General features: G+C 72.9%; 105 protein-coding genes and 1 tRNA gene. 40 read left to right on the top strand and 66 right to left on the bottom strand.

What is annotated here, in order from left to right; all coding sequences use genetic code 11:
• The first annotated feature begins 105 nt into the window (after window positions 1-105).
• Window positions 106-732, top strand: coding sequence for a DUF6629 family protein (locus tag ACIQ5Y_RS24250; protein WP_403884086.1), 627 nt, complete (start codon window positions 106-108; stop codon window positions 730-732).
• Between the two features lie 91 nt (window positions 733-823).
• Window positions 824-2,479 (top strand): GMC oxidoreductase, encoded by a 1,656-nt coding sequence (locus tag ACIQ5Y_RS24245; protein WP_403884083.1) that lies wholly within the window; start codon window positions 824-826, stop codon window positions 2,477-2,479.
• A gap of 69 nt (window positions 2,480-2,548) precedes the next feature.
• On the opposite strand, the gene ACIQ5Y_RS24240 is transcribed toward ACIQ5Y_RS24245, so the two are convergent.
• The 4 genes from ACIQ5Y_RS24240 to ACIQ5Y_RS24225 all read right to left on the bottom strand — a co-directional run bounded on the left by ACIQ5Y_RS24240 (window position 2,549) and on the right by ACIQ5Y_RS24225 (window position 5,048).
• The gene (locus tag ACIQ5Y_RS24240) at window positions 2,549-3,028 is read right to left on the bottom strand and encodes a carboxymuconolactone decarboxylase family protein (RefSeq protein ID WP_403884081.1); all 480 of its coding nucleotides are present in this window, start codon (window positions 3,026-3,028) and stop codon (window positions 2,549-2,551) included.
• On the bottom strand, window positions 3,025-4,107 hold the full coding sequence (locus ACIQ5Y_RS24235) for a dihydrodipicolinate reductase (RefSeq protein ID WP_403884078.1): 1,083 nt from the start codon (window positions 4,105-4,107) through the stop codon (window positions 3,025-3,027). The genes ACIQ5Y_RS24240 and ACIQ5Y_RS24235 overlap by 4 nt, the downstream gene beginning before the upstream one ends.
• A 70-nt stretch (window positions 4,108-4,177) precedes the next feature.
• The gene (locus ACIQ5Y_RS24230) at window positions 4,178-4,312 is read right to left on the bottom strand and encodes a DUF6126 family protein (RefSeq protein ID WP_403884172.1); all 135 of its coding nucleotides are present in this window, start codon (window positions 4,310-4,312) and stop codon (window positions 4,178-4,180) included.
• Window positions 4,313-4,397: 85 nt separating this feature from the next.
• On the bottom strand, window positions 4,398-5,048 hold the full coding sequence (locus tag ACIQ5Y_RS24225) for a helix-turn-helix domain-containing protein (protein WP_403884075.1): 651 nt from the start codon (window positions 5,046-5,048) through the stop codon (window positions 4,398-4,400).
• Between the two features lie 190 nt (window positions 5,049-5,238).
• Between ACIQ5Y_RS24225 and ACIQ5Y_RS24220 the strand changes: the two genes are divergently transcribed.
• Window positions 5,239-6,234 carry a CorA family divalent cation transporter gene (locus tag ACIQ5Y_RS24220; RefSeq protein ID WP_403884072.1) on the top strand — a complete coding sequence of 332 codons (996 nt, stop codon included), beginning with the start codon at window positions 5,239-5,241 and terminating at the stop codon, window positions 6,232-6,234.
• A gap of 38 nt (window positions 6,235-6,272) precedes the next feature.
• On the opposite strand, the gene ACIQ5Y_RS24215 is transcribed toward ACIQ5Y_RS24220, so the two are convergent.
• Entirely contained in the window at window positions 6,273-7,025 is a 753-nt protein-coding gene (locus tag ACIQ5Y_RS24215) for a hypothetical protein (RefSeq protein WP_403884069.1), read from the bottom strand.
• Window positions 7,026-7,086: 61 nt separating this feature from the next.
• Window positions 7,087-8,619: an ATP-dependent DNA ligase gene (locus ACIQ5Y_RS24210; RefSeq protein ID WP_403884066.1), complete on the bottom strand. Its 1,533-nt coding sequence runs from the start codon at window positions 8,617-8,619 to the stop codon at window positions 7,087-7,089.
• A gap of 164 nt (window positions 8,620-8,783) precedes the next feature.
• Here ACIQ5Y_RS24210 and ACIQ5Y_RS24205 point away from each other — a divergent pair, with 164 nt between their 5' ends.
• Window positions 8,784-11,549, top strand: a complete 2,766-nt coding sequence (locus ACIQ5Y_RS24205) for an alpha/beta fold hydrolase (RefSeq protein ID WP_403884064.1) — start codon at window positions 8,784-8,786, stop codon at window positions 11,547-11,549.
• A complete protein-coding gene (locus ACIQ5Y_RS24200) occupies window positions 11,546-12,433 on the top strand; it encodes an ABC transporter permease (protein WP_403884061.1) in 888 nt (295 codons plus the stop codon). Before ACIQ5Y_RS24205 ends, ACIQ5Y_RS24200 begins: the two co-directional genes overlap by 4 nt.
• Window positions 12,434-12,461: 28 nt before the next feature.
• Here the strand turns inward: ACIQ5Y_RS24200 and ACIQ5Y_RS24195 are convergent, their stop codons facing one another.
• The 3 genes from ACIQ5Y_RS24195 to ACIQ5Y_RS24185 form a co-directional block, all read right to left on the bottom strand.
• A complete protein-coding gene (locus ACIQ5Y_RS24195) occupies window positions 12,462-13,433 on the bottom strand; it encodes a D-2-hydroxyacid dehydrogenase family protein (RefSeq protein ID WP_403884058.1) in 972 nt (323 codons plus the stop codon).
• Complete coding sequence (locus tag ACIQ5Y_RS24190) at window positions 13,430-14,377, bottom strand: aldo/keto reductase (RefSeq protein WP_403884055.1); 948 nt, start codon at window positions 14,375-14,377, stop codon at window positions 13,430-13,432. The genes ACIQ5Y_RS24195 and ACIQ5Y_RS24190 overlap by 4 nt, the downstream gene beginning before the upstream one ends.
• Window positions 14,378-14,554: 177 nt before the next feature.
• Window positions 14,555-15,463 carry a hypothetical protein gene (locus ACIQ5Y_RS24185; RefSeq protein ID WP_403884052.1) on the bottom strand — a complete coding sequence of 303 codons (909 nt, stop codon included), beginning with the start codon at window positions 15,461-15,463 and terminating at the stop codon, window positions 14,555-14,557.
• Window positions 15,464-15,577: 114 nt separating this feature from the next.
• Between ACIQ5Y_RS24185 and ACIQ5Y_RS24180 the strand changes: the two genes are divergently transcribed.
• From ACIQ5Y_RS24180 to ACIQ5Y_RS24165, 4 genes are all read left to right on the top strand, one after another.
• Window positions 15,578-17,206, top strand: a complete 1,629-nt coding sequence (locus ACIQ5Y_RS24180) for a N,N-dimethylformamidase beta subunit family domain-containing protein (protein WP_403884050.1) — start codon at window positions 15,578-15,580, stop codon at window positions 17,204-17,206.
• Window positions 17,207-17,342: 136 nt separating this feature from the next.
• On the top strand, window positions 17,343-17,741 hold the full coding sequence (locus ACIQ5Y_RS24175) for a VOC family protein (RefSeq protein WP_403884047.1): 399 nt from the start codon (window positions 17,343-17,345) through the stop codon (window positions 17,739-17,741).
• Between the two features lie 104 nt (window positions 17,742-17,845).
• A complete protein-coding gene (locus ACIQ5Y_RS24170; protein ID WP_403884044.1) occupies window positions 17,846-18,226 on the top strand; it encodes a hypothetical protein in 381 nt (126 codons plus the stop codon).
• 47 nt (window positions 18,227-18,273) lie between these two features.
• Window positions 18,274-18,705: a hypothetical protein gene (locus ACIQ5Y_RS24165; protein ID WP_403884041.1), complete on the top strand. Its 432-nt coding sequence runs from the start codon at window positions 18,274-18,276 to the stop codon at window positions 18,703-18,705.
• Between the two features lie 268 nt (window positions 18,706-18,973).
• Here ACIQ5Y_RS24165 and ACIQ5Y_RS24160 read toward each other — a convergent pair whose 3' ends face one another.
• Entirely contained in the window at window positions 18,974-19,552 is a 579-nt protein-coding gene (locus ACIQ5Y_RS24160) for a TetR/AcrR family transcriptional regulator (protein WP_403884038.1), read from the bottom strand.
• Between the two features lie 91 nt (window positions 19,553-19,643).
• On the opposite strand from ACIQ5Y_RS24160, the gene ACIQ5Y_RS24155 reads away from it, so the two are divergent.
• Window positions 19,644-20,090 carry a DUF1772 domain-containing protein gene (locus ACIQ5Y_RS24155; RefSeq protein ID WP_403884035.1) on the top strand — a complete coding sequence of 149 codons (447 nt, stop codon included), beginning with the start codon at window positions 19,644-19,646 and terminating at the stop codon, window positions 20,088-20,090.
• 62 nt (window positions 20,091-20,152) lie between these two features.
• On the opposite strand, the gene ACIQ5Y_RS24150 is transcribed toward ACIQ5Y_RS24155, so the two are convergent.
• The 3 genes from ACIQ5Y_RS24150 to ACIQ5Y_RS24140 form a co-directional block, all read right to left on the bottom strand.
• Complete coding sequence (locus ACIQ5Y_RS24150; protein WP_403884032.1) at window positions 20,153-20,893, bottom strand: class I SAM-dependent methyltransferase; 741 nt, start codon at window positions 20,891-20,893, stop codon at window positions 20,153-20,155.
• 112 nt (window positions 20,894-21,005) lie between these two features.
• Window positions 21,006-21,923, bottom strand: a complete 918-nt coding sequence (locus ACIQ5Y_RS24145) for a DUF6891 domain-containing protein (protein WP_403884029.1) — start codon at window positions 21,921-21,923, stop codon at window positions 21,006-21,008.
• A gap of 139 nt (window positions 21,924-22,062) precedes the next feature.
• On the bottom strand, window positions 22,063-23,115 hold the full coding sequence (locus ACIQ5Y_RS24140; RefSeq protein WP_403884026.1) for a YncE family protein: 1,053 nt from the start codon (window positions 23,113-23,115) through the stop codon (window positions 22,063-22,065).
• A gap of 149 nt (window positions 23,116-23,264) precedes the next feature.
• Here ACIQ5Y_RS24140 and ACIQ5Y_RS24135 point away from each other — a divergent pair, with 149 nt between their 5' ends.
• Complete coding sequence (locus ACIQ5Y_RS24135) at window positions 23,265-24,188, top strand: LysR family transcriptional regulator (protein ID WP_403884023.1); 924 nt, start codon at window positions 23,265-23,267, stop codon at window positions 24,186-24,188.
• Between the two features lie 98 nt (window positions 24,189-24,286).
• On the opposite strand, the gene ACIQ5Y_RS24130 is transcribed toward ACIQ5Y_RS24135, so the two are convergent.
• Window positions 24,287-24,862, bottom strand: coding sequence for a ferredoxin (locus ACIQ5Y_RS24130; protein ID WP_403884021.1), 576 nt, complete (start codon window positions 24,860-24,862; stop codon window positions 24,287-24,289).
• 92 nt (window positions 24,863-24,954) lie between these two features.
• On the bottom strand, window positions 24,955-25,410 hold the full coding sequence (locus ACIQ5Y_RS24125) for a hypothetical protein (protein ID WP_403884018.1): 456 nt from the start codon (window positions 25,408-25,410) through the stop codon (window positions 24,955-24,957).
• A 137-nt stretch (window positions 25,411-25,547) separates the two neighbouring features.
• Here ACIQ5Y_RS24125 and ACIQ5Y_RS24120 point away from each other — a divergent pair, with 137 nt between their 5' ends.
• The 4 genes from ACIQ5Y_RS24120 (at window position 25,548) to ACIQ5Y_RS24105 (ending at window position 27,894) form a co-directional block, all read left to right on the top strand.
• A complete protein-coding gene (locus ACIQ5Y_RS24120; RefSeq protein ID WP_403884015.1) occupies window positions 25,548-26,138 on the top strand; it encodes a GNAT family N-acetyltransferase in 591 nt (196 codons plus the stop codon).
• Window positions 26,139-26,848: 710 nt separating this feature from the next.
• Window positions 26,849-27,019, top strand: coding sequence for a hypothetical protein (locus tag ACIQ5Y_RS24115; RefSeq protein WP_403884011.1), 171 nt, complete (start codon window positions 26,849-26,851; stop codon window positions 27,017-27,019).
• Window positions 27,019-27,477 (top strand): hypothetical protein, encoded by a 459-nt coding sequence (locus tag ACIQ5Y_RS24110; RefSeq protein WP_403884008.1) that lies wholly within the window; start codon window positions 27,019-27,021, stop codon window positions 27,475-27,477. The genes ACIQ5Y_RS24115 and ACIQ5Y_RS24110 overlap by 1 nt, the downstream gene beginning before the upstream one ends.
• A 252-nt stretch (window positions 27,478-27,729) precedes the next feature.
• Window positions 27,730-27,894 carry a hypothetical protein gene (locus ACIQ5Y_RS24105; protein ID WP_403884005.1) on the top strand — a complete coding sequence of 55 codons (165 nt, stop codon included), beginning with the start codon at window positions 27,730-27,732 and terminating at the stop codon, window positions 27,892-27,894.
• A 170-nt stretch (window positions 27,895-28,064) separates the two neighbouring features.
• On the opposite strand, the gene ACIQ5Y_RS24100 is transcribed toward ACIQ5Y_RS24105, so the two are convergent.
• Together ACIQ5Y_RS24100 and ACIQ5Y_RS24095 are read right to left on the bottom strand one after the other, a co-directional pair.
• Window positions 28,065-28,280 carry a hypothetical protein gene (locus ACIQ5Y_RS24100; RefSeq protein WP_403884002.1) on the bottom strand — a complete coding sequence of 72 codons (216 nt, stop codon included), beginning with the start codon at window positions 28,278-28,280 and terminating at the stop codon, window positions 28,065-28,067.
• A 561-nt stretch (window positions 28,281-28,841) separates the two neighbouring features.
• Window positions 28,842-28,918, bottom strand: a tRNA-Trp gene (locus tag ACIQ5Y_RS24095).
• Between the two features lie 201 nt (window positions 28,919-29,119).
• On the opposite strand from ACIQ5Y_RS24095, the gene ACIQ5Y_RS24090 reads away from it, so the two are divergent.
• The 3 genes from ACIQ5Y_RS24090 to ACIQ5Y_RS24080 all read left to right on the top strand — a co-directional run bounded on the left by ACIQ5Y_RS24090 (window position 29,120) and on the right by ACIQ5Y_RS24080 (window position 32,610).
• Window positions 29,120-30,454, top strand: coding sequence for a glycoside hydrolase family 18 protein (locus ACIQ5Y_RS24090; RefSeq protein WP_403883999.1), 1,335 nt, complete (start codon window positions 29,120-29,122; stop codon window positions 30,452-30,454).
• A 64-nt stretch (window positions 30,455-30,518) separates the two neighbouring features.
• A complete protein-coding gene (locus ACIQ5Y_RS24085) occupies window positions 30,519-31,715 on the top strand; it encodes a serpin family protein (RefSeq protein ID WP_403883996.1) in 1,197 nt (398 codons plus the stop codon).
• Window positions 31,705-32,610, top strand: a complete 906-nt coding sequence (locus tag ACIQ5Y_RS24080) for an aldo/keto reductase (protein ID WP_403883993.1) — start codon at window positions 31,705-31,707, stop codon at window positions 32,608-32,610. Before ACIQ5Y_RS24085 ends, ACIQ5Y_RS24080 begins: the two co-directional genes overlap by 11 nt.
• Here the strand turns inward: ACIQ5Y_RS24080 and ACIQ5Y_RS24075 are convergent.
• The 3 genes from ACIQ5Y_RS24075 to ACIQ5Y_RS24065 all read right to left on the bottom strand — a co-directional run bounded on the left by ACIQ5Y_RS24075 (window position 32,567) and on the right by ACIQ5Y_RS24065 (window position 35,944).
• On the bottom strand, window positions 32,567-33,616 hold the full coding sequence (locus ACIQ5Y_RS24075) for a sugar kinase (protein ID WP_403883990.1): 1,050 nt from the start codon (window positions 33,614-33,616) through the stop codon (window positions 32,567-32,569). The two genes, ACIQ5Y_RS24080 and ACIQ5Y_RS24075, sit on opposite strands and share 44 nt — an antisense overlap.
• Complete coding sequence (locus tag ACIQ5Y_RS24070; RefSeq protein WP_403883987.1) at window positions 33,613-34,254, bottom strand: bifunctional 4-hydroxy-2-oxoglutarate aldolase/2-dehydro-3-deoxy-phosphogluconate aldolase; 642 nt, start codon at window positions 34,252-34,254, stop codon at window positions 33,613-33,615. The genes ACIQ5Y_RS24075 and ACIQ5Y_RS24070 overlap by 4 nt, the downstream gene beginning before the upstream one ends.
• A gap of 121 nt (window positions 34,255-34,375) precedes the next feature.
• A complete protein-coding gene (locus tag ACIQ5Y_RS24065; RefSeq protein ID WP_403883984.1) occupies window positions 34,376-35,944 on the bottom strand; it encodes a hypothetical protein in 1,569 nt (522 codons plus the stop codon).
• A gap of 398 nt (window positions 35,945-36,342) precedes the next feature.
• On the opposite strand from ACIQ5Y_RS24065, the gene ACIQ5Y_RS24060 reads away from it, so the two are divergent.
• The gene (locus tag ACIQ5Y_RS24060) at window positions 36,343-37,821 is read left to right on the top strand and encodes a hypothetical protein (RefSeq protein WP_403883981.1); all 1,479 of its coding nucleotides are present in this window, start codon (window positions 36,343-36,345) and stop codon (window positions 37,819-37,821) included.
• Between the two features lie 104 nt (window positions 37,822-37,925).
• Here ACIQ5Y_RS24060 and ACIQ5Y_RS24055 read toward each other — a convergent pair whose 3' ends face one another.
• Window positions 37,926-38,384, bottom strand: coding sequence for a hypothetical protein (locus ACIQ5Y_RS24055; protein WP_403883978.1), 459 nt, complete (start codon window positions 38,382-38,384; stop codon window positions 37,926-37,928).
• A 213-nt stretch (window positions 38,385-38,597) separates the two neighbouring features.
• On the bottom strand, window positions 38,598-40,742 hold the full coding sequence (locus tag ACIQ5Y_RS24050) for a PIG-L family deacetylase (RefSeq protein ID WP_403883975.1): 2,145 nt from the start codon (window positions 40,740-40,742) through the stop codon (window positions 38,598-38,600).
• Between the two features lie 302 nt (window positions 40,743-41,044).
• On the opposite strand from ACIQ5Y_RS24050, the gene ACIQ5Y_RS24045 reads away from it, so the two are divergent.
• On the top strand, window positions 41,045-42,649 hold the full coding sequence (locus tag ACIQ5Y_RS24045) for a sigma-70 family RNA polymerase sigma factor (RefSeq protein ID WP_403883972.1): 1,605 nt from the start codon (window positions 41,045-41,047) through the stop codon (window positions 42,647-42,649).
• Window positions 42,650-42,681: 32 nt separating this feature from the next.
• Here ACIQ5Y_RS24045 and ACIQ5Y_RS24040 read toward each other — a convergent pair whose 3' ends face one another.
• Complete coding sequence (locus ACIQ5Y_RS24040; RefSeq protein ID WP_403883969.1) at window positions 42,682-43,536, bottom strand: RNA polymerase sigma-70 factor; 855 nt, start codon at window positions 43,534-43,536, stop codon at window positions 42,682-42,684.
• Window positions 43,537-43,591: 55 nt separating this feature from the next.
• The gene (locus ACIQ5Y_RS24035) at window positions 43,592-44,506 is read right to left on the bottom strand and encodes an NAD-dependent epimerase/dehydratase family protein (protein WP_403883966.1); all 915 of its coding nucleotides are present in this window, start codon (window positions 44,504-44,506) and stop codon (window positions 43,592-43,594) included.
• Between the two features lie 135 nt (window positions 44,507-44,641).
• Between ACIQ5Y_RS24035 and ACIQ5Y_RS24030 the strand changes: the two genes are divergently transcribed.
• Window positions 44,642-47,062 carry a Helicase associated domain protein gene (locus ACIQ5Y_RS24030; RefSeq protein WP_403883963.1) on the top strand — a complete coding sequence of 807 codons (2,421 nt, stop codon included), beginning with the start codon at window positions 44,642-44,644 and terminating at the stop codon, window positions 47,060-47,062.
• Between the two features lie 16 nt (window positions 47,063-47,078).
• On the opposite strand, the gene ACIQ5Y_RS24025 is transcribed toward ACIQ5Y_RS24030, so the two are convergent.
• Window positions 47,079-48,470, bottom strand: a complete 1,392-nt coding sequence (locus tag ACIQ5Y_RS24025) for a glutamate decarboxylase (RefSeq protein WP_403883960.1) — start codon at window positions 48,468-48,470, stop codon at window positions 47,079-47,081.
• 276 nt (window positions 48,471-48,746) lie between these two features.
• Between ACIQ5Y_RS24025 and ACIQ5Y_RS24020 the strand changes: the two genes are divergently transcribed.
• On the top strand, window positions 48,747-49,127 hold the full coding sequence (locus ACIQ5Y_RS24020; RefSeq protein ID WP_403883958.1) for a tyrosinase cofactor: 381 nt from the start codon (window positions 48,747-48,749) through the stop codon (window positions 49,125-49,127).
• Window positions 49,124-49,945: a tyrosinase family protein gene (locus tag ACIQ5Y_RS24015; RefSeq protein WP_403883955.1), complete on the top strand. Its 822-nt coding sequence runs from the start codon at window positions 49,124-49,126 to the stop codon at window positions 49,943-49,945. The genes ACIQ5Y_RS24020 and ACIQ5Y_RS24015 overlap by 4 nt, the downstream gene beginning before the upstream one ends.
• On the opposite strand, the gene ACIQ5Y_RS24010 is transcribed toward ACIQ5Y_RS24015, so the two are convergent.
• Both ACIQ5Y_RS24010 and ACIQ5Y_RS24005 read right to left on the bottom strand, forming a co-directional pair.
• Entirely contained in the window at window positions 49,927-50,628 is a 702-nt protein-coding gene (locus ACIQ5Y_RS24010; protein ID WP_403883952.1) for a response regulator, read from the bottom strand. The two genes, ACIQ5Y_RS24015 and ACIQ5Y_RS24010, sit on opposite strands and share 19 nt — an antisense overlap.
• A complete protein-coding gene (locus ACIQ5Y_RS24005; protein ID WP_403883949.1) occupies window positions 50,625-52,220 on the bottom strand; it encodes an ATP-binding protein in 1,596 nt (531 codons plus the stop codon). Before ACIQ5Y_RS24005 ends, ACIQ5Y_RS24010 begins: the two co-directional genes overlap by 4 nt.
• Before the next feature lie 105 nt (window positions 52,221-52,325).
• Here ACIQ5Y_RS24005 and ACIQ5Y_RS24000 point away from each other — a divergent pair, with 105 nt between their 5' ends.
• Both ACIQ5Y_RS24000 and ACIQ5Y_RS23995 read left to right on the top strand, forming a co-directional pair.
• The gene (locus tag ACIQ5Y_RS24000) at window positions 52,326-53,714 is read left to right on the top strand and encodes a cation:dicarboxylate symporter family transporter (RefSeq protein ID WP_403883946.1); all 1,389 of its coding nucleotides are present in this window, start codon (window positions 52,326-52,328) and stop codon (window positions 53,712-53,714) included.
• Between the two features lie 275 nt (window positions 53,715-53,989).
• Entirely contained in the window at window positions 53,990-55,762 is a 1,773-nt protein-coding gene (locus tag ACIQ5Y_RS23995; RefSeq protein ID WP_403883943.1) for a S8 family peptidase, read from the top strand.
• Here ACIQ5Y_RS23995 and ACIQ5Y_RS23990 read toward each other — a convergent pair.
• The gene (locus tag ACIQ5Y_RS23990) at window positions 55,759-56,499 is read right to left on the bottom strand and encodes a winged helix-turn-helix transcriptional regulator (protein ID WP_403883940.1); all 741 of its coding nucleotides are present in this window, start codon (window positions 56,497-56,499) and stop codon (window positions 55,759-55,761) included. The two genes, ACIQ5Y_RS23995 and ACIQ5Y_RS23990, sit on opposite strands and share 4 nt — an antisense overlap.
• 159 nt (window positions 56,500-56,658) lie before the next feature.
• Between ACIQ5Y_RS23990 and ACIQ5Y_RS23985 the strand changes: the two genes are divergently transcribed.
• On the top strand, window positions 56,659-58,029 hold the full coding sequence (locus tag ACIQ5Y_RS23985; protein ID WP_403883937.1) for an FAD-binding oxidoreductase: 1,371 nt from the start codon (window positions 56,659-56,661) through the stop codon (window positions 58,027-58,029).
• Between the two features lie 14 nt (window positions 58,030-58,043).
• On the opposite strand, the gene ACIQ5Y_RS23980 is transcribed toward ACIQ5Y_RS23985, so the two are convergent.
• The 4 genes from ACIQ5Y_RS23980 to ACIQ5Y_RS23965 all read right to left on the bottom strand — a co-directional run bounded on the left by ACIQ5Y_RS23980 (window position 58,044) and on the right by ACIQ5Y_RS23965 (window position 61,005).
• On the bottom strand, window positions 58,044-58,712 hold the full coding sequence (locus ACIQ5Y_RS23980; RefSeq protein ID WP_403883934.1) for a (2Fe-2S)-binding protein: 669 nt from the start codon (window positions 58,710-58,712) through the stop codon (window positions 58,044-58,046).
• Window positions 58,713-58,738: 26 nt separating this feature from the next.
• On the bottom strand, window positions 58,739-58,861 hold the full coding sequence (locus ACIQ5Y_RS23975) for a hypothetical protein (RefSeq protein ID WP_403883931.1): 123 nt from the start codon (window positions 58,859-58,861) through the stop codon (window positions 58,739-58,741).
• A 26-nt stretch (window positions 58,862-58,887) separates the two neighbouring features.
• Entirely contained in the window at window positions 58,888-60,138 is a 1,251-nt protein-coding gene (locus ACIQ5Y_RS23970; RefSeq protein WP_403883928.1) for an MFS transporter, read from the bottom strand.
• A 66-nt stretch (window positions 60,139-60,204) separates the two neighbouring features.
• Window positions 60,205-61,005 (bottom strand): alpha/beta fold hydrolase, encoded by an 801-nt coding sequence (locus tag ACIQ5Y_RS23965; protein ID WP_403883925.1) that lies wholly within the window; start codon window positions 61,003-61,005, stop codon window positions 60,205-60,207.
• Window positions 61,006-61,145: 140 nt separating this feature from the next.
• Here ACIQ5Y_RS23965 and ACIQ5Y_RS23960 point away from each other — a divergent pair, with 140 nt between their 5' ends.
• A complete protein-coding gene (locus ACIQ5Y_RS23960; RefSeq protein ID WP_403883922.1) occupies window positions 61,146-61,832 on the top strand; it encodes a GNAT family N-acetyltransferase in 687 nt (228 codons plus the stop codon).
• 30 nt (window positions 61,833-61,862) lie between these two features.
• Here ACIQ5Y_RS23960 and ACIQ5Y_RS23955 read toward each other — a convergent pair whose 3' ends face one another.
• From ACIQ5Y_RS23955 to ACIQ5Y_RS23945, 3 genes are all read right to left on the bottom strand, one after another.
• Window positions 61,863-62,891, bottom strand: coding sequence for a TolB family protein (locus ACIQ5Y_RS23955; protein WP_403884169.1), 1,029 nt, complete (start codon window positions 62,889-62,891; stop codon window positions 61,863-61,865).
• An 82-nt stretch (window positions 62,892-62,973) separates the two neighbouring features.
• Window positions 62,974-64,239: an MFS transporter gene (locus tag ACIQ5Y_RS23950; protein WP_403883919.1), complete on the bottom strand. Its 1,266-nt coding sequence runs from the start codon at window positions 64,237-64,239 to the stop codon at window positions 62,974-62,976.
• 2 nt (window positions 64,240-64,241) lie between these two features.
• Entirely contained in the window at window positions 64,242-65,123 is an 882-nt protein-coding gene (locus ACIQ5Y_RS23945; RefSeq protein WP_403883916.1) for an alkaline phosphatase family protein, read from the bottom strand.
• Between the two features lie 276 nt (window positions 65,124-65,399).
• On the opposite strand from ACIQ5Y_RS23945, the gene ACIQ5Y_RS23940 reads away from it, so the two are divergent.
• Window positions 65,400-66,713, top strand: a complete 1,314-nt coding sequence (locus ACIQ5Y_RS23940; protein ID WP_403883913.1) for an alpha/beta hydrolase — start codon at window positions 65,400-65,402, stop codon at window positions 66,711-66,713.
• Here the strand turns inward: ACIQ5Y_RS23940 and ACIQ5Y_RS23935 are convergent.
• Window positions 66,691-68,157 (bottom strand): carboxylesterase/lipase family protein, encoded by a 1,467-nt coding sequence (locus ACIQ5Y_RS23935; RefSeq protein WP_403883910.1) that lies wholly within the window; start codon window positions 68,155-68,157, stop codon window positions 66,691-66,693. The two genes, ACIQ5Y_RS23940 and ACIQ5Y_RS23935, sit on opposite strands and share 23 nt — an antisense overlap.
• Window positions 68,158-68,258: 101 nt before the next feature.
• Between ACIQ5Y_RS23935 and ACIQ5Y_RS23930 the strand changes: the two genes are divergently transcribed.
• Window positions 68,259-68,594, top strand: coding sequence for a hypothetical protein (locus ACIQ5Y_RS23930; protein ID WP_403883907.1), 336 nt, complete (start codon window positions 68,259-68,261; stop codon window positions 68,592-68,594).
• A 96-nt stretch (window positions 68,595-68,690) separates the two neighbouring features.
• Window positions 68,691-68,975: a chaplin gene (locus ACIQ5Y_RS23925; RefSeq protein ID WP_384579191.1), complete on the top strand. Its 285-nt coding sequence runs from the start codon at window positions 68,691-68,693 to the stop codon at window positions 68,973-68,975.
• A 91-nt stretch (window positions 68,976-69,066) separates the two neighbouring features.
• Here the strand turns inward: ACIQ5Y_RS23925 and ACIQ5Y_RS23920 are convergent, their stop codons facing one another.
• The 6 genes from ACIQ5Y_RS23920 to ACIQ5Y_RS23895 form a co-directional block, all read right to left on the bottom strand.
• A complete protein-coding gene (locus ACIQ5Y_RS23920) occupies window positions 69,067-69,930 on the bottom strand; it encodes a tyrosinase family protein (protein ID WP_403883903.1) in 864 nt (287 codons plus the stop codon).
• A gap of 30 nt (window positions 69,931-69,960) precedes the next feature.
• A complete protein-coding gene (locus tag ACIQ5Y_RS23915) occupies window positions 69,961-70,332 on the bottom strand; it encodes a tyrosinase family oxidase copper chaperone (protein ID WP_403883900.1) in 372 nt (123 codons plus the stop codon).
• A 255-nt stretch (window positions 70,333-70,587) separates the two neighbouring features.
• Window positions 70,588-71,115 carry a GNAT family N-acetyltransferase gene (locus ACIQ5Y_RS23910; RefSeq protein WP_403884166.1) on the bottom strand — a complete coding sequence of 176 codons (528 nt, stop codon included), beginning with the start codon at window positions 71,113-71,115 and terminating at the stop codon, window positions 70,588-70,590.
• A 98-nt stretch (window positions 71,116-71,213) separates the two neighbouring features.
• Window positions 71,214-72,314, bottom strand: coding sequence for an acyl-CoA dehydrogenase family protein (locus ACIQ5Y_RS23905; RefSeq protein WP_403883897.1), 1,101 nt, complete (start codon window positions 72,312-72,314; stop codon window positions 71,214-71,216).
• The gene (locus tag ACIQ5Y_RS23900) at window positions 72,311-73,510 is read right to left on the bottom strand and encodes an acyl-CoA dehydrogenase family protein (protein ID WP_403883894.1); all 1,200 of its coding nucleotides are present in this window, start codon (window positions 73,508-73,510) and stop codon (window positions 72,311-72,313) included. Before ACIQ5Y_RS23900 ends, ACIQ5Y_RS23905 begins: the two co-directional genes overlap by 4 nt.
• Window positions 73,507-74,544 carry an NADPH:quinone oxidoreductase family protein gene (locus tag ACIQ5Y_RS23895; protein ID WP_403883891.1) on the bottom strand — a complete coding sequence of 346 codons (1,038 nt, stop codon included), beginning with the start codon at window positions 74,542-74,544 and terminating at the stop codon, window positions 73,507-73,509. Before ACIQ5Y_RS23895 ends, ACIQ5Y_RS23900 begins: the two co-directional genes overlap by 4 nt.
• A gap of 192 nt (window positions 74,545-74,736) precedes the next feature.
• Between ACIQ5Y_RS23895 and ACIQ5Y_RS23890 the strand changes: the two genes are divergently transcribed.
• The gene (locus tag ACIQ5Y_RS23890; RefSeq protein ID WP_403883888.1) at window positions 74,737-75,648 is read left to right on the top strand and encodes an SDR family oxidoreductase; all 912 of its coding nucleotides are present in this window, start codon (window positions 74,737-74,739) and stop codon (window positions 75,646-75,648) included.
• 4 nt (window positions 75,649-75,652) lie between these two features.
• Here ACIQ5Y_RS23890 and ACIQ5Y_RS23885 read toward each other — a convergent pair whose 3' ends face one another.
• The 4 genes from ACIQ5Y_RS23885 to ACIQ5Y_RS23870 form a co-directional block, all read right to left on the bottom strand.
• On the bottom strand, window positions 75,653-76,486 hold the full coding sequence (locus tag ACIQ5Y_RS23885) for an enoyl-CoA hydratase/isomerase family protein (RefSeq protein WP_403883885.1): 834 nt from the start codon (window positions 76,484-76,486) through the stop codon (window positions 75,653-75,655).
• Window positions 76,487-76,537: 51 nt separating this feature from the next.
• On the bottom strand, window positions 76,538-77,302 hold the full coding sequence (locus tag ACIQ5Y_RS23880) for a PIG-L deacetylase family protein (RefSeq protein ID WP_403883882.1): 765 nt from the start codon (window positions 77,300-77,302) through the stop codon (window positions 76,538-76,540).
• A 207-nt stretch (window positions 77,303-77,509) separates the two neighbouring features.
• Entirely contained in the window at window positions 77,510-78,598 is a 1,089-nt protein-coding gene (locus ACIQ5Y_RS23875) for an S-(hydroxymethyl)mycothiol dehydrogenase (RefSeq protein WP_403883879.1), read from the bottom strand.
• A gap of 89 nt (window positions 78,599-78,687) precedes the next feature.
• Window positions 78,688-79,731, bottom strand: a complete 1,044-nt coding sequence (locus ACIQ5Y_RS23870) for a LysR substrate-binding domain-containing protein (protein ID WP_403883876.1) — start codon at window positions 79,729-79,731, stop codon at window positions 78,688-78,690.
• Between the two features lie 71 nt (window positions 79,732-79,802).
• Between ACIQ5Y_RS23870 and ACIQ5Y_RS23865 the strand changes: the two genes are divergently transcribed.
• Window positions 79,803-80,738 carry a dihydrodipicolinate synthase family protein gene (locus ACIQ5Y_RS23865; protein WP_403883873.1) on the top strand — a complete coding sequence of 312 codons (936 nt, stop codon included), beginning with the start codon at window positions 79,803-79,805 and terminating at the stop codon, window positions 80,736-80,738.
• A 375-nt stretch (window positions 80,739-81,113) separates the two neighbouring features.
• Window positions 81,114-81,848, top strand: a complete 735-nt coding sequence (locus ACIQ5Y_RS23860) for a LysM peptidoglycan-binding domain-containing protein (RefSeq protein ID WP_403883870.1) — start codon at window positions 81,114-81,116, stop codon at window positions 81,846-81,848.
• Here the strand turns inward: ACIQ5Y_RS23860 and ACIQ5Y_RS23855 are convergent.
• The 7 genes from ACIQ5Y_RS23855 to ACIQ5Y_RS23825 all read right to left on the bottom strand — a co-directional run bounded on the left by ACIQ5Y_RS23855 (window position 81,832) and on the right by ACIQ5Y_RS23825 (window position 88,932).
• Window positions 81,832-82,743, bottom strand: coding sequence for a squalene/phytoene synthase family protein (locus ACIQ5Y_RS23855; protein WP_403883867.1), 912 nt, complete (start codon window positions 82,741-82,743; stop codon window positions 81,832-81,834). The two genes, ACIQ5Y_RS23860 and ACIQ5Y_RS23855, sit on opposite strands and share 17 nt — an antisense overlap.
• Window positions 82,744-82,795: 52 nt before the next feature.
• Window positions 82,796-84,454 (bottom strand): serine/threonine-protein kinase, encoded by a 1,659-nt coding sequence (locus ACIQ5Y_RS23850; protein WP_403883864.1) that lies wholly within the window; start codon window positions 84,452-84,454, stop codon window positions 82,796-82,798.
• A 54-nt stretch (window positions 84,455-84,508) separates the two neighbouring features.
• Window positions 84,509-86,167 (bottom strand): peptide-N4-asparagine amidase, encoded by a 1,659-nt coding sequence (locus tag ACIQ5Y_RS23845; protein ID WP_403883861.1) that lies wholly within the window; start codon window positions 86,165-86,167, stop codon window positions 84,509-84,511.
• Window positions 86,168-86,257: 90 nt separating this feature from the next.
• Window positions 86,258-86,737, bottom strand: coding sequence for a ribonuclease E activity regulator RraA (gene rraA / locus ACIQ5Y_RS23840; RefSeq protein WP_403883858.1), 480 nt, complete (start codon window positions 86,735-86,737; stop codon window positions 86,258-86,260).
• Window positions 86,738-86,832: 95 nt separating this feature from the next.
• Window positions 86,833-87,099, bottom strand: coding sequence for a GlsB/YeaQ/YmgE family stress response membrane protein (locus ACIQ5Y_RS23835; RefSeq protein WP_403883855.1), 267 nt, complete (start codon window positions 87,097-87,099; stop codon window positions 86,833-86,835).
• A gap of 67 nt (window positions 87,100-87,166) precedes the next feature.
• Complete coding sequence (locus tag ACIQ5Y_RS23830; protein WP_403883852.1) at window positions 87,167-88,009, bottom strand: hypothetical protein; 843 nt, start codon at window positions 88,007-88,009, stop codon at window positions 87,167-87,169.
• The gene (locus ACIQ5Y_RS23825; RefSeq protein WP_403883849.1) at window positions 88,006-88,932 is read right to left on the bottom strand and encodes a phosphatase PAP2 family protein; all 927 of its coding nucleotides are present in this window, start codon (window positions 88,930-88,932) and stop codon (window positions 88,006-88,008) included. Before ACIQ5Y_RS23825 ends, ACIQ5Y_RS23830 begins: the two co-directional genes overlap by 4 nt.
• A 193-nt stretch (window positions 88,933-89,125) precedes the next feature.
• On the opposite strand from ACIQ5Y_RS23825, the gene ACIQ5Y_RS23820 reads away from it, so the two are divergent.
• Complete coding sequence (locus ACIQ5Y_RS23820) at window positions 89,126-89,743, top strand: TetR/AcrR family transcriptional regulator (RefSeq protein ID WP_403883846.1); 618 nt, start codon at window positions 89,126-89,128, stop codon at window positions 89,741-89,743.
• Between the two features lie 219 nt (window positions 89,744-89,962).
• Here ACIQ5Y_RS23820 and ACIQ5Y_RS23815 read toward each other — a convergent pair whose 3' ends face one another.
• Window positions 89,963-90,505, bottom strand: a complete 543-nt coding sequence (locus tag ACIQ5Y_RS23815) for a TerD family protein (RefSeq protein ID WP_403883843.1) — start codon at window positions 90,503-90,505, stop codon at window positions 89,963-89,965.
• Window positions 90,506-90,615: 110 nt separating this feature from the next.
• Window positions 90,616-91,719: a hypothetical protein gene (locus tag ACIQ5Y_RS23810; protein WP_403883840.1), complete on the bottom strand. Its 1,104-nt coding sequence runs from the start codon at window positions 91,717-91,719 to the stop codon at window positions 90,616-90,618.
• A 226-nt stretch (window positions 91,720-91,945) separates the two neighbouring features.
• On the opposite strand from ACIQ5Y_RS23810, the gene ACIQ5Y_RS23805 reads away from it, so the two are divergent.
• Entirely contained in the window at window positions 91,946-92,764 is an 819-nt protein-coding gene (locus ACIQ5Y_RS23805; RefSeq protein ID WP_403883837.1) for a glutamate ABC transporter substrate-binding protein, read from the top strand.
• On the opposite strand, the gene ACIQ5Y_RS23800 is transcribed toward ACIQ5Y_RS23805, so the two are convergent.
• Both ACIQ5Y_RS23800 and ACIQ5Y_RS23795 read right to left on the bottom strand, forming a co-directional pair.
• Window positions 92,748-93,731: an SMP-30/gluconolactonase/LRE family protein gene (locus ACIQ5Y_RS23800; RefSeq protein ID WP_403883834.1), complete on the bottom strand. Its 984-nt coding sequence runs from the start codon at window positions 93,729-93,731 to the stop codon at window positions 92,748-92,750. The genes ACIQ5Y_RS23805 and ACIQ5Y_RS23800 overlap by 17 nt on opposite strands.
• 252 nt (window positions 93,732-93,983) lie before the next feature.
• Window positions 93,984-94,550, bottom strand: coding sequence for a DJ-1/PfpI family protein (locus tag ACIQ5Y_RS23795; protein WP_403883831.1), 567 nt, complete (start codon window positions 94,548-94,550; stop codon window positions 93,984-93,986).
• Between the two features lie 230 nt (window positions 94,551-94,780).
• On the opposite strand from ACIQ5Y_RS23795, the gene ACIQ5Y_RS23790 reads away from it, so the two are divergent.
• Window positions 94,781-95,596, top strand: coding sequence for an endonuclease I family protein (locus tag ACIQ5Y_RS23790; protein ID WP_403883828.1), 816 nt, complete (start codon window positions 94,781-94,783; stop codon window positions 95,594-95,596).
• Between the two features lie 116 nt (window positions 95,597-95,712).
• Here the strand turns inward: ACIQ5Y_RS23790 and ACIQ5Y_RS23785 are convergent, their stop codons facing one another.
• Window positions 95,713-96,720: an SDR family NAD(P)-dependent oxidoreductase gene (locus ACIQ5Y_RS23785; protein WP_403883826.1), complete on the bottom strand. Its 1,008-nt coding sequence runs from the start codon at window positions 96,718-96,720 to the stop codon at window positions 95,713-95,715.
• A 131-nt stretch (window positions 96,721-96,851) separates the two neighbouring features.
• On the opposite strand from ACIQ5Y_RS23785, the gene ACIQ5Y_RS23780 reads away from it, so the two are divergent.
• Entirely contained in the window at window positions 96,852-98,072 is a 1,221-nt protein-coding gene (locus ACIQ5Y_RS23780; RefSeq protein WP_403883823.1) for a sensor histidine kinase, read from the top strand.
• A complete protein-coding gene (locus tag ACIQ5Y_RS23775; RefSeq protein ID WP_403883820.1) occupies window positions 98,069-98,734 on the top strand; it encodes a response regulator in 666 nt (221 codons plus the stop codon). Before ACIQ5Y_RS23780 ends, ACIQ5Y_RS23775 begins: the two co-directional genes overlap by 4 nt.
• A 60-nt stretch (window positions 98,735-98,794) precedes the next feature.
• Here the strand turns inward: ACIQ5Y_RS23775 and ACIQ5Y_RS23770 are convergent, their stop codons facing one another.
• The 3 genes from ACIQ5Y_RS23770 to ACIQ5Y_RS23760 all read right to left on the bottom strand — a co-directional run bounded on the left by ACIQ5Y_RS23770 (window position 98,795) and on the right by ACIQ5Y_RS23760 (window position 102,470).
• Window positions 98,795-99,409, bottom strand: a complete 615-nt coding sequence (locus ACIQ5Y_RS23770; protein WP_403883817.1) for a hypothetical protein — start codon at window positions 99,407-99,409, stop codon at window positions 98,795-98,797.
• Window positions 99,410-99,538: 129 nt separating this feature from the next.
• A complete protein-coding gene (locus ACIQ5Y_RS23765) occupies window positions 99,539-101,197 on the bottom strand; it encodes a family 20 glycosylhydrolase (RefSeq protein WP_403884163.1) in 1,659 nt (552 codons plus the stop codon).
• Window positions 101,198-101,258: 61 nt separating this feature from the next.
• Window positions 101,259-102,470, bottom strand: a complete 1,212-nt coding sequence (locus tag ACIQ5Y_RS23760; protein ID WP_403883814.1) for an MFS transporter — start codon at window positions 102,468-102,470, stop codon at window positions 101,259-101,261.
• Window positions 102,471-102,584: 114 nt separating this feature from the next.
• Between ACIQ5Y_RS23760 and ACIQ5Y_RS23755 the strand changes: the two genes are divergently transcribed.
• Window positions 102,585-103,040 carry a MarR family winged helix-turn-helix transcriptional regulator gene (locus ACIQ5Y_RS23755; RefSeq protein ID WP_403883811.1) on the top strand — a complete coding sequence of 152 codons (456 nt, stop codon included), beginning with the start codon at window positions 102,585-102,587 and terminating at the stop codon, window positions 103,038-103,040.
• An 87-nt stretch (window positions 103,041-103,127) separates the two neighbouring features.
• On the opposite strand, the gene ACIQ5Y_RS23750 is transcribed toward ACIQ5Y_RS23755, so the two are convergent.
• Genes ACIQ5Y_RS23750 through ACIQ5Y_RS23730 form a run of 5 tightly spaced genes read right to left on the bottom strand, consistent with a single transcriptional unit; the run spans window position 103,128 to window position 107,667 of the window.
• The gene (locus tag ACIQ5Y_RS23750; RefSeq protein ID WP_403883808.1) at window positions 103,128-104,420 is read right to left on the bottom strand and encodes a protein kinase; all 1,293 of its coding nucleotides are present in this window, start codon (window positions 104,418-104,420) and stop codon (window positions 103,128-103,130) included.
• A gap of 29 nt (window positions 104,421-104,449) precedes the next feature.
• On the bottom strand, window positions 104,450-104,938 hold the full coding sequence (locus tag ACIQ5Y_RS23745; RefSeq protein ID WP_403883805.1) for a hypothetical protein: 489 nt from the start codon (window positions 104,936-104,938) through the stop codon (window positions 104,450-104,452).
• Window positions 104,935-105,552, bottom strand: coding sequence for an RNA polymerase sigma factor (locus ACIQ5Y_RS23740; RefSeq protein ID WP_403884160.1), 618 nt, complete (start codon window positions 105,550-105,552; stop codon window positions 104,935-104,937). The genes ACIQ5Y_RS23745 and ACIQ5Y_RS23740 overlap by 4 nt, the downstream gene beginning before the upstream one ends.
• A 41-nt stretch (window positions 105,553-105,593) precedes the next feature.
• The gene (locus ACIQ5Y_RS23735; protein ID WP_403883802.1) at window positions 105,594-106,031 is read right to left on the bottom strand and encodes an LAETG motif-containing sortase-dependent surface protein; all 438 of its coding nucleotides are present in this window, start codon (window positions 106,029-106,031) and stop codon (window positions 105,594-105,596) included.
• A 43-nt stretch (window positions 106,032-106,074) separates the two neighbouring features.
• Entirely contained in the window at window positions 106,075-107,667 is a 1,593-nt protein-coding gene (locus tag ACIQ5Y_RS23730) for a PLP-dependent aminotransferase family protein (protein ID WP_403883799.1), read from the bottom strand.
• A gap of 29 nt (window positions 107,668-107,696) precedes the next feature.
• On the opposite strand from ACIQ5Y_RS23730, the gene ACIQ5Y_RS23725 reads away from it, so the two are divergent.
• Window positions 107,697-108,623 (top strand): DMT family transporter, encoded by a 927-nt coding sequence (locus tag ACIQ5Y_RS23725; protein ID WP_403883796.1) that lies wholly within the window; start codon window positions 107,697-107,699, stop codon window positions 108,621-108,623.
• Window positions 108,624-109,005: the final 382 nt, after the last annotated feature.

Here is a 109,005-nt window from a genome sequence, read left to right as displayed (position 1 = left end):
CCCCTGGGGTCCGTCGTCACATTCCCCTCGTCGCCCGGAGGGCGGCCCCGTGCGGGGCGGACGGGAATGTGACGACAGACCCCAGGCCGGGTCCGGGCTGATCCCGTGTGCTGGAGCGCCACGGCCGATCTGGCGGCGGGCACGGCCGTCGCCGCCGTCGGGGTGATGTGCCTGGCCCGGGTGCGGCGGGTCCGGGATCTGCCGCTCGCCGCGCTGCCGCTGCTGCTGGGCGTGCACCAGTTGCTGGAGGCCGCCGTCTGGGCGTCGGACGGCGGCCGCTCCCCCGCCGCCACGGCCTGGGCCGTGATCGCCTTCCCCCTGCTGCCCGTGTGGGTGCCGCTCGGAGTGCTCCTCGCGGCCGAACCGGTGGCCCGGCCCCGCCTGTGGGGGCCACTGGCCGTCGGTCTCGCCACCGCGGGCGTGCTCTCGTACTGCCTGGCGGCGGGGCCGGTGAGTGCCGAGGTGCGGGGTCACACCCTTGGCTACGGCGTGAATGTTCCGTGGATGCCGCTGGTCCTGGCGGGCTATCTGTTCGCCACTCTGGGCTCGTTGCTGCTCGCCGGTGACCGGCGGCTGCGGGTCCTCGGCGGGGTGCTGGCCGCCGGGGCATTGGCCTGCTCAGCGCTGTGGCGCCTGGAGTTCGCCTCCACGTGGTGCGCCTTCGCGGCGGTCGCGTCCGTGCTGGTCCTGGGGTGGGTGCGGCGCCGGCAACCGGCCCCCACTGTTACGTGATCGACCGAAAGTTACCTAGACGTATGTAGTGACTTCACACGATGGCGGCAGTAGAACTCGTTCCCATTCCGCCGAGAGTGAGGAACGTCACATGAGTGACAGAACCCTGCCCGGAAACGATTCCAATGGATTTTCGCGTCGCGGATTCATCGCTAGAACGAGTTCCATTCTCGGGGCTGTGACCCTTGCCGGTCACATCACCCCGGCTGCCGCCCATGCGCAGGATCAGGCCGCCGCCGGAGCCGGTCCCATCGCCAGTGGCGCCCATGTACCGGCCCTGGTCATCGGCACGGGCTACGGCGGCTCCGTCGCGGCACTGAGGCTCGCGGAGGCGGGCGTCGACGTGCAGATGGTCGAGATGGGCATGGACTGGGTCACCCCGGGGTCGGACGGCAAGGTCTTCCCCAAGGTGACCAGCCCGGACTACCGGTCGTTCTGGCTGCGCACCCGGACCAAGGCGCCGCTGAGCAACTTCCTCGGCTTCCCGATCGACAAGGACGTCCCCAAGTACACGGGCATCCTCGACGCCGAGGACTTCGCCGGCATCACGGTCTACCAGGGCCGCGGCGTCGGCGGCGGCTCGCTGGTCAACGGCGGCATGGCGGTCACGCCCAAGCGGGCCAACTTCCAGTCCGTGCTGCCGTCGGTGGACGCGGAGGAGATGTACGGCACCTACTACCCGAGGGCCAACGCCGGCCTCGGGGTCGGGATGGTGGACCCGGCCTGGTTCGAGACGGCCGAGTGCTACCAGTTCTCCCGCGTGGGCCGCAAGCACGCCCAGCGCTCCGGCTTCGCGTGGACCTTCGTGCCCGACGTGTACGACTGGGACTACATGAAGCAGGAGCAGGCGGGCACCGCCGCCAGGTCGGCGCTGGACGGCGAGATCCTGTACGGCAACAACCACGGCAAGAAGTCCCTGAACCAGACCTACCTCGCCCGGGCGAAGGCCACGGGCCGGGTCACCATCTCCTCCCTGCACAAGGTCACCTCGGTCTCCCCCACGTCCGGCGGCGGCTACACGGTCGTCATCGACCAGCTGAACACCACCGGCGACACCGTGGTCACCAAGACGGTGACGGCGGACCGGGTGTTCTTCGCCGCCGGCAGCGTCGGCACCAGCAAGCTCCTGGTCAAGCTGAAGGCCACGGGCGCGCTGCCGAACCTCAACGGCGAGGTCGGCAAGGGGTGGGGGGACAACGGCAACGTCATGTGCGGCCGCGCCAACCACATGTGGGACCCGACCGGCAAGCTCCAGTCGACCATTCCCTGTTCCGGGATCGACAACTGGGACGCGGGCGGGGCGTTCGCCGAGGTGGCGCCGCTGCCGACCGGGATCGAGACGTACGCCTCGTTCTACCTGTCGATCACGAAGAACCCGAACCGCGCCGAGTTCACCTGGAACGCCGCCACCGGCAAGGCCGACCTCAGCTGGCAGACCGCGTGGAAGCAGCCCTCCATCGACATGGCCAAGACCATCTTCGACAAGATCAACTCGAAGGAGGGGACGATCTACCGCACGGACCTGTTCGGCGGCAACAAGATCTGGAACGACACCCTCACCTACCACCCGCTCGGCGGTGCGGTGCTGAACAAGGCCACCGACAACTACGGTCGCCTGCACGGCTACACCGGCCTGTACGTGATCGACGGCGCGCTGATCCCCGGAAACACCAGCGTGAACCCGTTCGTCACGATCACGGCGCTCGCCGAACGCAACATCGAGAAGATCATCGCCACCGACCTGTAAACCCGTAAGAGGCAGCCGAGCCTTCACCCCCCACCGCAGCCGCCGTACGGCGGCTGCGGTCGACCCGTGTCAATGGCCGGGCAGGACGCACACGCTGTCGAGGCCCAGGACGTGGTTCAGCCGGCCGAAGGCGAGCCAGGAGCCGATGCTCATGGTCAGCTCCACGATCTCCAACTGGCTGTAGTGCGCGGTCATCCGGTCCCAGAACTCCTCGTCGAGGCCGTGGTGGTCGAGCACGTACCGCTCGGCGTACTCCGCCGCCAGGCGGGTCCGGTCGTCGAAGGCCCCGGTGGTCCGCCACTCGGTGACCGCCTCGGAGAACTCCTCCTCGACCTTCTCCCCGTCGCGTTCCGTGCGCCAGTCCAGGCAGAAGACGCACCCGTTGATCTGCGCGACGCGCAGCCGGGCCGCCTCGAACTCCCGCAGCCCCAGGGTCGTGTGGGCGTACACCGACAGCGAGAAGTTCGCGGCGGCCATGCCGATGCCGGGGACCATGTCGCCCCAGACGTACTCGATGGGGTGCTGGCCTTCAGGGATGTCGATCCTCATGACTGCTTCCTTCCGAGTCTGCCGATGGCGGGGCGCAGCGGGACGTCCAGTGCGTCGTAGAGTCCGGGTTCCGCCTCGGTGAGCCAGTCGATGGCGCTCACGAGACGGCCCACGGCGGTGGCGTTGCCGCCGGCCGAGCGGTTGTCGCCCTCGTCGGTGGCCTCGACGGTGACCTCGATGCGGGGGCGGCCCTCGATGACGACCCGGTGGGCGCCGTCGCCGCCGTCGGGCGGGGTCGGCCAGTCCGGTGCGCACGAGGCGTGGATGCGGGTGACGTGCTCGATGACGATGCGGGGTTCGCCCTCGACGATGCCCTGCACCTCGAATCGGATGGCCCCTTGGGTGCCGGCCTCGAACTCCCCCATGGTCCGGGTGGTCACGGTGGTGTCGAGCGCGCGACGCTCCGACGTCTCGCGGATCTCGTCGAGTTCGACGCCGAGGGCGCGGGCCATCATCCGGATCTGCCCGCCCCACACCATGGTCGGTATGGAGGGCATGAGCATCATCGGCTCGAAGTCCATGGGCCGGCCCATGCCGACGAGGTGGCGGACGGAGTCCGGCTGGTCGTAGGTGGAGTAGTCGAATATCTCCTGGCAGCGGATGGCGTCGATGGTGGTGCCGAGTCCGCTGATCAGGAGCGGGAGCACGTCGTTGCCCCAGCCGGGGTCGACGCCGGAGGCGAAGAACGAGCCGCCGCCCTCCGCGATGGCCGCCAGTACCGGATCGCGGAACTCCGGTGGGGCGCTGCGGTGGTCGTAGAGCGGGTAGAGGGCGGGGCTGACGACGACGGCCCCGGACCGGACGGCCCGGGTGATGTCGGCGAGTGCCTCGTCGGGGCGGACGTCGCCGGAGGCGGCGTACACCACGGCCCGGGGGCGGGCGGCCAGTACGGCTTCGATGTCGTCGGTGGCCGCCACCCCCAACGGGTGGTGGAGTCCGCCGAGTTCGCCCGCGTCGCGGCCGACCTTGGCCGGATCGTGGACGATGACGGCGGTGAGTTCCAGCGCTGGATGGGCCTCTACGGCACGAATGGCCAAACGGCCGACGTTGCCGGTGCCCCAGACAACCGTGGGAATCATGCGCGGAGGGTAGCCGCGGGACCTGCACGTTTCCAGAGTCGTGCGGCATGCGGTCACGCGCTCCGCGGCGTCACTGGTTCTGGGCTCCGAGCACGAAGAGGAGGTAGACGAAGAAGGCGAAGAGGTGGCCGACGAACAGGTAGGCGATCAGCCGGATCACGAGCCCGCGCGGGAACTTCGATTCGAAGCGGGCGCGCAGGGTCATCGGGGATGCGGGGGTGACGGGGGCGGCGGCGTCCGCTGTGCTCACCGGGTTCTCTCCTCGGGACATGGTTACGGCTCCTGCTCGGCTAGGGGCGGTGCGTGGACGTGGTGGATCCGCCGAGGCACAGCCCGGCGAGACTGCTCTGCAGCAGGGTGTGCACGAACAGCAGATCGGCCCCGCCGGAGGAGGCCGCGCCGATCCGGTGCGGGGTGAGCGAGTCGAAGTGGGCGCTGTCCCCCGGTTCGAGGAGGTGCTCGGTCTCCCCCAGGTGCAGCCGCAGCCGCCCGTCGAGCACGTACAGCCATTCCTCGCCGGGATGTACGCGGACCAGCTCGCCCTGGCTGCGTCCGTAGGGCACGTGCACGCGCAGCGCCTGCATCCCGCGCCCGGAGCCGCCGGCCTGCCAGTACGTCCACCCGTCGGCCTCGCGGGCGCCGGGTCCGCCGGCCCGTACGATGGGATCGGCGACGGCCGGGGTCTCGCCGAGCAGCTCGGACACCGTGGTGCCGTAGGTGCGGGCGAGCCCGAGCAGGAGCGGCAGCGAGGGCTGGCGGCGGCCGGTCTCCAGGCGGGACAGATGGGCGGGCGACAGCCGGGCCCGGGCGGCCGCGGCCTCCAGGGTGAGGCCCGCGCGCCGGCGCAGCTCGCGCAGTTGCGGGGCGACGGCGGGCAGCTCGTCCGCCGGTCGGTCGGTACCGGCCGCGTCTTCGGGGCCGGTTTCGGATCCGGAAGTCATACGCCGATTGAGCCAGAGCATTGCCCGCCTGGCAAACCTTCTTGCCTCTGAGGCAAAACCCCTGCGGGTCTGCGGCTCGGCCTCACCTGTTCGAGGCCCGTTGCCGGGCGAATGCGTCACCGCGGTTGCGCGCGCCGCCGCGCCGTACAGGCTGGGATCCACGGCACCGGATGACCTACGGCGAGGGACGATGATCGTATCGATGATGTCCATGCCGGACGGCGCCCTGACCCGTGGCGATGTGTCGGAGGCCCGCGAGCGCCTCGCCACCTCCCCCTTCCTCTTCGTGGACGTGCAGCTGCCCGAGGAGGACGAAGCACCCGACGGGCCGCCGCTCGTCCGCCTGCTCGGCCTGGAGGCCGCGGGCGTGCCGTGGCTGGGGCAGAAGGACGAGTCCCCGCGCGCGGAGGTCATCGGGGACAGCGCCGCGTTCGTCGTACCGGCGGTCGACGGGGACGAGGTCCGCCACGTACACGTCCTGGTGACCGAGCGCTTCCTGCTCACGGTGCACCGGGGGCCGGCCACCCTGATCTGGGACGTCACCGCCCGCTTCCCGCTCGAAGGCCCGCCGGACTCCGTGGCCATGCTCTTCCTGCTGCTGGACGAGGCCATGGAGACCTACCGCCGGGCCGCCGTCCAGGCCCTGCTGGAGGTGGAGGACCTGGAGGACGCCATGTTCCGGCGGCGCGAGCCGGAACAGCTCTACCGCCTGTCACGGCTGCGGCGCACCGCGGCCCTGCTCCATCACACCCTCCTCCCCTACCACCGGGTGGCGGAGGAGAGCGTGACGCGCCGGGTGATGAACCGGGGCTTCCAGGAGGAGCGCGGGCAGCTGGTCCGCGAGTACCGGCGCACCGGGAACCTGGTGCTCGCGGACATCGAGTCCCTGCAGGAGAGCGCCCGGCGGGCCTTCGGCAGCTACTCCTCGCTGGTCTCGGGCGACCAGAACGGCGTGATCAACCGGCTGGCCGTGGTCTCGACGATCTTCCTGCCGCTGACCTTCCTGACCGGGTTCTTCGGCATGAACTTCGCCTATCTGACCGACGAGCTGGAGAGCAGGGCCGTGTTCTGGCTGCTCGCGGTGGGCCTGCAGGTGCTCTTCCTGCTCGCGGCCCTGTACGTGCTCCACCGCACCAACCTCTGGCGCAGGCTGCGCGAGGACGACAGCGACCTCGACGACGACTAGGCCGTTCCGCGGCGATTTCGGTCTGCCAGTCCCACGGCTCAGGAGCAGGAGCGCACCGCATCGTCCCAGGCACGGGGGCTGCGGTAGTGGTTCTTGTGCCCGGCGGCGAGTACGTGGCGCAGTTCGGCGAGGTGCCGGGGGTTCTCGGGGAGCTCCAGCCGGCCGAGCAGGGCCAGTGCGGCAGCCGGGTCCAGGTCGCCGTAGAGGTCGTGGAAGCTCGCCCGGAGAGCACGGAACAGGGCCGGGTGCAGGGCGGGAAGCCGCATGGCGGTGCGGTACGTCGGCTCCTTCACCGTCCAGCGCACCGGGCCCGAACACTCCAGGACCCGACGGGCCCTGCGGAGCAGGGCTTCCGACCGCTCCGCCACCACCCGGTCGATGTCGTCGCCGAGGACTTCGGCGAAGGCCCTCTCGGACGTGGTGTGGTCCTCGAACCAGTCCACCCACAACGAGTAGGTGACGGCTTCGGCGTCCCCCTCCGCCTCCAGCCGCCGACGGTAGCCGTCCCACAGCACGTCGGCCGGCAGGGGGTCCTCCGGGCGCTCGTTCGCGAACCGGATCTCGCACGTGACCCAGTACTCGCCGAGGAGGTCCAGCAGCCCGAAGGCCAGCCGCAACCGGTCGGCCGCGTCCAGGTCCTCGGCGAACACACCGTCGGCCCAGGAGTGCGCCACCTGGTTGGCGGTGAGCAGCACGTCCGGCTCCTCGTCGTTCACCCATCCGTCGCGCACCTGGCGGACGCCCTGATCGACAAGCCAACGCCGCGCCGCCTCCACCGCTTCCCTCTCCATTCGGGAAGTATGACAAGCCTCGCGAGATCCGAACGGGACGGCCATGACGGGGAGGTGGGCATCAGCCGGTGTGGGCCGCCAGGACGGTGTCCACGGTGTCCGCCTCGGCCGCGGTCTTGTCCGGGCGGTGGCGCACCACCCGTGCGAAGCGCAGGGCCACTCCCGCCGGGTAGCGCGGGGAGCGCTGCAGGCCGTCGTAGGCGATCTCCACGACCAGCTCCGGCCGCACCCGCACGGTGAAGCCGTCGTCGGAGGTGGCGAGGGCGCGCAGCGCGTCGGTCTGCCAGCGCAGCATCTCGTCGGTGAGTCCTTTGAAGGTCTTTCCGAGCATGGCGTAGGTACCGTCGGCGGCCCGTGCCCCCAGGTGCAGGTTCGACAGCAGTCCGGTGCGCCGGCCGTGGCCCCATTCCGCTGCGAGGACCACCAGGTCGAGGGTGTGGACCGGCTTCACCTTCAGCCAGTGCTTCCCGCGCCGGCCCGCCGCGTAGGTGGAGTCGAGGGCCTTGACCATGACTCCCTCGTGGCCGCGCCGCAGGGTCTCGGCGCGGAACTCCTCGGCCTCGGCCGCCTGCGCCGCCGCGTCCTCCACGACCAGCCGGCGCACCCGGGCGTGCTCGGGCACGAGGGCGGCCAGGGCCGAGTACCGCTCGCGGACCGGCAGGTCGAGCAGTACGTCCTCGCCGCGGGCCAGGACGTCGAAGAAGAAGGGGACGACCGGGAGCGTCCGGCGGGCCGCGGCGACGTCCACGCGGGAGCCGACCCGGCTCGCGATGTCCTGGAAGGGGACCGGGCGGCCGTCCTGTGCCAGCCCGATCACCTCGCCGTCGAGGATGAACCGCTCGCCCTCCAGCTCCCGCGCCAGCTCCGCCACCTCCGGGAGCCGGTCGGTGATCTCGTCGAGGGAGCGCGTGTACACCCGTACGTCGTCCCGCTCGCGATGGACCTGCACCCGGATCCCGTCGAGCTTCTCCTCCACCGCGCAGGGTCCCAGCGCCTCCAGGGCCTCTGCCAGCGATCCGGCGGTGTTGGCCAGCATGGGCTGTACGGGCTGCCCGACGCGCAGGGTGAACTCGCCGAGCGCGCCCGCGCCCCGGGCCAGTACGGCCCGCGCGACCCGGGGCAGCGAGCCGTCGAGCATGACCGCCCGGCGCAGGCCCGTGGCCGGTACTCCGGCGGCCGCGGCCACGCCCTCCAGGGCCACCGCGTCCAGCGCGCCCTGGCGCACCTCCCCGGAGAGCAGGCTGCGCAGGAACGCCTGTTCGGCCTCGGTGGCCGCGCCCAGCAGGGCTCCGATGATCCGGCGCCGCTCCGCCTGCGACCCGGTTCCCGTGGCGGCGGCGAGCGCGGTCACGGCCCCGTCCACGTCGAGCACCGTGAGGGCGGGCTCCCGGGCGGGGGCGGTCTCCTGGGCGAGGGCGCGCCAGCCGATGCCCGGACGGCCCTGCGGGAGGCGCCCGGCGAGGTAGGAGATCACCAGGCCGGCCTCCTCGGGCGGGGCGGCGGCGAAGACCTCCGCGAGCAGGGCGGTCTTCCGGGAGCGGGCGGAGGTGTCGGCGACCTCCCGGGACACGCGGGCGAGCTCGGCCAGCAGCATGCGGCCATCCTCCCGCCGCCCGGCGCGCCCCGCAGGTCGGACGCGCGGACCGGGCGCGTACCGCAGGCGCGGTACGCGCGGCGGTCGGCGTACTCCTCGAGAAGTGCTGGACATCCCCCTTCGGGCGCTCGGGCGCGGGGCATCCGGGCGTCTAGGGTTCCCGTATGAAGCTCCGATTGCCACGGCGCCGCCGGGACCGCCTGCTGGCGGGCGCCGCCGCCCTCGTCGTCGTCGCGGGAGCCGGCACGTGGTCGGCCGCGAGCGGCGACGACGGGCCGGCGGTGCACCGCGAGGACCGCGTCTTGCCCATGGCCGGTTCGACCGTGCCCGGTTCGACCGTGCCCGGTTCGACCAATCCCGATCAGGCCGCGCCCGGACAGCAGACCGGCGATGTCGGGATCGACATCTCCTACTTCACCACCGGCGGCGGGGAGAAACGTCCCGCGGTGCTCCTCGGGCACGGATTCGGCGGCAGCAAGGACGACGTCCGCGAGCAGGCCGAGCGGTTGGCCCGCGACGGCTACGCCGTCCTGACCTGGTCGGCGCGCGGATTCGGCCGCTCCGGCGGCCTGATCGGGCTGAACGACCCCGAGTACGAGGTCAAGGACGTGTCCCGGCTCGTCGACTGGCTCGCGGCCCGCCCGGAGGTGCGCCTGGACTCCGAGGGCGATCCGCGCGTCGGCGTCGCCGGGGCCTCCTACGGCGGGGCCGTGTCGCTGCTCGCCGCCGGTTACGACCGGCGGGTGGACGCGATCGCTCCGCAGATCACCTACTGGAACCTCGCCGACTCCCTCTTCCCCGGCGGCGTCTTCAAGAAGCTGTGGTCCGGCATCTTCTTCACCACCGGCTCGTCGGGCGGGATGCAGCAGTTGGCGGGAGCGCCGCGGGACGGCCGCGCCGCCCCCGCCGCCCCCGGCTGCGGCCGCTTCCAGCCCGAGCTGTGCGCCATGTACGAACGGGTCGCGGTGGCCGGGAAGCCGGACCCGGAGGCGCGCGCCCTGCTGGAGCAGCGCAGCCCGTCGGCCGTGGGCGCCAGGATCAAGGTGCCGTCGCTGATCGTGCAGGGCCAGGACGACTCCCTCTTCCCGCTGGACCAGGCCGACGCCATGGCCAAGGCCATCGCGGCGAACGGCGCGCCCGTGTCCGTGGACTGGGCCGCCGGCGGCCACGACGGCGGGATGCGCGAGGCGGACCGGGTGGAGGCCCGGGTCGAGGCATGGTTCGACCGCTACCTCAAGGAGGACGCGGGCGCGGACACCGGCCCGGTCTTCCGGGTCTCCCGCTCCGGCGGCATCGACTCCACCGACGGTGAGGTGAAGCTGCGCGGCGCGAGCGGCGGGAAGTACCCCGGGCTGACCTCCGGGCCGCGGGAGTTCGCCCTGACCGGACGCGAGCAGACCTTCGCCAATCCCGCGGGCGGGGCGCCCCCCGCGCTGTCCTCGCTGCCCGGCATCGGCGGGCAGCTCTCGGCCCTCGGCGCCGGTCTCTCGCTGGACTTCCCCGGGCAGAACGCCCGGTTCGAATCGGAGCCCCTCGACCGGGAGCTGCGGATCACCGGGACCCCGACCGTAACCCTGAACGTGAGGTCGACGGCCGCGGACGGATCGGCCGTGCTGTTCGGCAAGGTGTACGACGTGGGGCCGGACGGACGCCAGCAGGTGCTGCCCAGTCAGCTCGTCGCCCCGGTACGGGTGGAGGACGCGCAGCAGGGCACGGACGTCGAGCTGCGGCTGCCCGCGATCGACCACTCCGTGGCGGCGGGACACCGGCTGCGGCTGGTGGTCGCCGCGACGGACCTCGGCTACGCGACCCCGGCCGCGCCGGCCACGTACACGGTCTCGGCGCGCAGCGCCCTGGCCGTCCCCGAAGCCCCCGCGGTGCGGACCGCCGCGGCCGGGCTGCCCGCCTGGACGTGGGGGCTGCCGCTGGGCGCCGCCGCGCTGGCCGCGGCGCTGCTCGGCATCCGGCGGACCGGCCGGACCCCGGCCGCACCGCCTCCGGAGGCCGCGCGGGCCGACGTACCGCTGGAGATCACCGGTCTGACGAAGCGGTACGCCAAGTCGCAGGACCGGTACGCGGTGCGGGACCTGTCCTTCCGGGTGGAGAAGGGGCAGGTGCTGGGGCTGCTCGGGCCCAACGGGGCCGGGAAGACCACCACCCTGCGGATGCTGATGGGGCTGATCTCTCCGGACGCCGGGGAGATCCGGGTGTTCGGGCAGGCGGTGCGGGCCGGAGCGCCGGTGCTGTCGCGGGTCGGGGCCTTCGTGGAGGGCGCGGGGTTCCTGCCCCACCTGACCGGGCGGGCCAACCTGGAGCTGTACTGGCAGGCCACCGGCCGGCCCACCGAGGACTCCCACATGGCGGAGGCCCTGGAGATCGCCGGGCTCGGCGATGCGCTGGAGCGGGCGGTGCGCACGTACTCGCAGGGCATGCGCCAGCGCCTCGCGATCGCGCAGGCCATGCTCGGGATGCCGGACCTGCTGATCCTCGACGAGCCGACCAACGGCCTGGACCCGCCGCAGATCCGGGAGATGCGGGACGTGATGATCCGTTACGCGGCGGGCGGACGGACGGTCATCGTCTCCAGCCACCTGCTGTCCGAGGTGGAGCAGTCCTGTACGCACCTGGTCGTCATGGACCGCGGCCGGCGGGTGGCGGCGGGCGAGGTCGCCGAGATCACGGGCGGCGGGGACACCCTGCTGGTGACGCTGGCTGAGCCGGTGGACGAGGCGGGGGTCGAGAAGGTGGCGGCGCTGGAGGGAGTGGGTTCGGTGGCGGCCACCGAGGACGGGCTGCTCGTACGGCTCGAAGGCGCGACGGCCGCGGGGCTGATCGCCGAACTCGTCCGACTGGAGGTGCCGGTGACCGGAGTGGGTCCGCACCGGCGACTGGAGGACGCGTTCCTCACCCTGATCGGAGGTCCGGCATGAGCACGGTGCAGAGCCCGGGGCGGAGCCCGGCGCAGGAGGTGGCTCCTGGCTACCGGGCGAACCGTACGCTGCCGCTGCGCGTGGAGGCGCTGCGGCAGTGGCGCCGGCGGCGGACGCTGGTGATGGGCGGGGTGCTGGCCGCGCTGCCGTTCATCCTGATGATCGCGTTCGCGGTCGGCGGCGGTCCGGGCAGCCGGGGCGGCGGTGACGGCCGGATCACCCTGATCGACACGGCCACGGCTTCGGCGGCGAACTTCGCGGCGACCTGCCTGTTCGTCTCGGCCGGCTTCCTGCTGGTGGTGCCGGTGGCGCTGTTCTGCGGGGACACGGTGGCGTCGGAGGCCAGTTGGTCCTCGCTCCGCTACCTGCTGGCCTCGCCCGTACCGAGGGCGCGGCTGCTGTGGAGCAAGCTGGTGGTGGCGCTCGCCTTCAGCCTGGCGGCGATGGTCCTGCTCCCGGTGGTGGCGCTCGCCGTGGGGACGGCCGCGTACGGGTGGGGGCCGCTGAAGCTCCCGGCGGGCGGGGTGCTGCCGGCCGGGGACACCCTGCCGAGGCTCGCGCTGGTGGTGGCGTTCATCTTCGTGTCGCAGCTGGTGACGGCGGGGCTGGCGTTCTGGCTGTCCACACGGACGGACGCGCCGCTGGGCGCGGTCGGCGGTGCGGTGGGGCTGACCATCGTCGGCAACGTGCTGGACGCGGTGACGGCGCTCGGGTCCTGGCGGGAGTTCCTGCCGGCGCACTGGCAGTTCGCGTGGGCGGACGCCTTGCAGCCGCACCTGGAGTGGGGCGGGATGGTCAAGGGGGCTGCGGTGTCGGTCTCGTACGCGCTGGTGCTGTTCGCCTTGGCGTTCCGGGGGTTCTCCCGCAAGGACATCGTCTCGTGACCGTCGCGAGCGGGAGAACCGTCCGGAGCTAGCCGAGCAGTCGTACGGGTGAGCCGTCGAGGAACGCGATGATGTCCTCGACGGCTTCGCCGTAGTACGTGGCGTAGTTGTCGCGGGTCACGTACCCCAGGTGCGGGGTCGCGAGCAGGCGCGGCGCCGTCCGCAGGGGGTGGTCGGCGGGCAGCGGCTCGATGTCGAAGACGTCCATGCCCGCGCCCGCGATCCGGCCCGTGTGCAGGGCGGCGAGGAGCGCCTGCTGGTCGACGATGGCGGCCCGGGAGGTGTTGACCAGGTAGGCGGTCGGCCGCATCAGCTCCAGCTCGGCCGCGCCGATCAGGCCGCGGGTGCGCTCGCCGAGCACGAGGTGCACGGATACGAAGTCGCTGCTCGCCAGCAGTTCCTCCTTGGAGGGCGCGAGGGCGACCCCCACCTCGTCGGCGCGTTCCTTGGTGAGGTTGCCGCTCCAGGCCACCACGTCCATGCCGAAGGCGAGCCCCACTTGGGCGACCTTGCTGCCGATCTTGCCGAGGCCGAGCAGACCGAGCCTGCGCCCGTGCAGGTCGGCGCCGACCGTCTGCTGCCAGGGTCCGCCGTCGCGCAGGGCCGTGGACTCCTGCACGAGGCCGCGGGCCAGGCCGAGCAGCAGGGCCCAGGTCAGTTCCACGGGCGCGGTGGAGGAGCTGACCGTACCGCAGACCGTCACGCCGTTGCGTGCGGCGGCCGCGTAGTCGATCACGGTATTGCGCATGCCGGAGGCGATGAGCAGGCGCAGGCGGGGCAGCCGGTCGAGCAGCGAGCCGGGGAACGGCACGCGCTCGCGCAGGGTGACGATGATGTCGAAGCCGGCCAGCCGGGCGACGAGTTCGTCCTCGTCGTCGGTGTGCCCGGGGAAGCTCACCACCTCCACGCGTCCGGCGAGCGGAGACCAGTCGGCAGCCGTCGTACCGACGCCCTGGAAGTCGTCGATCAGCGCGCAGCGCAGCAGCGGGCCGCCGGTCATGCGACGGCCGGGGCGATGGCGTCGATCTCGGCGAGGAGCTCGGCGTCCAGCGGGCGGTCGGCGACGGCCGCGTTGGCGCGCACCTGCTCGGCGGAGGTCGCCCCGGCGATGACGGAGGCGCAACCGGGCTGGGCGGAGAGCCAGCCGATCGCGAGTTCGAGGACGGTCCGACCGTGCTTCTCCGCGAGGGCGGCGAGCGATTCGACCACGTCGAGGCGTTCCTCGGTGACGTAGCCGTCGCGTCCTTCGAGGCGGGAGCCGGCCGGGACGGGCGCACCTCGGCGGATCTTGCCGGTGAGCAGGCCGTTGGCGAGCGGGAAGTACGGGAGCACGCCGACGCCGTAGTGCAGGGCCGCGGGGACGAGTTCGCGTTCGGCCGAGCGCTCCAGCAGCGACCACTGGTTCTGCGCCGAAACGAAGGGTGCCGCGCCGGTCTCGCGGGCCACGTGGGCGGCTTCGGCGAGCTGCCAGCCGGAGAGGTTGGAGTGGCCGATGTAGCGGACCTTGCCCTCGGTGACGAGCTCGGTGAGCGCGGCGAGCGTCTCGGCGATGGGGGTGGCCGGGTCGGGGCTGTGCAGCTGGTACAGGTCGATGCGGTCCGTGTCCAGGCGGCGCAGGGACTCCTCGACGGCCCGCCGGATGTAGGCGCGCCCGCCCCGGGATCCGGCGGCGGGCCCGTACTTCATGTCCATGCCGGAGAAACCGAACTTGGTGGCGAGGACGACCTGGTCACGGCGGCCCTTGAGGGCCTGCCCGAGGTGGCTCTCGGAGCCGCCGAGTCCGCCGTAGATGTCGGCGGTGTCGAGGAGCGTGATGCCCGCGTCGAGGGCGGCGTCGACCACGGCGCGGGTGGCGCGGGCGTCGAGGCGGCCGCCGAAGTTGTTGCAGCCGAGGCCGACGGCGGAGACCTGAAGGCCTGAACGGCCCAGCGGGAGATGGCGCATGTGATTTCGTTCCTCCGCACTCGTCAAGAGAAGATCGACCGAATGGTCGGTCCGGGCGGGCCGGTTCGGCACGGCCCCGGTGACCGGTTGATCGGAAGTGATCGTATCGATCGCATCGGGATCGCGATCGGGGGTTCCCCGCGGCAGCGACCACGGGACACCACCGGTTTTGCGGAACTACGAGTCCGAATCCGAGTCCGCGTAGTCGTACTTCATGCCGATGCCCAGCGTGCTCTGGGACGGCAGGAGACCGGTGGCCACGACGTCCAGGACCGGAGGGAGGAGCAGGTCGGCGAGCCGGGCCGCTTCCTGGCCGCTCAGCGCGGACCACGGGGACGCGGCGAGTTCGTCGGTCAGCTTCTCGACGGCGGTGCGCACCGCCATGCCGGCATCGGTGGCCGCGCCTTCGTCGGTCAGGAGGTTCCGGGCGGCGAGCCGGCGGTGGGCCAAGTGCCATTCGCCGGCGGACCACTGACGGCTCTCGAACGCCTCGGCCGGCGCGGCCCCGGCTCCGGCGTGCAGGACCAGGGACTCGACCGGATCCAGGTGGTGGGCCTGGAGGGCGACGAGGTGGCCGTCTCCCCGGTGCTCGCGCAGGATCGTGGCCGCGTGCCACAGCACCGTGTGCGGGGCCTCGGGCCAGGGCAGGGCGGCGTTGGCCGCCGCCAGCGGGCGCCCGGCGGTGACGGCGGCCTCGGCCGCGCGGCGGGCGAGCGCTGCCGCTTCGGCGAGTTCCGGGGAGTCGGCGCGCTCCCCCAGTGCGGCCCGCAGGGAGCGGTCGGTGGCGGCGGCCCGGGCCGCGAGGACCCTGGCCGGCGGGGCGGACTGCCAGGACCGGTCGGCGTAGTGCCGGACCATGCGCGGGCTGAAGCTGTAGAAGAGGGCGTTCACGAGCTCGGCGTCGGCCGGGCCGAGCGGGGCGGCCCGGAACGCGAAGTACATCGGCCAGCGGTCGTCGGTGGCGTATCCCAGGGCGCCGGCCTCCTCGTAGGACTCGGGCGCGAAGTAGACGAGCGCGTGGACGGGTTCGAGCAGTTGCCACAGCTGCCGGACCTGGCCCAGGTCATGTGCACCTTCGTACGTCATCTCGCGTTCCCCCAGGCTCGGTTGATGTACGGGACTGCCGGTTGTCAGGGTAGATCAGCGGCGACGGACGGGGCGGTCGAATCCGAGTTCGAAGCGTGACATAACGTGCCCTCCATGGATCAGGAGCACATGGCCGGGTTGCCCGGGAGCGGTGACGGGGCGGTCAGGCGGCGGTTCCTCGCGATCGCGACGGGGGCGGCCACGGTGGCCGGGCTGGGGGCCGTCTCCGGCTGCGCGGGCGGGGACGGCAGCGCCGGAATGCAGGGCGGGGACCGGCACGGCGGGTCCGGCACTCCGAGCGGGAAGCCCTCGCCGACCGCACCGCACGGCTTCGACGTGAAGGCCGAGAACGCCCGCCCCGGCAACGCCGACTGGCCGGTGACCAAGGCCGGCCCGGACCGCGCCGTGGAGGGGTTCGCGGACGAGGTCAGCGTGCTGCCGGGCGAGTCCTTCGGGCTGTACGTGTCGACGACGGCGCCCCGGTTCACCGTGTCCGCCTACCGGATGGGCTGGTACGGCGGGGCCCGGGCACGGCTGGTGTGGCGTTCCGAGGCGCTGCCGGGGGTGCGGCAGCCGGAGCACACCGTGGACTCGGGGACCCGGATGGTCCGCACGCGCTGGGCCCGCTCCACGACGGTCGAGACGAAGGACTGGCCGGAAGGCAGCTACCTGCTGAGGCTCGACGCACAGGGCGGCGAGGGGCAGCGCTTCGTACCGGTGACGGTTCGGTCGGCGTCGACGGCCGGCCGCACGGTCGTGGTCAACGCCGTGGCCACCTGGCAGGCGTACAACAAGTGGGGCGGCTACAGCAGCTACGACGGCCCCAGCGGCGGGTACGCCTCGCGCTCCCTCGCGGTGACCTTCGACCGGCCGTACGACTACGACGACGGCGCCGGACTGTTCCTGGTGTACGAGGCCCCGCTGATCGCGCTCGCCGAGCGGCTCGGCATACCCCTCGCCTATGCGACCACCACCGACGTGGCGCGGGAGAAGCGGCTGCTGGAGGGTGCGACGGCGGTCCTCTCGCTCGGGCACGACGAGTACTGGTCGCCGGAGCAGCGGGCGCACATCACGGCAGCGCGCGACGCGGGCACCAACCTCGCGGTACTCGGGGCGAACTGCTGCTTCCGGCGGATCCGCCTCGAAGCCTCCGACCTCGGCCCGGACCGTACGGTGGTCTGCTACAAGTCCTCCTACGACCAGGATCCGGCGATCAAACGCGGACACCCGGCGACCGTCGACTTCCGCTCGCCGCCCGGCGCGGATCCGGAGAGCTCCCTGCTCGGCGTGATCTACGACGGCTACCCGGTGGACGCCCCGTACGTGGTGACGAACCCCGGCCACTGGCTGTTCGAGGGCACCGGCGCGAAGGCGGGCGACCGCTTCGAGCACCTGGTGGGGGTGGAGTACGACAAGGTGAACACCGGGTTCCCGACGCCCCGGCCGATCGAGATACTGGCGCACTCCCCCGTGGTGTGCGACGGCCGTCCGAGCCACCAGGACACCGCGTACTACACGACGACCGGCGGGGCGGGGGTCTTCGCGACCGGGACGATGCGGTGGGTGGAGGCCCTGGACGCGACGGGCGACGGCCGCAGCGGCCGCAACCACGGCCTCGACGCCCGCTCCGGTGCCCTGACGACCCGCGTGACGGAGAACCTCCTGCGGGTCTTCGCGGCGGGCCCGGCGGGCCGGACGCATCCTGCGCAGGACAACGTCAAGGCGGTGTACGGAGGTTCGTGACACCTGGGGCCCGGCCGGAATCCGGTGGACTCATCCGAACGGCACGCATAGGATCGCGATCACGGCATCGCGTGTCGGTCACCGACCGGGTGAGGCATGGAGGTGCCCGTGACGTGCCTTTCGGAGGCATTCACTCATGTCGGTCGAACTGAACCACACGATCATCCACTCCCGTGACAACCGGGAGTCCGCCGAATTCCTGGCGCACGTCCTCGGCCTCGAGGTCGGGACGGAGTGGGGACCCTTCATCCCCGTCGAAACCGCCAACGGCGTCACCCTGGACTTCGCGACCATCCCGGCCGGGTCCATCACCGTGCAGCACTACGCGTTCCTCGTCTCCGAGGAGGAATTCAGCGCCGCGTTCGAGAAGATCAGGTCGGCGGGGGTCCCGTACTTCGCCGACCCGCACGGCAGGCTCCCCGGCGAGATCAACCACAACGACGGGGGCCGCGGGGTCTACTTCACGGATCCGAGCGGGCACGGGATGGAGATCATCACCCGCCCGTACGGCTATCAGGAGGGCGTGACCGAGTAGGTCACCCCCCGGGGGATGAGTACCCGCACTCATCCCCCACCGCCGGCGGTCCCACAGACTGGGTGCGTCACCGCAGGTCAGTCACCAGCAGGGAGCCACCGGCCATGTCCGCCCCGAACCCCACCCCCATGAACTCCGCCGCGTACGCAGCCCTGTACGCCTCCGCGCCGGCCCCCGCGCCCGCCCGGACGAACAAGTCGCTCGCGGTGGCGGCCGCGGTCCTGTGGGGCATCACGTGTTCCGCGCTCTCCCTCATCGCGTTCTTCGTGCTGATGATCGCCGTCTGGAGTGCCTCCTCCGGAGCGGACGTGACCGAGCTGCTGCTCTGGCCGGTGATCGTGCTCGCCGGGGCGGGCGGGCTGCTCACCCTGCTGTACTTCGCCCCCGGCATCCGCCGCCTGTCGCGCGAGGCCCGCTTCACGCTCCTGGGCGCCCTGGCCTGCCCCGCACCGATCGCGCTGGCGCTCTACGTGATGACCAGCTAGTGCTGTGACCGGCACACCCGCCGGAGGCGGTCGGGCATGATGCGCGGGTGAGCACCATCGTTGAATTCTTCGCGGCGCCGGACGACATGTCCGCGGCTTCGTTCCTTCGGACCGGGCCGGGACGCGCCGAGTCGCTCTCCTTCGGCAACTTCGACCCCGAAGAGGCTGTGGTCGAGTGGGAGTGCCTCCTTGCAGGCGGCGGCTTCGAGGACCTCGTCGAAGCCGGCGAGCCTCGTACGGTCGCCGACGAGGACGACGACGGGCCCGTCATTTTCGCGATCTCGCCCCGTCTGACTGCCGCACTCGCCGACGCCGAGCGGACCGAGTTGCGGGATGCCGCCGATTCGTGGGCCGCGCGGCGCGCCGATGACGGTGAGGTCATCGGCGCCGACATCGCCGAAGTGATCCTGAACGACCTGGCTGCGCTCGTCAGCCACGCCCGACGCCGGGGCCAGGGCGTCTACTGCCGGGTCGCGTAGACACTCACGGCGCAGCCGGACCGCGCCCACGTCGGACGCCGCCATGGCGGCGCCGAGTGGGTCGTGGCCGCGCGGACAGGTCCTGGTCGCGGCCGGCGCCCTTGACCATCCGGTCGATGACGGCTGCCGCCCGCTCGGGGTCTTCCTCCAACCACGCCCGCCAGAGCCACGTACGACGCCGTTCCGGTCGGTCCCGAGGCCCCGGATTTCAAACCGGCTGCGGCGCGCGGGCCCGAGGGCCCGCCCGCGTACCCGACGGGAAGACGCGTCAGAACGCGGCGAGCCGGTCCACCAGAAGCTCCACCCTCTGGGCGGCGCCCTCCGGCAGCAGCCGTCCCGCCCGGGTCAGAGTCGCAAGCCCGTGCAGGGACGCCCAGAAGACCTCGGTGAACATGCCCGGATGGACGCCGTCCCCGGCCACCTCACCCAGACTCTCCAGCAGCGCGGCGAAGGCGTCCTTCAACGGCTCCGGGGTGTCCTCCCGCGCGTACGCCAGGCCACCGTCGAGCTGGAACAAGGCGTCGTAGACCGCGGGATTGCGCTCGGCGAAGTCGAGGTAGGCGCGGGCCAGGGCGGCGACCCGCTCACGCGGCCCGCTCGCGGCGGAGGTCGCCGCCCGCATCGCCACGGCCATCTCGGCGGCGCCTTCGAGGGCGACGGCGCCGATGATCTCGCGCTTGCCGCGGAAATGGCTGTAGAGGACGGGCTGACTGTATTCGATGCGCTCGGCGAGCCGACGGGTGGTGACCGCGTCCCAGCCCTGCTGCTCGGCGAGTTCGCGGGCCGTGGCCACGATGAGGCGCTCGCGCTCCGCCCGTTCGCGCTGCTTGCGTTCCTGTAGCGACATGATTCGATCCTAGCACCGCTAGACAATCGAGCGGCAGTAGTACTAGCGTTGCCTCATCAGCTAGCAATGCTAGAACTCAGGAGGGGTCATCATGCTCAACGCACTCGAGGTGTTCACCACGGTGGTCGTCGGCCTGATGGTGGGGGTGGAGTTCTCCGTCGCCTTCGTCATGAACCGGATCTTCGGCGCACTCCCCGAGGACAGCGACCAGCTCGCCCGCTCCCACGGGGGCCGGATGCTCGGCGCCGTGATGCCGGTCTGGTACATCACCTCGCTCGTCCTCACCGCGGTCTGGGCCGTCGCCGGATGGCACCACGACGGCACCGGCCTCGTCGTCACCGCCGGCGCGCTGCTGATCCTGAGCGTGATCATGTCGGTCCTGCTGCTCGTCCCGATCAACAACCAGGGCAAGACATGGACCCCCGAGAACCGGCCCGAGGACTGGAAGGAGCAGATGAACCGCTGGGACCGCTACCACTACGTCCGCGTCGCCGTCATCATCGCCGCCTTCGCCCTGCTGGTCGCCGCCCTCGTCTGAGCCCGCGGTCTCGGCCGCTCCCGCGAGCCCCGCCGTCGACGGTCCTCTCGTCGCGGCGGAGCTCACGGTTTGTGGCTCACCCAGAGCAGTTCCGCCGGCCAGCGGTGCGCCCAGTCGGGTGGGTCGGTTTCGTTGTAGCCGTTGGGTGTTCCGAGTTCGGGCCGCGGCTCGATGAGGTCGTCGATGACGAGGCCCGCGCCGCGCAGGACCCTGACCCAGTCGCCGTAGGTGAGCTGATAGCTGGTCGCACCGTCGTCCTCGGCGATGGTGTTCAGCCCGAAGTAGTCCTTCTGCAGCGTCGTGGTCACGCGGCCGGCGGCTTCGTCGTAGCAGGTTTCGAACCACGGGCCGGCGACGTTGAACACCAGGCGCCCGCCCCGGTTCAGGACACGTGCCGCCTGCGGGACGGCCAGGTGCGGGGGCGCCCAGCTGAGCCCACCGAAGTCGCAGAACACCAGGTCGAAGCTGTCGGCGGCGAAGGGGAGTCGTTCGGCGGCGCCTTGCACCAGCGGGTAGCGGACCGCACCCATCGCGCGGGCCGCTGCGGCGAGTTGGGCTTCGGAAAGGTCGAACCCGACCACGGTGGCACCCTCGGCGGCGAGCGCCCTGGACCACTGGCCGGCGCCGCAGCCGAGTTCGAGGACGCGCTTGCCGGAGACGTCGCCCAGGGCGCGCAGATGCGCGTCGGGGATGGAGTACATGCCCCACAGCCGGGGTGTGGCGCCGATTCGCGGGTCGTGCTCGTGCTGGTAGGCGCTGCTGATCCGGTTCCAGAACCGCCGGTTGGCGGGGATGCTGTCCACGTACCGACTCCAGCACTGCCGACCCGGAGGGGTCAACACGATTAGGGCCGGGCCGGCCCTCGCCGCGGTCCGGCCCCGGCTCGGGCTCGACCCGTGATCCGCCGGACAGGCCCTAGCCGATCAAGCGCCGGCGCCAGGCCAGGTGGGTGACGGTGATGGCTCGACCGGGGTCGCCGTTCCACTCGGTGTGGAGGCCGACCGCCTCGAGGGCGACCACGACCTCGTGGCCGATGGCCACGGTGGTCTCCGACGAGCCGTCGAAGCCGCCGTAGAAGAGCATCAGGCCATGGCCGGCCGCGGCGGAGTCCGTGCACTGGGTGTGGAAGTAGACGAAGCCACGGGCGTCGGGGGCGCCTTCGCCGCCGATCTCGGACTGGCCGCAGCTGCGGCAACAGGTGAAGTTCTCGCGGGCGGTGATACCGGTCTCCTCCAGGGCGGTGAACGCGCGGGTGAGCCGCTCGGGGTCGGTCTCGCCGCGCCATCCGGCCTGTTCCGCGACCCGCTCCAGCCACAACCGGTCGGCCAGCGCCTCCGCCTGCTCACGCGTGACGGGCCGGCGGTCCCCGGTGACCAGGTACTCCTCGGCGAGCTCCGCCAGTTCCGAGCGGGAGGAGTAGCCGCCGACCAGCACCTCCCGGACGTGCTCCTCCAACTCCGCGCGCGCTTCCTCGTCGAGGTCGAGCGGAGGCACCTCGCGGGCGGGGCCCGTGTCCAACAGCGACCAGGCCAGGCCGCCGGCCCATCCCGCCTCCTGCCGGGCCCAGCCCGCCATCGCCGCGATCACGGCCTCGGGCCCGTCGGCCGTCGACTGGAAGTGCCGGTCAGCGGCACCGTCGCGGTATTCCAGCGTGTAGTCGCCACCGGCCTCGTGCCAGACCTGGGCGAAGACGTCGGGCAGGTCGGGTATGCGCTGCACCACCAGGAACCGGTCATGGTCACCGCCGATTCGGCGGACCAGACCGGGCAGCTCCTCGGCGGACACACGGATGTGCCGCTCCCGATTCTCCGTCTTCACCACGATCTCGAACATGCGCCGACTCTGACACACGCCTCTGACAGCGGGCTGATCCCGGTCCCGCGCCGAAGCGGCCGAGCCGTTCGGCGGCGCCGCGCGGCCGCCGGCCTGTCGGCTCATCCGGCCGGTCGGCCACGGGGCGCGCCTCGAACGGTCAAGCGCGGCGCGGCACGTACGCCATGCCGTGCGCGCCGGCCTCGCCGAGCTTGGCGATGTCCAGACGGGCCAGCCGCTCCAGCGTCTCCAGGTCGACGATGTCGACGGTGGAGGAGACGACGCAGGCCACGTAGCCGAGCCGGCCGTCCGGGGACGAGGTGATGGTCAGGGGGAAGAGTCCGACCTCGACCTCGCCCAGCAGCTTGCGGGTGTCGGCGCTGAACACGGTGAGGCGGCCCGGTGCGTGGCGTCCGAGTCGCGCCCCCGGCTCGGCCGTCATGCGCAGCTCGCCCGCGAGGAGTTTGCCCGTCGACGTCAGGTGCACCGGCAGGATGACGTTGTCCGCGGGCAGGGTGTCGACGACGGACGCCGTCCGCGGGTCGATGACGCGGATGCCGGCGGCCGGCCGCTCCTCGGCGCTGCCGGCGAAGTTGCCGTACGGAGCGGCGACGAAGGCGTGGGCGCCGTCGGCGGAGACGGCGAGCCCCTCGCTGCCCGGGACCTCGACCTTCGCGGTGAGGACGCCCCGTTCGAGGTCCACGACGGATACGAACGGCGCTTCCTTGTTGGTGGCGTACCCCGTCCGTCCCGCCGGATCGATCGCGAACCAGTGCGGGCCGGGCGCGTCCGTGTCGATCCTGCCCAGGGCCCGGCGAGTCCGGGTGTCGATGACCACGACGCCGCCGGGCCGGTCCCGGCCGCTTTCCACGCTGACGTAGAGCCGCCCGCGCGCGGTGTCCAGCGCCAGCCCGTGCGGCCCGTGTTCGGGGGCGAGGTCGACGATCTCGACGATGCGCCGGCTGTCGGGATCGATGACGGCCAGCTCGGTGCGGCGGCCGCCGTTCGCGTGGTAGTAGCCCGAGTGGTAGGTGAGCGTGCACCACAGCAGTCGCTGTGTCGGGTCGTAGCACAACTCGTGGGGTTCGGCGGGGACGTGTACGTCGCCGAGGTGGCGGTCCGACGCGGCGTCGAAGAACGAGACCGTCGGTCCGCTCTGACTGACGACGGCGAGTACATCGCCTTCCCGGCCGGTACGGGGGGACTGCTGCACAGGGGCTCCTTGAACGGGGCGAAGGGGAAATGCCGCGCGTCTTCGCGGACGTCTCCACTCTCCGGTGCAGGCGGATGCGGCAGCAATGCAAAGATTGACAGCCAATCATTGCCTCAGACGCAAAACTGCGGTTCAGGAGTCGGCCGTCCATGGATCTCAACCTGCTGCGCGTCCTGGACGCGCTCCTCCAGGAGAACAGCGTGACCCGCGCCGCCGAGCGCCTCGGCACCTCGCCCGCGGCGGTCAGCCGCACCCTGGCGCGCCTGCGCCGCACCGTCGGCGACCCGCTGCTGGTCCGGGCCGGACAGGGTCTGGTCCCGACCCCACGCGCCGCGGAACTCCGCGAGGAGGTGGCGGAGTTGCTGCGCGGATGCGACAGCGTGCTGCGGCCCGGCGCCGGGTTCGACGCCGTCCACCTCCAGCGCACCTTCACGGTGCAGGCCACCGACCTGCTCCTGGTGGGCGTGGCCGGGAGCCTCACCGAACGGATCCACGCGGAGGCCCCGCAGGTGGACGTCGTCTTCCTGCCGGAGGCGGTGGAGGGCGGCCCCGGGCTCCGGCAGGGCTGGATCGACGTCGAACTGGGGGTCCTGGGGCACCTGGACCCCGAGATCCGGACCCGGCAGCTCGCCCGGATGCCGCTGGTCGGCATCGCCCGCAGCGGACACCCCCTCTTCGACGGGCGGATCGACGCCCGCCGCTTCGCCGAAGCCGACCACATCGGCATCTCCCGGCTCGGCAAGCGCCTCGGGCCCATCGACGCCGCCCTCGCGGAACTCGGACTGCGCCGCCGCACCTCGGTCGTCGTACCCAGCCACACGAGCGCGATGATGCTCGCCCGCGACACGGACCTCGTCGCGCTCAGCCTGGCCGACTGGCTCCCCGACACCATCTCGGCCATGGGCCTGCGGACGTTCCCCGTCCCCCTGGACCTGGAACCCCTGCACCTCGGGATGGCCTGGCACCCCCGCAACTCCGCCGACCCGGCACACCGCTGGTTCCGCGACCACCTCGCCTCCGCCGTCCTGGCCCCGTCCGGTCCCGGCGAGGCGACGGCGCGTACTGCCGGCTGACCGCACGGCCGGGGCTCAGTACGGGACCAGCCGCCTCCCCGAACTCCGCGGATTCGCCACCGGCCTGCGCAAGGACCGCTCTCCTCGCATCCCGAAGATCACAGCGGGCGGCGCGGAGCCCGCGCCGGAGCCAGATCGGGCAGCACGTCGCCCGGCGCGGGAGAGCGGCGCTCCTCAAGCCAGTAGAGGTAGACCCGGAGGTCCGCCTCCAGGCTCCCGGCGTCCGCGCCGCCTTCGATGTAGGCCGCGAAGTCGCGGACGCCCTCCACCACGCACTGGCTGGGCATCCACGCGTCGAAGCGCCCCCACTCATGCGCCTGGTCCACCAGGTACTCCAGGACTCGCCCGCGGTCACGCCACCACTCCCGGACCAGTTGCGGTGTCCACCGCTGGTCGCCGTCGCAGTTGTAGCCACCGAACGGCTCCTCTTCGATGGCCATGAGCACGTCCTGGACCTCGTCGGGCGACTTCGGCTGGCGGTAGACGTACTCACCGAAGTAGTCGCCTCCGTAGAGGACATGGCGAGGCGCTTGGAGCCTCCCGGTCCCGCAGTTGTCCGTCTCGCCTCCGTACACCGGCCCAGGCACGTTGAGCCAAAGGCGGTCCTCCCACCGGCCCGTGTAACTCGGGTGGGCCTCGAACAGGGCGGCCGCCGCATCGAAGTAGAGCGTCATGCGGTCATCGTATGGTCGGCCCTCGCAGGCGCCGGCCCTGAATCCGGCGGCGGCCCCGGGACCGGCTACGTCCGCGATACCCCCTGCGGGAGTCAGTTCGGTGTCCGTACCGGCGACGTCGATGGCACTCGGTGCAGCAGCTCTTCGGCCGAGCAATCGGAATCGGGGTCCTCCACCAGACAGAGGTTGATCCCCTGCCCGTTTCGCCGGATCAACGCCGACAGGCCGCACGGCCTGGCCTCGCCCTTGACGGCCAGGTTTACGTGGTCGCCGCTGGTGAACGCGGCATCGACGTAAGTGATATGGCCTTCGACGGGACTGTAGAAGCTCCAGTGCCCCTCCATCGCGTCGGGGCACCGCGTGCCGCCCAGCATCGCACTGTGCAGACTCCGTCCCGACACGACCCGGTCCGCACCCAGATGCAGACTGGCACCTCCGGGATTGCTCCACTCGCCCACGAGCTCGGTCTGATCGATCCAGGCCGCTTCTCCACCCGCATTGGCGCAGCCCGAACAGGCCCACGCCAATGCGGCGACGAGAGCCGCCAACCGCCCCGCTGTATTCCTCATCGCCATCCCCCACCCCGCCCCATGATTGACTGAACGCGTTCAGAATAGGCGACCCTGGATGTCACCGGCATCACCTCCGTTTGCCGTCGGAGGTCGTCGGGGTCGATGCTCCGCGCATGGACCTTCCGCAGCAGGTGATCGAACTGGGTGATCTGACACTTCGTCGCTTCGACCGAGAGGCGGACGTAGCGGAGTTGGCCAGGGTCATCGAGGAATCACTGGAGCATCTGCGCCCCTGGATGGTGTTCGTTGCCGGGCACAGCCGGGGCGACACCACCGAGTTCCTGGGCCGACGCCACGAGGCCTGGGAGAGCGGTCGGGAATTCACCTACGCCATCGTGCTGAGCGGAGCCATCGTGGGCGCCTGCCAGCTGTTCCTGCGCGAGGGCGGTCCGGAGAACGGCCGCGAGCTGGGGTACTGGCTGCACCCGGCGGCCACCGGCCGCGGCGTGGTCACCCGGGCCGTGCGCGCCCTGGTCGACCAGGCCTTCCGCTTCCCCGGCGTCGACTACGTCGAGGTCGTTCACGACCCGGCCAACCGCGCGAGCGGCGCGGTCCCGGCGCGGCTCGGCTTCCACGAACTCCTACGCCGGCCCGCCGAGCGAAGGAGCACGGCCGGGACGGGAGAAGAGCAGGTGTGGCGGCTGACCCGCGAACAGGCGGATCACCCGGATCAAACGGATCAAGCGGCCTCGGAGGCCCGTTGACGGCGAGGGCCACAGGCAAGCGCTCGCCCCGCCGGCGCCCGATGCCCCGGCGAAGCCCCGAGGTTGACGTGGTCCCGCAGGCTCTGAGCATGAACCGCGGCGGCAAGTGGGCGGTGCTCGTCTAGAACGCCACTCAGTCCAACGCCGTCCTTGGTGCGGGACAGGCAGGAGCGGGACGCAACGCAAGTGGGTTCGATCCGCCGAGGCCAGGGCTCGGCCGGCTCGTCACAGCCTTCGCGGGCGTCACCGACCTGGCCCGGTCCTTCGACCTGGATGAGGACGAGCGCGGAGAGATCACCATGCCCCTCCGCCGGACGGCCGAATTTCGTTGGGCAGCAGGCCGTCTATCGACCGGATGCGGACCGAGCGCCGGGCCGAGGCCATGCACCTGACCGTCGACGAGCAGAAGGCCAAGATGCCTGCCGCCGGCGTCGGCGACCCGACTCCCATCGGCGCGATCGACGGTCTGTAGAACCCCCACGGCTGCAAGCGGGACATGCTCACCAGCGCCTGACATGCGCAGATCACACCCTTGATCGAGCTCTGCTCTCCCTGCTCCACCGCAGGTCAGACCCCGCTCGCCGCCTGCTCGCCGCGCTCGGCGAACGGCACCCGAGCACATCCTGAGCAACCCCTGACCTGTACCGGAGCAGCGCCGAGCTGCGCCGATCGGGCGGACAAACCAGGATGAACTGAACGAAGGAGAGATCATGTGTCAGAGCTGGACCACCCGACGCCGCGAAGCCCGATGGACCGGCAAGGGCAAGACCGTCCACGACGTCCCGCCGCCCGGAATCCCGCACGCCTCCGACCCTGGCCCCGACTGCCGCGCCGAGCCGAGGCGCCGCTACGGCGCCGACCGCAAGGCCGGGCGGCGCTGATGCCCCTCACCGTTGCCGCCGCCACGAAGGAGATGGCCGCACCCCTTGCCCTCGACGGGCGCCTCGCCCTGACCGGCCTGGCCATGGACGACCGCCTCGGCCGCGCCGGCCTCGCCATGGACGTCCGTACCGCCCCGATCGGCATCCCCGAGATCCTCGTCGACCCCGTACCTGCAACCCGCCACCGGCCGAACACCGTCGACGAAGTCTTCGCCGAGGCGGCCCGCCTCATCCGTACTCACGGATGGATCCGCCGCTACCTCGGCAGCCCCGACACCGGCTACTGCCTCCTCGGCGCCATCCGAGCCGCAGCCGGCGGGGAAGGGCCGCTCGACGACGAAGCAGGCGAGGAAATCTTCAAACGGATCCTCCACGAGGCCCCCCATGCGCTCTCGTCCGGAGGATGGAACGACGCACAATCCGGACCGGGGCCAGTACTGCGGATTCTGGGCGGCTGACAGACCCACTGCCACACTCACCCCAACCCAGGGTGATCAGCGCGCATTACCCGCGTCCGGGTGCCGGTGCGATCGGTCCGATGAGGCCGGGCGGGGGGGTACGAGGGGGCGTTCCGCGGGCTGCGCGAAGACCCGACGCAGGACACGTGAACGTTCTGCGCCGCTCCTGGAACGATCCATTCCGGAGGGGTTGACGTAGGCATGTGCCAGGCGGATCGTGGGCGCCTCAGCCGAACGAACGCTGGAGGCTCCATGGTCGACGAGTACCGCACCAGAGTGATGACCCTGTCCGACGGCACCCCCATCCGAGCAGTCCTCGGGGGAGCCGACGCGGACATGAGTGACGCCGAGCTACTTGAGCGGTACCCGCGCGTGGCCGAGATCCTGGCGCGTTGGGAGCGTGACGAGGTCGGGTGACGCCAACCGCCTGACCGATGCCGATGACGCTCCCGGCCCTCCCCTACGGGAGCGTCATCGCGCGCCTACTCGGCGGGCACCCGCATCCCGATCCGGGCCTGAAACTCGCCCGCGGCCTGCCGGGGAGTCGGTCCCGGCTCGCCGACCTCCCGGGCCGGCATCCGGAGCGGTCAGTCGCCGTCGCCCCATTCTTCAGGGCCGCCGCCCAGCCACCGGATCGGCGGCCGGCCCTCGGCCGTCTCCAGCCCGGCCTCCCGCATCAGCTCGATCACGCCGGTGAGGGCGTGCGCGACCCCGAGGGCCCGGTCCTCGGCGTGCACGTGCGCGACCACAGACCTGCCACCCGCGACTACGGGGTGGACGACGACATACACCTGATCGGCCATACCTCCAGGCTGCGACGGGCCGCTCGGTCCAGCACGCCGAGCGCGGTGTCGCGGTCGACGCGCCTGCACCGGGTTCGGGTATCCCCGCAGATGCCGATGTGGACGCGGACAGGTGAGCGGCCGTCGCCGACTGTCGGACATGAGTTCGATTTCATGTCGAGACCGCACCCCCCGTTGTCAGTGCCTGGGTCTAGCGTGGACACATCACATCAACGTGATTGCCCGCGGGCTGCGGGTGCTGCACGATCCCGCCCCACCGGACCCCACACGGGGACAGCGCCCGGCGGGGCGGAGGTGCGTCGGGCCTCAGGCGGCGCCGGCGGACATGACCACTCCGGTAGCCGCACACGGGACGCACTCCCCGGCATCCGGGGGCCGCCGCTTGGTGTCTGACCTGCTGTTACACACGGCAGGTCTTGGGGGAGTTCAGGAGGTCCAAGACCGTGTCGACGGCGCGGCGAGGGCGCTCTCCTGGCCTGGCGTCAGCGCATGGCGCCATGACGAAGGCCCAGGCAGACCGGGTCCGACCTGGGCCTTCGATGGTGAAGCACCTGTTCACGATGGCAGGGGCGGCAGGATTCGAACCTGCGGCATCTGGTTTTGGAGACCAGCGCTCTGACCAGCTGAGCTACACCCCTTCGGCGAGACCAACCATGGCACGGACCGCTCGGGAGGTCCATCGAATTGGGCAAGTGTCCACCTCGCGAGACGTTCGAGGGGGCCACCGCCGGCGCGGCGATCCGCGCGCACCCTTGACTCCCTCTGGTCCAGACCAATAGTTTCCGGCATGCACCGCGCACGCGCACACTCCTCACCTCCCGCCTCCGCAAAGGAAGCCCATGCGCCGCAGCATGCTCGGCAGGCTGGCCGTCGCCGCCTGCTCCCTCTCCCTGCTGACCGCCCTCGCGCCCTCCGCCGCCGCCGGCGCCGCGCAGGCCGAGGGTGGCCGGGACCGTCCGTACAGGAAGGTCGGCTACTTCACCCAGTGGGGGGTCTACGGGCGGGACTTCCAGGTCCAGGACCTGGAGGCGAACGGCTCCGCCGGCAAGCTCACCCACATCAACTACGCCTTCGGCAACGTCAGTCCGGAAGGCAAGTGCTTCACCGGGAACGTTCCGGGTGAAGCGGACGCCTGGGCCGACTACGTGCGCCCGCTCGACGCCGCGAACTCCGTCGACGGGGTCGCCGACACATGGGAGCAGCCGCTCGCGGGCAACTTCAACCAACTGCGCGAGCTCAAGGCCAGGCACCCCGGCCTCAAGGTGCTGATCTCGCTGGGTGGTTGGAGCTGGTCCACGCACTTCTCGGACGCCGCGCTGACCGCCGCCTCCCGCAAGGCCTTCGTCGAGTCCTGCATCGACCTGTACATCAAGGGCAACCTCCCGCAGGACGGCACCCGCGGTGGTGCGGGCGCGGCCGCCGGCGTGTTCGACGGGATCGACCTCGACTGGGAGTGGCCCGGCTCGGCCGGGGACACGGACACCAAGTACCGCCCCGAGGACAAGGAGAACTTCGCCGCCCTCGTCAAGGAGTTCCGCACGCAGCTCGACGCGTACGCGCGCGGCCAGAAGCGGAAGGCGGCGTACGAACTGACGGCCTTCGTCCCGACCGCCCCCGCCAAGATCGACGCGGGCTTCGACGTCCGCCGGATCATGCGGGACCTGGACTTCGTGACCCTCCAGGGTTACGACTTCCACGTGTCCGGCGAGGCGGTCACCGCCCAGCAGTCCGCGCTGTACGCCCGGGGCGACTTCAGCGTCGACGGCACCGTGGACGCCTGGCGGCGGCGCGGGGCGCCCGCGCACAAGCTGGTGATGGGCATGCCGTTCTACGGGCAGGGCTGGACGGGTGTCAGCGGCGGCGGGGACGGCATGGGGCAGCCCGCGACGGGTCCCGCACCGGCCACCTGGTCCGCCGGGTACGAGGACTACAAGGCGCTGAAGAAGCTCGCCGCTTCCGGGACGTACGAGGTCTACCGGGACCGGCGCGGCGGGCACGCCTGGCTGTTCGACGGCAGCACGCTGTGGACGTACGACGATCCGCAGGTGCTCCGAGCCAAGACGGGCTACATCCGCGAACACGGCCTGGGCGGGGCGATGTTCTGGTCGCTGGACGCGGACACCGCGGACGGCGAGCTGATGACGGCCGTCGACCGCGGGCTGCGCGGCCACTGACCGGCGCCGCCGGGCCGCGGAAAAGACCCGGCCCGGCGGCGTCCCTCCACGTACCCTCCCCCGCATGAGGAACTCGACGGTACGGGCGGTCAACCGCCTCACGAAGCAGTGGGCCGCACAGGACGGGGCCGCCGAGCAGGGCACGGTCTTCACCGCGGCCGGGGTGTGGCCGCTGCTGGCCCTGCTGGCGGACGGCGCGGACGGCGCGGCGCGCGAGGAGCTGGCGGGGGCTCTGGGCATACCCGCCGGGGCCGCGGCCGGGGCCGCGCGCGAACTGCTGGCCGCGCTGGACGGCGTACGGGGACTCCGATCCGCGACGGGGCTGTGGACCAGGGAGGAGCTCCCCCTGGAGGAGCGCTGGTCGGCGCAGCTCCCGCCCGGGGCCCGGGGTGGCCTCACGGGCGACGCGGACACCGACGGCAAGGCGTTGGACGCGTGGGCCTCGGACCGCACCGGTGGGGTGATCGAGCGCATGCCGTTGCAGGTGACCGAGGACACCCTGCTGGTCCTGGCTTCGGCGCTGGCACTGCGACTGCGGTGGATCCAGCCGTTCGAGGAGTTCGAGGGCACCACCGGCCAGGGTCCGTGGGCCGGGCGCGAGCTGCCCATGCTGGGCCGCGAAACCACCCTGCTGGACCGGGTCTCGGTGGCCCGGGGACCGCGGGGCCCGGTCACCGTGCTCGAGGTGGTCGGCAGCACCGGGGTCGACGTGCACCTCGTGCTGGGCGAGCCGGAGGCCGCCCCCGGGGCGGTGCTCACCACCGGGATCGACGCGGTCACCCGGACCCTTCCGTCGACGGGCGCGAGCCTGCTCCCCGAGGGGGACGCGGGGCCGGGGCTGACCGTCCGCACCGTGCGCGCCGAGACGCCCGAACCCCGGCTGGCCATAAGGACGGTCGCCTTCGAGGTGCGCGCCGAGCACGACCTCCTCTCCCACGCCGGGCTGTTCGGGCTGACGACCGCGAGCGACGCGAGCCAGGGGCACTTCCCGGGGATCAGTCCGCAGCCACTGGCCGTCGACTCGGCCCGCCAATCGGCGCTGGCCCGCTTCCACGCGGCGGGCTTCGAGGCCGCCGCCGTCACCGGGTTCGGGGTGGCCGCGGGCTGCGCCATACCGCGGCTGCGGTATCGGGCACGATGGGTGGACGTCCGGTACGACCGGCCGTTCGGCTTCATCGCCGTGCACCGCACGTCGCGGCTGGTCCTGGCCGCCGGATGGGTTGCCGAACCCGAACCTGTACGGTCCGACGATGACCACTGACATGATCACCGCGGATGCGGCGGGCACCTGGCAGCTCGGCGACCTGACCGTCAACCGCATCGGCTTCGGCGCCATGCGGCTGACGCAGGACGGCGCCGCGCTGCGGGCCGACGCGCCCGCCGGCGACCGCGACCGCGCGATCCGCGTTCTGCGTCTCGCCGTCGAACTCGGCGTGAACCACATCGACACCGCCTCGTTCTACTTTTCCTCGCTCCGCTCCGCCAACGAGCTGATCAACCGGGCGCTGGGCCCCTATGCCGAGGGCCTCGTCATCGCGACCAAGGTCGGTCCCGGCCGCGATCCGTCCGGTGTCTTCCACTGGGCCGCGCCGGGGCAGTTGCGCGGGCAGGTGGAGGAGAACCTGCGCCAACTGGGCCGGGACCACCTCGACGTGGTCAACCTGCGCCTCCCGGGCTCGGCGGCCGAGGAATCGCTCGCCGAGCACTTCGGCGCGCTCGCCGACCTCCGCACGGCGGGGCTCGTCAGGCACCTCGGGATCTCCAACGTGCGCGCCCATCACCTGGCGGAGGCCCGGTCCATCGCGCCGGTGGTCTGCGTGCAGAACCCGTACGGAATCGATTCGCCGGCCGAGGACCACGCACTCGTCGAGCTGTGCGGGAAGGAGGGCATCGCCTTCGTCCCCTTCTACGCCATCGCCGGCGCGGGCAAGGAGGCCGGATCGGTGGCGGACGACGGCGAGCGGCTGCGCGCAGTCGCCGAGGCCCGCGGCGTGTCCGTCGCCCAGCTGCGGCTGGCGTGGACCCTGCACCGGGGCCCTCACGTGCTGGCGATCCCCGGCACCGGGAACCCGGACCACCTGGTCGAGAACGTCTCCGCCGGGGCCCTGCGCATCACCGCCGAGGAGATCGCGGCTCTGGAGGCCGGCCGTCCGTAGGCCGTAGGGCCACAGGCAGTCCGGCCGTGGGCCGTCCGGCCGTCAGGGCCGCGAGGGCCGCCGTCTCCGCGAAGGCCGGCACCCGCCCGGTGCCCCCGCGGCCGGAGACGGAGAGGGAGGCGGCGGCGATGCCGTAGCCCACCGCGTCGTCGAGGGTGTCGCCTAGGGCGAGGCGGGCGGTGGCCGTCCCGGTGAAGCAGTCCCCGGCGCCGGTCGCGTCGACCGGCGCCGGGTTGAGCGGCACGGGGTGGCGGCGGGCTGCGATGCCGTCGTCGAGCAGCAGTCGGCGGGCCCCCGCGGTGACGGCCACCGCCCGGGCGCCGAGCGCCCGGTAGCGGGCGGCAGCGGTGCGCGGGTCGTCCGTGCCGACCAGGGCCAGCGCGTCGGCCGGGCAGGAGGTCTTGAGCAGCCCGGTCAGCGGGGCGATCCGGGCGAGGAGCTCGCGCGCCTCGGCCCGGCCGGTCAGCCGGGGGCGGAAGTTGGGGTCGTACGAGAGGTGCCCTCCGGCACCGTGCACCAGGCGGGCGGCGGCCAGTACGGCTTCGCGGCTGGTGGGCGACAGGGCGCCGGTGATGCCGCTGGTGACGAGCGCCCGGCAGCCGGTGAGCAGGGCCCGCCAGGACTCGACGTGCTCGGGCGCGAGGGTGGAACCGGCGCTTCGGGTGCGCCAGTAGACGAACTCGCGCCCGCCGTCCGGGTCGGCGGACAGGAGGTAGGCGCCGTTGGGGCGCGGGGCGCGCCGTACGTGGGAGACGTCCACGCCGAGTTCGGCGGCACGCCGCAGCAGCGGCTCGCTGAGTTCGTCGTCGCCGACCACGGCCAGCAGCGCGGTCCGGGCCCCGGCGGCGGCCGCCGCGGCGGCCGCGTTGAGGGCGTCCCCGGAGTAGGAGATACGGGCCGGGGTGCCGTCCGCCGCGTTCCGCAGGGTGGTGTCGGCGTGGATCTCTACGAGCACCTCTCCCAGCACGAGGACGTCGTAGCCCCCTCGGCCGTCGTCCGCGATCACCTCGCCTCCCCCGTCGCGCAGCCCGCGCAGCACGGCCCGGCCGACCCGGCGAACAGGGCGGCCAGTTCTCCCGGATCCGAGGGCAGTCCGCCGCCGATGCCGACGGCGCTGGCCCCGGCGGCGATCCAGTCGGCGACCTCCTCGGGCCGGATCCCGCCGGTCGGGATGATCACCGCGCCGGGGAGGACGGCCTTGAGGGAGCGGATGAACCCCGGGCCGCCCACATGGGCCGGGAACACCTTGGCGGCTCCCGACGCGCTGACGGCGGCGGCGATCTCACCGGGGGTGAACCCGCCCTCGACGAAGACGGCCCCGCGGCGGGCGGCGACCTCGCGGACTTCGGGAGCGGGGTACGGGGAGATCAGGAAGGCGGCGCCCCCGTCCAGGGCGGTCGCGGCCTGCTCGGCCGTGGTGACGGTGCCGACGCCGATGACGGCGGGGCGGCCGTGGGCGTCCGCGAGCGGGACCGTACGGGTGAGGGCGTCGGCCCAGCCCGGCGTGGAGGTGGTCAGTTCCACGGCCCGGCAACCGGCGGCGAGCAGGGCGCGGGTGGCTCGTACGGCTTCGTCGGCGTCGGCATTGCGCAGCACCGGGAGCAGGCGCTGGGCGGCCAGCACATCGTACGGGTGGCAGGACAAGGACCCCTCCCCTGTGTTCCGCGGGGCGGGACGAGGTGGTCGCCGCGCGGGAACCGTGTGGTCTAGACCCTAGCCGGACGGGGGGACCCTTGGTACCCGGGAGGCCGAGATCGACGCCCTGTCAGAGGCGGTGGATGCGGTCGATTCCGTACCACTTCGACACGCACGCGGCGACCCAGTCCTTGTCGTAGGCGGACGTGTAGAAGGGCTCCGCCAGGTTTCCGATGTGCAGGGGGCGGTATCCGATGTCGGTGGCGCCTCGTGCGGCCTCGGCCCGGATGCGGGCGTTCTGCGCGTCCCAGGCCACGGAGCGCGTGACCGTGGCGGTGGTGAGCTGCCGGACGCTCGGGACGAGCACGGCCAGCGCCGCCAGCCCGAGGCCGCCTGCGGCCACGATGCCGGCGGGCAGGGCGAACCCGGCGGTCCGCCCGTGTGCCGGGAGGCGGCGGGCCCATGCCCCGAGCAGTGCTCCGTAGGCGCACAGCGCCAGTTCCATCGGTACGAGGAAGTTCGTCCACGTACGGGCGTACGTCCACCCGCTCGGGCCGTAGCCGCTGCGCAGCCCGAGCACCACCGCGAACGAGCCCAGCACCACCACCGGTACCGGGAGCAGCACCGCCGCGACCAGCGTTGTCCGCGGGACGGCGCGGCTCCGATCGCGTGGTCCGAGCCGCCCGGCCGGGGCGCGCAGCCCCGCCGCCAGGCCCAGGAGGACGCCGGCGGCGACGGCTCCGAGGTAGGCCCACTGGCCGGTCACCGACTCCCACACGTGCAGCCAGTCGCGGAGGGTCGCCCGGAGTTCGCCCGCGGAGAGCAAGGACTCCTTCTCCGGCTGCTGGGCGCGGCGCCATCGGGCGCCGGGTGACGTGTAGAGCACGATCAGGCCGCAGACGAGTCCGGAGCACCAGAGCAGGCACCAGGTGAACGGGTGCCAGGTCCGTGCCAGCCCCAGGCGGGGCAGCGCCAGCAGCCCGGCTCCCGCCGCGAGCAGACCGCTGACGAGCGCGAACGGCTCGCTCAGGGTGCCGAGCGCGAACGCGATGAGGAACGCCGCCGCGAATCCGAGCGCGCGTGCGCCGGGACGGGATCTTCCGACGGTCCAGATGGCCAGCAGGAACGCCCACACCCCGATGACGCTCGGGATCGTGTGGGAGATTGTGGCGGGAGCCCACAGCAGGACCTGGAAGCTGCGCGTTCCGGCGTAGTAGAGCACCGCCTGAATGACCAGGGCGCAGGCGGTCAGCGTCATGACCCCGGGTCTTCCCCCGAGGAGGCGGACGAACCGGCTCCCCAGCAGGACCAGACCGACCGTGAAGACGACCGTGATGGCGGTCGGAAGGATCTTGATTCCGCCGAGTCCCCCGCCGTAGACGACGCCACTGAGGAAGGCGTTGGCGATCCGGCCGTTCTGAGTCGTGTAGAAGTCGGATGTGATGCCGAGGACACCCAGGTCACGGGCCTTCCAGGCGGCGCACCAGTCATCGGAGGTGGGCCGCAGGTAGAGCCCGAGGAAGCACCCCACGGCGACCAGGGCTCCGGCCGCGGCGAGCAGGACTCCGCCCGCGCCCCGCAGCATCCCGCGGATGAGCCGGCGTCGGCCGCTCTCCCGGCTCGCCCCGGGGGAATGCGTTCGACGGCCCCCGTCCCCGTCCTCGTCCTCGGTCTCGGTCTCGGTCGGATCAGTGATCATTCGGCAGTCCTCCGCGGCGACGGCTCCCGGCCCGGCCGACGGCCGGTGTGCCCGGCGATGGCGGTCGCCTCAGGGCGGGTCCGATCACACCAATGTGCACAGTCCACCGCCGACCGGCATCCGGGCCCGGCCCGATCACCCGGGCGGCGGGCATGTCGTGGCGGGCCGCGCACGCCTGTCCCACGATGGGCCTTCCGGGGGGCCGCGCGCCCGGAAGGACCGGAGGCCGGGAGAGCCGAGGGAGCCGAGGGAGCCGAGGGAGCCGGGACATTCGGGACGGCCCCGACAGCCGAGGCAACCCCGACAGCCCGGAGAACCCGGACAGCCCAGACAACCCGGACAGCCCTGAGAGCCCGGACAGCCAGGAAGTTCAAAAGAGCCCTGCAGAAGGAGCGGTCATGCCTGCTGTCCCGCTGGTTCGCTGGGCGGTCGTCACGGCGTCCCTCGCGAGCGTCGCGCTTCCCGTCTGCGTCGCGGCGGTCCCGGTCGCCCGTCCCGCCGTCGAGAAGCGGCAGGTGTTCTTCGTGCGGGCCCTGGGGCACCAGAGCCACGGTGAAGCCGAGGGCAGTTACGCGCCCTTGTCGATCCTCGCCGCGCCCACCGTCGGTCTCCTGGCCAGTGCGACCGACGTCGAGGGCATCACGGCGTCACTCGCCAAGGACGCGCAGTACGTCGAGCGGAGCAACGTACTGCGGCTGCCGTCGGGCCGGTGGAGGTACGTCCCCGCCGGCCGGACGGCATCGGCTCTGGTCGCCGCCGATGATCCGGCGGCCCGGCGGCAGATCGCGCAGAGCCGCGCCTGGCTGGACGCCGGCCGGGTGCCGGGCAGGTCACCCGCACAGCGCGCGGCGGCGGAGCGGGCCCTGCTGTCCACGCGCGCCCTGCTCCGGCCCAACGGAGCCATGGCGGCTGGGTGGACGCCCGGCTGGATGTACTCCTGGCCGCGCGACGCCGGCTTCGCCGCCGCGGCGTTCGCCCACACCGGCCACGAGGCCGAGGCCTACCGGATCCTGCGCTACAGCGCCGCGACGCAGCGGAAGGACGGCACCTGGGACGCGCGGACGAAGCTCGACGGCTCCGGTCCGCCGGACGGCAGGCGGTGGCAGCTCGACGCCAACGGCTGGGTCCCCTGGGCTACCTGGCAGTGGTACCGGACGGCGCCGCGCACCACCCGCCACGACCGGCTGACGAGCCTGTACCCGATGGTCCGCAAGGCGGCCGACCGCGCGGCGGCCTCCCTGGGGAAGGACGGGCTGCCCCCTGCCTCCCCGGACTACTGGGAGCTGATGACGACCACGACGAACATCGGGACGGCCGCTCCCCTGCTCGCCGGGCTCAACGCCTCCGCCGACCTGGCCCGGGAGCTCGGCCGGCCACTCGACGCGGCGCGCTGGTCCGGCGCCGCCCGGCGGCTCTCCGCCGGCATCGCCACGAGGTTCGCTCCGCTGGGATACCAGCGCACCGTCGACGGACAGCACGGCCACGACAGCGCGGTGGCGTTCATGGCGCCACCGTTCAACGCGGCCCCGGCCGACCTGCCCCGCGCGCTCGACGCCACGTACAAGGCCCTGCTCCTGCCCCAGGGGGGAGTCACTCCCGGAAACGATCCGACGGCGCCCTGGGGCGCGAACGCCTGGACGCCCAGTACCTCGCTCTTCGCGCTCGCCTGGGCCGGCACGGGGAGGACGGCGGAAGCCGGGAAGGTCCTGGACTGGGTCCTCGCCAAGCGGAACCCGCTCGGCGAGCTGCCCGAGAAGATCGACCGGACGGGCCGGCCCTCGTCGGTGGCGCCCCTGGCGTGGACGGGCGCGATCCTCGTCCTCTCGCTGGTCGCGCTCGACGACGGGGCCCTGCCCACGCCTCCCTTGCGGTCCTAGCCAGGGCCTGTCGTCAGATTCCCGTCGTCGCCCGGAGGGCGGCCCCGGAATGTGACGACAGGCCCTGGTCGGGAGTGCCGGTACGGACCGGACGTCACCTCGGATCAGACGGGGTCCGTCCCGTCGCCCGGCGGCGGAGCCGTGCGCAGGCGCTCCAGCTCGGCGAGGAGGTGCTCGTACGCGAGCCGTTCCGCCCGCACCGCGCGTCGGAACGGGGGGTGGTGCGGATCGTGCCTGGACACAGCCTGTTCCGCGGTGGTGGCCCGGCGCGCCCTCGCCGCGTCGAGCTCGTTCCGCGCGGCCACGTATCCGGCGTCGAGGAGCTTGTGGTCGAGGACCTGCGTGAAGGCCCGCTCCGCCAGTGCGCCCAGCCTGTCGAGATGATTCACGCAGCTCGCGGGGGTCGTCTCGTCACAGCCCTCGTCCAGGCTGTCGGAAAGCGATCTCAGGGTCGTTCTGAGCTCCGGGTACCCCCAGGCGGGCACGGTGTCGTTCCTGCACCCGGTCACGAGGGCCGCGAGGGCCGCGCAGGCGGCCGCGGCGCGGATCGCTCCGGGTCGCACGCACACGCGCCGTCCGCACGAGGGGGAGGGAGGGGTCATGGGAGCCCCGATCGCTGGTCGGTGGGAGTCCTGCCGCCGCCGTCCCGCGAGGGGGTACGGCCTCCGTCGCCCCGCGAGGCGGTCCGTCGCCCGCGAGGTGGTCCGGCCGTCATCGTCGCCCGCCTCTCCCCCCGCTGCCACCCGGGGTCCCGGGCCGGGGGCGCACGGGGCGGTTCACCGCAGCGGGGGTCCCCCGGCGACGACCCGATCGGCGTTCCCGTCCTGCGCGTGCGGCCGGGGCTGGACCGCCCTGTGCCAGGGGGAAGGGGTCCGGCTGTCGTGCGGCCCGGCCGGCGGGACCTCGCTGATGACGTGCAGTTCGGCGTCCAGTCCGAGGACCGCCGCGACGGCCGTCCCGGCCCGGTCGGCCACGGCCGCCGGGGCCCCTGTGTAGAGCATCTGGGACTGCTGCCAGGAACGCGGACCGTCCGTGACCGCCAGTCCGGCCGTGCCCGTGTCCGCGCGGCCCGCGAGCACATGGCCCGCGACGCCGACGGCGCCGTAGCCGCCCAGACCGCCCTCCTCGGCGACCGGGGAGAACTCCGGCGCGGGTTCGCCCGCTCCGGCCAGGCTCGTGCAGACGTTGCCCGTGCCGGGCCGGCGGAAGAACAGCCGGACGCCGTCGCCCTCCGGGCTCGCCGAGAGCACGCCCGTGGTCTGCGGCAGTCCGGTCGGGAACGGGCCGCCGAGCGGGTCGCCCGGTGTCCGGCGGCCCCATGCCAGGACGGACCCCGAGGTCGCCGCGTACACGTGGCGCCACCCCGACGCGTCGGTCGCGGTGACCGGATCGCCCTGGAGGCCGGCCCCGCCGAGGGCCTGCCACGCGCCGAACGGGCCGCCCGGGGCCGTCTGCGTCCGGGCGCGCAGCGTGCGTGCGGAATCGCGTACGTACACCGTCATCAGGCCCGCCGGATCGACCGCGACCGCCGGTGCGCTGATCGCCGAGGTGCCGGATATGTCGGCGGTGTCAGGGGTGCCCAGGGAGCGCCACGGGCCGAACGTCCCGCCGGCCGCGGCCTGGACGGCGTACACGACGTCCCTGCCGTACTCCTGGGGCGTCGTGCCCAGGGTCGTGCGGGTGGCGAACACGGCGATCCTGCCGTCGGGCAGCCGCACCGGCCTCGCGCCGGCGTCGATGCCGGTTCCGGTGCCGGTGCCGGGGAGGAACCGGGGGCCCTGCCAGGGGGCCTGCGCGCCGGTGCGCGACCAGTACGCCATCCGGCCGTCCAGCACCGCGAATGCCCACAGCCGTCCCGGGGCGCCTTCGGTCATCCAGGACGTGCCGTCGCCCCGGCTGTAGCGGATGGTCTGGCTCCAGCCCGCGCCGGTGGGTCGGGTGGCGGTCTTGCGGTCGCCGCAGCCGGCGGGGCTGCCGCACCAGTCCTGGTGGTCCATCCAGGCGTAGGTCTTGAGGTAGCCGAGCTTCTCCTCGGCGGTCCGCGGGTCGAGCGTGGGGGGCAGCGAGCTGTTCGGGTAGCTCACGTAGTTCTGGACCGAGAAGTGCGGCCGGTCCGCGGACTTCGCGTAGCGCTCGGCGGCCGCCTGCACGAAGCGGGCGCCGTACACGTGGTCCTGGTGGTCGAGGAAGGTGCCGGCTTCCGTCCTGCCGGGGGTCGGGTCCTGCGTCCGTATCGTGGTCGGCTTGTACCGCGCGAACACGTCCGCGATGGCGGCCACCGCCTGGTCCCTGGTGTACGAGAACCAGGGCTTGACCGGCGTGCCGGAGGTCAGCTGCGCCCCCAGGGCGGGCACCTTGCCGTCCCACAGCCCGCGCAGGCTGTCCGGGTTGTCCCCGGAGATGCTGCGGGCCTCGCGGAGCTGCATCCACACCAGATTGACCTCGGGCCTGGCGACGAGCACGTCCACCTCCGCGCTGCCCCCGCCGGCGGTGGCTATGGACCTGCGCTGCCAGACACTGGTGCGTTCGCCGGTGGCCATCTCCGCGTAGGCGGCCCGGATGCCGTTCTGCCGGGCCTCCGCGTAGGCGGCACGGTCGGCGGGGCCCTCGGCGTCCTGCAGGTGCGGGCTGTGCGCCTCGTTCCTGCCGTCGGACTCACCGGAGGTCAGGTAGACGGTGGTGACCTTGATGCCGGTCGATATGGAGCGGCTCAGGTCGGGGTTCATGAAGAAGAGGTCGTCATCGGGGTGCGCGACGACCTGGAGCGCGGAGCCCTCGGTCACGCTCGGTGTGACGAACGCCTCAGCGCCGTTCGCCTGTCGATCGGTCACTTCTTCGTAGGCCCAGGCCGTCGTCCCGGCGACGCCGACGGTGATCGCGGCGAGCAGGGCCGCGAGGCGGGGGCGGCTGGCCAGGGACATCTACGAGCGCCTTGGGGGTCGGTCGGTGCGGAAGTCCGCATGGGAGATCGGTCCGTGCCCCCATGGCTCCACTGCTTCCGGAGACGACCGGCCCGATTATGCCTCGCACGAATGCCGCTGACACAGCATCAAGGGGCATATGACGGAAAGGGAGTTGGTTGGGCGATTTCGCCGATTTGCACCTTTTGACGGTTCTCGGGGTGCCGGGAAAAACAGATTCCGGATAACTGTTATCGGGGCCCCTCTCGACGGTCTCCCAGGTATTGGGCATCATCGACCGCCGGTACGGACAGGGACATCACATGAGTACTCAGCAGACGGCAGCGCTGGTGGCAGCGGCCCGCGCGGGCGATCCGCGGGCGCAGGACGAGCTCGTCGCCACCCATCTGCCGCTGGTCTACAACATCGTCGGGCGTGCCCTGAACGGGTCCGTCGACGTGGACGACGTGGTCCAGGACACCATGCTGCGCGCGCTCGACGGGCTGGGAGGCCTGCGCTCGGACGAGAGCTTCCGGTCCTGGTTGGTGGCGATCGCGATGAACCGGGTCCGGGCGCACTGGCAGGACCGGCAGAGCGGCTTCGGGCAGAGCGCCGCCCTGGACGCGGCCGACGACGTGGCAGACCCGGGGGCCGACTTCGTCGACCTGACCGTCGTACGCCTGAACCTGTCCGGCCAGCGCCGCGAGACGGCCCGTGCCACGCGCTGGCTGGAGCCCGACGACCGGGCGCTGCTGTCGCTGTGGTGGCTGGAGTGCGCCGGGGAGCTGACCCGGGCCGAGGTGGCCACCGCCCTGGAGATGCCCGCGCAGCACGCCGCGGTACGGGTGCAGCGGATGAAGGCGCAGCTGGAGTCGGCGCGGGTGGTCGAGCGGGCGCTGGACGCGCAGCCGCGGTGCGAGGAGCTGCGGGCCGTGGTGGCGACCTGGGACGGGGAGCCGTCCGCGCTGTGGCGCAAGCGAATAGCCCGTCACGCTCGTGAGTGCGTACGGTGCTCCGGGCTGTGGAGCGGCCTGGTTCCGGCGGAGGGGCTGCTGGCCGGGCTGGCGCTCGTACCGCTGTCGGCGGCGCTGCTCGCGTGGACCCGTACGGCCGGGGAGGTCGGCTTCGTCCCCACCGCTTCGGCCGTCGACGCGGGCCCGGACGAGCTCGCCCAGGTGGGTGGCGCGGCCGACGGGGCGGGCGGCGGCAGCCGCGGCGCACAGCGCAGGCGCCGGCAGCAGCGCCGCCGGGTGGTCGGCGCCGCGGTGATCGCGGCGTGCGTGGCGGGCGGCGGCCTGGTGTACCTGGGCACGCTTCCCGGTTCCGGCGGCGAGAAGGACGCGGACGCGCCCGCCCCGCTGGCCGCGCTCTCGGCGACCGAGTCCGCCGCGCTGCCCTCTCCGTCGGCCTCCGCCTCGGCTTCGCCCTCCCCCTCGGCATCGGCGTCGGCTTCCGCTTCGGCGAGCCCGAGCCCCAGCCCGACCCCCGCGAAGACCTCGGCCTCCCCGGCCAAGAAGACCTCAGCTCCCCCGCCGGCGCCCGCCCCCCAGGGTGTGGCCGGTCAGGTGATAGCACTGGTCAACTCCGAGCGAGCAGCGGCTGGTTGCGGCCCCCTCAAGGAGGACTCGCAGCTGCGTGCGGCCGCCCAGGGGCACTCCGACGACATGGCGGCGCGGAACTTCTTCGACCACACCAACCCCGACGGCAAGGACCCGGGCGACCGGACGACCGCGGCCGGGTACCGCTGGTCGACGTACGGGGAGAACATCGCGCGGGGCCAGCAGACGGCGAAGTCGGTCATGGACTCCTGGATGAACAGCCCGGGCCACCGGGCGAACATCCTCAACTGCTCCTTCAAGGACATCGGCGTGGGCATCCACACCGGATCCGGCGGCCCCTGGTGGACGCAGAACTTCGGCGCCCGGTAGGGCCCACCCGGCCGTGATCCGCCGCGCAGACCCTAGGCCTGGATGCCGCGCAGCTTCTCCGGGTTGATCACCAGGCGCAGCGCGGTGATCCGGCCGTTCACGGCGTCGAAGGTGAGGGCGCCGGCGTTCACCCCGCCGTACACCAGCAGCAGGCCGGGCTCGCCGTTGATCTCGGCGGGGTGCATCTCGACGCCCTGGACCTCCGGTTTGGCCAGGACGCCGAGGAACCAGCGGGCGACGTGGTCCGGGCCGTGGAGCGGGCGGCGGGCGGCGGTGACGCCGCCGCCGCCGTCGGACCAGGAGACGACGTCGGGGGCGAGGAGCGCGAGCACCTCGCCGAGGTCTCCGCCGGCGCAGGCCGCGCGGAACTTCTCGGCGATCTGGCGCTGTTCGGCGGCCCCCGTGGTGAAGCGGGGGCGGCGGGCCCGTACGTGTTCGCGGGCCCGGTGCGCGCACTGGCCGACGGCCGCCTCGGACTTCCCGACGACCTGGGCGATCTCCGCGTAGGAGTAGCCGAACACCTCGCGGAGCACGAACACGGCCCGCTCGGTGGGGTTCAGGGTTTCCAGGACGACCAGCATCGCCATCGAGACCGTGTCGGCCTGCTCGGCCTCATCGGCGATGTCGGGCGCGGTGAGGAGGGGTTCGGGGAGCCAGGGCCCGACGTACGCCTCGCGGACGACCCGGGCCGACCCCAGCCGGTTCAGGCTGAGGTTGGTGACGGTGCGCACCAGGTAGGCCCTGGGATTCTCGACGGACGCCCGGTCGGCCCTGTGCCAGGCCAGCCAGGCGTCCTGCACGATGTCCTCGGCGTCGGCGACGCTGCCCAGCATGCGGTAGGCGGCCGCGAACAGCAGGCGCCGGTGCTCCTCGAAGGGGTCAGTCATGATCGACACGGTGGCACCGCTCGGCCGGACGATCAAGGTCCGTCCGGGATCCGTCTCACTTTCCGGCGAGCGCGTTCAGGGCTTCGGTGCATCCGGGGTGGCTCGGCGCCCACCCGAGTCCGGCCCTCGCCTTGGCGTTGGAGACGCGCATGTTCGTGTTGACCACCCGGTGCACGTAGGAGAAGGGGCGCATCAGCCAGGCGGGCACGGTCAGCGGCTTCGGGGTCCCGAACGCCTCGGCGACCTTCTTCACGTGCCCGCCGAAGCCGATCGGGGTGTCGTCGACGATGTTGTACGCCTCGCCCGCGCGTCCGCCTTCGACGGCGAGGGCCACGGCGCGTCCGGCGTCGGCGAGGTCCACCCAGGACAGCACCCGGCCCTGGTCGGCGACCGCCGGGATCTTCCGCTTGCGCAGCATCTCGACGAGCGCGTCGGTGCCGCCGGCGCCGTAGAAGAGACCGAAGCGCAGCGCGATCCCCTCGATGTCCGGGTCGCCGAGTACGAGTCGTTCCTTGACCCGCATCCCTTCGAGATGGCGTTCCACGGCCGGGTCGCCGACCGGGGCGAAGGGGTCGGCCTCCTCGGTGATCACGTGGTCGCCGAAGTCCCGGTAGCCGTAGCCGAAGACCATCGACTCGGCGATGACCCGGCGGGCGCCGACCACGTGTGCGGCCTCCATCAGGTACTTGGTGCCGATGAGCCGCAGGTCGTCGGTGGCGAACACGTCCTTGTGCCGCATGGGGGCCTCGCGCAGGGCCGTCGCGGCGTGCACGACGGTGTCGACCTTGAGGCCGTCGACCGCGCGCAGCAGCCCGTCACGGTCCATCAGGTCGGCGCGGACGTCGGCGCCCGCGCCCCGGCCGAGGCTGATCACGGTGTGTCCGGCGCTGGTCAGCGCCTCGGTGATGTGGCGTCCCAGGACTCCGCTCGCCCCGGCCACCAGTACGTTCTTGGTCTCGTTCATGTCCATGGGACAAGACAACCCCAACGAACTTGACGCTCTCTGGTGTGACCCGTGTCACGAGCCTCCCGGCATCTGCGTCAAAATCAGGGCAGGATAGGAGCTGGAGACGAATCGGCAGATCACAGGGGTGGGGTGAGGTGGATGGCGAGGAAGCAGCTGCGCCCGCACCAGCGCGAGGCCGTCGATGCGGTGGTGCGGGCCCTGGAGCTGCCCGCCGGGGGCCGGGTCCCGGAGGCCGGGCTGCGCACCCAGGTGATCATGGCGACGGGGTCGGGGAAGTCCCTCGTGGCGGTCCGCTCGGCCGAGGAGCTGCGGGCCGGGCGGGTCCTGGTGCTGGTGCCCTCGCTGGATCTGCTGGTGCAGACGACGGCGGCCTGGCGGGACGGCGGCCGTAGCGGGCGCTCCCTCGCCGTGTGCTCGCTGCGCGGCGAGGACGCGGGGGTGCCCACCACCACCGATCCGGCGGAGCTGGCCCGCTGGTGCGGCCCTTCGGTGGACCGGGTGACCGTGTTCGCCACCTACGCCTCGCTCGGCCTGGGCATCGTCGAGCGGGCGCACCTGGCCGGGCTGCCCGGCTGGGACCTGGTCGTGGTCGACGAGGCGCACCGCACCTCGGGACGGATCGGAAAGCCCTGGGCGGTGGTCCACGACAACACGCGGATCCCCGCCCTCCGGCGGCTCTACCTGACGGCCACGCCGCGGGTGTGGCAGGACGGCGAGGAGAGCGCGCGGGAGGGCGGCGCCGGTACCAAGGGGCGTGGCGAACTGGTCGCCTCGATGGAGGACGATCCGCAGGGGCCGTTCGGCGCCCGCTGCTACACGCTCTCGCTGTCCGAGGCCATCGACCGGGGGATCTGCGCCCCCTACCGGGTGGTGTGCGTGGACGTCACCGATCCGGGGTTCCAGGCGGCCGTGCTGATGGGCCGTGACGGGCGCTCGGACGAGGTGCGCGGGGCCCGGCTCGCCGCGCTGCAAACGGCGCTCGTGAAGGCCGCGGTGCACCAGGGGTTCCGGCGGACGCTGGTCTTCCACCACCTGACCAAGGAGGCCGAGGCGTTCGCGGCCGGTCTGCCGGCGGTGGCCACGCGGCTGCGGCCGGCGAGCCGCAGCCAGCGCCCGGTGCATCCCCACCGGGTGTGGGCGGACTGGCTGTGCGGGCAGCACTCGGCCGCCCACCGGCGGCGGGTGCTGTCCGCCTTCGCCGATCCCCGGATCGCCCAGAAGGCGTTCCTCGGCAGCGTCCGGGTGCTGGGCGAGGGGGTGGACACCAAGGAGTGCGACTCCGTCTTCTGGGCCGACGTACGGGGCTCCATGCCCGACCTGGTCCAGGCCGTCGGCCGGGCGCTGCGGATCCACCCCGGCGAGGGGAAGGTCGCCTCGCTGGTGGTGCCGGTACTGCTGGGGCCCGGCGAGAGCCCGGCGGAGATGCTGACCTCCCGGGCGTACGGGGACCTGGCGCGGCTGCTGGAGGCGCTGCGGGCGCACGACACCCGGCTGGTCGAGTCGCTGGCCCAGCCGCAGGTGCCCGGCGGCGCCCCGGGGGCGGCAGCGGGTCCCGGCGGCGTCGGCAGCGGCGCCGAGGGGTTGCTGAGCTTCTCGACGCCCCGGGATCCGGCGCTGCTGGCAGCCTTCGTACGGCTGCGCGTCCTGAACCCGGAGCACGAGCACTGGCGCCGCGGGGTCGAGGCGGCCCGGATCTACGCCGCCGCGGCCGGGGACCTGAAGGTCCCGTTCGGCTTCAAGGCACCGGCGGGTGACGAGGCGTGGCCTCCCGGGCTCGCCCGGTTCCCGCTCGGCCAGTGGATCGCGGACGTGCGGCGCACCTACCGCCGGGGCGCGCTCGGCCGGGAGCGGGCGGCCGAGCTCGACGCGCTGGGCATGGTGTGGAGCCACTTCGACGTGGCGTTCGCGGAAGGGCTCTCGGCGGCCCGAGCGTGGGCGGCGGAGCACGGGCACCTGCTCCCGCCGGCCGATGCCACCTGGGGCGGCGCCCCGGTCGGGGTGTGGGTGAAGAACCAGCGGGCCGCGGCCCGCCGGGAGGGCCCCGGGGCACTGTCGGAGGAACGGCGGGAGGCCCTGGAGGCCATCGACGCCTCCTGGTGCCCGGACTGGGAGATCTCCTGGCAGCGCGCCTTCCACCTGACCCGGGTGCACCTGGACGCGGGCGGCCGGCTGCCGCTCGCCCCGGGCGAGGTCCTGGTCCAGGGCGAGGACCTGGGTGTGTGGGTCCGTACCCAGCGGCTGAACTGGGAGCGGCTGTCGTGGGCGCAGCGCTGGCTGCTGGAGCACACCCTTGGCGCCACCCCGGCGAGTGAGGCGGAGCGTCCGCCGCCGCGCCGCAGCCACGCCCAGGCCTGGGCGGACCATCTGGCGGCGGCCGAGCAGTTCCACCTGCGGGAGCGGCACCTGAGGGTCCCGCGCAAACACGTGGAGCTGGTCGGCGGCCATGAGCTGCGGCTGGGCGCCTGGATCGCCAACCAGCGCTCCCGGGCGGGCTCGCTCACCCCGGAGCGGGTGGCGGCCCTCGACGCCCTGGACATGCGCTGGTCGGCGTCCGGCTGACGGCCCGTACGGGACCTCAGTGGTGGAAGCCCGACCGGGGTTCGGTCGCGGGCACGGGCGGGGGCGTGGCGGTGAGGTGCTCGACGGCCCGGCGCAGGTCGGTGACGAGGAGGGCGATCTGGTCGCGGGTCACGCCGTGCCGGATGAGCACCCGCTGGATCACGGTGTCGTCGCGGGCGGGCGGCAGCGGGTACGAGGGCACCTGCCAGCCGCGCATGCGCAGCCGGTCGGAGAGGTCGTAGAGCGTGAAGGGGGATCCCGCCGGGTCGGTGAGCGTGTAGGAGACGGCGGGGAGTCCGCCCTGGCCGTCGTACAGGAGGGTGAAGGGGCCCATGGCGGAGATCTCGCCGGCGAGGTACTGGGCGGTGTCGGCGCAGGCCTGCTGGACGCGCCGGTAGCCGCCGCGGCCGAGGCGCAGGAAGAGGTAGTACTGGGCGATGACCTCGCCGCCGGGCCGGGAGAAGTTGAGGGCGAAGGTCGGCATGTCGCCGCCGAGGTAGTCCACGTTGAAGACGAGGTCGGCGGGGAGCAGGTCGGCGGTGCGCCAGACGATCCAGCCGACGCCGAGGGGCGCGAGTCCGTACTTGTGCCCGGAGGTGTTGATCGAGGCCACGCGCGGAAGCCGGAAGTCCCACACCACGTCGGGGTGGAGGAAGGGGGCGACGAAGCCGCCGCTCGCTCCGTCGACGTGGATGGGGACGTCCCAGCCGTGCTCGGCCTGGATCGCGTCGAGGGCGGCGGAGAACTCGGCGACGGGCTCGTAGTCGCAGGTGTAGGTCACGCCCATGATGGCGACGACGCCGATGGTGTTCTCGTCCACGTAGTCGGCGAGCTGGTGGGCGCGCAGGCCGGTGGCTCCGGGCTCCAGGGGGACCGGGCGCAGTTCGACGTCGAAGTAGCGGGCGAACTTCTCCCAGCAGATCTGGACCGGGCCGCACACCAGGTTGGGGCGGTCCACGGGCAGGCCCTGGGCGCGGCGGCGCTCGCGCCAGCGGAACTTGAGGGCGAGTCCGCCGAGCATCGCGGCCTCGCTGGAGCCGGTGGTGGAGCAGCCGGTGGCGGCGGTTCCGGCGGGGGCGTTCCACAGGTCGGCGAGGATGTTGACGCAGCGCGCCTCGATCTCGGCGGTCTGCGGGTACTCGTCCTTGTCGATCATGTTCTTGTCGAGGCACTCGTTCATCAGGCGGTGCACGCCGTCGTCCGACCAGGTGGTGCAGAAGGTGGCCAGGTTCTGGGCGGCGTTGCCGTCGAGGAGGAGCTCGTTGTGGAGGAGCTGGTAGACCACCTCGGTGGGCGAGTGCTCCTCCGGGATCCGGTACTTGGGGAGGATCTGACCGCTCAGCGCGGACGCGAACACATCCGTCCAGGCGTCGAGTGCGCCTTCGTCTTTCGTCTCATGAAGAGGCATATCGGGACTATATGGGACAGAAGGCAAGGAATCCCGGCGGCAGTCGATCGGCACGCACCGCCGCTTCCGGCCGACTCGGCGATGTGACCCCCTCCATAGCCCGCCGGTGCGACGGGAGGATTTCCCGTCGAGTAGGGTTCCGTCCGTAGGTCTTCCCGTTCGGACCACTGGAGCCGGCCCGAACGGGAAGATCATCCAACTTGTTCTACCGGCAACTTATCCGCGGATGTCCGGATATCGGTCAGTGGCGTTCTTCGCCCTGATACCTCTTCGGCCATGAACAAGATCACCCGCCGACAGGCCTTGGCAGGCACCACTGCCGGCGCACTCACCGCATTAGGTGTGGCGGCCACCGCCGCGAACGCCACCCCGGCCACCACCCCGACGACCTCGGGCACGGCCACCGAAGAGGTCTACCAGGGCCGCCGCATCCGGATAACCCAGGACGGGGGCGGCCACCACGGCGGCCACCACTCCGCCGGGCTGCCCACCGTCCGGATAGACGGCCGCGAACTCCACGTGATGCGCAACGCCGACGGCAGCTGGATCAGCGTCATCAACCACTACGAGACGTATTCCGACCCGCTCTCCCTCGCCCGCGCCGCGGTCCGCGACCTCCAGGGCTCCGAACTCGCCCCGTTCGGCGGTGCGGCATGACCGTCCGCAAGAACCAGGCCGCGCTCACCTCCGAGGAGAAGCGCGCCTTCACGGCCGCCCTGCTGGAGCTCAAGCGCACCGGCACCTACGACCGCTTCGTCACGACCCACAACGGCTTCATCATGTCCGACACGGACTCCGGCGACCGGGTGGGTCACCGCTCCCCCTCCTTCCTGCCCTGGCACCGCCGCTTCCTGCTGGAGTTCGAGGCGGAACTGCAGAAGGTCGACAAGAACGTGTCCATCCCGTACTGGGACTGGACCGCCGACCGCACCTCGCGCGCCTCGCTCTGGGCCGCCGACTTCCTCGGCGGCACGGGCCGGGCCCGGGACGGTCAGGTGCTCGACGGGCCGTTCGCCCACGCGGGCGGCAAGTGGAACGTGAACGTACGGGTGGACGGCCGCGCCTACCTGCGCCGGGCGCTGGGCACAGGCGTCGCCGAGCTGCCGACGCGGGCGGAGGTGGACGCCGTACTGGCCATCCCCGTGTACGACGCGGCTCCCTGGAACAGCGCCTCGAGCGGCTTCCGCAACAGCCTGGAGGGCTGGCGGGGCGCCAACCTGCACAACCGGGTGCACGTGTGGGTCGGCGGGCAGATGGCGACCGGGGTGTCCCCGAACGACCCGGTCTTCTGGATGCACCACGCCTTCGTGGACAAGCTGTGGGCCGATTGGCAGGCCCGCCACCCGCAGTCCGCGTACCTGCCGGCGGCGGGGACCCCGAACGTGGTGGACCTGAACGACACCATGCGGCCGTGGAACGACGTCACCCCGGCGGACATGCTGGACCACCGGAAGTTCTACACGTTCGACGTGTGAGACCCCGCCGCCAGCCAGCGGTAGTGCAGTTCGGGGCGGCCGACCTGGCCGTACCGGGGGGTCCGGTCCGCGCGGCCGGTGTCCACCAGGTGCTCCAGGTAGCGGCGGGCGGTGATCCGCGAGATCCCGGCCGCCTCGGCCGCCCCCGCCGCGGTCAGCCCCTCGGTCGCCGCCCTCAGCAGGGCGGCGACCCGGTCCAGGGTCGGCGCGCTCAGCCCCTTGGGGAGCTGGGCCGGGCGGGGTGCGCGCAGCGCGGCCATCGCCCGGTCCACGTCGTCCTGGCCGGCCGCCTCGCCCGCCGCCTGGCGGAACTCCGCGTAGCGCAGGAGCCGTTCGCGCAGGGTCGGGAAGGCGAAGGGCTTCAGTACGTACTGGACCACACCGAGGGAGACGCTCTCGCGGACCACGGCCAGGTCCCGAGCCGAGGTCACCGCGATCACGTCGGCGGGGTGCCCGGCGGCCCGCAGCCCGCGCGCGAAGCGCAGTCCGTGGCCGTCGGGCAGGGTGAGGTCGAGCAGCAGCAGGTCGACCCGGGTCCGCTCCAGGTGCCGGGTGGCCTCGGCGAGCGAGTGGGCGACCCCGACGGCCGTGAACCCGGGGACCCGCCCGACGTACAGCGCGTGCGCGTCGGCGGCCACCGGGTCGTCCTCGACGATCAGCACCCGCACCTCGCCCGCGCTCACCGGGCACCGCCCGGGGCGGGCAGCCGTACCGTGAACTCCGCTCCCCCGGCCGGGCCTTGGGCGGCGGTCACGCTCCCGCCGTACCGCTGCGCCACCTGGCGCACCAGCGCGAGGCCCAGGCCCCGCCCCTCGCCCTTCCCTGACCAGCCCCGACGGAACACGTCGACCCCCTCCGGCAGCCCGGGGCCGTTGTCGGCGACCCGCAGCAGCAGTTCGTCCCCGTCGGGCCGCAGGGTCACCGCGATCCGCGCGCCCGGGACGGCGGTGACGGCGTCGGCCGCGTTGTCGATGAGGTTGCCCAGCACGGTGACCAGGTCACGGGCCGGCGGCAGGCCGCCGCCTTCGGCGAGGCTGCGGCTGTCCGGCGTGACGACCAACTCCACGCCCCGCTCGTGCGCCTGCGCGGCCTTGCCCAGCAGCAGCGCCACCAGTACCGGCTCGTCGACCGCGGTGATCACCTGGTCGGTCAGCGCCTGCGCGAGCTCCAGTTCGGCGGTGGCGAACTCCACCGCCTCGTCGGCGCGGCCGAGTTCGATCAGGGAGACCACGGTGTGCAGCCGGTTGGCCGCCTCGTGGGCCTGGGAACGCAGGGCCTGGGTGAAACCCCGCTCCTGGTCCAGTTCACCGGTCAGCGCCTGGAGTTCGGTGTGGTCGCGCAGGGTCACCACGGTGCCCCGGCGGCCACCGCCCGCGACCGGCGCGCTGTTGACGACCAGGACCCGGTCGGCGGTCAGGTGCACCTCGTCGACCCGGGGCCGGTCCGCCAGCAGGGCGCCGGTCAGCGGGGCGGGCAGCCCGAGGTCCGCGGCGCCGGACCCGGTGACCCCGCCCCGCAGGCCGAGCAGTTCGCGGCCCGCGTCGTTGATGAGGGTGATCCTGCGCTGCCCGTCGAGCAGCAGCAGCCCTTCGCGCACCCCGTGCAGGGCCGCTTGGTGGTAGTCGTACATCCGGCTGAGCTCGGCCGCGTTCATGCCGTGCGTGTGGCGGCGCAGCCGGGCGTTGACCACGTACGTGCCGAGGCCGCCGAGCGCGAGGGCCCCGCCGGCGACCCAGGCGAGGGCGGAGAGCTGTGCGGCGAGCCGGTCGCTGATCGCGCGGACGGTGATCCCGGAGCTGACGAGGCCGACGATCCGGTCGCCGTCGGTGAGCGGGGTGACCACGCGGATGGAGGGGCCGAGGGTTCCGGTGTAGGTCTCGCTGAAGGTCTCGCCGCGCAGTGCGGGAGCGGTGTTGCCCATGAAGGTCTCGCCGATGCGGCGCGGGTCGGGGTGGGTCCAGCGCCGCCCGTCGGGCGCCATGATCGTCACGAAGTCCACGCCGGAGTCGGTGCGGACCTTCTCCGCGTAGGGCTGGAGGGCGGCCGAGGGATCGGTTCCGCGCGCGGCTCCGCGTACGGCCTCGCGTACGGACGGCGAGTCGGCGACCGCGTGGGCCACGGCCCCGGCCTGGCGCCGGGCGGCGTCCTCGGCCTGACCGCGTGCGGTGGCGTACGCGAAGACGGCGCACCCCGCGACGACCACGGCGACCAGCAGCACCTGCATGGCGAAGAGCTGGCCGGCGAGGCTGCGCGGGGGTCGGGGGAAGCGGAACATGGCGCTCAGTGTGCACCGGGTCGTGAACTCAATGAACGCAAGGGTGACCGGGGTCACAGCGCTGGGCGATGGTCTCCCGGAACGACTTCACCAGCAGGAGGCATCGTGGCCGCCAGGCGCGACAGAACGCACTATCTCTACATCGCGGTGATCGCCGCGGTGCTGCTCGGCATCGCCGTCGGCTTCGCCGCGCCCGGCGTGGCCGTGGAGCTCAAGCCGCTCGGCACCGGCTTCGTCAACCTCATCAAGATGATGATCTCGCCGGTGATCTTCTGCACGATCGTGCTGGGCATCGGTTCGGTCCGCAAGGCCGCCAAGGTGGGGGCCGTGGGCGGGCTCGCCCTCGGCTACTTCATGGTCATGTCCACGGTCGCGCTGGCGATCGGCCTGCTGGTCGGGAACCTGCTGGAGCCCGGCAGCGGGCTGCACCTGACCGAGGCCGCGAAGCACGCCGGCGAGGCGCAGGCCAAGGCGGGCGGGGCGCAGAGCACGCCGGAGTTCCTGCTCGGGATCATCCCGACGACCCTGGTGTCCGCCTTCACGGGCGGGCAGGTGCTGCAGACGCTGCTGGTGGCGCTGCTCTGCGGGTTCGCGCTGCAGGCCATGGGCGCGGCGGGCGAGCCGGTGCTGCGCGGGATCGGACACGTGCAGAAGCTGGTGTTCCGGGTGCTCGCGATGATCATGTGGGCGGCGCCGGTGGGCGCGTTCGGAGCGATCGCGGCGGTGGTCGGGGCGACGGGCATGGACGCGCTCAAATCCCTGGCCGTCATCATGATCGGCTTCTACACGACCTGTCTGCTGTTCGTGTTCGTGGTGCTGGGCACGCTGCTGCGGGTGTGCACGGGGGTCAGCGTCTTCGCCCTGCTGCGCTACCTGGGCCGCGAGTTCCTGCTGATCCTCTCGACCTCCTCCTCGGAGTCGGCGCTGCCACGGCTGATCGCGAAGATGGAGCACCTGGGGGTTTCCCGTCCCGTCACCGGGATCACCGTGCCCACCGGGTACTCCTTCAACCTGGACGGGACCGCGATCTACCTGACGATGTCCTCGCTGTTCATCGCCGAGGCGATGGGCAAGCCGCTCGCGCTGGGCGAGCAGATCTCGCTGCTGCTCTTCATGGTCATCGCCTCGAAGGGTGCGGCCGGGGTCACCGGCGCGGGTCTGGCCACGCTCGCCGGTGGGCTCCAGTCGCACCGGCCGGAACTCGTCGACGGCGTCGGCCTGATCGTGGGCATCGACCGGTTCATGAGCGAGGCGCGGGCGCTGACCAACTTCGCGGGCAACGCCATCGCGACGGTGCTCATCGGGACGTGGACGAAGGAGTTCGACCACGCGCGGGCCGGCGAAGTCCTCGCGGGCCGGCTGCCGTTCGACGAGAGCACGCTCATCGACGACGCTCACGTGACGAGCCCCGCCGACCAGGGCGAACCGGCCGAGCAGGCGGTGGCCGCCGTGCCGCAGCCCGCGGGCGGCCCCAAGGACGGCGTTCCGGCCTAGCCGGTACGCCCGTACGGGCCGGCCGGGCAGGGTTCGCCCCCACGGTGCCCAGCCCGGTCGGCCCCGACATCCCCCGACACCACTTGAAACAGTCGGTTTTCAGCCAACGGCGTGCGAACCGTAGTGCTGTAAAAGGTACTTCCATATCAGGGCATGCGTCTGACATCTTGCGTCCACCACTCGTTTCGTACGACGCGATAGGTGCCACCAGCACCATCGTGTCCTCGGAGGACGCATTGATACCCCACATATCCAGCCGACCTCGACGTACCCTCGTGCTGGCCGCCACCCTCGGCGCCGCACTCGCTTTCGGGGCCCCCGCCGCGCTTGCCGGCACCGCTCCCGTCTCCCCTTCCGGCTCTCCCGCCAAGGCCGGCGTCGCCCCCGCGGCGCCGAAGGCCGCGGCGCCGACCTCCCAGAGTGCGACCTGGGTTGCCGGCACCCGCGCCTACTTCGTGATCACTGCTCCCGGTGACACCACCGCGGTGCGCAACGCCATCGCCGCCAACGGCGGCACGGTCTTCCACTACTACGACGCCATCGGCGTGGTCCTGGCCCACTCCGCCTCCGGCACCTTCGCCACGACCATGCGCGGCGTGAGCGGGGTCCAGAAGGTGGGCGCCACCCGCACCTCGGACGTGCCGGCGGACGCCTACAACCCGGCGCTGCCCGCCAATCCGACGCAGGCCACGACGCCCGCGGGCGAGCCGGCCCGCGCCGACATGACCCAGATCAAGGCCGACCAGGCCTGGGCCGTCACCACCGGCTCGTCGTCCGTCAAGGTCGGCATCCTGGACACCGGTGTGGACGACCAGCACCAGGACCTGGCCCCGAACTTCAACGCGGCCGACTCCGTCTCCTGCGCCTACGGCAAGCCGGACACCCGTACGGGCGCCTGGCGCGACGTGGGCACCCACGGCACCCACGTGGCCGGTACGGTCGCCGCCGCCAAGAACGGCAAGGGCGTCGTCGGCGTGGCCCCGGGCGTGAAGATCTCCTCGGTGCGCATCGCCGAGCCGAACTCGTCGCTCTTCTTCGCCGAGAACACGGTGTGCGGGTTCATGTGGGCCGGTGACCACGGCTTCAAGGTCACCAACAACAGCTACTACACGGACCCGTGGCAGTTCAACTGCCCGGACAACCTCGACCAGGCCGCGATCATCGAGGGCGTCAAGCGCGCCCAGGAGTACGCGGAGGGCAAGGGTTCGCTCCAGGTCGCCGCGGCGGGCAACGAGAACTACGACCTCGCCAACAAGACCACCGACACGGCCAGCCCGAACGACTCGACCCCGGTCACCCGCACGATCACCAACGCGTGCGTGGACATCCCGACCGAACTCCCGGGCGTGGTCACGGTCGCGGCGAACGGCACCGGCACCACCAAGGCCTCTTTCTCCAACTTCGGCCAGGGCATCATCGACGTCGCCGCGCCGGGCAGCAACGTCTACTCGACCGCGCCGGGCGGCACCTACGCCACCATGAGCGGTACCTCGATGGCCAGCCCGCACGTCACGGGTGTGGCGGCACTGATCGCCAGCACCAACCCGGGCATCACGCCGGCCCAGATCCGCGACAAGCTGGCCACCCAGGCCAACGACGTCGCCTGCCCGTCGGACAGCCGCTGCAAGGGCACCACGGCCAACAACGGCTTCTTCGGCGAGGGCCAGGTAGACGCTCTGAAGGCGGTCGGGTCAACCCCGCCTCCCGGCAAGTACTTCGAGAACACCGGTGACTTCGCCATCGGCGACAACACCACCGTGGAGAGCCCCATCACCGTCAGCGGTGTCACGGGCAACGCCCCGGCCACCCTCAAGGTGGGCGTGAACATCGTGCACACCTACATCGGTGACCTGAAGGTCGACCTGATCGCCCCCGACGGCAGCGTGTACACGGTCCACAACCGGGCCGGCGGCAGCGCCGACAACATCAACCAGGTCTACACCGTGAACGCCTCCTCCGAGGTCGCGGGCGGCACCTGGAAGCTGCGCGTCAACGACAACGCCGGCGGCGACACCGGCAAGATCGACTCCTGGAACCTGACCTTCTAGTTCCGCCGAGCCGTCGCCGAAGGCCGTCGAGGGGCAGTGACTCCGCTCCCCGACGGCCTTCGTGCGACCGGCTTGATGTGGGCGAAGGCGCTCTTGGCGTTCCAGGTCGGGAAGGCCCGTACGAGCCACGACGGGCCGTGGAGCCGGATGCGGTCCTCCCGGACGGCTTCGGCCCAGCTCAGTTGGCCGGCGTGCCATTTGACGAAGGCCTCGGCCTCCGCCGTGACGTACAGGTCCTCGTCGACACCCGGGTACGTCTTGCAGATCTCCGTGTCCGCGTGCTCGATCAGCAGCCAATAGCGCTCCGAGCCCCTGGGCCGCCCGGTGAAGTCGAAGCGGATGACGACACGCCCGTCCGGGAGCCGGTCCCGGCGGAGCATGTTGCACATCGACCACAGCGCCACGAAGGGATCGAGGTGCTCGGGGGCGATCTCGAGCCAGGCGGCACCCCATTCACCGAGCGACACGCAGACCTTGAAGAGGTCGTGGCCCGCGGAGGTGAGCTCGTAGTGGTGTCCGCGCCCTTCGCTCTTGGGTGCCGATTCGACGATGCCGAGCCGTTCGAGCTGCTTGAGCCTCTGCGCGAGCAGGGTGCGGGACAGTCCGGGAGCGCCCTGGAGGATCTCACCGAAGTTTCCGCAGCCCAGGTACAGGTTGCGGATGATCACCGGTGTCCAGCGCTCGGCGAAGATCTCGGCGCCACGGGCGATGGGACAGTACTGACCGTAGGTCCGCACGGTGCCATTCTCCCACTCCCCCCATCGCCGGTTGAGTCCAGATTCCTGACTTCACGGCCCCGGTCCGCGGTGGTGCGATGGGAGCGTCGGGGGACGAGAAGCACGACGCGACCGTCCGGTCGGCGGGCCGGCCGGACGTCCGAGCGGGAGGCGACCGCGATGGACATCAACGGCTTCCGGGGCCGGCTGATCACCGCCGGCCACGACGACTACGACACCGCCCGGGCCGTGTGGAACGGCGCGGTCGACCGCCACCCCCGGCTGATCGCCCGGTGCGGCGGGACCGCCGACGTGGTCGCCGCCGTACGCTTCGCCCGCGACCACGACCTGGAGATCGCGGTCCGGGGCGGGGGCCACAACGTGGCCGGCACGGCGGTGTGCGACGACGGGATCGTCATCGACCTCTCCCCCATGCGAGCCGTCCGGGTCGACCCCGCGGGGCGCACGGCCCTGGTGCAGGGTGGCGCGCTGTGGGGCGACGTCGACCACGGGACGCAGTCCCACGGGCTGGCCACCACCGGCGGCATCGTGAGCCACACCGGCGTGGCCGGGCTCACGCTCGGCGGCGGTCTCGGCTTCCTGATGAGGCGGCACGGGCTCGCGGTCGACAATCTGCTGGCCGCCGAGGTGGTCACCGCTGACGGGAGTGTCGTGCGTGCGTCCGCCGACGAGGACCCCGACCTGTTCTGGGCGTTGCGGGGCGGCGGCGGGAACTTCGGCGCCGTGACCGCGTTCCGCTTCGCCCTGCACCCCCTCGGCCCGACCGTGATGGCCGGCCCCGTGTTCTGGGCTGCCGACGACACCGCCGACGTGCTGCGCTTCTACCGGGACTTCGTCTCCGAAGCCCCCGACGAGCTGGGCACCGTCGTCAGGCTGGGCACCGTACCGCCGCTGCCGGTCGTCCCAGAGGAGCTGCGTTGGCGGCCGGCCGTCGCCGTGGCCTGCTGCCACGCCGGACCCGCCGAAGAGGGCGAGCGGGTCCTGCGGCCCCTGCGCCGGTTCGGGACTCCCCTCGTGGACCTGCTCGCACCCACGTCCTACGCCGCCTTTCAGGGGGGTCTCGACGACACCGTCCCCCACGGGTGGCACTACTACTGGAAGGCCACCGGTCTCACCGGGCTCTCCGACGCCGCCGTCTCCGTCATCGCCGACCAGGCCTACCGCGCCGGCTCGCCCCGGTCGTACGCGGCGGTGTTCCACATGGGCGGCGCCGTCGCCCGGGTCCCCCACGACTCCACCGCCTACGCCGGTCGCGACGCACCCTTCAACATCGTCATCGACGGTGTGTGGCTCCCCGGGGAGACCGGCGAGCGCGCCGCGGGCGAGACCGCCTGGACGCGGAACTTCCTCGAAGCCCTCGGCCCGCACCGCGGCGGGCGCGTCTACGTCAACTTCCTCGACCGCGACGACGACGCCGGCCGGGTCCGCGAAGCCTACGGCGACGACACCTACCGCCGGCTGGCCGAGGTCAAGGCCAAGCACGACCCCGGCAACGTCTTCCACCACAACAAGAACATCCGCCCCGCCTGAGGCCGGGCCCTCGCCTACCTCGTCCGCAGCACGCAGTCCCCGCAGAGCCCTCCGCCCGGCACCTGGTAGTAGAGGCAGCAGCTGCGCCGCACGAAGGCGACCCCGAGTCCCTCCTCGTGGATGAAGGTGCCGGTACCTCCCAGCGGCCCGCCCTCCGCGAGCAGTTCACCGGCCAAAGTCACGGCCGTGCCGCCCGGTACCCGGTCGAGCAGCACCCGCAGCGCCCCGACGAGCCCCGACGCGGCGTTGCCCCGCAGGACCTTCGGCGAGACCCCGAACCGCTCCCGCAGTCCCGCGTCGAGCACGGCCAGGTTCCCGAGGACGGTGTCCCCGAGGGCCTGAGCCGGCAGCTCTCCCGGCTCGGGCAGCCACAGCTCCAGCGAGCCGGCCCCCGGCAGCCTCCACCACACCCGGTCGGGGGCCAGGTCCGGCACCCGCCCGGCGAGCGCGGCGCAGCCGAGCCCGATCGACCACAGCCGTGAGGCGATGCCGAGCTGGGCGGTCGAGGCGGCCACCCGCCCGGGCCCGCTGCCGATCCGCCGCCCGACCTCGGCGACGTACGGCTCCAGCCGCTCGCCGTACAGCTCGCCGAGCGGCCGGTAGCCCTCCCCGGGCGGCTCCTTCCCGTAGGGCACGGTGAAGAACGGCCCGACGGAAGCGAGCCTGCGCAGTACCTCGTCCATGCCCGGATGATCTCAGGCGCGGGGGCTCAGCCGGTCGGGGAGTACGTCGCCACCTCGAAGTCGGACATGTCGAGCCGGGCCACCGGCTCCTGGAGGACCACCGTCTCCGGGACCACGCGGACCGCGTCCGCGACCCGGACCGTGTTCACGCGCGACCACGCCGAAAGGCTCTGATTCAGCCCGCCCGTACAGCTTCCGCGACGGCGCCGCGGGGCTCGCCCCGCCCGCGCGCGGCCTCGGCCCGACGCACGGCCGGACCCATCCCGTACGAGGCCGCCGACAGGAGGGCCCCCAGCAGCAGCCACCCCGGGACGCCCCACACCAGCAGCAGCGAGGTCAGCACCAGCGGCCCCAGGGTGCGGGCGACCGGAACCCCGGTGCCGAAGAAGCCCTGGTACTGGCCCATCCGGTCGGCGGGCGCCAGCGAGAAGCCGATCTGCCAGGACCCGGCGGACTGCCGCATCTCGGCGTCCACCTGGAGCACCGCTCCCGCCACGAGCAGCCCCGCCGCCGCCCAGGCGGCCCCCGGCAGCGCCGAGAGGGCGAACACCGCGCACGAGGCGGCCATCACCAGCCCCGAGACCCTCAGCGCCCGCAGCGCGGTGTCCACGTCGGTCACGGGCCGGGCCGTGCGTACCTGGAACAGCATCACGGCGACCGTGTTGAGCACGAACAGCGCCGACACCAGCCAGCCGGGAGCATGCGTGCGCTGCACGATCCACAGCGGCACGGCGAGGCTGAGCAGGGGCATCCGCAGCAGCAGCACCGCGTTCAGCAGCGTGACCAGCGCGTACGGGCGGTCGCGGAGGACCGCCAGCCGGGGCTCCCCGGCCGCCCGCAAGGGGACGGGGGCCACCGCCGGCAGCGTCAGCAGGAGGGCGGCGCAACCCAGGAAGCCCACCGCGTCGAGGACGAAGACCGCCAGGTAGGCCCGTTCGGTGTCCGCGCCCAGGGCCAGGCCGCCGAGCGCCGCGCCCAGGGCCAGCCCGCCGTTGAGCATCGACTGGAGGTGGGCCAGGACTCCCGTCCGCCGCTCCGCCGGGACCAGGCCGGCGAGCAGCGCCTGCCTGGCCGCGCCGAGCCCGCACTGGGCGGTGGCGTACACGACCACGGCCGCCAGGAAGGCCCAGAAGGACCGGATGACGAGGAAGGAGAGCACCGAGGCCGCCGTGGCCGCCGCCAGCACCGCCGAGGTGCCGCGGGGCCCGCGCCGGTCGGCGAGCGCCCCGAGCGGGACGCCGGCCACGGAGCCCACGGCCCAGGCGACGGTCAACCCCAGGCCGATCTGCGCGGGCGAGAGACCCACCACGCGGGTGAAGTAGAGGGCCGAACACACGTAGTAGGCGCCGTCACCGACGGAGTTGCTCAACTGGGCCGCGGCGAGCCGTCGCGGCGCCCCGGGCGGGGGCAGGATCCGTAGCGTCACCCCGTCATTCCATCAGCCGGGTGGCCCGCGAGGCAGAGCCATTCAAGGCCCGGGATCCTGGGCCACTCACAACCCCGCGAGGAACTCCAGCAGTGCCCGGTTGAAGGCCTCCGGCTGCTCCACCCCGGGCAGGTGTCCGGCCCCGTCGATGACCGTGAGCACCGAGTGGGGCATCAGCGCGTGCATGGCCTCGGCGTCGGCCACCGGGGTGTAGACGTCGTCCGCGCCGACGAGCAGCAGGCAGGGCTCCGCGGCCCTGGCGAGCACCGGGCGGTAGTCGGGACGCTCGGCCCGCCCGCGCAGGGCGGCGGCGGCGCCCTCGGGGTCGGTCGCGCACATCATGGCGCTCACCCGGGCGGCCGCCTCGGGCATGCCGGTCACGTTGTAAGGCGCCAGCATCTTGTCGATGACCTCTTCGGCGTACCCCCTCATGCCCTCGGCCAGGAGCCGCTCCGCGAGCTCCCGGCGGTACTTCCTGCCGTCCTCGGTCTCCGGCTCCGGCGAGGTGTCGCAGAGCACGAGCGCCCGTACCACACCCGGGTGGCGCAGCCGCAGCTCCATGGCGATCTGCCCGCCCATGGACACACCACCGACGACCGCCTGTTCGATACCCAGGCGGGCGAGCAGGGCGGCGAGGTCGTCCGCGAGGTCGGCGAGGAGCGCCTTGCCGGGCACGACCGGGCTTTCTCCGTATCCTCGCAGGTCAGGGGCGATCACCCGGTAGCCGGCGGCCGTCAGCGCGGCTGTCTGGGGGGCCCACATCGTGCGGTTGAACGGATGTCCGTGGATCAGGATTACGGGCGTTCCGTCCCGGGGACCCAAGTCATCGAAAAAGACGTTCACGCCATTGCCAAATTGGGGGTTCATGAGAGGACTTTAAGGGGCTACATTGAGCCACTCGCGTTCACCTGACAGCCCGTTGCCTTTCACCCGTGTTTTGCACGGGGGGCGACGTCAGAGACGCACACTGTGCAACCACCCCACCGCCCAGAAGGACCGAAGGCTCCGTGCCCGTACCCGTACTCCTCGCCGGCCGCTCCGTGCGGCTCGAGCCCCTCGCCCCCCACCACACCGAGGCTCTGGCCCTGGCCGGGGCCGAGGATCGTACGACTTACGCCTTCACCCCCGTACCCCATGGGGTGCAGGCGTCCCACGAGTACATCGAACGCGCCCTCGCCGATCAGGCGGCGGGCCGGTCGCTCCCGTTCGCGGTGGTCAGAGCCGCGGACGGCCTTGTTGTCGGTTCCACCCGGTTCCTGGAACTGGACTACTGGCAGGGTCCACTCGTGTGGCCCGCCGTGCCGGGTGTCCCGTTCGGCGATCCGGCGACGGCGATCCCCGATGCCGCCGAGATCGGCAACACCTGGCTGTCCCCGGGCGCCCAGGGCACCGGTATCAACACCGAGGCGAAGCTGCTCATGCTCCGCCATGCCTTCGAGACCTGGGGCGTGCGACGCATCTCACTGCGCGCGGACGCCCGCAACGTCCGCTCGCGGGCCGCGATGGAGCGTCTCGGCTTCACCTGCGAGGGGGTCCGCCGGGCCCATTCGCGGGGGCTCGACGGCGCGGTCCGCAGCACCGCCTTCTACTCGATCCTCGACGAGGAGTGGCCGACCGTGCGGTCGATCATCGAGCTGAGGCTCTCGGCGAAGGCCCCGCGCAAGCGCAGGCGCAAGACGCTCGTTCCGGCGTAACGGTCCTGCGGTCGCCCGCCCCCGCCTTCCTCACCCGAGGAAGGCGGGGGCGAGGGCCGATGCCATGAGCCGGACCGGGGCGCCGCTCCCGTCCGCCGGGACCGTGTACAGGTCGGCCCCGAAGTCCCCGGGCAGCGAGTAGGCGACGGTCCGCTCGTCCAGCCACACGACCTGGTCGTCGACGCTGCGCTCCTCGGCGAGCGGGGTCTCCGCTCCGGAGGCCAGGTCCAGGGCGTACAGCCGCCAGGGGGCCTCGGCCGGAAGGCCCTCCACCCGCTTCTTGAACACCAGCCGCTTCCCGTCCGGCGCCAGCGACGGGCACTCCACGTTCTCGCGCAGGGCGGTCACCGTGCGTGCGGTCAGGTCCCCGCGGACCAGGTGGGTGCGGCCGCCCGTGGCCATGGTCGCGTAGAACGCCTGCTCGTCGGCGGTGAAGGTGACCCCCCAGAAGTTGACGTCGGCGTTCCGGTACTCCTTGCCGTCCTTGAGGATCGTGAAGTCCTCCAGGGAGGCGTCGAGCCTGCCCGTGCGCAGGTCGAGCACCGAGGTCCGCGTCGAGAAGTTCGTACCGGCGTACGAGTCCCCGCCGACGAAGACGGTCCACGCGGCGAGGTGCCCACCGGGCGAGACCCGGGCCCGGGTGGGGATGCCGGCCAGCGGGTGCGCCGACACCTCCTTCAGGCCCTTGTCGAGCACGACGGCCCGGTAGCCGTCCTGGACCCCGCCCTTGACCGCCTGGAGGCAGATGCCGGTACCGGCCGCGGAGTGGAAGCGCAGGCAGCTCACCCCGGAGGCGGTACGGGCTCCCTCGGGCGCGGAGGCGGGGACGGAGGCCAGTTCGTCTCGGTGCGGGCCCCACGCCATGTTGCGGAAGAGGATCCGTGGGCCACCGTCGCCCGGGGTCAGCGAGAGCTCGCCCCGGATGATCTCGGGGCCGCCGGCCTGGGCCTGGTTCTTCTGCTCGGCCCGGTCGGCGGCCCGCAGGAAGGACAGCCCCGCGATCACGGCCAGGACGGACACGACGGCGGCCAGGATCAGGATCCGGCGGCGGAGGGACAAGGGGGGCATCGGTGGCATGGGGGCCTTTCGGTGGTGGGGGCCTTGCGGCGGGCCTCGGGGCCCGTCGGCACGGGTCCGGGCGTCAGCCGTCACCCGCGGGCAGCAGACGCCCGGACAGGCAGACGGCCGCGGCGAGCAGTGCGGCGGCCACGGCCAGGGCGGGGCGGGCGCCCCAGACCGTCCAGGCGGCTCCGAAGCCGAGGGAGGCGGCGAACCGGGCGAGGGCCTGGCCGGTCTGGACGAGGGCCAGACCTCCGCCGCGGTGCTCCTCGGGGACGGCTCCGGCGGCCGCCGCCATCAGCACGCCGTCGGTCGCCGCGTAGAAGCCGCCGTGCAGCAGGAGCACCGCGTACGGCAGCCACGCCCCCGCCCCTCCGGCGAGCAGCAGCCCGTAGGCGAGCAGCAGGGCGAGGTGGCCGCCGACGAAGACGCGGCCGCGGCCGATCCGGTCGGCGAGCCTGCCCAGGGGCAGCGCGAGCAGGAAGAACGCTGCGGCGGTGCCGAGCGGCAGCAGCGCGAACCAGCGGTCGGCGATGCCGGTGGCGTGCTGCAGCAGCAGGAAGACGAAGGCGTCGCTGACGGTGCACAGGCCCAGGACCAGCGCGCACAGGCCGATCCGGCGCAGGTCGGGCCGGCGCAGCAGTGCGAGGGCGGCGCGCAGCGAGACCGGTTCGGCGTCGGCGGCCGGGGCGGTCCGACGGCCGGGGACGAACAGGACGAGGACGAGGACGCCGAGGGCGGCGACGCAGGCGCTGACGGTGAAGACGGCGTCGTAGCCGTCGGCGGCGCCGCGCAGGACGAGGAAGGCGAGGATCGGGCCGATGAGCGCGCCGGCGGTGTCCATGGCCCGGTGCACGCCGAAGGCCCGGCCGCGGTCCTCGGGGGCGGCCGCGAGGGAGATCAGGGCGTCGCGCGGCGCGGTGCGCAGGCCCTTGCCGGTGCGGTCGAGGGCGAGGACGGCGCCGATCGCGGGCAGGGTGTGCGCGAGCAGGAGCAGCGGCTTGCAGAGAGCGGAGAGTCCGTAGCCGATCCCGGCGAGGGCCTTGTGGCGGCCGAGGCGGTCGCCGAGGTGGCCGCCGGTGAGCCGGACCAGGGCGCTGACCCCGTTGTAGAGGCCGTCGAGCAGTCCGAAGCCGAGCGGGGAGAGCCCGAGGCCGGCGACGAGGTAGAGCGGGAGCACGGCCGTGACCATCTCGGAGGAGACGTCGGTGATCAGGCTGACTGTGCCGAGGGCGAGAACCGTGGGGGCGAGGGCGGCGCGCCGCCCCGGGTGGGTGCCCGGGGCGGCGGCCTGCGGCTCGGGGGTCACGGCGGGCGCGGGGGTACCGCGGCTGTCCGCAACGTACATGGTCAGGAAGCCCAGATCCCCGTGATGTCCTTGGCGGTGGCCGCGTTCCCGGCGTGGGTGGTCAGGCCGGCCAGGCCCTCCAGGGTGCGCAGCATGTCGTAGTGGTTGTAGGTGGTGCTCGACGTGCTGCCGGGGGTGACGGGCTGGCCGTAGAGGACCGTGGGGATCTTGTTGCCGGCGAGCCGGTTGTCCTCGTCGAAGGTGACGACGAGGAGGCTGTTGTGGGTCTTGGCCCAGTCGGCGTAGGGCTTGATCTTGTTCTTGAGCCAGGTGTCGCCGGTGCCGACGGAGCAGTCGTGCATGTCGTTGCACAGGTCCGGGACGACGAAGGACACCTTGGGCAGGGTGTTGAAGTCCGTCGGGAACTGGGTCATCGTCTTCGCGGTGCTGGTGGGTACGTTGGAGAAGGCGAACCAGGGGTTGTGCTTGCGGGCGTACTTGCCGCTGCTGCACGTGGTCGATCCGGCGCTGGGGAGGCCCTCGTTGTAACTGCCCCAGCTCTTGCCCGCGGCGATCAGCTCGGAGGCCAGGTTCGGCGCGGAGCTGAAGCCGGGCGTGTAGCAGCTGTCGCCGGTGACGCCCTGGTTGGAACCCGAGAAGAGCTGGAGGTAGTTGGGCTGGCTCGGGTGGGTGATGCCGTACGACTGCGTCAGGTTGGCGCCGCCGCTCTTGAGCGAGTTGATGTACGGGGCGCTGGAGCTGCCGATGACCTGGCTGTAGGCGTGGTTCTCGAAGACCACGACGACGACGTGGTCGGGCGCGGGCAGGCCCGCGGCGTGGGCGGGCTGGACGGCGCCGATGCCCGCCCACAGGGCGACGCCCGCGACGCTGAGGCCGAAGGCGGTGGCGAGGGCGGTCCTACGACGGGAGCCTGGCAGGGGCATGCCAAACACGGGGTACCTCCGGGCGGAAATGGGGTTCGGACGGCGGCGCGGACGCACCATACCCAGGGGCATGTGCACTGGCCAGGGATACTCGGCGAACAGAACCCGAACTCCACCGTCCCTTCAGGCGCCGGGTAAGGGCCTGCCCCAGAAAACCCCAAGAGAAGTAAAAATGCGGAACCCGGCCACGTATTCGTTCATCTTCCGAACGGACGGGACCAGCCGCCAGACCACACCGCCCCCTTGGGGGCAGCATCAGCCGGAGAGCCACCGCACATGTCGTACTCACCCGACGGGCAGCAGTTCCAGCCGTACAGGCCGCAGGGGCAGAACCCCCAGCCGCCCTACGGCGACCAGTACGGCGGGCCCTACGGACAGCAGCAGCCCCCCGGCCCGCCGCCGGGCCCGTACGGCCGGCAGCCGAACGGCCCGTACGGGCAGCAGCCGCCCTACGGTCAACAGCCGCAGTACGACCAGCAGTACGGGGACCAGTACGACCACGACGGCTACGACCCCGAGCCGCCGCCGCGCAAGTCGCGGGTGCGTCGCTGGGTGATCGCGGGCGCCTCCGTGCTGGCGCTCGCCGGCATCGCGGCGCTCGTGATGAACCACTTCGAGATACCGCCGTTCACCGACAAGGGTTCCTCGGTGTCCTTCGGGCAGCCCTCGGGCGGTGACGGCAAGCAGAAGGACGCGGCCAAGCCGGCGGCGAACTCCAAGATGCTGATGCCCACGGGCCCGGCCGCCGAGTTCAAGAACTCGATGACCCTGGCCGACGGCACGCACGTGGCCGTCACCACGCTGGACGGCAAGAAGTCCGGCTTCAAGGGCAAGGTCTGGGTCTGGGCCCCCAAGGAGTACAACGACCCGAAGTTCGCCAAGAGCGGCTTCCCGGTCATGATCGCCCTCCCCGGCGGCGCCGGCTACCCGAGCAACTACTGGATGGGCACCGACCTGGGGCTCCAGACGAGCATCAGCAAGTGGTACGCCGAGGGCAAGAGCAAGCCGTTCATCCTCGCCATGCCGGTGCTGAACCCGGGCCCGGACGACAAGGGCATCTACTGGGACGGCTCCGACATCCCCGACCAGCCGAAGATGGGCACCTGGCTGACCGAGGACGTCCCGGACCTGATGAAGGCGAACTTCCGCACCGTCAAGTCCCGTGACGGCTGGGCCTACATGGGCTCCTCCACCGGCGGCTTCGCGAGCCTGAAGGCCGTGCTCAAGCACCCGGAGAAGTTCAAGGCCGCGATCTGCTCCGGCCCGGACATCGTCCCCGACTCCTCGCTGTGGAAGGGCCACGACAAGGAGAAGGCCGAGAACAACCCGGAGCTCCTGGCGAAGGCCATGATCGACAAGAAGGGCGCGCCGGACGTCTACATCGCCTTCCAGGTCGGCGACAACGAGAACAACAAGAAGACCCTGCCGGACGTGCAGAGGTTCATCGCCACCTACGGCAACAAGGGACCGATCCACACCGAGCTGAGGGTCATCCCCGGCGGCCAGCACAACGCCAAGACCTACGTCCCGAACATGGGCTTGGGGCCGATCCAGTTCATCAGCAAGGTCATGGAAGGACCCGTCGAGTAGCCTGCGGCGCCTCGACCCGCTCCTCCTTCGACTCCGGCCCGCCGAACACCCTCGGCGGGCCGCTGCCGTTCCAGGGCGCCCAACCCGGATCCCCGGTCACCGCGAAGCGGACCCACGCCGAGTGCATCTCCTCGGCGAGCGCCTGCGGGGTGTCGGGACCGGCCAGCCACGAGGCCTCCGGCACGCCGAGGGTGTCGAACACGAAGCCCAGTTCCAGGGCGTGGCAGGCGCCGAGTCCCGGTACGCCGGACGGCCACGCGAATTCGTACAGATAGCTCGGCGCGGCCCGCCGTGCCCCGGCCAGCCTGCGCAGCGGGTCGCGCAACAGGCTGTCCGTGAGCAGCTGCCCCGCGAGCTCGGCGGGGCTCGCCCCGGGCAGGGCGGCGCGCAGCGCCCGTACGTCGGCACGGTCCTTGCCGCTGCGGAAACGGGCCAGCCACAGGGTGAGCGGGCCGAGCCGGTCCAGGAGCCGCATCGCGCCGGTGGGGGCGAGCCAGAGCCGGTACTCCTCGGTGGTCCAGCCCAGCAGCAGCGGCACGTCGCTGCGGGCGGCGGCTTCGAGGGGGTCCTCGGGGAGCGTCCTCGGGTCGGCCACCAGGCCGAAGGCGGGGCCGCCGACGAGGGGGCTGGACTTGTGGAGCACCGCCGCCTGGGCGGCGAGCAGGTCGGGCAGCGGGGTGTCGGCGAACGCCTTCGCGGTGGCCTTCGTCTTGAGCAGGGAGGCCATCCGCCGCACCATGGCGCGCACCTTGTCGCGCGGCAGCACCTCGGGAGCCCCGCTCTGCAGCACCGCCTGGGAGAAGAGCCCGGCGGCGCGCGGAGCGGCGAGGAGGGCGCCGATGCTGATGGCTCCGGCGGACTCGCCGAAGACCGTGACCCGGGCGGGGTCGCCGCCGAAGGCCGCGATGTTGTCGCGGACCCATTCCAGGGCGGCGATCTGGTCGAGCAGGCCCCGGTTGGCCGGGGCGTCGGGGAAGAGGCCGTAGCCGAGCACCCCGAGGCGGAAGTTGCAGGAGACCAGCACGACCCCGTCGCGCGCGAAGGCGGCGCCGTCGTAGACGGGCACGGCCGAGGAGCCCCGGGTGTGCGCGCCGCCGTGCAGCCACACCATGACGGGCAGCCCCGCCGCCGGCGTCGGGTCGGGGGTCCACACGTTGACGGTCAGGCAGTCGTCGCCGGGGATCTGCGGATCGGGCAGCAGGGCCGCGAAGGTGTGCTCGTAGGGCACCTTGGGCGCGGTGGGCCCGAAGGCCCCGCAGTCCCGTACGCCTTCCCAGGCGGCCGGCGGCTCGGGCGCCGCGAAGCGCAGGGCGCCGACGGGCGGGGCGGCGTACGGGATGCCCCGGAAGACGGCGCTCCCGTGTGCGTCCCTACGGCCCTGGACCAGGCCGGAACCGGTCCGGACCCGGGGCCGCGGCCGGCCGTCGTCACCGGGTGCGCTCATCTCGTCCTCCTGCTGTCGCCTGTGCTCCGCGCACGGTCGCACAGCCCTCCGACGGGTGACAAGGCGTGACCCTGCCGGGACCCGGCCTGGTTGGACGGGGCATGCGATCCGTACGTATCCACCACATTCTGCCCGCCCTGCTGCTGGCCGCCACCGGGCCGGCCGTCGCCGGTGCCGGTGCCACGACCGCCGCGGCGGCCGAGCCGGACTTCCAGTACGTCGGCCAGGACGACCGGCCCCACGGGCTCGCCGCGCCGAAGGGCTGCGTCGCGGCGGAGGGCGGCGGCGGCCGCGCGGTGTCCAACAGGACCGCGGCCACGGCGGCCTTCCACCGGGACCCCGGCTGCCGGGGGCCGGTGGTCGAGGTCCTGAGGCCGGGCTCCGTCACCCAGGTGCGGCCGTACTTCGCCTCCGTGGCCTTCACCGTCACCGGGTAGGCGCAGGGACCGTGACCCCTCGGCCCTCCCGGCGTTGTATGCCATGTCAAATGCTGCAGATTCTGTGGCTCCCCATATCTCACGAGGAGATCTTTGATGTCGCGTATCGCGAAGGCATTCGCCATCACCGCTGTGGCCGGTAGCGCCGTCACCGCCGGTGCGGGTCTGGCTGTCGCCGATGCCGGAGCGCACGGTGCGGCGGTCGGCTCCCCCGGTGTCCTCTCGGGCAACGTGCTCCAGGTTCCCGTCCACGTCCCCGTCAACGTCTGCGGCAACACGGTCAACGTGATCGCGCTGCTCAACCCGGCGTTCGGCAACACCTGCGTCAACGCGTCGGGCGGCGGCGACCACCACACCGAGGGTGGGGACTACGGCCACTGATCGCCTGATCTCCTGATCGGCTGATCACCGAAAGGGCCCCCGCCGGTCGGCGGGGGCCCTTTCCGTACCGCTCTCTGATCGTTCTCCCGGATCATTCGTAGCGGTAGACGCCCTGGTGGCTCAACACCTCACGGGGGGTGAGGTTCCACGGTGGCATCGGCTCGTCGAGGGCGATGACCCGGCCGCGCTGGAGGTCCCCGTAGGGCAGGGGCCCGGCCGGCAGGTAGCCGGAGTCGGGGTGCTTCTGCTGCCAGCGGTCCCAGATCAGGTCCACGAAGGAGTGGTGCAGCCAGAACGCGGGGTCGTTGGGGGCGGTGCCACCGGTCATGTGGCCGCCGATCCACTGGTGGACCTTGTTGTGGTTGCGCCAGCGCTCGCTCTTGGGCGCGGCCCAGCCCTCCAGCCTGTTGCGGAAGCTGCCGCCGGCGGCCGTGGAGTCCCAGGGCGAGGAGTCGTACGTCGGATCGTCGATCGCCCACTGGAGTTCGGCGCGGGTGGGCAGGGTGATCGGGTTCTGCGGGCGGCCGAGGTTGCGGGTGAGGAAGGCGGACTCCGTGATGCCGACGGTCACCGTCCAGTTGCCCTTGTCGTAGGCGAAGGGCCCGGTCATCACCTTGCGGTCGCTCGCCCGGCCCGTGCCGCCGAGGAAGTCGTCGGCCCAGAGCGAGGAGACCGGGCTGGTGTCGGTCGTCCAGTCCCAGTAGGGGATGGAGACGCCGGGGTCCACGCGCTGCAACTCCCGCTCGAACTGCAGCAGGTAGAGCCTGTGCCAGGGGAAGAAGGACGGCGACATGTGCCCGACGCGGAGCTTGCGGTCGCGGTCGGGCACGAAGTACTTGTCATGGGTGCGCACGAAGGAGTCGTAGGTGCCGTCGCGCTTCAGCTCCAGCACGGCCGCAGTGAACCGCTTCTTCTGGGCGCTGGTCAGGTTCTTCTGGTTCTGCCGGGTGTACAACGCGGGGCTCCTCCCGTTCCCGTACGTGTGTCAGCCGTGGTGCGGGGCCGCGAACGCCAGTTGGGTCGTGCCCAGTTCGTCGACGGCGGCGCGGGCCAGTTCCATGGGCGTCCCGTAGGACTGGAAGTGGTTGATCCCGCTGAGGTAGCTGCCGTCGGCGCGGCGCATGACGTGCAGCGGACGGCCGTCGATGCGCACCCCGGCGAGGTCGACGGCGATGTGCCGGCCCCGGTACGTCTCCTCCTCGGCCAGCGGGGCCGGAGTCAGCGTCTGGCGGGGGCGGCGGGCGCGCAGTACGGGGGCCAGGGCGGCGGCCGTGCCGGCGAGCACCGTCGCGGTGAAGGCCGTACGGAGGACCGCGCGGCGGGTCAGTGGTGCGGCGGCGGTTGCTGCGGACAACATACGGTCTCCCTCGCTCGGTGCCGGCGGCTGGGCCGTCTCTTTCGGATCCTGCCGGTCAAGCCCGCGTCGTCCGGTGCCGTGCATCGGCGCGTTGGCGGGGCGCCCTTGTACTGGACGTACTCGGGTGCTCCGCCGGCGCGGCGAGGTGCGGCACCGGGCGGCAGGGGGTACCTCCCGGCCCCCTGGGGCTGGGGGAGGGTCAGGCAGGATCCGGAAGAGGCGGCCCACGGGTCTAACGCCGCGCGGCGGGCGAGGTCACCCTTGGGGGTGCTTGTAGAAGAAGGTGGTGGGGTGCAGGCGGCCGGCCGGGTCGGTGGCGTAGTCCGGGATGGTGCCGACCTCGGTCCAGCCCGCCCGGAGGTAGACCTTCTCGGCGCCGCTCCCGGTCTCGGTGTCGAGGAACAGCAGGACCACGCCCGCGCGGGCGGCGGCCGCCTCGGCCTCGGCGAGCAGGGCGCGGGCGGCGCCCCGACCGCGGGCCTCGGGATGGACCATCAGTTTGCGCAGTTCGGCGCGGTGGCGGCCGTTGGGCTTGGACTCCCGGTACCAGCTGACGGTGCCGTCGATGCGGCCGTCGCCCCCGGTGCGGGAGACCCACAACGCGAGGGAGCCCTCCTCGACGGCGGGCAGCAGGGAGTCCCACCAGGCGGCGGCGCCCTCGTGGTCGAGGCCGGCGAGGAAGCCGAGCGAGGAGCCGCCCTCCACGACCGCGAGGAGGAGGGCGGCGAGTTCGTCGCGGTGCGCGCGCAGACCGGTGGCGTCGAGGGGGCTGATGCTGGTGATCATGTGGCCAGCGTACGGATCGGGAGGGTGCGCGCCGGGGACGGGGGGCGGCGCGAACGCTCGTGCGCGGGGCGGACGGGAGTTTGACCACAGGCCCTCTAAGGCGCCGGCAGCTCCGCGAAGTCGGCCACCAGGCCGCGGTGGTGGCCGGCCGTGCCCAGGGCCAGGGAGTCGGCCTTGGCGCGCTTGAGGTAGAGGTGGGCCGGGTGTTCCCAGGTCATGCCGATGCCGCCGTGCAGTTGGACGCACTCCTCGGCCGCGCGGACGGCCACGCCCGAGCAGTAGGACTGGGCGACGGCCACCGTGAGCGGGGCGTCGGGCGCCCCGGTGGCCAGGGCGTCGGCCGCGGCTCTGGCCGCCGCGCGGGCCGAGGCCACGTCGAGCCAGAGCCGGGCCAGGCGGTGCTTGAGGGCCTGGAAGGAGCCGACGGACCGGTTGAACTGGTGCCGGGTGCGCAGGTACCCGACGGTTTCGGCCAGGCACCATTCGGCGATCCCGACCTGCTCGGAGGCCAGCAGTCCGGCCCCCGAGAGGAGGGCTCCGGCGACCGCGGCCCGGGCGGCGGCGGGGTCGGCGAGCAGGGTGCCGGTGGCACCGTCGAGGGTGACGGTGGCGAGCGGGCGGGTCAGGTCCAGGGGTACCTGGTCCGTCAGCCGGGCGGAGCCCGCGGGGACGGCGTGCAGCCCGGTGTCGGCGAGGACCAGCAGGACGTCGGCGGCGACCGCGTCCGCGACGGAGGTGACCGCGCCGCTCAGGGTCCCCCCGCCGGAGTCCCGGACGGCGGCCGGCAGGGGGGCGCCGGGGGCCAGGGTCAGCGGTACGGCCGGCACGCAGACCCGGCTGCCCGAGGCCAGCTCCCGCAGGAGGTCGGCCGCTTCCGGGGTGTCGCAGCCGAGCAGGATCTCGGTGGCGAGCACCGAGCTCGTCAGGTACGGGAGGGGAGCGACCGCCCGGCCCAGTTCCTCCAGTACCACGGCCGCCTCGCGGTGGCACGCGCCCTGGCCGCCGCGCTTCTCGGGCACGAGGAGGCCGGCGGCTCCGATGCCGACGGCGAGGGTCTCCCACAGGGCCGGGTCGTGCGGCCTGCCGGTCTCGGCGCGGGCGAGGACCTTCGTACTGTCGCAACGGTCGGCGAGCAGGGACCGTACGGCGGAGCGGAGTTCCTCCTCCGTCTCGGAGTAGAGCAGGTCGCGGGTCATCGGGCCAGGTCCTTCCACGGGAGGTCCTTGTCGTCGCGCGGCTCGGGCGGCAGCCCGAGGACGCGTTCCGCGACGATGTTGAGGAGGATTTCGCTGGTGCCGCCCTCGATGCTGTTGCCCTTGGCGCGCAGGTAGCGGTAGCCGGCCTCGCGGCCGGTGAAGTCGACGCCTTCGGGGCGCCGCATGGTCCAGTCGTCGTACGACAGGCCCTCCTCGGCGAGGAGTTCGACCTCCAGGCCGCTGATCTCTTGGTTGAGGCGGGCGAAGGTGAGCTTCATGCCCGAGCCCTCGGGGCCGGGCCGGCCCGCCGCGAGCTGCTGGCGCAGCCGCTCGCCGGTGAGGCGGGCGACCTCGGCCTCCACCCACAGTTCCAGCAGCCGCTGGTGGAGGGCGTGGGTGCGCAGTTCGGGGCGCTCGCGCCAGGCGGCGGCGACGGGGCCGATCATGCCGCCCTCGCGCGGGAGGCGCATGCCGCCGATGGAGACGCGTTCGTTCATCAAGGTGGTGCGGGCGACGGCCCAGCCCTCGCCGACGGCGCCGAGGCGGCGGCTGTCGGGGATGCGGACGCCGGTCAGGAAGACCTCGTTGAACTCGGCCTCGCCGGTGATCTGGCGCAGCGGCCGGACCTCGACGCCGGGGGCGTGCATGTCGCACAGGAAGTAGGTGATGCCCTGGTGCTTGGGGAGGGCGGGGTCGGTGCGGGCGATCAGGATGCCCCAGCGGGCCGTGTGGGCGCTGGAGGTCCACACCTTCTGGCCGTCGACCACCCACTCCCCCGAGGCCTCGTCGAGGACGGCGCGGGTGGCGAGCGCGGCCAGGTCGGAGCCGGCCCCGGGCTCGCTGAAGAGCTGGCACCAGACCTCCTCGCCCACCCACAGGGGCCGCAGGAAGCGGCGCTTCTGCTCCTCGGTGCCGTGGGCGAGGATCGTCGGGGCGGCCATGCCGAGGCCGATGCCGATCCGGCGCGGGTCGTTGTCGGGGGCTCCCGCCGCTTCCAGTTCGGCGTCGACCGCTGCCTGCAGGGTGCGGGGCGCGCCGAGTCCGCCGAGGCCCTCGGGGTAGTGGACCCAGGCGAGTCCGGCGTCGAAGCGGGCGTGCAGGAAGTCGGCGGGGGCGGTGGTGGCGGGCGGGTGGGCCGCGAGCAGGTCCCGTACGCGGCCGGACAGTTCCTCGGCGGTGACGGCGGGGTCGGTCATCGGGCCGCTCCGTCCTGCGCCTGGGGCCGGCTCTGGGCCCGTGTCCGGCTCTGGGCCTGGGTCCCGGTCTGGGCCGGTACGACGACCAGCCGGCCGGTGGTGGTCCCGTCGGCGAGGCGCTGCACGGCATCCGCGGCCGCGGCCAGCGGGAGTCGTTCGCTGACCAGGGGTTTGACGGTCCCCTCGGCGGCGAGCCGGGTCAGTTCGGTGTGGCAGGCCAGGATGGCCGCGGGGTCCTTGGCGGCGTAGAGCCCCCAGTGCAGGCCGAGGATCGTGTAGTTCTTCACCAGCGCGTGGTTGAGGGCGGGGGTGGGGACGGTGCCGCTCGCGAAGCCGACGACGACGATCCGGCCCTCGAAGGCCACGCATTTGGCGGAGGCGGTGTAGGCGTCCCCGCCCACCGGGTCGTAGACCACGTCGGCGCCGCGGCCGGCGGTGAACTCCTTGACCCGGGCCGCGATCCCGCCGGTGTCCTCGGCCGTGCGGTCGATGACGAGGTCGCAGCCGAGTTCCTCGGCGGTGCGGGCCTTGTCCTTGCCGCCGACGACCCCGATGACGGTGGCTCCGGCGGCCTTGCCGAGCTGGACCGCCGCGCTGCCGACCCCACCCGCGGCGGCGTGCACGAGGAGGGTCTCGCCGCGCTGGAGCCGGGCGCGGCGGTGCAGACCGAACCAGCCGGTCTGGTAGCCGATGTGCAGGGCCGCGGCCTCGGCGTCGTCGAGGCCGTCCGGCGCGGGGAGCAGGGCGCGCGCGGGCGCGGTGACGTACTCGGCGAAACCGCCGTGCGGGAGGCTCGGGTTGGCGATGACGCGGCGGCCGTCCTCGGTCTCGCCGCAGATCTCGACGCCGGGGGTGAAGGGCAGCGGCGGGCGGATCTGGTACTGCCCGCGGACGAGCAGGGCGTCGGGGAAGTTGACGTTGGCGGCGAGCACCCGGAGCCTCACCTCGCCCTCACCGGGCACCGGCTCGGGCACCTCCTCGAGGCGCATGGCCTCGAGGGGTTCGCCGGGGGTGTGTACGCGCCATGCCTGCATCCGGGGCCTCCAGCCGCCGTCGAGAATCACGCTCCGCGCCGCATACTAAGCGGTCGGTTCTCGTTCTGTGAACCCACGGGGACGGTGCGGGCGCGGTGATCGGGACCGTCCGGGCAGGAGGGCTTGCGCGCCACGGGGCCGATCCTGTCCGAGCCATGGTGATCTCAGGGCCCGCACGCTATCGATGGGCGCATGGAGAACCCCCTGCGCGGGCTGCCCGCGCCACCGCCGCTCGGCGCGGCCGCCCTGCCTCCCGGTACCTACGCGGGGCAGGTGGTCCTCGTGACCGGCGGCGGCACCGGACTCGGGAAGGCCATCGCGGCCGAGTTCGCCCGGCTCGGTGCCGATCTGGTGATCGCGGGACGGCGGGTCGAGCAGCTGAAGGCCGCCCAGGACGAGCTGGCGGCCGTGCCCGGCGCGGGCCGGGTGACGGCCGCCGTCTGCGACATCCGGGACCCCGAGCGGGTCGCGGAGGTCTTCGACGCGGCCGGGGCGGCCTTCGGCCTGCCGGACGTGCTGGTCAACAACGCGGCCGCCAACTTCCCCTGCCCGGCCGAGGACTTGTCCCCGAACGCCTGGCGGGCGGTGGTCGACATCACCCTCACCGGCACCTGGTTCATGACCCGCGAGTTCGGCCGCCGCCACCTCGCCTCGGGCAGCCCGGGGTCCATCGTGAACATCGGCGCCTCGTACGCCTGGACGGGCGGCCCGGGGTTCGCGCACAGCGCCGCCGCCAAGGCCGGGGTGAAGAACCTGGTGGAGACGCTCGCCGTCGAGTGGGGCCCGTACGGCATCCAGATCAACGGGCTCGTTCCCGGGCTGTTCCCCCACGCCGACATGACCGCGGACATCCGCGGCGGCCTGGAGCGGGCCGCCCCCGACACCGGGACCGTTGACGACAAGGGGGGCCGGCAGCCCGCGCTGCGGGTGGGCGCGCCGCGCGAGCTGGGCTGGGCCGCCACCTTCCTGGCCTCGCCCTACGCCCGCTTCGTCACCGGCCACACGCTGGTGGTGGACGGGGCGAACTGGCAGCGCCGCGCCGTGGTCAATCCCGAGGTCGTCCCGCTGCGGGAGCAGCTGGGGCGGGGCCCGTTCGCCGGATGAGGGCTCAGCCCCCGGTGAAGTGCGGCGGGCGGCGGGCCGCCTTGGCGCCGTAGCCCTCGCGGACGTCCTCCGAGGTGAGGGTGAGGGCCGCGGTCATCGCCACCCGGTCCAAGGCGGCGGGCAGGGCCGCGTCGGCGTAGGCGTCGATGCCGCGTTTGATGCCCTGGACCGCGAGGGGCGCGTTCGCGGCGATCTCCGCCGCCAGGGCCCGGGCGGTGGGCTCCAGATCGTCTCCGGGGACGGTCAGTTGGACCAGGTTCAGCCGGTGGGCCGTCGCCGCGTCGATGCGGCGGCCGGTCAGGGCCAGGTACTTGGCCCATCCCGCGCCCGCCTCGCGGGCGATGCGCAGGTCGCCGCCCGCGTCCACGGCCACGCCCAGCCCGGCTTCCGGCAACGCGAAGACGGCGTCCTCGGCCGCCACCCGGACATCCGCCATCAGCGCCAGCTCGAAGCCGAAGCCCAGGCAGTACCCCTGGACGGCGGCCACCACCGGCTGCGGGAGGCGGGCGAGGACCGCGAAGCGCTCGTGGACCCAGCGGATGCCCTCGTAGTAGTTGCGGGTGCGTTCGGCGGCCGAGGCCCCGGCGATCGCGCCGCCGGGCGCCGTGACGTCGATCCCCGCACAGAAGGCCCGCCCTTCGGCGCGCAGCAGAACCACCCGCACCGAGGGGTCGAAGCGGATCCGGTCCGCGAGCAGGCCGAGCTGGCGGGTGGACTCCCAGCTCCAGCCGTTCAGCTTGTCCGGGCGGCACAGGGTGAGGACCGCGATCCCGTCCGCCGTTTCCAGCCGGATCCGTTCCTCACCCTCCGCGATCTCCGTGGAGACGGTGTCGATCACCGGGCCGCACCCCCTCATCACCTGACGAACCGTCAGACTAGGGGTGGCGGGTCAGCGGGGGAAGACCTCGAACAGCACCGCCGGACGGCCGCCGAAGCGGGCCCCCGCCTGTTCGGCGACCCCGCCGAGGAAGCCCCGTACGTACTCCTCGGGGTCCTGGTCCGTCAGCACCTCGATGTACGCCTTGTGTTCCATGAGCGACTTCACCGCGCGCTCCATGCCCGGAGCGGCGTCGGCGGCGTGCGTCGGGGTGGTCGTACCGGTCACCGCGACCCACCGCACCCCGTTCCAGGGCTCCAGGCCCTGCTCGGCCAGCAGCTCGGGGAAGATCCACCGGTTGCCGGCGTCGGCCGCCGCGTCCAGGGTGGCCCGCCCCACGGCCTTGTGGTCGGGGGTGTTCCAGAAGCCGCCGCCGTCGGCGCCGCCCCAGGTGTCACGGTGGTTCATCGTGATGACCAGCTCGGGACGGTGGCGGCGGATCGCCGCGGCGATGTCCCGACGCAGGTCCAGGCCGTACTCGATCACGCCGTCGCGGTAGTCGAGGAACTCCACCTCGGACACTCCGACGACGGCCGCGCTCGCGCGCTGCTCCGCCTCGCGCAGCGGCGCGCATTCGGCGGGCGCGACGGTGTCGATGCCCGCCTCGCCGCGCGTGGCGAGGACGTAGACGACCTCGCGGCCGCCGTCCGTCCAGTCCGCGATGGCGGCGGCGGCGCCGTACTCCAGGTCGTCGGGGTGGGCGACCACCGCGAGGGCGCGCTGCCAGTCGGTGGGCATGGGGGGCAACGGGGGCTGCTGGTCCTGCTGTTCGGTCATACGTCGAACAATAGGCGACCGGCGGCCCCCGCCCCGTTCAGGCCTCGTCGCGTACGAGGGCCGGCAGCCGGTCCAGCACCCGCGGGCCGCCCGCGCGGACGCCGTCGTGCCCAGGGGTACGGGGTGCGGAAGACCCGCGCCCCGGCCGGATCGCGGCCGGGGCGCCGGTGTGGTGTTCCGCCCGAGTCCAGGGCCCTTGACCGGGGGCTACGGGAACTCGACCACCGAGCGGAGCACCTCGCCGCGTTCCATACGGGCGAAGGCCTCCTCGACCCCGTCGAGCGGGATGGTCTCGGATACGAAGGCGTCGAGGTCGAGCCGGCCCTGGAGGTAGAGGTCGATCAGGAGCGGGAAGTCCCGCTCGGGCAGGCAGTCCCCGTACCAGGAGGACTTGAGGGCGCCGCCCCGGCCGAAGACGTCGAGGAGCGGGAGTTCGAGCTTCATGTCCGGCGTCGGCACGCCGACCAGGACCACGGTCCCCGCGAGGTCGCGCGCGTAGAAGGCCTGGTTGTAGGTCTCGGGGCGGCCGACGGCCTCGATGACCACGTCCGCGCCGTTGCCTCCGGTCAGTTCCCGGACGGCCTTGACCACGTCCTCCGTACGGCCGTTGACGGTGTGCGTGGCGCCGAGGCCGCGGGCCCACTCCAGCTTCCGGTCGTCGAGGTCCACGGCGATGATCCGCGAGGCGCCCGCCAGCCGGGCCCCGGCCACGGCGGCGTTGCCGACTCCCCCGCAGCCGATGACGGCGACGGAGTCGCCGCGTCCGACGTTGCCGGTGTTCAGGGCCGCGCCGAGGCCGGCCATCACCCCGCAGCCGAGGAGTCCGGCGGCGGCGGGCGAGGCGGCCGGGTCCACCTTGGTGCACTGGCCGGCCGCGACCAGGGTCTTCTCGACGAAGGCGCCGATGCCGAGCGCCGGGGAGAGCGGGGTGCCGTCCTCCAGGGTCATCGGCTGGGTGGCGTTGTGCGTGGCGAAGCAGTACCAGGGCCGTCCTCGCCTACAGGCCCGGCAGGTGCCGCACACGGCACGCCAGTTGAGGACGACGAAGTCGCCGGGGGCCACCGAGGTGACGTCCGGACCCACCGATTCGACGATCCCGGCGGCCTCGTGGCCGAGCAGGAAGGGGAACTCGTCGTTGATGCCGCCCTGCCGGTAGTGCAGGTCGGTGTGGCAGACCCCGCAGGCCTGGACCCGTACGAGCGCCTCGCCCGGGCCGGGATCGGGCACCAGGACCGTCGTCGTCTCCACCGGTGCGCCCTTGCTCCGGGCGATGACCCCTCGTACGCGATGCGTCATGTCTACCCCGCTCTGCTGTCGTCGGCTCCCGTCGGTACGGAACGTACACGGGCGGCGCCCTCCAAGGCAGTTGCGGCGGGGCGGTTGTGTCACGGCACGGCGCGCGGTCCTCCCCCGGCTCCGCCGGGAGGTGCCGCCGCCAGTTCCGGTGGTACGGCCGCGCGCAGGGCCGCGCCGAAGGCGGCCACGGCCGGGTGGGCTGCGGCTCCACTGCGGAACGCGAGCTGGGTACGGCGCCCCATGAGCAGGCGGGTGAGGCGTACGGCCGGATCGGCGGGGGCCGTGATGCCGAGCTGCGGTACCACGGCCACACCCTGGCCGGCCGCGACCAGGGCGAGGACGGTGGCGAACTCGTCGACCCGGTGGCGGACGCGGGGCGTGAACCCCGCGGCCTGGCAGGCCCGCAGGGTCATGGCGTGGCAGAGGGTGCCGGGCGTGGCGGTGATCCAGGGGGCGTCGGCGTGCGCGCGCAGGACGGCGTCCTGGCCGACGTCGGGGCCGGCGTCGGGGTCGGCGTCCTGGCTGGTGTCAGGGTCGGCGTCAGGGTCGGCGGCCCGGTCCGGGGCCTCCGCCACCGGGCCCGGGGCTGTGGCGGCCGGGGCGGCCGGGGCGGCCAGGTACATCGTCTCGCCGTACAAGGGCTCGGTGGTCAGGCCGGGCTCCTGGGTGGCGGGGACGAAGTCGTACTCGTGGACGAGGGCCACGTCCAGGTCACCGGCCCGCAGGGCGTGCGCCACGGCCGCCGGGTCGGTCTCCGAGACCATGGGCTCCAGCCCGGGGTGGCGCCGGGCGAGGGCCGTCAGGGCCGCGGGGACGATGGCCCGGGTGGCGGTGGGGAAGGCCCCGATCCGCAGGGCGCCGGCCAGGCCGCCGCGCGCTTCGGCGAGATCGGCCTCGGCCCGTTCCAGCCGTTCGAGGACGGCCTCGGCGTGCTCGACCAGGTGCTGCCCGGCCGGGGTGAGGCGGACCCGGCGGCCGGTGCGTTCCAGCAGGGGCAGACCGGCTTCCCGTTCGAGGACGCCGAGCTGCTGGGACACCGCCGAAGGGCTGAACGCGAGGGCTTCGGCCACGGCGGCGATGGTGCCGCGGCGGGCCAGTTCGCGCAGCAGGCGCAGGCGTCGTACATCGAGCATCGGCTCAGCTTACGCTTCAGGCAGGAAATGCGAACTGGATCTGTCGGGTCGGGCGGGCCAGGCTCTACGGCATGGCATACGACACCGCGCAGGACGCGGCCCGGACCCGCTCCCTCCCCCTCGCCCTCCGGGGGGTCCACGTACCCCTCGTCACCCCCTTCGACCGGGCCGGGGAGGTGGCCGCCGAAGCCCTGGAAGGCCTGGCCCACGAGGTGCTCGACGCGGGGGCGAGCGGGATCGTGGCCCTCGGCACCACCGCGGAGAGCGCGGCGCTCGACGAGGCGGAGCGCGACCTCGTCACCGACGTGTGCGCCCGGGTCTGCCGGGAGCGGGGCGCGACGCTGACGGTCGGGGCGGGGGCGAACGGCACGCGGGCCGCCGAGGCCTCGCTGGCCCGGCTGACCCGGTGGCCGGAGGCGCGGGCGGCGCTGGTGACCGTCCCGTCGTTCGTACGGCCCTCGGCGGCGGGGGTGCTGGCGCACTTCGGACGACTGGCCGAGGTGAGCCCGGTACCGCTGATCGTCTATCACATCCCGTACCGAACGGGGCAGCCGCTGGACGCGGTCGCGCTGCGGGCGCTCGGGGCGCTGCCCGGGGTGGCGGGGATGAAGTACGCGGGCGGGGGCATCGGCGAGGACACGGTCGCGCTGCTCGGCGATCCGCCGCCCGGATTCGAGGTGCTGGCGGGGGACGACGTGTACGCGTCTCCGCTGCTGGCGATCGGCGCGGCGGGCGCGATCCTCGCCTCGGCGCATCTGGCGACGGACCGGTTCGCGGAGCTCGCCGGGGCCTGGCGGGCGGGGGACGCGGCCCGGGCGCGGCCACTGGGGCACGCCCTGGCGCGACTGTCCGCGGCGGCTTTCGCCGAACCCAATCCGACGGTCGTCAAGGGCGCCCTGTACGCGCTGGGCCGGATCCCGGCGCCCGGTGTGCGGCTCCCGCTCCTGCCGGCGTCCGAGGCGGCGGTGACGGCCACGCTGGAGCGGCTGGCGGAACTCGAACGGTAGGAATTTCACGCCCGAATATGTCCGATTCAGGCGATTTGCAACCTAAGGGCCGGTCGCCCGAATGAGACGCATGGAGACCGGACTTGCCCGGATTGGGCGCGGGACCGCCGGCCCGTGATGTGAGTCACGGCGGTTCCTCCAACATCATTTCTTCCGCACCGCCGATTCCCTTTTCCAGGAAAGGGAATCGGCATTTACGGCGGGACGCCCCCAAGGTCATTTTCCGGACCTAAAGCAGGAAGTCGATCTACCGGCGGAATTCGGGTCTTGTTACCTCCCGACGGACTCACCTACGGTCACCTCACTCCCGGTGGTCCCCAGCCGAATCCGGTCCACCACCAGGGTCTCCCGTCCCCCCACGTGAGGAATTCCGCCATGCCCGCAAAGGGTAAGCACCGTCGGCCGAAGCACCAGAAGATCACCCGCAAGCTGGCCCTCGCCGGCACCGGTGGCGCGGCCCTCACCCTCCCGCTGATCAGCGCGACCACCGCCGGGGCCGTGGAGACCACCACCGCTCCCGCGGCGCGCACCATCGCCCCCGCGGCCCCCGCCGCCACCGACGCGACCTATTCCGTGAAGGCGGGCGACACCCTTTCCGGGATCGCGTCGAAGCATTCCGTGAGCGGCGGCTGGAAGACGCTCTACGCCGCGAACAAGAACGTCATCGGCAACAATCCGTCGATCATCCGGCCCGGCATCAAACTGAAGCTCGGCGCCCAGCCGGAGGCCGCCCGCGCGAGCCGGTCCGCCGCCCGGACCGTGCTCAAGCCCGCCGCCGCGCCGACCTACGCGAACAACCTCGACGGGTGGATCCGCGAGTCCCTCGCCGTCATGGCCAAGCACGGAATTCCCGGCACCTACAACGGAATTCACCGCAACGTGATGCGCGAGTCCTCGGGCAACCCGCTCGCCATCAACAACTGGGACATCAACGCCCAGAACGGCATCCCGTCCAAGGGTCTGCTCCAGGTCATCGACCCGACCTTCCAGGCCTACCACGTGCCGGGCACCTCGCTGAACTCGTACGACCCGGTCGCCAACATCACCGCGGCGTGCAACTACGCGGCCGCCCGCTACGGTTCCATCGACAACGTCAACGGGGCCTACTGAGCCCCCTGCGGGCACGCGCCAGGGTGCGCAGGGGCGCCACCAGCCCGTAGCCGACGTCCCGGCGCAGGGCGGTGACCCCCGCCCGCTCCACCGCGGTCAGCTGGTGCTCCATCAGCTCCCGCATGGTGGCGATCACCGGACGCAGCCCCGGTTCGACCAGTCCGAGGATGCCGTCGGTGGCGTCGAGGGAGGCCCGGGCGCGCCGGGTCTCGGCGGCGAGCAGGGCCCGCACGGCAGGGGTGTCGCGGGCCCGTTCGAGGTCGGATCGGGTGACCGCGTGCTCGGCGAGGCTGCTGCGCGGGATGCACAGACGGCCGTCCGCGAGGTCCCCGCACAGGTCGGCGAGGAAATCGACCCGCTGGGCCGCGTCGACGAACCGCCGCCAGCCCGCGGCCTGTTCGGTGTCGGGGCCGCCCTGGTACTGGAGTCCGGTGAAGACCAGCACCCCGGGCCAGGCGTAGGCGTCGAGGTAGGCCTGGAAGTCCTCTTCGGTGTCGAAGCCGTCGAAGCCCGCTTCGGCGGTGGCGGCGCCGTCGAGGAAGCGGGAGATCCACTGCGGCGGCAGCGCACGGGTGTGGACCGCGTGGGCGTAGGCGCGCAGGACGGGGTCGGGGCTGTCGCCGTCCTTCAGGGCCGCCTCCACCCGCCCGGTCAACGCGGCCAGTCCCTCGGCCCGCTGCCCCGGCGTACCGGTCTCGGCCACGTCGTCGACCAGGTTCATGAAGGCGAGACCGGCGGCGAGGTACGGCACCAGCTCCGGCGCGGCCAGCAGACGCAGCGCCAGGTAGGGGGCGGGTTCCCGGCGGAGCACCCGGCGGGCGGCGTGCGTGTAGTCCTCGCGCAGCCGGGGGCCGGAGATCCCGGCCCCCGTGAGGATGGTGCGCCAGCTGGGCATGTCGGGGTGCTCCTCGGCCTGTGTACTCGTACGTGTGTACGGGTACACGATGTCAGAAGGGCACGACCTTCTTGACCTTGCCGTCGGTTCCGGCGAGGACGTAGCCGCCGCGGCCGTACTCGTCGGTGAGGTAGGGGCGCATACAGGGGACCTGGTCCATCATCCAGGGCTCGACGATGACGTAGCTCATTTTCGGGTTGGGGATCTTCAGGTCCTTCTTGGACTGCTCCAGCAGGCCGGGCAGGGCGTCCCAGTTGACCGCGGCCATGTCGATCAGCGGCTCGCCCTCCTCGACCGTGCCGTCCGGGCCGGTGCGCTTGGCGGCGCCGTCGCGGTACTGCCAGGCGTCGACGGTCTCGGCACCGGGGGCGGTGGGGATGGAGGCGAGGACGTAGCCGTCGTAGACCGTCATGTCCACGAAGGTGGTCGTACCCGTCTGCTGCTTGAAGGCCTCCAGGGCGGTCCGGATGTTCGCCGGGGTGAGCATGTCGCCGCTGGGCGTGCTCGCCTTGGAACCGCCCGCCTTCGGTCCCGGGCTCGCGGTGGCGGGCCGGTCGGCCGCGGAGCTCGCGGAGACGGTGGGGCGGGCGGAGGAGCCGCCCTTGGCGTCGTCGCGGCCGCCGTCGCCGTTCCCGTCGGGCAGTGCCCGGACGATCCCGATGACCGCGGCCGCCACGACCGCCGCGGCCACGACGCCGATCAGCGCCGGGCGCCTGCGCGGGGCGGGCGCCACCGGGAGGGGCGTGGTGTTGGCCGCGTACGGGGACGGGACCGGACCGAACGGCGGCGGGGTGGCCGGCCCGTACTGCCCGTAGGGGGACGGGGGAACGGGAGCGGGTATGGGTGCGGCGCCGAGCGGGGCCGCGGCGCCGGCTGCGGCGCCGGCTGCGAGAGCGGTGCTCGCGTCCCGGAGCAGCTGTTCCAGTTGTGCGCCGTCGGGCCGCGCGGCCGGGTCCCGTACGAGCAGCCGTTCCAGTACGGATCCCAGCGGGCCCGAGCGCACGGGCGTCGGGATCGGCTCGTCCAGTACGGCGACGACGGTGGCCAGACTGGTGGCCCGGCGCAGCGGGTGGACCCCCTCAGCGGCCACGTACAGCATCATGCCCAGCGACCACAGGTCGGAGGCCGCGAGCCCCTCCTCGCCCCGCACGCGCTCGGGCGCGATGTACTCCGGCGAACCGATCAGCACACCGGTCGCGGTGAGCCCCGTCGATTCCTGGAGGGCGGCGATGCCGAAGTCGGTGAGCACCGCCGACCCGTCGGGCCGCAGCAGCACGTTGGCCGGTTTCACGTCACGGTGGAGGATCCCCTCGGCGTGTGCCGCGCGCAGCGCGGACAGCACGTCGAGGCCGGTGCGCAGCACGTCCGCGAGCGGCATCGGACCGGCCGCCAGCTTGTCGTGCAGGGAGCCTCCCCGGACGAGTTCCATGACGATCCACGGATGTCCGTCCGCGCCCTCGGGCGGCTCGACGATGTGGTGGATCGTCACCACGTGGGGGTGGGCGAGACGGGCGAGTGCTCGGGCCTCGCGGACGGCCCGTTCGCGCAGCTGATCGGCGAGACCGGGTTGGGCGGCGGCGGTCGCCGCGTCCGGCGGGCGCACCTCCTTCAGTGCGACCTCGCGGTGCAGGGCGATGTCGCGGGCCCGCCACACCGTACCCATGCCCCCGCTGCCCAGGGGTGCGACGAGTTCGAATCGCCCGTCGATCATTTGTCTGCCGGCCTCACCAGTGCTCATGGCCGGTCATCGTAGGCCCCTGCGCCGTCAGCAGCGTCGGCGGTCCACCGTGAGCGTGCCCTGCACCGTGGTGATCGTACGGTCGTAGCAGCCGCCGGGTGCCCCGGACCCGTGGAGCCGGTGGCGGGCGGAGGTGGTGGCGACCGCGTGGCGCTGGTCGCGCGGGACGTTCGCGGTGTAGGTGGCGTCGCCCGTGTACCGGTCGTCGAGGTGGGACACGTCGACGGTGCGGCCGCCGCGCAGGGTGACGGTGTCGGCGCGGTCGCCGAGCGAGAGGACGGTACGCAGCCGGTCGCCGGCGCCCAGGGTGGTCTCGCCGTCCATCGTGTACGTGCCGGTGGTACGGGTGGTGGTCGGCCCTCGGGTCACGCTCTCCTCGTCGGTCCAGGTCGCGGTCAGCGCGTCCCGGGCCTCGCCCTCGGTCCAGCGGTGCACGGAGGTGCCCCGCACCGCGCGGGTGACGGTGGTGGTGATCCGGCCGTGCGAGGTGTCCAGGTACCCGGAGACGGTCAGCCGGTGGCTTCCCTCGGTGTCCAGGCGGTGTTCGCCGCCGGGGGCGGCGGGCGTCCAGCGGGAGGAGCCCGCCGGTTCGCTCTGCTCCTGCCGGGTCAGGGCCCCGGTGACGATCTCTCGGGCCTCGTCCTGCCACAGCAGCAGGTTCGTCGGGGTGCTCCAGCCGCTCTGCCCGGCCGGCACCCCGGCCACGGACACCTCGATGCGGTGCGGGCGGCCGTCGCCCAGCAGCGCGGCGAAGGGGGTGAGGTCGTAGAGGATCGGCCGGACGTCGAAGGCGCGCGGGCCGGGAGTGACGTACCAGAGGAAGGGGTTGGACCAGCCGCCGGTCCAGACGGTGGGGAACGGGGCGGCGATGCCCGCGAGTTGGCCGTCGACGGAGATCCTCACCTCCCGGTGGGGGCCCTTGTCCGCCTTGCAGGAGTAGGGGGCCGGATCGGGGGTGGTCATGTACCAGTACTCCTCGCAGCCGCCGCCGGAGCCGGTGGCGTACACCTCGGCGAGGAGGCGTTCGGTGTTGCGCGGGGTGGTGACCGTCGGGGTGGTGAGGGGCAGTACGCGGTCGGGGGTGTCGGGGGCGGGCGGGGTGCGGCCCTCGGCGGCGTAGAAGGTCAGGGTGACCTTGACCTCGATGACTCCCGTGTAGGTGTCGTCGACGACGTTGCCGATGAGCATCTCGACGGGCTGCGGGCGGGCGAGGGTGTCGCGGTAGCGGGTGACGTCCTTCTCCACGGACCACGCGATGCCGTCGGGCGAGGGCTGGGGCGTGGAGGTGCGCAGGATCTCGACGCCGCCGAGCGTGAGGTTGCCCAGGCGGTCGTACTGGCGGCCCTTGACCTTGCCGTCGAGGCGCAGCACCACCTTGGCCCAGTCGCCCGGTCCGCAGTCCGCGGGCGGTGCGTAGCCGCCGCGGTAGGGGGTGAAGTCGCGGAACTGCGCCTCCGCGAGGGTCACCTGGCAGGACCGGGTCCCGGGCCGGGTGACGGGCGGGGCGGGGGTGAGCGGGTCGTGCCAGTCGGTGCCGAACTCGGCGGGCGGGTCGGCCTGGGGCGCCGCCGCGGGGTGCGCGGCGGCGAGGTGGCCGGTGGTGGCGTGCGCGGGTCCCGCGGCGGCCAGGGTGCCGGCCGCCAGCGCGATCGCGCCGAGCAGGCCCATGATCCCGTGTCGTCTCATGGGCCCGCAGTGAAACCCGGCCCGCGGGGACGGCGCCAGGGTGGGCACGCCGGATGTGGCGCGATTTCGCCCCCGCGGGAAGGCCCCGGATCAGGCCGGGAGGACCACGACGCCGTCGTCGTCGGCGTGGACGGTGTCCCCGGGCCGGAAGGTGGTGCCGCCGATGGTGACGGGCACGTCCACCTCGCCCGCGCCGGTCTTCCCGCTCTTGCGGGGGACCGTGCCCAGCGCCTTGACGCCGAGGTCGAGCCCGCCGAGGGCCACGCTGTCGCGGACGGCTCCGTTGATGATCAGGCCCGCCCAGCCGTTGCGCTCGGCGGCCCCGGCGATGAGGTCTCCGACGAGGGCGGTACGCAGCGATCCGCCACCGTCCACGACGAGGACCGCTCCCTCGCCCGGCCCGTTCACGAGTTCGCGCAGCAGGGCGTTGTCCTCGTGGCAGGAGAGGGTCCGTACCGGACCTGCGAACAGCCGGCGACCGCCGAGCTGCCGGAACTGCGTGGCACAGATGCCGAGGGCCTCGCCGTGCTCGTCGTACATGTCGGCCGTGGGGACGGGGGTGACGCTCATGTCGCTGAAGGTTCCTCGCTGCTCGTTCGTTCTCGCTCGTACGTCGTGCCGTGCGGCCAGCGTAATGGCCGCACGCGCGCGGGCGCCGGAGCGGGTCAGCGGCGGGAGTTGCCGAAGAGGATCCGGTAGCCGATGAGCAGGACCAGGGAGCCGGCGATGGCCGCGCCCCAGGTGGTGAGGTCGAAGAACTCGGTCTGGATCGGCTTGTCGAGGAACTTCGCCGAGAGCCAGCCGCCGATGAAGGAGCCCGCGACACCGATGAGGGTGGTGACGATCAGGCCGCCGGGATCCCGGCCGGGCAGCAGGAACTTGGCTATGCCTCCGGCCAGCAGTCCCAGGACGATCCAGCTGACGATTCCCATGCCCAGTCACTCCGTTTCGGTGGTTCGGTGTTCTCCGGGGAGGACGCCGCGCGGGCCGGAACGGTTCTCAGACGGCGGCACCGGCCATCGCGGCGGGCGGAGTCCGGGTCAGCAGGAGCACCCCTCGCGTCGCGGCGAGTGCTCCGGCCACCGCCAGCAGCACGCCGAGCGCGCCGCCCTGGAGGCGTTCGCCGAGCAGGAGCATGCCGATGGCGGCCGCCGCGAGGGGGTTGGACAGGTTGACCACGGCCAGCGGGGCGCCGAGGCCGCCCCGGTAGGCCCGTTGCGACAGGAGCATCCCGCCGACCGCGAACACCACGACGAGCAGGGCCACCGCGACGACCCGGACGCTCAGCAGGTCCCCGCCGCGGCCGCCCGCCACGGCCACCGTCTGGGTCAGGGCGGAGGCGGCCGCGGAGGCGAGCCCGGACGCGGTCGCGTGCCGGAGCCCGGAGCGCGGGTCCTTGCGGGCGGTCAGCAGCAGGATCACGGCGGCCGTCGCCCCGGAGACGGCGAGGGCCTCGGCCAGCGAGAGGGTGTCGTCGGGGGCCGGCCCGGAAGCCGGGAGCAGCAGCAGACCGAGCCCGGTGACGGTGGCCAGGGTGCCCCGCCATTCGGTGGCCGCGACCCGGCGCCCCGCTCCGTGTGCGCCGAGCGGTACGGCGGCCACGAGGGTGAGCGCGCCGAGCGGCTGGACCAGGGTGAGCGGCCCGTACCGCAGTGCGGCTGCGTGCAGCAGCGCGGCGGCGGCGTTCAGCCCGGCCGACCACCACCAGGCGCCGTTGCCGAGGAGGGCCCCGACGCTGCGCGCCACGGCGGCCCGGGCGAGCCGCTCCTGGGCGACGGCCGCGGCCGCGTACGTGACGGCGGAGGCGAGGCAGAGCACGACGGCGAGCACGGTGGCGTTCACGGCCGGGCTCCTGCGGAGGTACCTGCGCAGGCCCGGGTGGGGCCGGCCGGAGCGCAGGCCCCGGTGGGGGCGGCCGGAGCGGAGGCCCGGGTGGGGGCGGCCGGAGCGGTGGCCTGGTTCGGAGCCGAGCCCGTGCCGGTTCGCTGGGCCGGCAGTGCGGCGGGTTCCTGGGCCGGGGGGCCGCTCCGCGGCTGTCCCGGCGGGCTCGGGACCACGAGCAGGGCCGCGCCGAGGAGAACGGCGGCGACGACGGAGTCGAGCCAGTAGTGGTTGGCCGTGCCGACCACCACCAGCAGCGTCACCAGCGGGTGCAGCAGCCACAGCGCCCGCCACCGGGAGGCGGTGGCGGCGATCATGCCGAGCGCGAGCATCAGCGCCCAGCCGAAGTGCAGGGAGGGCATCGCCGCGAACTGGTTGGCCATCGCGTCGGAGGCCGGATCGGCTCCGTAGACGGAGGGACCGTACATCCGGCCGGTGTCCACGAGATGGGCCGCTTCGAGCATCCGCGGGGGCGCCAGTGGGAAGGCGAGGTGGAGGACGAGGGCGGCTCCGGTGAGCACGGCCAGGACCCGGCGGGCCCACAGGTAGTGGCCGGGGCGGCGCACGTAGAGCCAGATCAGGAAGAGCGCGGTCGCGGGGAAGTGGACGACCGCGTAGTAGGTGTTGGCCGTGTGCACGAGGGCGTCGCCGTGCAGCAGCAGGCGCTGTACCGCGCCCTCCCCGGGCAGGTGCAGGGCGCGCTCGGCGTCCCAGGTCCACCCCGCGTTGCGGAAGGCCTCGCCGGTGCGGCCGGTCGACAGGGTCCGGCCCGCCTTGTAGACGGCGAAGAGCCCGGCGACGAGCAGCAGCTCGCGTATGAGCCGGCGCCGCGCCGCCCCCGGTGGGCCGGGTTCCTCGGATATCCCGGTGGTCTGGGCGTTCATCCGCCGGTCTCGCTTCCTGTTCGCACACGCATCGGTCCCGCGTCCCCCTGGTTCCGGCCTGCCTCCGGCCGATATCGACACGCCAGTGTATCGATACATTCGCGTATCGATACGACCCTGTACCGATACGCTCGCGTTCCCGTAGACTTTCACCAGACCCCGCCACCGAGGCGCCCCGAGGAGAGCCGCACCCATGACGTCGACGCCGCCGACCACCGCGCGCCGCTCCAAGATCACCCCGGAGCGGGAGCAGGAGTTCTTCGACGCAGTCCTGGAGCAGCTGCGCGAGCACGGCTACGAGGCCCTGACCATGGAGGGCGTCGCCGCCCGCGCCAGCTGCGGCAAGTCCACGCTCTACCGGCAGTGGAAGACCAAACCCCGGCTGGTCGCCGCCGCCCTGCGCGCGAACCGGCAGGGCACGCTGGCCGCGGTGGACACCGGGTCGCTGGCCGGCGATCTGCGCGAGGCCGCGCGGATCGCGGCGTGCACCTCGGGCCGGGACACCCGGCTGGTGCAGGCCCTCGGGCATGCGGTGCTCAGCGACGAGGAGCTCCAGTCCGCGCTGCGCGAGGCGCTGGTCGAACCGGAGCTGGCGGCCTTCGACGCGATGGTGGAGCGGGCCGTGGCGCGGGGTGAGATCACCGCGGACCACCCGGCGGTGGAGTTCCTGCCCGCGCAGCTGATGGGCGTATGCCGGATCCGCCACGTACTGGAGGGCCGGTACGCCGACGCCGACTACCTGGTCCGGTTCGTCGACGCGGTCATGCTCCCCTCCCTGGGCCTGGCGCCGGCCGGAGGCCGGACCCCCTGAACCGGCGGGCCGCCGTCTCGATGACCTGACGGCGACCTGCCCGCGCTGCCTCGTGGGGACGGTGGCAGCGCGCCACCCGGGCCGGGCGACGGTCACTCACTCGTGGAGTGGCCGCCGCCCGGGCCGTGTGGGCCGCCCCGATCACGAACGCCCGATCACGAACGCCCCGATCACAACCGCCTTGATCGCGACCGTCCTTGCGGCCCGGCGGGCGGGACGTCAGCGTACGGAGCCCATCACCCGCACGTACTCCTCCGGATCGGCGTCGAAGCCCCGGACCCGCGCGTCGAGGGTCCAGGCACCCGAGGCGTCCCGGAGGAACTCGGCCACCGTGGCGGCCGTGGCGGTCGACACGTCCCCGAAGTCGCCCTGCGCCAGGTCGGTGTGGCCCTCCCGGACGCGGAAGCCCGTACCGCCGATGTCGGCGAAGGTCTTCGCGTCGCCGCCGGCGCCCGCGAGGGCGTTCTGTATGACCACGCCGACGACGACCCGGCGCGACTCCTCGCCCATCCGGTCGAGTTCGATCGTCATCACCTCGTCGAAGCCGAAGCCCTGGCCGGTGTGGCTGTCCCGGTTCAGCGTGATCGTGCCGTCGGGCGAGCGCCTGCCGAAGTGGACCAGTTGGACGGGTTCCCGGTGGAGGTCCGCCGCCCCGTACACGGCGGCGATGATGTCCAGGTCGTTCGCGGGCGTGCCGGCCGGGCTGGGATCCCACTTCAGGGCGACCTCCACCTTGGCCAGGCCCTTGCGTACACCGGTCACCGAACTCCCCCTCCGTTCAACGGGTATGGCCCGGCCATGATCCCATGCGCGCCGCGACCGGGGCCGAACGACCGTACTATCCCGGCCAGTCGACCCCGCGTCCCGTACGGCTACCAGTCGCCGTCCCGTACGGGCCTGCCCGGCCGAGGGGCGTTCCCCAGCGGCTTGACCTGGCCCGGGGCCGGCTCCGCCCAAGGGTCGTGGTCGTCGCCGAGCCACTCCCCCACCGGCTTGACCCGGCCCAGGGTGTCGGCCGGCGCGAGGTCTGCGGCGGATTCGTCGTAGTGGTCGAACCAGGGCAGGCCGGCCCTGGTGTACGCGGCCCGGTCGATCGGCGAGGGCGGGGCGTCCTCCCCGGTGATGCGCCGCCACGCGGGCGGCGGCACCAGGTGGACGAAAGCCCGCCCGGCCGGCTCCTCGGCCCAGTCGGACAGCGGCCGGTCGTCCCGGTAGACCTCCTGGCGCATGGAACCGCCGACCCCGAGTCCCATCGCGGGAGCCGCGGGCGGAGGGGCGGCTCCCGGGCGGGCGGAGCCCGGAGCGCCGCCGGGCATCATGGGCGCGGGCATCATCGGCGCGGACAGCGGCCCGCCGAAGCCCCCGGGGGCCTGCGGAGCCCCGTACGGAGCCCCGTACCCGGCGCCTCCGCCCGGCCTGCCCGCCCGCGGCGCCGCCTGCGCCCGACGCCACCCCGCGAGCGCCGCCGGCCCCAGCGGGAACGCCTGGAGCTGCACGCCGCCGGTGGTCTCCTCGCCGGTCACCTGGCCCTCGACGGTGGCACCGAGCCCGAGGGGCACGGCCACGAACTGGCGCACCGTGCCGTTCCCGGAATTGATCCCGTCCAGCCACGGCTGCCGGGGCAGCGTGACGTAGTTCTGGGGGTCGCGCGCGAGCCTCCCCGTCCAGCGCTCACCCGAAACGGCGCAGACCTTGCCGACCCCGACCTGGAGCGCCGCGGGTTCACGGGTGCCGCCGAAGCTCAGCCACATCGCCTCGCGCAGGTACACGGGCAGCATCACGCCGCCCTTCGCGAGCCACTCGGGCGGCACGGTGTCCGGGTAGTCCTCCACGCGGCGCAGCGGGAACTCCCCCAGCCCCGGCGGCAGCGCGTGCGTACCGGATTCGGGAATCCGCAAGGTCCGAATGAAGTGGATCCGCACCCCTTCTCCGAGTATCAGAGCATTTTTGTGCACCCTCACCGAACCGGTTCCCATTCCACCCCTTTTTTCGCCCGCGCACCGATCGGCGACAGGATCGCCGGTCTGGCCGGATCGTTATCCTCAAGTTTTGCTCAGATGTAGTGACGCTGAGCCCGTCACCTTCCTAGCTTCCTCGTACACGCGTCTTTCTCGTACGCGTGTCTCGACGTCCCCCACGTCTCCGCGGTTCCACGCGACCGGCGATCCCGGCGCACCGCCGCGTCCAAAGAAAGAGTGCAAGATGAAGGTTCCCCAGGCCGGTGCGGTCGCCGCAGTGATCGCCCTCACCCTCACCACCGCAGGGTGCGGTGGCGACGACGAGGCCGAGGGAACCCTGGCGGTCGGCATCAAGTTCGACCAGCCGGGCATCGGGATGAAGGAGCCCGACGGCACCTTCACCGGTTTCGACGTGGACGTCGCCACCTACATCGCCAAGGAGCTCGGGTACAAGCCGGACCGGATCGAGTTCAAAGAGGTGCTCAGCAACGACCGCGAGCTGCTGCTGCAGTACAACGAGGTGGATCTGGTCGCCGCGAGCTACTCGATCAACGACAAGCGCAAGGAGAAGGTCGACTTCGCCGGCCCGTACTTCGTCGCGCACCAGGACCTGCTGATCCGCGCCGACGACACGAGCATCACCAAGGCCGAGGACCTCAACAACCCCGCCAAGCGGCTCTGCTCGGTCACCGGCTCCACCTCGGCCGAGAACCTCAAGAACAGGCTCGCCCCGAAGGCGGGCATCCTCGAGGTCTCCGGGTACTCGGAGTGCCTCGTCGCCCTTCAGGACCGCCTGGTCGACGCGATGACCACGGACAACTCCATCCTGGCCGGTTACGCGGCCCGGAAGGGCAACGAGGGCAAGTTCAAGCTCACGGGCCAGAACCTGAGCGTCGAGAACTACGGCATCGGCGTCAAGAAGGGCAACAAGCAACTCCAGGGCAAGATCAACGCCGCGCTGAAGAAGATGATCGAGGACGGGTCCTGGGACGCGGCGGTGAAGAAGAACTTCGGCGCCGACTACAAGGCCGAAGGGGCCCCGGCGGTCACAGCGGGCAGCTGACGATCGTCGAGGCGGTGGCCGGGTCCGCCCAGTCGGCGTCGAAGCGGGCGTTGACCACGTAGAGCCGGTCGCCGTACACGGCCGCGGTGGTGGGTTCGTCGAAGCGCGGGTCGGTGATCCGCTTGACGAACCGGGCCCTGCGGCCGTCCCCGCTCAGCGTGAACACGTCCACGGCGTAGGCCCAGTTGCGTACGACGTACAGGGTGCGGCCGTGGACCACGAGCCCGTCGCCGTTGCCCACCGAGCCCCCGTCGAGCACGGTCCTCGTCGCGGTGCCGGTGCGCGGGTCGACGCGGAAGAGGGCCTCCGCCGTGTCGTGCACCAGCAGCAGGGCCTGGCCGTCGGGGGTGCGCTCGATGCCGTTGGCGCCCCAGTACTGGCCACCGGGCGGGACCGGGACCCATTCCCCGCCGAGGCGCAGCGGGCGCGGCGCGGCGTCGGCACCCGTGAGCGAGGGGCCGGCGGGCAGGAAGTACACGACGTCGGCGAAGGAGTCGGTGAACCAGGCCCCGCCGCATCCGACGACCACGTCGTTGATGAAGGCCGTGCCCGTGGCGGCCTGGTGCGTGGCCAGCACACGGCCGTCACCGGAGTGGATCACCCGGATCTGCCCGCTGTCGCCACCGGCGACGAGGAGCCTGCCATGGGTGTCGAGCTTGAGGCCGACCGACATCGGCCCCTGGCCCCGGCTGATGATCCGGCCGGTGCCGGTGGCGAGGTCGGCGCGGTAGATCGAGCCGTCGATCAGCGATCCCGTGTAGGCCACGCCCCGTCCCGAGACGGCGATGCCCTCGGGCTGGAAGCCGGCCGGGGTGGCGATGGCGTCGGGGCGGGAGGCGGCGGGCGAGGGCTCGTCGGCCGTCGTACGGGCCTGGGCGAGCGGGGCGAGCGGTCCGGCGAGCGCGACGCCGCCGAGGGCCGCGGCCGCCCCGATGAACCCGCGCCTGCCCAAGGGTCGTCCAGTCACGGTGGTGTCCTTTCAACTGCCTTGAAACCAGCATCGATTGACCCACCCACCTCAACACACCCGCCCTGTCCCGTCAGCGTGCCCGCCCGGACACTTCACAAGGGAATGGGGAGCCTCCCCTTCACCACACCCGCCCCCCGGCCGCCCCGGCGCGCCCGGCTCGGCGCGTCGGGCGTCCGGCCCGCGGACGGACCGCGGGCCGGCTCGGCGAAGGGGCTCGGGGCCGAGAGCTCAGGGCTCAGGGCTCAGGGCTCAGGCCACCGGGGCCTTGCCGCGCAGCACCGTGAGGAACTCCCTCATCCAGCGCGAGTGGTCGGGCCAGGCGCGGGCCGAGACCAGGGTGCCGTCGACCACCGTCTCGGAGTCCTCGAACTCCGCCCCCGCCGCCTTCATGTCCAGCTCCAGCGCCGGGTACGCCGTGACCCGGCGTCCGGACAGGCTCCCGGCCGCGGCCGTGATCAGGGGGCCGTGGCAGATCTGGGCGATCGGCTTGTCGGCGTCGGCGAAGGCCGCCAGGATCCGCCGCACCTCGGGGTCGTTGCGCAGGTACTCCGGCGCGCGGCCACCGGGCACGACCAGGGCCGCGTACTCCTCCGGCACCACGTCCGCGAAGGCCACGTCGGCCGGCCAGGTGTAGCCGGGCTTCTCGGTGTAGGTGTCGAACCCCTCCTCGAAGTCGTGGACCACGAACCGCAGCTTCTTCACCGCCGGCGCGGCGATGTGGACCTCGTACCCCTCCTCGCGAAGCCGCTGGTACGGATACAGGACCTCCAGCGATTCGGCCGCGTCGCCGGTCACGATGAGGATCTTCACTGCCATGGGCTGCTCCCGGTAGGGGTGTTCACGGTACGGAGGTGCACGATCGGCACGGCCACGCCGGGCCACCGCTACCCTGCCCGCGCCGCGGCGGCCGCACACACGAAGGTCCGCGCGCCGGACACATGGCCTTTACCTGCCGGGCACATGACAATGTGAGCCTCGCTCTGCCACCTGACACCCCGCCAACACCCAGGGCGGGGACGGTGTTTGTGGAGAGGAACCCCCACATCATGAGATTGTCCCGCCTGACCCCGTGGGCCTCCGGCCTCGCCGTGGCCGCCCTGATCGCGATACCGGCGGCCGCCTCCGCCGGCCAGGACCGGGCGGCCGCCCCCACGACCGCGACGGCCTCCGTTTCCGTGGACGCGTACTACGCGGCCGCCGAGGGCAAGTCCGGTGCCGCGCTCAAGACCGCTCTGCACAACATCATCAAGGTGCAGTCGAAGGTGAGCTACGACGGCGTGTGGAACGCGCTGAAGGTCACCGACCAGGACCCGGCGAACCCGAACAACGTCATCCTCGTCTACTCCGGCCGCTCCCAGTCGAAGTCCACCAACGGCGGCGGCGTCAACGACTGGAACCGCGAGCACGTGTGGGCCAAGAGCCACGGGGACTTCGGCACCGCCACCGGCCCGGGCACCGACCTGCACCACCTGCGCCCCGAGGACGTCACGGTCAACAGCACCCGCGGCAACAAGGACTTCGACATGGGCGGCAGCCCGGTCAGCGAGGCCCCGGGCAGCTTCACCGACGGCGACTCCTTCGAGCCGCGCAACGCGGTCAAGGGCGACGTCGCGCGGATGCTGCTCTACATGGCCGTGCGCTACGACGGCGGCGACGGTTTCGCCGACCTGGAGATGAACGACAAGGTCAACAACGGCACTGCGCCGCTGTTCGGCCGCCTCAGCGTGTTGAAGCAGTGGAACCGGATGGACCCGCCGGACGCCTTCGAGCAGCGCCGCAACCAGGTCATCTACGACACCTACCAGCACAACCGGAACCCGTTCATCGACCACCCGGAGTGGGTCGACTCCATCTGGCCCTAGTACTGCGACGGTCCTCGCCGGCGGCCCGCAGCTCGATGGTGACGCTGCGGGCCTCGGCGCTGGTACGGCGGGTGACGGAGGGCGTGAGCCGTGTGCCGCCGCCTTGACGGCGGGCCTCAGGCACCGCTCGGCTGGATCATTCTGCGGCCCGCGGTGCTCCCGCCGTCCACGGCGATCGAGGCACCCGTCATGTAGGGGAAGTCGTCGGACGCGAGGCCGAGCACCGCGCGCGCGATCTCCTCGGCGTCGGCCATCCGTTCGAGACCGTCGACGTTGAGCGGACCCCACGCCTGCTTGTACGTCAGCCAGGCCGCGTCCGGGATCCCCGGCGGGCGCACGAAGGGGGTGTCGGTGGTGCCGGGCAACAGGGCGTTGACCCTGATTCCCTTGGGTCCGTACGCGAGTGCCGCGGACTTCACCAAGCCCTGCACCGCCCGCTTGCTCGCGGTGTACGCGGCGCCGTTCGGCCGCGCCTGTTCGGCCGCCGACGAGGAGGTGCAGATGATGACGCCGCGCCGAGCCCGGAGCATGTGCGGAATCTCGTACTTGATCGAGAGGAACACTCCGCGGGCATTGGTGGCCTGGACGTCGTCCCATTCCTCGACGCTCATCTCGTGGGGCAGTTTGCCGCCGCCGATCCCCGCGTTGTTGAAAGCCACGTCGATGCCGCCGTAACGGCTCGCGACCCGGTCCACGAAGGCGCGCACCTGGGCGTCCACCCGTACGTCTGCCTGGATGTACGTCGCTTCGCCCCCCGCGTCCCGGATCTCCCGTTCCACCTGGCGCCCCAGCTCGGCTCGCCGGCCGCAGAACCCGACGTGGGCCCCCTCCGCGGCGAAGGCCTTCGCCGCGGCCCTGCCGATGCCGGATGTGCCGCCCGTGACGAGCACCGACTTCCCCTGGAAGCGGCCGGCCTTGGCGGGGGATCCCGACGGGGCGCCGACCGCGGCGTGGGCGGTGCCGCCGAAGGCCGCGCCGCCCAGGCCGAGAGCGGCCGCACCGCCGAGGAGGGAGCGCCGGCCCAGATCCGCGGACCGCGCGTCGGCGTCAGCGGTCGTGTTCGCGTTCCGGTTCCGGTTCTGGTCCTGGTCCTGGTCCTGGTATGTGTTCGCATCCGTGTTCATGGCGATCACGGTCGCAGCCCGCACCGGTTGCTCGGCTCCTTCCGCGGGGCGGACATCGCGGCCGGTGGGAGGAGGTGGGCTCCTCCCACGGCAGGACCCGGGCGGACCGGCGGACACCTATCGTGAGGGGCGTGAACCGACCATGGATCGAGCTTGCGTTCGACAGAAGATTCGCCACCTTACGGATCCTGGCGTGCGCCGGCGCACTGGTCGGCTACTCCCTGCTGCTTCAACGGCCGTCCGGGGCACGGGACTGGGGTCTGGCCGCAGCCGGCCTCATCCTGTGCCTGGTCGCGGGGAGGTGGGTGTTCGGCGCGATCCTGGCGCAGTCGTGCCTGCTCGTCGTCGTACACGCGCTGGGCTCCGACACCGTCGTCTCGTTGAAGGTCCTGGCCGCCGTCACCCTCTTCGAGTTGGCGGTACAGCAGTCCGGGCGCCGTCTGGTGGCCGGGGCGAGCGTACTGGCGCTCACCGTCGCCGTGAACCGCTTCGAAGAGCTGCCGGGCGCTCTCCTCCCGGTGCTCTACAAGATGTGCATCGTCGCAGGCGCGCCGCTGCTCATGGGGGCGTACGTACGCGTGACCCGCGACGCCGCACTCCGCGCGCGGGAGTACGCGAACCAGCAGGAACTCCGCGCAGAGCAGCGGCTGCTGGCCGCCCGCGCGGCGGAGCGCACCACCATCGCGCGCGAGTTGCACGACCTCGTCGCCCACCACGTCTCCTCCATGGTGCTGCGCGTCGGTGTCGCCCGGCACGTCACCGCCGCGACCGGCCCCACTGCCACCACCGACCCTCGGATCACCGAAGTCCTCGACGACCTGCACGCCAGTGCCGGCGCTGCCCTGACGGACCTGCGGCGCCTGGTGGCCGTACTGCGCGCCCCCGACCAGACGGGACCCGGCACCGGTTCCCTGGTCGCGCCCGGGGCGCTGCCGGCGGCACTGGAGGCGGTGGTGGAACACAGCCGCCAGACCGGCCTGGCCGTGACCGCCACCGTCGATCCCCGTGTCGCGCGGCTCGACGCGGTACGCGGCCTCGCCGTCCTCCGCCTGGCCCAGGAGGGCCTGGCCAACGCGGCCAAGCACGGCGGGCCCGGAGCGCAGGCCGAGCTGGCCGTCCGTGTGGTTGGCGGCGCCGTCCATGTGACGATCCACGACGACGGGGCCGGAAGGGCCCGGAAACCGGCCCCGGCCCCGGCCCCGGCTCTCGGCCCTTCCGGACACGGCTTGATCGGCATGCGTGAACGCGTGGACCTGCTCGGCGGCCGGCTGGACGCGGGCCCCGCAGCCCGGGGTTGGCGGCTCGTGGCCGAACTGCCCGCCCTTGGAACCGACTTGGAGCCCCAGCCGTGATCCGTATTCTCGTCGTCGACGACCAGCAGCTCGTCCGCATGGGACTGCGCATGCTCTTCGAGCCCGCGCCGGACATCGAGATACTGGGCGAAGCGGACAACGGCGCGGAGGCCGTACGGCTGGCCGAGCGCTTCGCTCCCGACGTCGTCCTCATGGACCTGCGGATGCCGGGCATGGACGGCATCACGGCGACCCGCCGCATCCTGACCGCGCGCCCCTCCACCCGGATCGTCGCCCTCACCACGTTCGACGACGACGACCACCTGTACCCGGCGCTCGCGGCCGGTGCCTGCGGGTTCCTCGTCAAGGACACCCCACCGGGAGAACTCCTGGAGGCCGTACGCCGGGCCGCTGACGGACAGGCCCCCTTCAGCCGGGACGTACTCGACCGCCTCGTGGTCCAGGCCCTGCACACCCGCTCCTCCCCGGACACTCCGACGGGCATCCCGACGGACGTCCCGGGACCGGCCATCACCCCGCGCGAACGGGAGGTGCTCGGACTGCTCGGCGTGGGCCTGTCCAACAAGGAGATCGCCGACCGGCTGCACCTCGGGGTCACCACGGTCAAGACGCACGTGGCCAGCCTCATGGCGAAGACGGGCCGGGACAACCGCATCCGGCTCGCGGTGCTCGCGGTCCTCGCCGGCATCACTCCGGACTGACCGCTCCCTCATACGACTTCCTCGCCTGCCGGCCTTCGACCCGGCTGGGCCCCGGCAGGGCTACGGCAGATAGACCTCGTCGAGGGTGACGATCGACCCGTCGGGGCCCAGGTGGTACTGGAAGGGGCGGCCCGAGTCGGGGTGGGCGGTCACCCAGTCGATGAGCTGCTGGAGCGTGATCTTCTCGGGTGCCGAGCCCTCGACGATCGGGGCGGTGGCGGTGATCTTGGCAGTCTCCGCGATCGGGAGGAAGGTCTCCTTGCCCACCGCGTCGAAGTACGCGCCGTCACCCGGGGTGCCGCAGCTCCAGTTGCCGTACCGGACGATCAGGTTGTGCGCGCCGCCCTCCGGGGTGTAGCGGTTCACCGCGATCAGGTCGGGCGCGATCGGCATCTTGTGGTCGCAGGTCGCGCCCGGCGCCGGGGAGGCCGGCTTCTTCGTCGCCGTGGGCTTCGCGGACGGCTTGGACGCCGAGGGCGTCGGGGTCTTCGCGGTGGTGGAGGGGGTCGCGGGGGCCGGGGAGCCGGCCGGTGCGGCGGCGCTCGGCGAGGCCGCGGCGGGCCCGGCCGTTCCGGCGGCCGGACCGCAGGCCGTCAGGGTGAGCGTCGCGCTCACCGCCACGGCGGCGAGTGCCGCACGCCCCGGGGTCCTGCGCGGGCCGCGTACCGCTCGCATGGTCGTCTCCCTCTGCCTGGTCGAAGTGTCGGGTCAACCTAGCGCGCGGGTTTCGGCCATGGCGATGGCCGGATCACGATCGTCACCGGTCCGGCATCCGGCCGTTGCGGTTCGGGGACCCGGCCGGCTTCAGAGGCGGTCGGCGAGGGCCTTGAAACCGGTCCAGGGCAGGACCGGCGTGCGCGCGTCCCACACCTTCTGGGAGAGCGCGGCCAGCGGCAGCCGGATGCCCGCCGCGACCTGGGCCGGGGTCTGGGCGCCCGACAGATCGCACCAGACCGCGAGGCGCGCGCCCAGGATCTGCGGCGCGTACGAGGCCGGGACGGCGGTGGTGCCGCGCAGCACGAGCGGGGTCCACTGCTCGTAGATGCGGCGTCCGGTGGGATACGTGAACTGGTTCGGCTCGCCCAGCACGTAGTAGAGGTACTCGTCGTTGAGGTTCACGACCTTGCGGCCCTCGCGCAGGTACGACAGCGGTGGGCGGGCGCCGATCTCCTTGCCCGTCCAGTACTCGGCCTGGATGTCCTTGGCCGCGGTGGTCACCCCTCCGGTGAAGAAGCCGTCGTTCCACGCCTTCAGCGCCTTGCCCGAGGGCCTCACCACGGCCGCCCGGTCGTTCAGCCAGCCCGTCGCCAGGTCCTGTACGCGGGCGTTCGCCCCGTACCGCTGCCGGGCTGCGGCGGCCAGCTGGGGGAAGGAGGCCTGCGGGTCGCGGTAGACGAGCGCCTGGTACTCGTCGGCGCCCAGGTGCCAGGCCCCGCCGGGGAAAAGCGGCAGGTACTCGCGGAGCAGCTCGTCGACGAGCTTGGCCGCGGCCGGGTCGGATATGTCCACCGCGCCCTTGACCGCCCGGCCCTGCACGTCGCGCAGTTGCAGACCGGGGTGGGCGCGTATCACCGCGCCGAGGTGTCCGGGCGAGTCGATCTCCGGTACGACGGTGATGTGCAGCCGGGCGGCGAGCGCGTTGATGTCGCGCACCTGGGCCTTGGTGAGGTGCGGCGTGGACACTATCTCGGGGTGGCTGGTGGATTCGATCCGGAAGGCCTGGTCGTCGGAGAAGTGCAGGCCGAGCTGGTTGAGCTTGAGGTCGGCCATCTGGCGCAGCCGGTCCTTGATCCAGTCGGGGGTGAAGTACTTGCGCGCGATGTCGAGGTTGAGGCCGCGCTGCGGCTTGGCGGGCGCGTCGCGCACGGTGCCCTCGGGGGCCGAACCGGCGGCCTTGACCGCCTGCTTGAGGGTGCGCGTGCCGTAGAACACCCCGGCCTCGTCGGGGCCGGTGACGTGGACCCGGCCGTCCTTGACGGTGAGGGTGTACGACTCGGGCGACCCCGACTTCGCGTCGCCGAGGGAGAGTTCCACGTCGCCGGAGCGCGGGGTCGTGGACTCGGCGTATCCGATGCCGAGTTCACCGGCGAGCAGTCTGCCCTCGTCGGAGAGGGCGGCCTTGTCCTCCTGTGGGACGACCACCCGTGAGCCGGGGGCGGGCTTCCAGCCGGGGCCCCGGGCGGGCACGTGCTCCCGTACGGCCGGAATGGTCTGCGGGGCCGTGGAGAGGGGGTAGGTGCGGGTCGGCGTCGGCGAGGGGGTGGGGGCGGCCTCGGGGGCGGGCTCGGTGCCGCCGTCGGCCGGTGTGCCGGTGCGGGTCCCCTGGGTGGGGGCGGCGGGGGCGGCCGGGGCGCGGGCGTTGTCGGAGGCGGCCGTACAGCCCGGCACGGCGAGCGTGACCAGCGCGGCGGCGGTCGCCGTCGCGATGGCGTGGACCCTCTTGTGTCGTCTCGGATTCCTCATCATCCACCTGTGTTCCCCGTACCAACGTGGCACGGGGGACACGGGCGCGCGACCGGGGGCCTCAGCGGCGCGCCGCGACGCGGACGGGTTCGGGGCTTCGGCCCGCGACGATGCGGCCGGGCCGGGCCGCCGTACGGCGCTCCAGGGCTCCGGAGACCAGGGCGAGCACGAGCGCGGAGGCGGCGAGGGCGGCGCCGACCCAGTTCGGCGCGGTCCAGCCGAGCCCGGCGGCGATGACCAGGCCGCCGAGCCAGGCGGCGAGGGCGTTGCCGAGGTTGAAGGCGCCGATGTTGACGGCGGAGGCCAGGGTGGGGGCCCCGGCGGCCTGGTCGAGGACCCGCTTCTGGAGCGGCGGGACGGTCGCGAAGCCGAGGGCGCCGATGAGGACGACGGTGACGGCCGCGCCCGCCTTGCTGTGCGCGGTGAGGGTGAACAGGGCCAGTACGAGGGCCAGCGCGCCCAGGGTCGCGTACAGCATCGGCATGAGCGCGCGGTCGGCGAACCGGCCGCCCACGAGGTTCCCGGCGACCATGCCGAGTCCGAAGAGGACGAGCAGCCAGGTGACGGAGGTGTCGGCGAAACCGGCGACCTCGGTCATCATCGGGGTGATGTAGGTGATCGCCGCGAAGACCCCGCCGAAGCCGAGGACGGTCATGGCCATCGCGAGGAGCACCTGGACGTTGCGGAAGGCGGCCAGTTCGTGGCGGATCCGCACGCCCTGCGGCCGGGGCGGCTCGGGCACGAGGCGGGCGATGCCGAGCAGGCCGAGGACGCCGAGGGCGGCGACGATCAGGAAGGTGAGGCGCCAGCCGGCGGTCTGTCCGACGAGGGTGCCGAGCGGGACCCCGACGACGTTGGCCACGGTCAGGCCGGTGAACATCATCGCGATGGCTCCGGCCTTCTTCTCCGGGGCGACGAGCTCCGCGGCGACGACCGCGCCGATGCCGAAGAAGGCTCCGTGCGCGAGGGAGGCGACGACCCGGCCGGCGAGCATGACGCCGAAGGCGGGGGCGAGCGCGGAGAGGACGTTGCCCGCGATGAACAGGCCCATGAGCAGCATCAGCATGCGCTTGCGGGGGACGCGGGTGCCGAGGACGGTCATCAGCGGGGCGCCGAGGACCACGCCGAGGGCGTAGCCGGTGACCAGGAAGCCCGCGGTGGGGATGGAGACCCCGTAGTCGGCGGCGACCTCGGGCAGCAGACCCATGATCACGAATTCGGTGGTGCCGATCCCGAAGGCCCCGACGGCGAGGGCGAGGAGGGCGAGTGGCATGAGGGTGCCCCTTCAGGGGGGAGGTTGCTTTCGCGGCTTACGTGCGTCCACATTAATTGCAGACGCGGGATATTTCAAGCGCGGGCTATTGCGGTGCTCGCCTATCCTGGGGGCATGACGGCCACGGACAGCGCACCGACCACCCTCGCCCAGGGCTGGTGCGCCCTCTCCCTCCTGCACGGACGCATCGAGTCGCACGTCGAGCGGGCACTCCAGGCGGGACACGGGCTCAGCGTGCGCGAGTACTCCCTGCTGGACGTGCTGAGCCGGCAGCATTCCGGCCCGGGCGGACACCTGCAGATGAAGCAGGTCGCCGACGCGGTGGTGCTCAGCCAGAGCGCGACGACCCGGCTGGTGACCCGGCTGGAGGACCGCGGACTGCTGGCCCGCTACATCTGCGACACCGACCGCCGGGGCATCTACACCGACGTCAGCGAGTCGGGCCTGGCGCTGCTGGCCGAGGCGCGGCCCACGAACGACAGGGCCCTGCGCGAGGCCCTGGACCAGGCCGCCCTCAATCCGGAGCTGGCCCCGCTGGTGGCCGCGGTACGGGGCACGGGAACCGCTTAGCGCCTTCCCGGTGGCTCGGCGCCCACCGGGGGCTTGGCGCCTTCCGGGGGCTTGGCGCCCTCCGGGGGCTCAGCGCCTCCCGGGGGCTCAGCGCCTCCCGGGGGCCACCCTCCACAGGCCGAACGAGCAGCTGCCGAGGATCAGACCGTTGAGGACGACCGGCCACAAAGCCCATGCGTTCAGGAAGCGGTCCCCTACGGCGAACAGCAGGACGTTCACGCCCACGAACGCCGGCCACGCCCAGCGGGCCGGCGGCCGCGGCCGCACCGCCGCGTTCACCAATGCCGCCATCAGGGCCACCACGAGGATGGACAGTCCCCGCGCGGGGGTGAACCAGTGCGCGGCGCGGCTCCACGGCAGCAGGAAGGCCCCCGCCCAGACGACCGCGAAGCAGACTCCCCCGCGCAGCACGAGGGCCCGGCCCGTCCGCGTCCAGGGGACGGGCCGACCGTCCGGCCCGGCCGTCGTCGACGCGGCGCGGGCGCGCGGCGCCGGCACCCGCGGAGCCGCCGGCCCGGGCGCCTCGACGCGGGTCGCCGCGACGCGCGGCGCGGCCGCGTCTCCGCGCGCGACGGGTTCCAGCGCGGCCAGGGCCTGTTCGGCGGTGGCCCGCAGCTCCGGGTCCTTCGTCAGCAGCGCCGCCAGTACGTCCGCCAGCGGCCCGGCCCGCTCCGCCGTGCGCGGTTCCTGCGTCACGATGGCGATGCACAGCGCCGTGAACGTCTCCGCGGAGAACGGCGCGGCACCCTCGACCGCGTTGTACAGGGTGGCGCCCAGCGACCACAGGTCCGTGGCGGGCGCGGGCGGCTTGCCCTCCAGCTGCTCGGGGGCCATGTAGGCGGGCGTGCCGATGATCGCTCCGCTGTGGGTGAGGGCCGTGGTCGCGTCCGAGACGTGCGCGATGCCGAAGTCCGTGATGATCACGCGGTCGTCCATGAGCAGCACGTTGTCGGGCTTGAGGTCGCGGTGCACGATGCCGACGGCGTGGGCCCGCCCGAGCGCCTTGAGCAGCTGGACGCCGATCTCCGCGACCCGCCGGACCGGCAGCGGGCCGTCCTGCGCCACGGCGGCGGCGAGGGAGGTGCCCGCCACGTACTCCATGACGATGACGGGCGCGCCCTCGTGCACGACCACGTCGTGCACGGTGATGATCCCCGGGTGGTTGAGCCGGGCGGCGGACCTGGCCTCGCGCATGACGCGCTGGAGCAGGATCTCCCGCTGAGCCTCGTCCACCCCCTGAGGAAGCGTCACCTCCTTGACGGCGACCTCCCGGCCGAGCGTCTCGTCGCGCCCCCGCCACACCCGGCCCATGCCGCCCTGGCCCACCAGTTCCAGGAGTTGGTACCGACCCCCGACCAACGCCCCGCTCGTCTCTGCCACGTGGGACACCTTAGGCGGTGTCCCGGCCGTCAGGACGGGCTCGGCGAGTGAGGCACCGACGGCGAGGCCGACTTCGCGCCCGGGCTCGGGATGCCCGAGGGCGTCAAGGTCCGGCTCGTGGAGGCCACCGGGGTGGGCCTGGAACTCGACGACGGGGACTGCGAGTTCGGCACTCGCGTCGGCCCCGGCGACGGCGTCGCCGACCCGGGGGACGAGAGCGAGGGCGATGGCGCGGGCGTCGGCGTGGGCGAGCCGAGCTCGGGCGGCGCGGCCGGCGGCACCGGGCGTACCGGCGCCTCGTCCGGGGCGAGGACCAGGTACCCGGCCAGGGCCGCGGCCGCCACCCCCAGCCCGGCTAGGGCGAAGGTCAGGCGCCGCAGCCGTGGGCCGGCCGCGTGCGGACCGGGCGGATCTGCGGGCCGCAGCGTGCGTACCGTGACCTCGGCCGCACGTGCGTCGAGGGCCTGCCGCAGCCGCCGCTCGACGGGGCGTTCGCCGTCGTGCGTCGTGGGCGTCATATCCGTCCCTCCAGAATCCGCTCCAGCGCGTCCAGGCCGCGACTCGCGTTCGACTTCACCGCTCCCCGGCTGATCCCGAGGGTGGTGGCGATCTCCGCCTCGCTGAGGTCGGCCCAGTAGCGCAGCACCAGGACCTGGCGCCGGCGCGGGCTCAACCGGCCCAGCGCGGCCAGCACTTCCCGGTGTGCTTCGTCGATGACGACGGACGCCTCGGCCGACGGTACGTCGGCCGAGGCGGGCGGGGTCCAGGCCCGGGCGGTTCGCCTGCGGCGCAGCACGGAGCGCGAGGTGTTGACCACGGCGGTGCGCAGGTAGCCGAGGGCGTTGTCGACCTCGGCTATGTGCTCGCCGTGGCGGCGGTAGAGGGCGGTGAAGGCGTCCTGGACCACGTCCTCGGCGGTGGCCAGGTCGTCCACGAGCAGGACGGCCAGCCGCACCATCCGCAGCCGGTGCGCGTGGTAGAGCGCGGACACGGTGGGTGGCTGCCCGAAGTCCCCGTGGCCGGTGAAGTCGTAGGTGTACGACCCGTACGCCGGCGCGGTGGCCGGCGGGGCGGAGCGTTCGCGGCGCAGCAACGCCCACAGGCCCCGCCACGCCCGGTCGAGGACGGGCATGGCGGGGCCGGCGGTCGGTACGAGGTGAAGCACGGGTTTCCTCAGCCGTTGGTGCGGCGCCGGACGGCGTACAGGGTTCCGGCTCCGGCGGCGAGGAGGACGGCGGCCCCGGCCCCCAGGGCGGTGGTGGTCGCGGAGGAGCCAGTATGCGCGAGCTCGGCGTCGACGGGCGTGGCGGGTGAGGGGGAGACGGTCGAGGCCGGGCTGGGGACGGCGCTCGGGACGGAGGACACGGACGCCGAGGGCGCGGCGCTCGGCGAGGCGCTGCCCGGGACGCTGACCGAGGGGGTCGGCTTCGCCGAGCCGGAGGGGGCCTTCGGCCGGGCGCTCGGCGAGGCGCTGGAGGCGGGCGCGGGCGACGGCGAGGCGGAGGCCCCCGTGGCGAAGGCCGGTCCGGCGAGGGCGACGACCGCCCCGGCGGCGGCAGCGGTGACGGCGGCCCGGCGGACGGTGCGGGGGACGCGCTTCAGGTTGTTCACGGTGGTTCTCCACGGTCGGGTCGAGGGCGCGGGACCGCACCCTTCACCCCCGCACGACGCGCGACCCCCCTGGAGGTTGCTTCTTTTCCCGAAGAAGTTTCCGACCGGTCCGCGGAAGCTCCTCCAGCGCTCTGCCCAACGTGGCGACGCCCTCCTCGATCTCGCCCACGGAACCGGCCGCGTAGCCGAGGATCAGGCCCGGCGCACCCGGTCGCATACGGTGCCAGGACAGCGGATGCGCCTTGACTCCGAGGGCCAGGGCGGCCGATGCCAGGTCGGTGTCCTCGAAACGGGCGCCGTCGAAGGTGACCATGAGGTGCAGGCCGGCCGCCGCTCCGTGCACCCGCGCGCCGGGCAGCCGCTCGGCGAGGGCCCGGAGCATCGCGTCCCGGCGGCGGCGGTGGCGGCGCCGGACGAAGCGCAGGTGCCGTTCCAGCTCGCCCGATTCCATCAGGCGGGCCAGGACGAGCTGGGCGAGGACCGGATTGCCGAGGTCGGCGTACCGTTTGGCCTCGATCACGCGGTCGCGCAGTCGCGGCGGGACCAGCAGCCAGCCGAGGCGCAGTGCGGGTGCGAGGAGTTTGGAGACGCTCCCGGCGTAGCAGACGCCCTCGGGCAGCAGGGCGCGCAGCGCGGGGACGGGGGACCGGTCGTAGCGGTGCTCGGCGTCGTAGTCGTCCTCGATGACCAGTCCCCCGGCGGCCGCCCAGTCGAGCAGCTCCCGGCGGCGTTCGCCGTCGAGGACGACCCCCGTCGGGAACTGGTGCGCCGGGGTCAGCAGCACGACACCGGCCCCGCTCGCGCGGAGGGCGGCCACGTCCAGCCCGGCCCCGTCCACGGGCACCGGTACGGTCTCCAGCCGCCCGTACTCCAGCTGCTGCCGCGCCCCGAGGGAGCCGGGGTCCTCCACCGCGACGCGCCGAACGCCGTCCTCGCGCAGGACCTGCGCGAGGAGCCCGAGGGCCTGCGCCACCCCGCCGACGATCACCACCTCCTCCGGATCGGCCCGGATGCCCCGGTTGAGCGACAGCCAGCCCGCGACGGCCTCCCGCAGCGCGGGCGCGCCCTGCGGGTTCCCGTAGCCGAAGTCCGCCGGGGTGAGTGCGGCGAGCACCCTGCGCTCGGCCTGCAGCCAGGCGGTGCGGGGGAAGGCGGTGAGGTCGGGTACCCCGGGTGAGAGGTCGATCCGGCAGGGCACGGCGCGCAGGGCGTCCACGAGCCCGCCGCGTTCCGGGGCGGCGGTGGGGGCGGCCACCGGAGGCGGGGCGGCGACCACCACGGTGCCGCCGCGCCCGCGGCCGTCCACCTGGCCGGTCTCCGCCAGCCGCTGGTACGCCTCGGTGACCAGCCCCCGCGAGACCCTGAGTTCGGCGGCGAGCACCCGGCTGGCGGGGAGCCGACTGCCCACCGGGAGGGTGCCGTCGGCGATGGCGGCGCGGAGCCGGCCGGCGAGCCAGTCGGTACGCCCGCCGGCCGGGGCCTCGCCGATGTCGAGCTGGAGGAAGTCCGACCCGGCCGATGCACCGGGTCCGGGCGGGCCGGGCGGGCCGGGCGCGGCGGACCGGGCAGGACCGGTCTCGGATGCGCGCGCCGACGTTTTGGACCTCTGAGACGCGCCCTCTTTGGACCTGCTCATGGGTCCATTGTGCTCGCAGGCTGGTCCGTATGAACACGAACTCCAGCCTCCGGGACCTGGCGCCCGGTATCGCCGGGATGGCGCTGGTCGGCAGCAGCGTCACCGTCTCCCACTCCCTCGTCGACGCCCCGCTGTTCACCGTCCAGGCCGCCCGGTACGCGGGCGCGGCACTGCTCCTGCTCGCACTGGCCAGGGCGGCGCGGGTCCCGGTCCTGCGACCGCGCGGCCGGGAGTGGCTGTGGCTGGCCGGGATAGCGCTCACCGGACTCGTGCTCTTCAACGTGGCGGTGGTGCGCGGGGTCGCGCATGCCGAACCGGCCGTCATCGCCGTCGCGGTGGCCTCCGTGCCGATCCTGCTGGGGCTGCTCGGCCCGTTCCTGGAGGGGCGGCGGCCCAGCCGACAGGTGCTGCTCGCGGCTCCCGTGGTCGTGGCGGGGGCCGTGCTGGTCGAGGGGACGGGCCGGACCGACGCCGCCGGGGTCGTCTGGGCGGCGCTCGCACTGGGCTGCGAGGCCGGGTTCACGCTGCTCGCCGTGCCGGTGCTGCGGCGGCACGGCCCGTGGGGGGTCTCCGTGCACGCGGTGTGGATGGGCGCGCTGATGTTCGCGGGGCTCGCGGTGGCCTTCGAGGACCCCGCGGACCTGACATCGGTGACCGCGACGCAGTGGGCGGCCTCGGGATACCTGGCGCTCATGGTCACGGCGGTGGCCTTCGTCCTCTGGTACCGGACGGTGGCCGCGGTGGGCCCGGGCCGGGCCGGGCTGCTGACCGGCATCGCCCCGGTCGCGGCGGCCGGGGCGGGTGTCTGCGCGGGCGCCGGGGTCCCGGACCCGGAGGTATGGCTGGGCCTGGCCGTGGTGATCGCCGGCCTGACGGCGGGCTTGCGACCCGCACCGCACCGGCCGGTGGCCCCGGCGAAGGCGCCCGTCCGCCACGAGGCCCGGCAGGCCCCGTGAGCCGCACGGGTCGCCCCGCAGCCCCGCACTCCCGCGCCGCCGGGGTCGGGTGTGCGGCGGGGCGCCCCCGCAGGGCGTCGAACACGGGTGCGCGGCGGGGCCGTGACACCCCCGCGCCGTCGGGGTCGGGTGTGCGGTGGGGCGCCCCCGCAGGGCGTCGAACGCGGGCGCGCGGCGGGGCCGTGACACCCCCGCGCCGTCGGGGTCGGGTGCGCGGCGGGGCGCCCCCGCAGGGCGTCGAACACGGGTGCGCGGCGGGGCCGTGACACCCCCGCGCCGTCGGGGTCGGGTGCGCGGCGGGGCGCCCCCGCAGGGCGTCGAACACGACCACGCCGCGCATGTCCGCCGCCTCCCCACCGGAAGAGCCGCGTGGGCGGCACGG

The organism is Streptomyces sp. NPDC096339 (assembly GCF_044762985.1).
Classification (GTDB): domain Bacteria; phylum Actinomycetota; class Actinomycetes; order Streptomycetales; family Streptomycetaceae; genus Streptomyces.
Note: the sequence above shows the minus strand (reverse complement) of the source record. Positions and strands in the feature narration are given on the sequence as shown.

What these genes read in the sequence shown, in the direction of transcription:
- ACIQ5Y_RS24245 (WP_403884083.1), top strand. Translation starts at nt 824, where the DNA reads ATGAGTGACAGAACCCTGCCCGGAAACGATTCCAATGGATTTTCGCGT.
- ACIQ5Y_RS24240 (WP_403884081.1), bottom strand. Translation starts at nt 3,028, where the DNA reads ATGAGGATCGACATCCCTGAAGGCCAGCACCCCATCGAGTACGTCTGG.
- ACIQ5Y_RS24235 (WP_403884078.1), bottom strand. Translation starts at nt 4,107, where the DNA reads ATGATTCCCACGGTTGTCTGGGGCACCGGCAACGTCGGCCGTTTGGCC.
- ACIQ5Y_RS24230 (WP_403884172.1), bottom strand. Translation starts at nt 4,312, where the DNA reads ATGACCCTGCGCGCCCGCTTCGAATCGAAGTTCCCGCGCGGGCTCGTG.
- ACIQ5Y_RS24225 (WP_403884075.1), bottom strand. Translation starts at nt 5,048, where the DNA reads ATGACTTCCGGATCCGAAACCGGCCCCGAAGACGCGGCCGGTACCGAC.
- ACIQ5Y_RS24220 (WP_403884072.1), top strand. Translation starts at nt 5,239, where the DNA reads ATGATCGTATCGATGATGTCCATGCCGGACGGCGCCCTGACCCGTGGC.
- ACIQ5Y_RS24215 (WP_403884069.1), bottom strand. Translation starts at nt 7,025, where the DNA reads ATGGAGAGGGAAGCGGTGGAGGCGGCGCGGCGTTGGCTTGTCGATCAG.
- ACIQ5Y_RS24210 (WP_403884066.1), bottom strand. Translation starts at nt 8,619, where the DNA reads ATGCTGCTGGCCGAGCTCGCCCGCGTGTCCCGGGAGGTCGCCGACACC.
- ACIQ5Y_RS24205 (WP_403884064.1), top strand. Translation starts at nt 8,784, where the DNA reads ATGAAGCTCCGATTGCCACGGCGCCGCCGGGACCGCCTGCTGGCGGGC.
- ACIQ5Y_RS24200 (WP_403884061.1), top strand. Translation starts at nt 11,546, where the DNA reads ATGAGCACGGTGCAGAGCCCGGGGCGGAGCCCGGCGCAGGAGGTGGCT.
- ACIQ5Y_RS24195 (WP_403884058.1), bottom strand. Translation starts at nt 13,433, where the DNA reads ATGACCGGCGGCCCGCTGCTGCGCTGCGCGCTGATCGACGACTTCCAG.
- ACIQ5Y_RS24190 (WP_403884055.1), bottom strand. Translation starts at nt 14,377, where the DNA reads ATGCGCCATCTCCCGCTGGGCCGTTCAGGCCTTCAGGTCTCCGCCGTC.
- ACIQ5Y_RS24185 (WP_403884052.1), bottom strand. Translation starts at nt 15,463, where the DNA reads ATGACGTACGAAGGTGCACATGACCTGGGCCAGGTCCGGCAGCTGTGG.
- ACIQ5Y_RS24180 (WP_403884050.1), top strand. Translation starts at nt 15,578, where the DNA reads ATGGATCAGGAGCACATGGCCGGGTTGCCCGGGAGCGGTGACGGGGCG.
- ACIQ5Y_RS24175 (WP_403884047.1), top strand. Translation starts at nt 17,343, where the DNA reads ATGTCGGTCGAACTGAACCACACGATCATCCACTCCCGTGACAACCGG.
- ACIQ5Y_RS24170 (WP_403884044.1), top strand. Translation starts at nt 17,846, where the DNA reads ATGTCCGCCCCGAACCCCACCCCCATGAACTCCGCCGCGTACGCAGCC.
- ACIQ5Y_RS24160 (WP_403884038.1), bottom strand. Translation starts at nt 19,552, where the DNA reads ATGTCGCTACAGGAACGCAAGCAGCGCGAACGGGCGGAGCGCGAGCGC.
- ACIQ5Y_RS24155 (WP_403884035.1), top strand. Translation starts at nt 19,644, where the DNA reads ATGCTCAACGCACTCGAGGTGTTCACCACGGTGGTCGTCGGCCTGATG.
- ACIQ5Y_RS24145 (WP_403884029.1), bottom strand. Translation starts at nt 21,923, where the DNA reads ATGTTCGAGATCGTGGTGAAGACGGAGAATCGGGAGCGGCACATCCGT.
- ACIQ5Y_RS24135 (WP_403884023.1), top strand. Translation starts at nt 23,265, where the DNA reads ATGGATCTCAACCTGCTGCGCGTCCTGGACGCGCTCCTCCAGGAGAAC.
- ACIQ5Y_RS24130 (WP_403884021.1), bottom strand. Translation starts at nt 24,862, where the DNA reads ATGACGCTCTACTTCGATGCGGCGGCCGCCCTGTTCGAGGCCCACCCG.
- ACIQ5Y_RS24120 (WP_403884015.1), top strand. Translation starts at nt 25,548, where the DNA reads ATGGACCTTCCGCAGCAGGTGATCGAACTGGGTGATCTGACACTTCGT.
- ACIQ5Y_RS24115 (WP_403884011.1), top strand. Translation starts at nt 26,849, where the DNA reads ATGTGTCAGAGCTGGACCACCCGACGCCGCGAAGCCCGATGGACCGGC.
- ACIQ5Y_RS24110 (WP_403884008.1), top strand. Translation starts at nt 27,019, where the DNA reads ATGCCCCTCACCGTTGCCGCCGCCACGAAGGAGATGGCCGCACCCCTT.
- ACIQ5Y_RS24105 (WP_403884005.1), top strand. Translation starts at nt 27,730, where the DNA reads ATGGTCGACGAGTACCGCACCAGAGTGATGACCCTGTCCGACGGCACC.
- ACIQ5Y_RS24100 (WP_403884002.1), bottom strand. Translation starts at nt 28,280, where the DNA reads ATGGCCGATCAGGTGTATGTCGTCGTCCACCCCGTAGTCGCGGGTGGC.
- ACIQ5Y_RS24090 (WP_403883999.1), top strand. Translation starts at nt 29,120, where the DNA reads ATGCGCCGCAGCATGCTCGGCAGGCTGGCCGTCGCCGCCTGCTCCCTC.
- ACIQ5Y_RS24085 (WP_403883996.1), top strand. Translation starts at nt 30,519, where the DNA reads ATGAGGAACTCGACGGTACGGGCGGTCAACCGCCTCACGAAGCAGTGG.
- ACIQ5Y_RS24080 (WP_403883993.1), top strand. Translation starts at nt 31,705, where the DNA reads ATGACCACTGACATGATCACCGCGGATGCGGCGGGCACCTGGCAGCTC.
- ACIQ5Y_RS24065 (WP_403883984.1), bottom strand. Translation starts at nt 35,944, where the DNA reads ATGATCACTGATCCGACCGAGACCGAGACCGAGGACGAGGACGGGGAC.
- ACIQ5Y_RS24060 (WP_403883981.1), top strand. Translation starts at nt 36,343, where the DNA reads ATGCCTGCTGTCCCGCTGGTTCGCTGGGCGGTCGTCACGGCGTCCCTC.
- ACIQ5Y_RS24050 (WP_403883975.1), bottom strand. Translation starts at nt 40,742, where the DNA reads ATGTCCCTGGCCAGCCGCCCCCGCCTCGCGGCCCTGCTCGCCGCGATC.
- ACIQ5Y_RS24045 (WP_403883972.1), top strand. Translation starts at nt 41,045, where the DNA reads ATGAGTACTCAGCAGACGGCAGCGCTGGTGGCAGCGGCCCGCGCGGGC.
- ACIQ5Y_RS24040 (WP_403883969.1), bottom strand. Translation starts at nt 43,536, where the DNA reads ATGACTGACCCCTTCGAGGAGCACCGGCGCCTGCTGTTCGCGGCCGCC.
- ACIQ5Y_RS24035 (WP_403883966.1), bottom strand. Translation starts at nt 44,506, where the DNA reads ATGGACATGAACGAGACCAAGAACGTACTGGTGGCCGGGGCGAGCGGA.
- ACIQ5Y_RS24030 (WP_403883963.1), top strand. Translation starts at nt 44,642, where the DNA reads ATGGCGAGGAAGCAGCTGCGCCCGCACCAGCGCGAGGCCGTCGATGCG.
- ACIQ5Y_RS24025 (WP_403883960.1), bottom strand. Translation starts at nt 48,470, where the DNA reads ATGCCTCTTCATGAGACGAAAGACGAAGGCGCACTCGACGCCTGGACG.
- ACIQ5Y_RS24020 (WP_403883958.1), top strand. Translation starts at nt 48,747, where the DNA reads ATGAACAAGATCACCCGCCGACAGGCCTTGGCAGGCACCACTGCCGGC.
- ACIQ5Y_RS24015 (WP_403883955.1), top strand. Translation starts at nt 49,124, where the DNA reads ATGACCGTCCGCAAGAACCAGGCCGCGCTCACCTCCGAGGAGAAGCGC.
- ACIQ5Y_RS24005 (WP_403883949.1), bottom strand. Translation starts at nt 52,220, where the DNA reads ATGTTCCGCTTCCCCCGACCCCCGCGCAGCCTCGCCGGCCAGCTCTTC.
- ACIQ5Y_RS23985 (WP_403883937.1), top strand. Translation starts at nt 56,659, where the DNA reads ATGGACATCAACGGCTTCCGGGGCCGGCTGATCACCGCCGGCCACGAC.
- ACIQ5Y_RS23980 (WP_403883934.1), bottom strand. Translation starts at nt 58,712, where the DNA reads ATGGACGAGGTACTGCGCAGGCTCGCTTCCGTCGGGCCGTTCTTCACC.
- ACIQ5Y_RS23965 (WP_403883925.1), bottom strand. Translation starts at nt 61,005, where the DNA reads ATGAACCCCCAATTTGGCAATGGCGTGAACGTCTTTTTCGATGACTTG.
- ACIQ5Y_RS23950 (WP_403883919.1), bottom strand. Translation starts at nt 64,239, where the DNA reads ATGTACGTTGCGGACAGCCGCGGTACCCCCGCGCCCGCCGTGACCCCC.
- ACIQ5Y_RS23945 (WP_403883916.1), bottom strand. Translation starts at nt 65,123, where the DNA reads ATGCCCCTGCCAGGCTCCCGTCGTAGGACCGCCCTCGCCACCGCCTTC.
- ACIQ5Y_RS23940 (WP_403883913.1), top strand. Translation starts at nt 65,400, where the DNA reads ATGTCGTACTCACCCGACGGGCAGCAGTTCCAGCCGTACAGGCCGCAG.
- ACIQ5Y_RS23935 (WP_403883910.1), bottom strand. Translation starts at nt 68,157, where the DNA reads ATGAGCGCACCCGGTGACGACGGCCGGCCGCGGCCCCGGGTCCGGACC.
- ACIQ5Y_RS23930 (WP_403883907.1), top strand. Translation starts at nt 68,259, where the DNA reads ATGCGATCCGTACGTATCCACCACATTCTGCCCGCCCTGCTGCTGGCC.
- ACIQ5Y_RS23925 (WP_384579191.1), top strand. Translation starts at nt 68,691, where the DNA reads ATGTCGCGTATCGCGAAGGCATTCGCCATCACCGCTGTGGCCGGTAGC.
- ACIQ5Y_RS23915 (WP_403883900.1), bottom strand. Translation starts at nt 70,332, where the DNA reads ATGTTGTCCGCAGCAACCGCCGCCGCACCACTGACCCGCCGCGCGGTC.
- ACIQ5Y_RS23905 (WP_403883897.1), bottom strand. Translation starts at nt 72,314, where the DNA reads ATGACCCGCGACCTGCTCTACTCCGAGACGGAGGAGGAACTCCGCTCC.
- ACIQ5Y_RS23900 (WP_403883894.1), bottom strand. Translation starts at nt 73,510, where the DNA reads ATGACCGACCCCGCCGTCACCGCCGAGGAACTGTCCGGCCGCGTACGG.
- ACIQ5Y_RS23895 (WP_403883891.1), bottom strand. Translation starts at nt 74,544, where the DNA reads ATGCAGGCATGGCGCGTACACACCCCCGGCGAACCCCTCGAGGCCATG.
- ACIQ5Y_RS23890 (WP_403883888.1), top strand. Translation starts at nt 74,737, where the DNA reads ATGGAGAACCCCCTGCGCGGGCTGCCCGCGCCACCGCCGCTCGGCGCG.
- ACIQ5Y_RS23880 (WP_403883882.1), bottom strand. Translation starts at nt 77,302, where the DNA reads ATGACCGAACAGCAGGACCAGCAGCCCCCGTTGCCCCCCATGCCCACC.
- ACIQ5Y_RS23875 (WP_403883879.1), bottom strand. Translation starts at nt 78,598, where the DNA reads ATGACGCATCGCGTACGAGGGGTCATCGCCCGGAGCAAGGGCGCACCG.
- ACIQ5Y_RS23870 (WP_403883876.1), bottom strand. Translation starts at nt 79,731, where the DNA reads ATGCTCGATGTACGACGCCTGCGCCTGCTGCGCGAACTGGCCCGCCGC.
- ACIQ5Y_RS23865 (WP_403883873.1), top strand. Translation starts at nt 79,803, where the DNA reads ATGGCATACGACACCGCGCAGGACGCGGCCCGGACCCGCTCCCTCCCC.
- ACIQ5Y_RS23860 (WP_403883870.1), top strand. Translation starts at nt 81,114, where the DNA reads ATGCCCGCAAAGGGTAAGCACCGTCGGCCGAAGCACCAGAAGATCACC.
- ACIQ5Y_RS23855 (WP_403883867.1), bottom strand. Translation starts at nt 82,743, where the DNA reads ATGCCCAGCTGGCGCACCATCCTCACGGGGGCCGGGATCTCCGGCCCC.
- ACIQ5Y_RS23850 (WP_403883864.1), bottom strand. Translation starts at nt 84,454, where the DNA reads ATGATCGACGGGCGATTCGAACTCGTCGCACCCCTGGGCAGCGGGGGC.
- ACIQ5Y_RS23845 (WP_403883861.1), bottom strand. Translation starts at nt 86,167, where the DNA reads ATGAGACGACACGGGATCATGGGCCTGCTCGGCGCGATCGCGCTGGCG.
- rraA (WP_403883858.1), bottom strand. Translation starts at nt 86,737, where the DNA reads ATGAGCGTCACCCCCGTCCCCACGGCCGACATGTACGACGAGCACGGC.
- ACIQ5Y_RS23835 (WP_403883855.1), bottom strand. Translation starts at nt 87,099, where the DNA reads ATGGGAATCGTCAGCTGGATCGTCCTGGGACTGCTGGCCGGAGGCATA.
- ACIQ5Y_RS23825 (WP_403883849.1), bottom strand. Translation starts at nt 88,932, where the DNA reads ATGAACGCCCAGACCACCGGGATATCCGAGGAACCCGGCCCACCGGGG.
- ACIQ5Y_RS23820 (WP_403883846.1), top strand. Translation starts at nt 89,126, where the DNA reads ATGACGTCGACGCCGCCGACCACCGCGCGCCGCTCCAAGATCACCCCG.
- ACIQ5Y_RS23810 (WP_403883840.1), bottom strand. Translation starts at nt 91,719, where the DNA reads ATGGGAACCGGTTCGGTGAGGGTGCACAAAAATGCTCTGATACTCGGA.
- ACIQ5Y_RS23805 (WP_403883837.1), top strand. Translation starts at nt 91,946, where the DNA reads ATGAAGGTTCCCCAGGCCGGTGCGGTCGCCGCAGTGATCGCCCTCACC.
- ACIQ5Y_RS23795 (WP_403883831.1), bottom strand. Translation starts at nt 94,550, where the DNA reads ATGGCAGTGAAGATCCTCATCGTGACCGGCGACGCGGCCGAATCGCTG.
- ACIQ5Y_RS23790 (WP_403883828.1), top strand. Translation starts at nt 94,781, where the DNA reads ATGAGATTGTCCCGCCTGACCCCGTGGGCCTCCGGCCTCGCCGTGGCC.
- ACIQ5Y_RS23785 (WP_403883826.1), bottom strand. Translation starts at nt 96,720, where the DNA reads ATGAACACGGATGCGAACACATACCAGGACCAGGACCAGGACCAGAAC.
- ACIQ5Y_RS23770 (WP_403883817.1), bottom strand. Translation starts at nt 99,409, where the DNA reads ATGCGAGCGGTACGCGGCCCGCGCAGGACCCCGGGGCGTGCGGCACTC.
- ACIQ5Y_RS23765 (WP_403884163.1), bottom strand. Translation starts at nt 101,197, where the DNA reads ATGAGGAATCCGAGACGACACAAGAGGGTCCACGCCATCGCGACGGCG.
- ACIQ5Y_RS23760 (WP_403883814.1), bottom strand. Translation starts at nt 102,470, where the DNA reads ATGCCACTCGCCCTCCTCGCCCTCGCCGTCGGGGCCTTCGGGATCGGC.
- ACIQ5Y_RS23755 (WP_403883811.1), top strand. Translation starts at nt 102,585, where the DNA reads ATGACGGCCACGGACAGCGCACCGACCACCCTCGCCCAGGGCTGGTGC.
- ACIQ5Y_RS23745 (WP_403883805.1), bottom strand. Translation starts at nt 104,938, where the DNA reads ATGACGCCCACGACGCACGACGGCGAACGCCCCGTCGAGCGGCGGCTG.
- ACIQ5Y_RS23740 (WP_403884160.1), bottom strand. Translation starts at nt 105,552, where the DNA reads ATGCCCGTCCTCGACCGGGCGTGGCGGGGCCTGTGGGCGTTGCTGCGC.
- ACIQ5Y_RS23730 (WP_403883799.1), bottom strand. Translation starts at nt 107,667, where the DNA reads ATGAGCAGGTCCAAAGAGGGCGCGTCTCAGAGGTCCAAAACGTCGGCG.
- ACIQ5Y_RS23725 (WP_403883796.1), top strand. Translation starts at nt 107,697, where the DNA reads ATGAACACGAACTCCAGCCTCCGGGACCTGGCGCCCGGTATCGCCGGG.